Source organism: Rhodoferax potami, from assembly GCF_032193805.1.
GTDB lineage: Bacteria > Pseudomonadota > Gammaproteobacteria > Burkholderiales > Burkholderiaceae_C > Allorhodoferax > Allorhodoferax potami_A.
On the sequence record NZ_JAVBIK010000001.1, the window covers coordinates 1,840,870 to 1,952,377 of the forward strand.

112 protein-coding genes and 1 pseudogene (2 of these 113 running past the window's edge) are annotated in these 111,508 nt (G+C 61.2%); 64 read left to right on the plus strand and 49 right to left on the minus strand.

What is annotated here, in order from left to right; genetic code table 11:
- Positions 1-1,245, plus strand: the 3' portion of a protein-coding gene (locus RAE19_RS08790; RefSeq protein ID WP_313874517.1) for a GH1 family beta-glucosidase. The gene continues 87 nt to the left of window position 1, outside the view; only the last 1,245 of its 1,332 coding nucleotides appear in the window; its start codon lies beyond the left edge, outside the window; its stop codon occupies positions 1,243-1,245.
- 52 nt (positions 1,246-1,297) lie between these two features.
- Here the strand turns inward: RAE19_RS08790 and RAE19_RS08795 are convergent, their stop codons facing one another.
- Complete coding sequence (locus RAE19_RS08795) at positions 1,298-2,335, minus strand: LacI family DNA-binding transcriptional regulator (protein ID WP_313874518.1); 1,038 nt, start codon at positions 2,333-2,335, stop codon at positions 1,298-1,300.
- 73 nt (positions 2,336-2,408) lie between these two features.
- Positions 2,409-3,605 (minus strand): acyl-CoA dehydrogenase, encoded by a 1,197-nt coding sequence (locus RAE19_RS08800; RefSeq protein ID WP_313874519.1) that lies wholly within the window; start codon positions 3,603-3,605, stop codon positions 2,409-2,411.
- Positions 3,606-3,803: 198 nt separating this feature from the next.
- Between RAE19_RS08800 and RAE19_RS08805 the strand changes: the two genes are divergently transcribed.
- The 14 genes from RAE19_RS08805 to RAE19_RS08870 all read left to right on the plus strand — a co-directional run bounded on the left by RAE19_RS08805 (position 3,804) and on the right by RAE19_RS08870 (position 22,836).
- Complete coding sequence (locus RAE19_RS08805) at positions 3,804-5,486, plus strand: flavin monoamine oxidase family protein (RefSeq protein ID WP_313874520.1); 1,683 nt, start codon at positions 3,804-3,806, stop codon at positions 5,484-5,486.
- A 5-nt stretch (positions 5,487-5,491) separates the two neighbouring features.
- A complete protein-coding gene (locus RAE19_RS08810) occupies positions 5,492-6,295 on the plus strand; it encodes a carbon-nitrogen hydrolase family protein (RefSeq protein WP_313874521.1) in 804 nt (267 codons plus the stop codon).
- 8 nt (positions 6,296-6,303) lie between these two features.
- Positions 6,304-7,212 (plus strand): LysR substrate-binding domain-containing protein, encoded by a 909-nt coding sequence (locus tag RAE19_RS08815; RefSeq protein ID WP_313874522.1) that lies wholly within the window; start codon positions 6,304-6,306, stop codon positions 7,210-7,212.
- Between the two features lie 259 nt (positions 7,213-7,471).
- Entirely contained in the window at positions 7,472-8,824 is a 1,353-nt protein-coding gene (locus RAE19_RS08820; RefSeq protein ID WP_313874523.1) for an NAD(P)-dependent oxidoreductase, read from the plus strand.
- Between the two features lie 28 nt (positions 8,825-8,852).
- On the plus strand, positions 8,853-10,160 hold the full coding sequence (preA, locus tag RAE19_RS08825) for an NAD-dependent dihydropyrimidine dehydrogenase subunit PreA (RefSeq protein ID WP_313874524.1): 1,308 nt from the start codon (positions 8,853-8,855) through the stop codon (positions 10,158-10,160).
- A gap of 88 nt (positions 10,161-10,248) precedes the next feature.
- Entirely contained in the window at positions 10,249-11,691 is a 1,443-nt protein-coding gene (gene hydA / locus RAE19_RS08830; RefSeq protein WP_313874525.1) for a dihydropyrimidinase, read from the plus strand.
- Between the two features lie 10 nt (positions 11,692-11,701).
- Positions 11,702-12,973: a Zn-dependent hydrolase gene (locus RAE19_RS08835; RefSeq protein WP_313874526.1), complete on the plus strand. Its 1,272-nt coding sequence runs from the start codon at positions 11,702-11,704 to the stop codon at positions 12,971-12,973.
- A gap of 220 nt (positions 12,974-13,193) precedes the next feature.
- Positions 13,194-16,253, plus strand: a complete 3,060-nt coding sequence (locus RAE19_RS08840; protein WP_313874527.1) for a type I restriction endonuclease subunit R — start codon at positions 13,194-13,196, stop codon at positions 16,251-16,253.
- A complete protein-coding gene (locus RAE19_RS08845; protein ID WP_313874528.1) occupies positions 16,243-17,526 on the plus strand; it encodes a restriction endonuclease subunit S in 1,284 nt (427 codons plus the stop codon). Before RAE19_RS08840 ends, RAE19_RS08845 begins: the two co-directional genes overlap by 11 nt.
- Positions 17,527-17,601: 75 nt before the next feature.
- Positions 17,602-18,720: an AAA family ATPase gene (locus tag RAE19_RS08850; protein WP_313874529.1), complete on the plus strand. Its 1,119-nt coding sequence runs from the start codon at positions 17,602-17,604 to the stop codon at positions 18,718-18,720.
- On the plus strand, positions 18,714-19,313 hold the full coding sequence (locus RAE19_RS08855; protein ID WP_313874530.1) for a DUF4276 family protein: 600 nt from the start codon (positions 18,714-18,716) through the stop codon (positions 19,311-19,313). Before RAE19_RS08850 ends, RAE19_RS08855 begins: the two co-directional genes overlap by 7 nt.
- Complete coding sequence (locus tag RAE19_RS08860) at positions 19,310-20,311, plus strand: virulence RhuM family protein (protein WP_313874531.1); 1,002 nt, start codon at positions 19,310-19,312, stop codon at positions 20,309-20,311. Before RAE19_RS08855 ends, RAE19_RS08860 begins: the two co-directional genes overlap by 4 nt.
- Positions 20,312-20,343: 32 nt before the next feature.
- The gene (gene dinD / locus RAE19_RS08865; protein ID WP_313874532.1) at positions 20,344-21,207 is read left to right on the plus strand and encodes a DNA damage-inducible protein D; all 864 of its coding nucleotides are present in this window, start codon (positions 20,344-20,346) and stop codon (positions 21,205-21,207) included.
- 3 nt (positions 21,208-21,210) lie between these two features.
- On the plus strand, positions 21,211-22,836 hold the full coding sequence (locus tag RAE19_RS08870; protein ID WP_313874533.1) for a type I restriction-modification system subunit M: 1,626 nt from the start codon (positions 21,211-21,213) through the stop codon (positions 22,834-22,836).
- A gap of 80 nt (positions 22,837-22,916) precedes the next feature.
- Here RAE19_RS08870 and RAE19_RS08875 read toward each other — a convergent pair whose 3' ends face one another.
- Positions 22,917-23,261, minus strand: a complete 345-nt coding sequence (locus RAE19_RS08875) for a DMT family protein (protein WP_313874534.1) — start codon at positions 23,259-23,261, stop codon at positions 22,917-22,919.
- A 103-nt stretch (positions 23,262-23,364) separates the two neighbouring features.
- Between RAE19_RS08875 and yghU the strand changes: the two genes are divergently transcribed.
- Positions 23,365-24,222 (plus strand): glutathione-dependent disulfide-bond oxidoreductase, encoded by an 858-nt coding sequence (gene yghU / locus RAE19_RS08880; protein ID WP_313874535.1) that lies wholly within the window; start codon positions 23,365-23,367, stop codon positions 24,220-24,222.
- Positions 24,223-24,286: 64 nt separating this feature from the next.
- The gene (locus RAE19_RS08885; RefSeq protein ID WP_313874536.1) at positions 24,287-24,880 is read left to right on the plus strand and encodes a tRNA-uridine aminocarboxypropyltransferase; all 594 of its coding nucleotides are present in this window, start codon (positions 24,287-24,289) and stop codon (positions 24,878-24,880) included.
- 49 nt (positions 24,881-24,929) lie between these two features.
- On the opposite strand, the gene RAE19_RS08890 is transcribed toward RAE19_RS08885, so the two are convergent.
- From RAE19_RS08890 to otnI, 3 genes are read right to left on the minus strand one after another with little or no spacing between them, the layout of a single operon-like run.
- Positions 24,930-25,604: an Mpv17/PMP22 family protein gene (locus RAE19_RS08890; protein WP_313874537.1), complete on the minus strand. Its 675-nt coding sequence runs from the start codon at positions 25,602-25,604 to the stop codon at positions 24,930-24,932.
- Positions 25,601-26,587, minus strand: a complete 987-nt coding sequence (locus tag RAE19_RS08895; protein WP_313874538.1) for an MYG1 family protein — start codon at positions 26,585-26,587, stop codon at positions 25,601-25,603. Before RAE19_RS08895 ends, RAE19_RS08890 begins: the two co-directional genes overlap by 4 nt.
- 17 nt (positions 26,588-26,604) lie before the next feature.
- Positions 26,605-27,417 (minus strand): 2-oxo-tetronate isomerase, encoded by an 813-nt coding sequence (otnI, locus tag RAE19_RS08900; protein WP_313874539.1) that lies wholly within the window; start codon positions 27,415-27,417, stop codon positions 26,605-26,607.
- Between the two features lie 98 nt (positions 27,418-27,515).
- Here otnI and RAE19_RS08905 point away from each other — a divergent pair, with 98 nt between their 5' ends.
- Positions 27,516-28,265 (plus strand): TerC family protein, encoded by a 750-nt coding sequence (locus RAE19_RS08905; RefSeq protein WP_313874540.1) that lies wholly within the window; start codon positions 27,516-27,518, stop codon positions 28,263-28,265.
- On the opposite strand, the gene RAE19_RS08910 is transcribed toward RAE19_RS08905, so the two are convergent.
- The 3 genes from RAE19_RS08910 to RAE19_RS08920 all read right to left on the minus strand — a co-directional run bounded on the left by RAE19_RS08910 (position 28,262) and on the right by RAE19_RS08920 (position 33,792).
- Positions 28,262-31,351 (minus strand): efflux RND transporter permease subunit, encoded by a 3,090-nt coding sequence (locus RAE19_RS08910; protein WP_313874541.1) that lies wholly within the window; start codon positions 31,349-31,351, stop codon positions 28,262-28,264. The two genes, RAE19_RS08905 and RAE19_RS08910, sit on opposite strands and share 4 nt — an antisense overlap.
- Positions 31,348-32,622 carry an efflux RND transporter periplasmic adaptor subunit gene (locus RAE19_RS08915; protein ID WP_313874542.1) on the minus strand — a complete coding sequence of 425 codons (1,275 nt, stop codon included), beginning with the start codon at positions 32,620-32,622 and terminating at the stop codon, positions 31,348-31,350. Before RAE19_RS08915 ends, RAE19_RS08910 begins: the two co-directional genes overlap by 4 nt.
- Before the next feature lie 222 nt (positions 32,623-32,844).
- Positions 32,845-33,792, minus strand: a complete 948-nt coding sequence (locus RAE19_RS08920) for a DMT family transporter (RefSeq protein WP_313874543.1) — start codon at positions 33,790-33,792, stop codon at positions 32,845-32,847.
- A gap of 95 nt (positions 33,793-33,887) precedes the next feature.
- On the opposite strand from RAE19_RS08920, the gene RAE19_RS08925 reads away from it, so the two are divergent.
- Positions 33,888-34,685, plus strand: a complete 798-nt coding sequence (locus RAE19_RS08925) for an AraC family transcriptional regulator (protein WP_313874544.1) — start codon at positions 33,888-33,890, stop codon at positions 34,683-34,685.
- On the opposite strand, the gene RAE19_RS08930 is transcribed toward RAE19_RS08925, so the two are convergent.
- From RAE19_RS08930 to RAE19_RS08960, 7 genes are all read right to left on the minus strand, one after another.
- Positions 34,682-35,647 carry an AraC family transcriptional regulator gene (locus tag RAE19_RS08930; protein WP_313874545.1) on the minus strand — a complete coding sequence of 322 codons (966 nt, stop codon included), beginning with the start codon at positions 35,645-35,647 and terminating at the stop codon, positions 34,682-34,684. The two genes, RAE19_RS08925 and RAE19_RS08930, sit on opposite strands and share 4 nt — an antisense overlap.
- 43 nt (positions 35,648-35,690) lie before the next feature.
- The gene (gene dalD, locus RAE19_RS08935) at positions 35,691-37,103 is read right to left on the minus strand and encodes a D-arabinitol 4-dehydrogenase (protein ID WP_313874546.1); all 1,413 of its coding nucleotides are present in this window, start codon (positions 37,101-37,103) and stop codon (positions 35,691-35,693) included.
- A 44-nt stretch (positions 37,104-37,147) separates the two neighbouring features.
- Positions 37,148-37,888 carry an SDR family oxidoreductase gene (locus tag RAE19_RS08940; protein WP_313874547.1) on the minus strand — a complete coding sequence of 247 codons (741 nt, stop codon included), beginning with the start codon at positions 37,886-37,888 and terminating at the stop codon, positions 37,148-37,150.
- Between the two features lie 11 nt (positions 37,889-37,899).
- Positions 37,900-38,943 (minus strand): ABC transporter ATP-binding protein, encoded by a 1,044-nt coding sequence (locus RAE19_RS08945; RefSeq protein ID WP_313874548.1) that lies wholly within the window; start codon positions 38,941-38,943, stop codon positions 37,900-37,902.
- A gap of 26 nt (positions 38,944-38,969) precedes the next feature.
- A complete protein-coding gene (locus RAE19_RS08950; RefSeq protein WP_313874549.1) occupies positions 38,970-39,800 on the minus strand; it encodes a carbohydrate ABC transporter permease in 831 nt (276 codons plus the stop codon).
- A 7-nt stretch (positions 39,801-39,807) separates the two neighbouring features.
- On the minus strand, positions 39,808-40,668 hold the full coding sequence (locus tag RAE19_RS08955) for a carbohydrate ABC transporter permease (protein ID WP_313874550.1): 861 nt from the start codon (positions 40,666-40,668) through the stop codon (positions 39,808-39,810).
- Between the two features lie 119 nt (positions 40,669-40,787).
- Positions 40,788-42,092, minus strand: coding sequence for an ABC transporter substrate-binding protein (locus RAE19_RS08960; protein WP_313874551.1), 1,305 nt, complete (start codon positions 42,090-42,092; stop codon positions 40,788-40,790).
- Positions 42,093-42,370: 278 nt separating this feature from the next.
- On the opposite strand from RAE19_RS08960, the pseudogene RAE19_RS08965 reads away from it, so the two are divergent.
- A pseudogene (locus RAE19_RS08965) lies at positions 42,371-42,625 on the plus strand (hypothetical protein); the annotation flags it as partial.
- A 112-nt stretch (positions 42,626-42,737) separates the two neighbouring features.
- On the opposite strand, the gene RAE19_RS08970 reads toward RAE19_RS08965, so the two are convergent.
- Positions 42,738-43,628 (minus strand): DMT family transporter, encoded by an 891-nt coding sequence (locus RAE19_RS08970; protein ID WP_313874552.1) that lies wholly within the window; start codon positions 43,626-43,628, stop codon positions 42,738-42,740.
- Between the two features lie 103 nt (positions 43,629-43,731).
- Positions 43,732-45,663: a 3'-5' exonuclease gene (locus tag RAE19_RS08975; RefSeq protein WP_313874553.1), complete on the minus strand. Its 1,932-nt coding sequence runs from the start codon at positions 45,661-45,663 to the stop codon at positions 43,732-43,734.
- A gap of 124 nt (positions 45,664-45,787) precedes the next feature.
- Between RAE19_RS08975 and RAE19_RS08980 the strand changes: the two genes are divergently transcribed.
- Both RAE19_RS08980 and RAE19_RS08985 read left to right on the plus strand, forming a co-directional pair.
- Positions 45,788-46,009, plus strand: a complete 222-nt coding sequence (locus RAE19_RS08980; RefSeq protein WP_313874554.1) for a hypothetical protein — start codon at positions 45,788-45,790, stop codon at positions 46,007-46,009.
- Between the two features lie 4 nt (positions 46,010-46,013).
- The gene (locus RAE19_RS08985; RefSeq protein WP_313874555.1) at positions 46,014-46,271 is read left to right on the plus strand and encodes a hypothetical protein; all 258 of its coding nucleotides are present in this window, start codon (positions 46,014-46,016) and stop codon (positions 46,269-46,271) included.
- Between the two features lie 52 nt (positions 46,272-46,323).
- On the opposite strand, the gene RAE19_RS08990 is transcribed toward RAE19_RS08985, so the two are convergent.
- Genes RAE19_RS08990 through RAE19_RS09010 form a run of 5 tightly spaced genes read right to left on the minus strand, consistent with a single transcriptional unit; the run spans position 46,324 to position 50,592 of the window.
- Complete coding sequence (locus tag RAE19_RS08990) at positions 46,324-47,604, minus strand: MDR family MFS transporter (protein WP_313874556.1); 1,281 nt, start codon at positions 47,602-47,604, stop codon at positions 46,324-46,326.
- Positions 47,601-47,726: a hypothetical protein gene (locus RAE19_RS08995; protein WP_313874557.1), complete on the minus strand. Its 126-nt coding sequence runs from the start codon at positions 47,724-47,726 to the stop codon at positions 47,601-47,603. Before RAE19_RS08995 ends, RAE19_RS08990 begins: the two co-directional genes overlap by 4 nt.
- 1 nt (position 47,727) lies before the next feature.
- Complete coding sequence (locus RAE19_RS09000) at positions 47,728-48,429, minus strand: ABC transporter ATP-binding protein (RefSeq protein ID WP_313874558.1); 702 nt, start codon at positions 48,427-48,429, stop codon at positions 47,728-47,730.
- Positions 48,422-49,474: a FecCD family ABC transporter permease gene (locus RAE19_RS09005; protein ID WP_313874559.1), complete on the minus strand. Its 1,053-nt coding sequence runs from the start codon at positions 49,472-49,474 to the stop codon at positions 48,422-48,424. Before RAE19_RS09005 ends, RAE19_RS09000 begins: the two co-directional genes overlap by 8 nt.
- Positions 49,471-50,592 (minus strand): ABC transporter substrate-binding protein, encoded by a 1,122-nt coding sequence (locus tag RAE19_RS09010; protein WP_313874560.1) that lies wholly within the window; start codon positions 50,590-50,592, stop codon positions 49,471-49,473. Before RAE19_RS09010 ends, RAE19_RS09005 begins: the two co-directional genes overlap by 4 nt.
- A 221-nt stretch (positions 50,593-50,813) precedes the next feature.
- Here RAE19_RS09010 and RAE19_RS09015 point away from each other — a divergent pair, with 221 nt between their 5' ends.
- The 8 genes from RAE19_RS09015 (at position 50,814) to RAE19_RS09050 (ending at position 56,618) form a co-directional block, all read left to right on the plus strand.
- Positions 50,814-51,242, plus strand: coding sequence for a hypothetical protein (locus RAE19_RS09015; protein ID WP_313874561.1), 429 nt, complete (start codon positions 50,814-50,816; stop codon positions 51,240-51,242).
- 93 nt (positions 51,243-51,335) lie between these two features.
- The gene (locus tag RAE19_RS09020) at positions 51,336-51,656 is read left to right on the plus strand and encodes a hypothetical protein (protein ID WP_313874562.1); all 321 of its coding nucleotides are present in this window, start codon (positions 51,336-51,338) and stop codon (positions 51,654-51,656) included.
- Positions 51,653-52,819 (plus strand): TolC family protein, encoded by a 1,167-nt coding sequence (locus tag RAE19_RS09025; protein ID WP_313874563.1) that lies wholly within the window; start codon positions 51,653-51,655, stop codon positions 52,817-52,819. The genes RAE19_RS09020 and RAE19_RS09025 overlap by 4 nt, the downstream gene beginning before the upstream one ends.
- 27 nt (positions 52,820-52,846) lie before the next feature.
- On the plus strand, positions 52,847-54,259 hold the full coding sequence (locus tag RAE19_RS09030; protein WP_313874564.1) for a multicopper oxidase family protein: 1,413 nt from the start codon (positions 52,847-52,849) through the stop codon (positions 54,257-54,259).
- Between the two features lie 32 nt (positions 54,260-54,291).
- Positions 54,292-54,768, plus strand: a complete 477-nt coding sequence (locus tag RAE19_RS09035) for a cupredoxin domain-containing protein (protein ID WP_313874565.1) — start codon at positions 54,292-54,294, stop codon at positions 54,766-54,768.
- Complete coding sequence (locus RAE19_RS09040) at positions 54,768-55,223, plus strand: DUF411 domain-containing protein (RefSeq protein ID WP_430962571.1); 456 nt, start codon at positions 54,768-54,770, stop codon at positions 55,221-55,223. The genes RAE19_RS09035 and RAE19_RS09040 overlap by 1 nt, the downstream gene beginning before the upstream one ends.
- 12 nt (positions 55,224-55,235) lie before the next feature.
- Complete coding sequence (locus RAE19_RS09045; RefSeq protein WP_313874566.1) at positions 55,236-55,544, plus strand: copper-binding protein; 309 nt, start codon at positions 55,236-55,238, stop codon at positions 55,542-55,544.
- A 6-nt stretch (positions 55,545-55,550) separates the two neighbouring features.
- Positions 55,551-56,618: an EamA family transporter gene (locus tag RAE19_RS09050; RefSeq protein WP_313874567.1), complete on the plus strand. Its 1,068-nt coding sequence runs from the start codon at positions 55,551-55,553 to the stop codon at positions 56,616-56,618.
- Positions 56,619-56,632: 14 nt separating this feature from the next.
- On the opposite strand, the gene RAE19_RS09055 is transcribed toward RAE19_RS09050, so the two are convergent.
- Both RAE19_RS09055 and RAE19_RS09060 read right to left on the minus strand, forming a co-directional pair.
- Positions 56,633-57,253: a DUF599 family protein gene (locus RAE19_RS09055; RefSeq protein WP_313874568.1), complete on the minus strand. Its 621-nt coding sequence runs from the start codon at positions 57,251-57,253 to the stop codon at positions 56,633-56,635.
- A 3-nt stretch (positions 57,254-57,256) separates the two neighbouring features.
- Positions 57,257-58,147, minus strand: coding sequence for an MBL fold metallo-hydrolase (locus RAE19_RS09060; RefSeq protein ID WP_313874569.1), 891 nt, complete (start codon positions 58,145-58,147; stop codon positions 57,257-57,259).
- Between the two features lie 109 nt (positions 58,148-58,256).
- On the opposite strand from RAE19_RS09060, the gene RAE19_RS09065 reads away from it, so the two are divergent.
- Genes RAE19_RS09065 through RAE19_RS09080 form a run of 4 tightly spaced genes read left to right on the plus strand, consistent with a single transcriptional unit; the run spans position 58,257 to position 59,896 of the window.
- Positions 58,257-58,592: an ArsR/SmtB family transcription factor gene (locus RAE19_RS09065; RefSeq protein ID WP_313874570.1), complete on the plus strand. Its 336-nt coding sequence runs from the start codon at positions 58,257-58,259 to the stop codon at positions 58,590-58,592.
- Between the two features lie 36 nt (positions 58,593-58,628).
- On the plus strand, positions 58,629-59,060 hold the full coding sequence (locus RAE19_RS09070; protein WP_313874571.1) for a YeeE/YedE family protein: 432 nt from the start codon (positions 58,629-58,631) through the stop codon (positions 59,058-59,060).
- 29 nt (positions 59,061-59,089) lie between these two features.
- Positions 59,090-59,542: a YeeE/YedE family protein gene (locus RAE19_RS09075; RefSeq protein WP_313874572.1), complete on the plus strand. Its 453-nt coding sequence runs from the start codon at positions 59,090-59,092 to the stop codon at positions 59,540-59,542.
- Between the two features lie 6 nt (positions 59,543-59,548).
- The gene (locus RAE19_RS09080) at positions 59,549-59,896 is read left to right on the plus strand and encodes a TIGR01244 family sulfur transferase (RefSeq protein WP_313874573.1); all 348 of its coding nucleotides are present in this window, start codon (positions 59,549-59,551) and stop codon (positions 59,894-59,896) included.
- Between the two features lie 113 nt (positions 59,897-60,009).
- Here RAE19_RS09080 and RAE19_RS09085 read toward each other — a convergent pair whose 3' ends face one another.
- Positions 60,010-60,540 (minus strand): Rrf2 family transcriptional regulator, encoded by a 531-nt coding sequence (locus RAE19_RS09085; RefSeq protein ID WP_313874574.1) that lies wholly within the window; start codon positions 60,538-60,540, stop codon positions 60,010-60,012.
- A gap of 132 nt (positions 60,541-60,672) precedes the next feature.
- Between RAE19_RS09085 and nhaR the strand changes: the two genes are divergently transcribed.
- From nhaR to RAE19_RS09120, 7 genes are all read left to right on the plus strand, one after another.
- The gene (nhaR, locus tag RAE19_RS09090) at positions 60,673-61,566 is read left to right on the plus strand and encodes a transcriptional activator NhaR (protein WP_313874575.1); all 894 of its coding nucleotides are present in this window, start codon (positions 60,673-60,675) and stop codon (positions 61,564-61,566) included.
- 64 nt (positions 61,567-61,630) lie between these two features.
- Positions 61,631-62,098 carry a CopD family protein gene (locus RAE19_RS09095; RefSeq protein WP_313874576.1) on the plus strand — a complete coding sequence of 156 codons (468 nt, stop codon included), beginning with the start codon at positions 61,631-61,633 and terminating at the stop codon, positions 62,096-62,098.
- A gap of 120 nt (positions 62,099-62,218) precedes the next feature.
- A complete protein-coding gene (locus RAE19_RS09100; RefSeq protein WP_313874577.1) occupies positions 62,219-63,007 on the plus strand; it encodes a MipA/OmpV family protein in 789 nt (262 codons plus the stop codon).
- 157 nt (positions 63,008-63,164) lie between these two features.
- Positions 63,165-64,166 carry a sulfate ABC transporter substrate-binding protein gene (locus RAE19_RS09105; RefSeq protein ID WP_313874578.1) on the plus strand — a complete coding sequence of 334 codons (1,002 nt, stop codon included), beginning with the start codon at positions 63,165-63,167 and terminating at the stop codon, positions 64,164-64,166.
- Positions 64,167-65,024 (plus strand): sulfate ABC transporter permease subunit CysT, encoded by an 858-nt coding sequence (gene cysT / locus RAE19_RS09110; protein ID WP_313874579.1) that lies wholly within the window; start codon positions 64,167-64,169, stop codon positions 65,022-65,024.
- Between the two features lie 2 nt (positions 65,025-65,026).
- Positions 65,027-66,001, plus strand: coding sequence for a sulfate ABC transporter permease subunit CysW (gene cysW, locus RAE19_RS09115; protein WP_313874580.1), 975 nt, complete (start codon positions 65,027-65,029; stop codon positions 65,999-66,001).
- Positions 66,002-66,139: 138 nt separating this feature from the next.
- Positions 66,140-67,231, plus strand: coding sequence for a sulfate/molybdate ABC transporter ATP-binding protein (locus RAE19_RS09120; RefSeq protein ID WP_313874581.1), 1,092 nt, complete (start codon positions 66,140-66,142; stop codon positions 67,229-67,231).
- On the opposite strand, the gene RAE19_RS09125 is transcribed toward RAE19_RS09120, so the two are convergent.
- The 8 genes from RAE19_RS09125 to RAE19_RS09160 all read right to left on the minus strand — a co-directional run bounded on the left by RAE19_RS09125 (position 67,221) and on the right by RAE19_RS09160 (position 74,925).
- Positions 67,221-67,637: a hypothetical protein gene (locus RAE19_RS09125; RefSeq protein WP_313874582.1), complete on the minus strand. Its 417-nt coding sequence runs from the start codon at positions 67,635-67,637 to the stop codon at positions 67,221-67,223. The two genes, RAE19_RS09120 and RAE19_RS09125, sit on opposite strands and share 11 nt — an antisense overlap.
- 165 nt (positions 67,638-67,802) lie before the next feature.
- Positions 67,803-68,429 carry a TetR/AcrR family transcriptional regulator gene (locus RAE19_RS09130; protein ID WP_313874583.1) on the minus strand — a complete coding sequence of 209 codons (627 nt, stop codon included), beginning with the start codon at positions 68,427-68,429 and terminating at the stop codon, positions 67,803-67,805.
- A gap of 100 nt (positions 68,430-68,529) precedes the next feature.
- Entirely contained in the window at positions 68,530-69,534 is a 1,005-nt protein-coding gene (locus RAE19_RS09135; RefSeq protein WP_313874584.1) for an ABC transporter substrate-binding protein, read from the minus strand.
- A gap of 54 nt (positions 69,535-69,588) precedes the next feature.
- Positions 69,589-70,482 carry an ABC transporter permease gene (locus tag RAE19_RS09140; RefSeq protein WP_313874585.1) on the minus strand — a complete coding sequence of 298 codons (894 nt, stop codon included), beginning with the start codon at positions 70,480-70,482 and terminating at the stop codon, positions 69,589-69,591.
- Complete coding sequence (locus RAE19_RS09145; RefSeq protein WP_313874586.1) at positions 70,479-71,372, minus strand: ABC transporter permease; 894 nt, start codon at positions 71,370-71,372, stop codon at positions 70,479-70,481. The genes RAE19_RS09140 and RAE19_RS09145 overlap by 4 nt, the downstream gene beginning before the upstream one ends.
- Positions 71,359-72,189, minus strand: coding sequence for an ABC transporter ATP-binding protein (locus RAE19_RS09150; RefSeq protein WP_313874587.1), 831 nt, complete (start codon positions 72,187-72,189; stop codon positions 71,359-71,361). The genes RAE19_RS09145 and RAE19_RS09150 overlap by 14 nt, the downstream gene beginning before the upstream one ends.
- Positions 72,190-72,338: 149 nt before the next feature.
- Positions 72,339-72,980: a response regulator transcription factor gene (locus tag RAE19_RS09155; RefSeq protein ID WP_313874588.1), complete on the minus strand. Its 642-nt coding sequence runs from the start codon at positions 72,978-72,980 to the stop codon at positions 72,339-72,341.
- Between the two features lie 19 nt (positions 72,981-72,999).
- Positions 73,000-74,925 carry a two-component system sensor histidine kinase NtrB gene (locus RAE19_RS09160; protein WP_313874589.1) on the minus strand — a complete coding sequence of 642 codons (1,926 nt, stop codon included), beginning with the start codon at positions 74,923-74,925 and terminating at the stop codon, positions 73,000-73,002.
- 39 nt (positions 74,926-74,964) lie between these two features.
- Here RAE19_RS09160 and RAE19_RS09165 point away from each other — a divergent pair, with 39 nt between their 5' ends.
- The 5 genes from RAE19_RS09165 to RAE19_RS09185 all read left to right on the plus strand — a co-directional run bounded on the left by RAE19_RS09165 (position 74,965) and on the right by RAE19_RS09185 (position 79,936).
- Positions 74,965-75,993, plus strand: a complete 1,029-nt coding sequence (locus RAE19_RS09165) for a TRAP transporter substrate-binding protein (RefSeq protein ID WP_313874590.1) — start codon at positions 74,965-74,967, stop codon at positions 75,991-75,993.
- Between the two features lie 150 nt (positions 75,994-76,143).
- Positions 76,144-76,632 (plus strand): tripartite tricarboxylate transporter TctB family protein, encoded by a 489-nt coding sequence (locus RAE19_RS09170; RefSeq protein WP_313874591.1) that lies wholly within the window; start codon positions 76,144-76,146, stop codon positions 76,630-76,632.
- A 34-nt stretch (positions 76,633-76,666) separates the two neighbouring features.
- Positions 76,667-78,178, plus strand: a complete 1,512-nt coding sequence (locus tag RAE19_RS09175) for a tripartite tricarboxylate transporter permease (protein ID WP_313874592.1) — start codon at positions 76,667-76,669, stop codon at positions 78,176-78,178.
- Between the two features lie 53 nt (positions 78,179-78,231).
- Positions 78,232-79,338 (plus strand): ABC transporter substrate-binding protein, encoded by a 1,107-nt coding sequence (locus RAE19_RS09180; RefSeq protein ID WP_313874593.1) that lies wholly within the window; start codon positions 78,232-78,234, stop codon positions 79,336-79,338.
- Positions 79,339-79,513: 175 nt separating this feature from the next.
- Positions 79,514-79,936 carry a hotdog fold thioesterase gene (locus RAE19_RS09185; RefSeq protein ID WP_313874594.1) on the plus strand — a complete coding sequence of 141 codons (423 nt, stop codon included), beginning with the start codon at positions 79,514-79,516 and terminating at the stop codon, positions 79,934-79,936.
- On the opposite strand, the gene RAE19_RS09190 is transcribed toward RAE19_RS09185, so the two are convergent.
- On the minus strand, positions 79,933-80,508 hold the full coding sequence (locus RAE19_RS09190; protein WP_313874595.1) for a cob(I)yrinic acid a,c-diamide adenosyltransferase: 576 nt from the start codon (positions 80,506-80,508) through the stop codon (positions 79,933-79,935). The two genes, RAE19_RS09185 and RAE19_RS09190, sit on opposite strands and share 4 nt — an antisense overlap.
- A 101-nt stretch (positions 80,509-80,609) precedes the next feature.
- On the opposite strand from RAE19_RS09190, the gene RAE19_RS09195 reads away from it, so the two are divergent.
- The 3 genes from RAE19_RS09195 to RAE19_RS09205 all read left to right on the plus strand — a co-directional run bounded on the left by RAE19_RS09195 (position 80,610) and on the right by RAE19_RS09205 (position 83,600).
- Positions 80,610-82,034: an FAD-binding oxidoreductase gene (locus tag RAE19_RS09195; protein WP_313874596.1), complete on the plus strand. Its 1,425-nt coding sequence runs from the start codon at positions 80,610-80,612 to the stop codon at positions 82,032-82,034.
- Positions 82,035-82,110: 76 nt separating this feature from the next.
- Entirely contained in the window at positions 82,111-82,677 is a 567-nt protein-coding gene (locus RAE19_RS09200; RefSeq protein WP_313874597.1) for a LemA family protein, read from the plus strand.
- A gap of 11 nt (positions 82,678-82,688) precedes the next feature.
- A complete protein-coding gene (locus RAE19_RS09205; protein WP_313874598.1) occupies positions 82,689-83,600 on the plus strand; it encodes a hypothetical protein in 912 nt (303 codons plus the stop codon).
- Positions 83,601-83,642: 42 nt separating this feature from the next.
- Here RAE19_RS09205 and RAE19_RS09210 read toward each other — a convergent pair whose 3' ends face one another.
- The 9 genes from RAE19_RS09210 to RAE19_RS09250 all read right to left on the minus strand — a co-directional run bounded on the left by RAE19_RS09210 (position 83,643) and on the right by RAE19_RS09250 (position 93,043).
- On the minus strand, positions 83,643-84,389 hold the full coding sequence (locus tag RAE19_RS09210) for an HD-GYP domain-containing protein (RefSeq protein ID WP_313874599.1): 747 nt from the start codon (positions 84,387-84,389) through the stop codon (positions 83,643-83,645).
- On the minus strand, positions 84,386-85,165 hold the full coding sequence (locus RAE19_RS09215) for a class I SAM-dependent methyltransferase (protein WP_313874600.1): 780 nt from the start codon (positions 85,163-85,165) through the stop codon (positions 84,386-84,388). The genes RAE19_RS09210 and RAE19_RS09215 overlap by 4 nt, the downstream gene beginning before the upstream one ends.
- 74 nt (positions 85,166-85,239) lie before the next feature.
- Entirely contained in the window at positions 85,240-86,205 is a 966-nt protein-coding gene (locus tag RAE19_RS09220) for a ParB/RepB/Spo0J family partition protein (protein WP_313874601.1), read from the minus strand.
- A 43-nt stretch (positions 86,206-86,248) separates the two neighbouring features.
- Positions 86,249-86,794 carry an RBBP9/YdeN family alpha/beta hydrolase gene (locus RAE19_RS09225; RefSeq protein WP_313874602.1) on the minus strand — a complete coding sequence of 182 codons (546 nt, stop codon included), beginning with the start codon at positions 86,792-86,794 and terminating at the stop codon, positions 86,249-86,251.
- A gap of 73 nt (positions 86,795-86,867) precedes the next feature.
- Complete coding sequence (locus tag RAE19_RS09230) at positions 86,868-87,653, minus strand: ParA family protein (RefSeq protein WP_313874603.1); 786 nt, start codon at positions 87,651-87,653, stop codon at positions 86,868-86,870.
- A gap of 45 nt (positions 87,654-87,698) precedes the next feature.
- A complete protein-coding gene (locus tag RAE19_RS09235) occupies positions 87,699-88,319 on the minus strand; it encodes a LysE family transporter (RefSeq protein ID WP_313874604.1) in 621 nt (206 codons plus the stop codon).
- 319 nt (positions 88,320-88,638) lie between these two features.
- The gene (rsmG, locus tag RAE19_RS09240) at positions 88,639-89,328 is read right to left on the minus strand and encodes a 16S rRNA (guanine(527)-N(7))-methyltransferase RsmG (protein WP_313874605.1); all 690 of its coding nucleotides are present in this window, start codon (positions 89,326-89,328) and stop codon (positions 88,639-88,641) included.
- Complete coding sequence (mnmG, locus tag RAE19_RS09245) at positions 89,325-91,382, minus strand: tRNA uridine-5-carboxymethylaminomethyl(34) synthesis enzyme MnmG (RefSeq protein WP_313874606.1); 2,058 nt, start codon at positions 91,380-91,382, stop codon at positions 89,325-89,327. The genes rsmG and mnmG overlap by 4 nt, the downstream gene beginning before the upstream one ends.
- Positions 91,383-91,588: 206 nt before the next feature.
- Positions 91,589-93,043 (minus strand): aldehyde dehydrogenase, encoded by a 1,455-nt coding sequence (locus RAE19_RS09250; RefSeq protein ID WP_313874607.1) that lies wholly within the window; start codon positions 93,041-93,043, stop codon positions 91,589-91,591.
- Positions 93,044-93,208: 165 nt separating this feature from the next.
- Between RAE19_RS09250 and RAE19_RS09255 the strand changes: the two genes are divergently transcribed.
- Complete coding sequence (locus RAE19_RS09255) at positions 93,209-94,156, plus strand: helix-turn-helix domain-containing protein (RefSeq protein ID WP_313874608.1); 948 nt, start codon at positions 93,209-93,211, stop codon at positions 94,154-94,156.
- Positions 94,157-94,167: 11 nt separating this feature from the next.
- Here the strand turns inward: RAE19_RS09255 and RAE19_RS09260 are convergent, their stop codons facing one another.
- On the minus strand, positions 94,168-94,863 hold the full coding sequence (locus RAE19_RS09260) for a Crp/Fnr family transcriptional regulator (RefSeq protein ID WP_313874609.1): 696 nt from the start codon (positions 94,861-94,863) through the stop codon (positions 94,168-94,170).
- A gap of 99 nt (positions 94,864-94,962) precedes the next feature.
- Between RAE19_RS09260 and RAE19_RS09265 the strand changes: the two genes are divergently transcribed.
- Genes RAE19_RS09265 through gstA form a run of 3 tightly spaced genes read left to right on the plus strand, consistent with a single transcriptional unit; the run spans position 94,963 to position 97,992 of the window.
- Positions 94,963-95,721 carry a class II aldolase/adducin family protein gene (locus tag RAE19_RS09265; protein WP_313874610.1) on the plus strand — a complete coding sequence of 253 codons (759 nt, stop codon included), beginning with the start codon at positions 94,963-94,965 and terminating at the stop codon, positions 95,719-95,721.
- Positions 95,722-95,727: 6 nt separating this feature from the next.
- On the plus strand, positions 95,728-97,353 hold the full coding sequence (locus tag RAE19_RS09270; protein WP_313874611.1) for a GMC family oxidoreductase: 1,626 nt from the start codon (positions 95,728-95,730) through the stop codon (positions 97,351-97,353).
- A gap of 30 nt (positions 97,354-97,383) precedes the next feature.
- On the plus strand, positions 97,384-97,992 hold the full coding sequence (gene gstA, locus RAE19_RS09275; RefSeq protein ID WP_313874612.1) for a glutathione transferase GstA: 609 nt from the start codon (positions 97,384-97,386) through the stop codon (positions 97,990-97,992).
- Positions 97,993-98,065: 73 nt separating this feature from the next.
- On the opposite strand, the gene RAE19_RS09280 is transcribed toward gstA, so the two are convergent.
- The 4 genes from RAE19_RS09280 to RAE19_RS09295 all read right to left on the minus strand — a co-directional run bounded on the left by RAE19_RS09280 (position 98,066) and on the right by RAE19_RS09295 (position 103,717).
- Complete coding sequence (locus RAE19_RS09280) at positions 98,066-99,295, minus strand: YbfB/YjiJ family MFS transporter (protein WP_313874613.1); 1,230 nt, start codon at positions 99,293-99,295, stop codon at positions 98,066-98,068.
- Positions 99,295-100,869: a methyl-accepting chemotaxis protein gene (locus RAE19_RS09285; RefSeq protein ID WP_313874614.1), complete on the minus strand. Its 1,575-nt coding sequence runs from the start codon at positions 100,867-100,869 to the stop codon at positions 99,295-99,297. Before RAE19_RS09285 ends, RAE19_RS09280 begins: the two co-directional genes overlap by 1 nt.
- A gap of 166 nt (positions 100,870-101,035) precedes the next feature.
- The gene (locus RAE19_RS09290; protein WP_313874615.1) at positions 101,036-101,374 is read right to left on the minus strand and encodes a YnfA family protein; all 339 of its coding nucleotides are present in this window, start codon (positions 101,372-101,374) and stop codon (positions 101,036-101,038) included.
- Positions 101,375-101,461: 87 nt separating this feature from the next.
- Entirely contained in the window at positions 101,462-103,717 is a 2,256-nt protein-coding gene (locus RAE19_RS09295; RefSeq protein WP_313874616.1) for a heavy metal translocating P-type ATPase, read from the minus strand.
- 126 nt (positions 103,718-103,843) lie between these two features.
- Between RAE19_RS09295 and RAE19_RS09300 the strand changes: the two genes are divergently transcribed.
- From RAE19_RS09300 to RAE19_RS09350, 11 genes are all read left to right on the plus strand, one after another.
- Positions 103,844-104,041, plus strand: coding sequence for a heavy-metal-associated domain-containing protein (locus tag RAE19_RS09300; RefSeq protein WP_313874617.1), 198 nt, complete (start codon positions 103,844-103,846; stop codon positions 104,039-104,041).
- The gene (gene cueR, locus RAE19_RS09305) at positions 104,025-104,477 is read left to right on the plus strand and encodes a Cu(I)-responsive transcriptional regulator (protein ID WP_313874618.1); all 453 of its coding nucleotides are present in this window, start codon (positions 104,025-104,027) and stop codon (positions 104,475-104,477) included. Before RAE19_RS09300 ends, cueR begins: the two co-directional genes overlap by 17 nt.
- 49 nt (positions 104,478-104,526) lie before the next feature.
- Entirely contained in the window at positions 104,527-105,174 is a 648-nt protein-coding gene (locus RAE19_RS09310) for a Crp/Fnr family transcriptional regulator (protein WP_313874619.1), read from the plus strand.
- A 93-nt stretch (positions 105,175-105,267) separates the two neighbouring features.
- The gene (locus tag RAE19_RS09315; protein WP_313874620.1) at positions 105,268-105,459 is read left to right on the plus strand and encodes a YgaP family membrane protein; all 192 of its coding nucleotides are present in this window, start codon (positions 105,268-105,270) and stop codon (positions 105,457-105,459) included.
- Positions 105,460-105,542: 83 nt separating this feature from the next.
- Positions 105,543-105,734, plus strand: coding sequence for a YgaP family membrane protein (locus RAE19_RS09320; protein WP_313874621.1), 192 nt, complete (start codon positions 105,543-105,545; stop codon positions 105,732-105,734).
- A 229-nt stretch (positions 105,735-105,963) separates the two neighbouring features.
- Complete coding sequence (locus RAE19_RS09325) at positions 105,964-106,995, plus strand: ABC transporter ATP-binding protein (protein ID WP_313874622.1); 1,032 nt, start codon at positions 105,964-105,966, stop codon at positions 106,993-106,995.
- Between the two features lie 71 nt (positions 106,996-107,066).
- Positions 107,067-108,347 carry an ABC transporter substrate-binding protein gene (locus tag RAE19_RS09330; protein WP_313874623.1) on the plus strand — a complete coding sequence of 427 codons (1,281 nt, stop codon included), beginning with the start codon at positions 107,067-107,069 and terminating at the stop codon, positions 108,345-108,347.
- A 160-nt stretch (positions 108,348-108,507) separates the two neighbouring features.
- Positions 108,508-109,428 carry an ABC transporter permease gene (locus RAE19_RS09335; RefSeq protein WP_313874624.1) on the plus strand — a complete coding sequence of 307 codons (921 nt, stop codon included), beginning with the start codon at positions 108,508-108,510 and terminating at the stop codon, positions 109,426-109,428.
- Positions 109,429-109,430: 2 nt separating this feature from the next.
- The gene (locus RAE19_RS09340) at positions 109,431-110,318 is read left to right on the plus strand and encodes an ABC transporter permease (protein ID WP_313874625.1); all 888 of its coding nucleotides are present in this window, start codon (positions 109,431-109,433) and stop codon (positions 110,316-110,318) included.
- Positions 110,315-111,031 carry a GntR family transcriptional regulator gene (locus tag RAE19_RS09345; protein WP_313874626.1) on the plus strand — a complete coding sequence of 239 codons (717 nt, stop codon included), beginning with the start codon at positions 110,315-110,317 and terminating at the stop codon, positions 111,029-111,031. The genes RAE19_RS09340 and RAE19_RS09345 overlap by 4 nt, the downstream gene beginning before the upstream one ends.
- A 5-nt stretch (positions 111,032-111,036) precedes the next feature.
- Positions 111,037-111,508: the 5' portion of an aspartate/glutamate racemase family protein gene (locus RAE19_RS09350; RefSeq protein ID WP_313874627.1), read on the plus strand. It continues 263 nt past the right edge of the window; 472 of the gene's 735 nt are visible here — the first part of the coding sequence; its start codon is at positions 111,037-111,039; its stop codon lies off the right edge, out of view.

Sequence of the window (111,508 nt, forward strand, 5' to 3'; positions counted from 1 at the left end):
GCGGCCGCCCAGGACGGGCGCGGCCCTTCCATCTGGGACACTTTTTCCAAGACGCCCGGCAAAGTGGTGAACGGTGACACCGGCGATGTGGCCTGCGACCACTACAACCGCCTCGAGTCCGACCTCGACATGATCCAGAGCCTGGGCGTGGACAGCTACCGGTTTTCGATCGCCTGGTCCCGGGTGCAGCCCTTGGGCTACGGCGCTTGGAACACCGCAGGCCTGGACTTTTACGAGCGCTTGGTCGACGGCTTGTTAAAGCGCGGCATTGCCCCCTTTGCCACCCTCTACCACTGGGACCTGCCCCAAGGCCTGCAAGACCTGCAACAAGGCTGGGAAGCCCGTGACACCGCCTACCGCTTTGCCGACTACGCCGAACGCATGGGCCGCTTGTTGGGCGACCGAGTCGCCAGCATTGCCACCCACAACGAACCCTGGTGCACCGCCACCCTGGGTTACGACCAGGGCGTGTTCGCCCCCGGCAAGAAAGACGTGCCGGCCATGCTGCGCGTCTCGCACAACCTGCTGCTGTCGCACGGCTTGGCGCTGCAGTCCATGCGCGCGGCGGGCGTCAAAGCGCCGCTGGGCATTGTGCTGAACCAGTCGCCCACCACCGCCGCCACCGACAGCCCGGCCGACCAGACCCGCGCCCAGCGCGAGTACGACCGCTTTGTGCGCTGGTACATGGACCCGATCTTCAACAAGGCGTACCCCCAAGGCCCGGAGCTGGCGCAGCCCGACAACATCGAAGCCGGTGACTTTGACATCATTGCCCAGCCCCTGGATTTTCTGGGCATCAACTACTACACCCGCATCTGGGCCAGCACCAGCACACCACCGGTGCCGGCGCCCAACCAAGACGGCGTGTCCGACATGGGCTGGGAAAACTACGCACAAGGCCTCTCGGACCTGCTGCAAGGCATTCACCGCGACTACACCCTGCCCCCGATTTACATCACGGAAAACGGGTTCGCGGAAGCCGACAAGGTGGTCGATGGCCGTGTGAACGACCCCGGCCGCCAGGCCTACATGCAGACCCACTTGCAGGCACTGCACGAGGCCATGGACGCGGGTGTGGATGTGCGTGGCTTCTTTTACTGGAGCCTGATGGACAACTTTGAGTGGGCCTGCGGCTACGACAAGCGCTTCGGGCTGGTGCATGTGGACTACGCCACCCAGCAGCGCACCCTGAAAGACAGTGCCCTGCGCTACCGCGCGTTGATCGCCAGCCAGCGCAAGCGCTGAATGAAAAAAGGCCCCTGGGGCCTTTTTTTACGTCTGCTTCTTCAGGCCTGCCTCAAGGCTGACATTTTCGAGTGGTCTCGCGCACCATGAGCTCCAGCGGGGGCAACTGCACCGCCTCGGCGGGGTAGCCCATCATGTCGAGCAGCATGCGGGCCGCATACAGGCCCACTTCGTACACCGGCTGGCGCACGCTGGTGAGCGGCGGGGTCATGAAGCTGGAGGTGGGCATGTCGTCAAAGCCGACCAGCGACACGTCTTCCGGCACCCGGATACCCCGCTGGTAGAGCGCAAGCCGGGCACCGAGGGCCGTATCGTCATTGGCGCAAAAGATGGCGGTGAACGGAACACCGCTGTCCATCAAGCGCTGCGCTGCCGCGTAACCGCCTTTGTCCGTGAAGTTGCCGCGCACCAGCAGACGCGGGTCGGGCTCCACACGGGCCTCTGTGTGGGCTTCCAAGTAACCGAGGTAGCGGCCTTGCGCATCGGCCCGGTTTTCAACCCCGGCGATATGGGCAATGCGGGTGTGACCCAGCGCCAGCAAATGGCGGGTGGCCAGATAGCCACCGAACTTCTGGTCCACATGGATGGAGCGCAGGTTGGGCCCCTCCAGGTCCCGCTCGGTAATGACCACTGGCTGCTGTTTGGCCACGTCCAGCACATCCGAGTCGGCAATGTCACTGGTCAGGATGATGACGCCATCCACCCGGCGCGAGGTCAGCAGCTTGAGGCTGGCGACGTCGGTCTGGGCATTCCAGTGGCCGCTCACGATGATGGGGGAATGGCCGCTGGCCTCCAGCCCCACCTCGATACCTTTGAGTGCACGCGAATAGAACTGACTCTCAATCGACTGGGTGAGCACCCCCACCGTCATGGTGATGCCGGTCTTCAGGCTGCGCGCAAAGATGTTGGGGCGGAACTTGAGCTGGGCGATCGCCGACTCGACGGCTTCGCGCTTGGCGGGTGCCACCTTGGCGGTGCCGTTCAATATGCGGGATACCGTGCTCGGCGACACCCCGGCCACACGGGCGACCTCCAGCAGGGTCACAGGTTCGTTGCTGAGCGGGGTAGCGGTATCAGGGGTGAGGGGCATGCAATATCGGGCGCGAAGGGGTGCGCCGGAGTTTATGCGATGCCCCGTTCCGGGCTGTGGGGTAAAACCCGCCTTAGTTGGCGAACGCCGCAATACCGGTTTGGGCACGGCCCAAGATCAGGGCGTGGATATCGTGGGTGCCTTCATAGGTGTTGACCACCTCGAGGTTCACCAGGTGGCGGGCTACCCCGAACTCGTCGCTGATGCCGTTGCCACCCATCATGTCGCGGGCCATGCGCGCGATGTCCAAGGCTTTGCCGCAGGAGTTGCGTTTGAGGATAGAGGTGATTTCCACCGCCGCCGTGCCTTCGTCCTTCATGCGACCCAGGCGCAGGCAGCCTTGCAGGCCGAGTGCGATTTCGGTTTGCATGTCAGCCAGCTTTTTCTGGATGAGCTGGTTGGCGGCCAAGGGGCGGCCGAACTGCTTGCGGTCCAGGGTGTACTGGCGGGAACGGGTCCAGCAATCTTCAGCCGCACCCAAAGCCCCCCAGGCAATGCCATAGCGCGCACTGTTCAGGCAAGTGAACGGGCCTTTGAGGCCACGGATCTCGGGGAAGGCGTTTTCTTCGGGTACAAACACGCCGTCCATCACGATCTCGCCGGAGATGCTGGCGCGCAGGCCCACCTTGCCATGGATGGCCGGAGCCGACAGGCCCGCCATGCCTTTTTCCAGCACAAAGCCACGGATGGGGCCGACGGCTCCGGCCTCAGTTACCTCTTTGGCCCAGACCACGAACACGTCGGCGATCGGGCTGTTGCTGATCCACATCTTGCTGCCGCTGAGCTTGTAACCGCCTGCTACCTTTTGGGCGCGGGTCGCCATGCTCTGGGGGTCGGAGCCGTGGTCGGGTTCGGTCAGGCCGAAGCAACCGATCCACTCGCCAGTGGCCAACTTGGGCAGGTACTTCTGGCGCTGAGCCTCGGTGCCGAATTCGAAGATAGGCACCATCACCAACGAGGACTGCACGCTCATCATGCTGCGGTAGCCGCTGTCGACCCGCTCAACTTCGCGGGCAATCAGGCCATAGGCCACGTAGTTCAGGCCGGGGCCGCCGTATTGCTCGGGGATCGTGGGGCCCAAGAGGCCCAACTCACCCATCTCGCGAAAGATCGCGGGATCGGTGCTGCCGTCACGAAAGGCTTGGGTCACGCGGGGCAGCAACTTGTCCTGGCAGTACGCAGCGGCGGCATCGCGCACCATGCGCTCGTCATCAGAGAGTTGGCTATCCAGCAAAAAAGGGTCTTGCCAATTGAAGGCGGCGTGGCTCATGGAGTGCTCCGGCAAATGAAAGGAATGGCGGGATCGTAGCCCCTGCACCCGGCCTGTGCAAGCAAGCGTTTTGCACACAGGCATGCATTAAACTCATTTCTAAATTAAGAAATACCCGATTTTTGACGCTTTGGCGTAGTTGTATTGCGCATGATGCATACCTATGACATAGTGCGCGCCAATTTGGAGAGCAATTCCATGAGCAACACCACGACAACAGCACCCGAGGTGCGCAAGCCGGTCACCATCTTTGGCCCGGATTTCCCGTTCGCGTTTGACGACTGGATCGCCCACCCCGACGGGCTGGGCCAGCTACCCGCACATCGGCTCGGTGAAGAAGTCGCCATCGTCGGTGCCGGCATGGCCGGCATGGTCGCCGCCTACGAACTGATGAAGCTGGGCCTCAAGCCGGTGATTTACGAAGCGTCCAAGATGGGCGGCCGGCTGCGTTCGCAAGTGTTTGAAGGTACGCAGGATGTAGTGGCGGAACTGGGCGGCATGCGCTTTCCAGTCTCGGGCACCGCGTTCTACCACTACGTTCACCTGCTGGGCCTGGAGACCCGAGACTTCCCCAACCCCTTGACGCCCGCTTCGGGCAGCACGGTCATCGACCTGGAGGGCAACACCCACTACGCGCGCAGCCTGCAAGACCTCCCCCCGATCTTTAAAGAGGTGGCGGACGCTTGGGCCGAGGCACTGGAGGACGATGCCCGCTTCAGTGACATGCAAAACGCGATTCGCAACCGGGATGTGCCGGCGCTCAAGCGCATGTGGAATGCACTGGTGCCGCTTTGGGATGACCGTACGTTTTACGACTTCATCGCCAACTCCAAGGCGTTTGCCAAGCTTTCCTTCCATCACCGGGAAATCTTCGGTCAGGTGGGTTTTGGCACCGGCGGTTGGGACTCGGACTTTCCGAATTCCATGCTGGAGATCCTGAGAGTAGTCCTGACCAACTGCGATGACAACCAGCGCCTCATCGTGGGCGGGGCCGACCAGGTGCCTCACGGCCTGTGGCGCCACGCCCCGACCCAACTGGCGCACTGGCCGGCAGGCACTACCTTGCAAAGCCTGCACAGTGGTGCAACCCGTGCGGGTGTAGCCGCTATTGCCCGCGCCGCGGATGGCCGGCTTGCGGTGACTGACTGCTGGGGCGATACGCGCCACTACAACGCGGTGCTGACCACCTGCCAGAGCTGGCTGCTCACCACCCAGATTGCGGTCGAAGAGTCTCTGTTCTCGCACAAGATGTGGATGGCGCTGGACCGCACACGCTATATGCAATCCAGCAAGACCTTTGTCATGGTGGACCGGCCATTCTGGAAAGACAAAGACCCGGAAACCGGTCGCGATGTGATGAGCATGACCCTCACCGACCGGCTGACCCGCGGCACCTATCTGTTTGATAACGGGCCGGACAAACCGGCCGTGATTTGTCTGTCTTATGCCTGGATGGGCGACGCCCTCAAAATGCTGCCGCAGACCCCTGAGAAACGCGTCAAGCTGGCCTTGCAGGCCCTCAAGAAGATCTACCCCAAGGTGGACATTGCCAGCCACATCATCGGCGACCCGATTTGCGTGTCGTGGGAGGCCGACCCTTACTTTCTGGGAGCCTTCAAGGGCGCATTGCCCGGGCACTACCGCTACAACCAGCGCATGTACGCCCACTTCAAGCAAGACGGGTTGCCGCAACAGCAACGCGGCATCTTCATCGCAGGGGATGACGTGTCGTGGACGCCCGCATGGGTAGAGGGCGCGGTACAGACGTCCCTGAACGCGGTGTGGGGCATCGTGCAGCATCTGGGCGGTCACACCCATGCCGCCAACCCCGGCCCCGGCGATGTGTTCGACACCTTGGGGCCGATTGCGCTTCCCGAATGACTGCCATGCGCGCACCTCTGAAATTGGCACTGTGGCAATCTGCCCCCGCTCCGCTGGATGTGCCGGGCAATCTGGAGCGGCTGGAGGCTGCAGCCCACGAGGCCGCCAATGCAAGCGCACAACTCCTGGTGTGCCCGGAGATGTTCATCACAGGTTACGCCATTGGTGCGCCGGCCGTGCAGACCCTGGCCCAAGTGGCGGACGCAACCTGGGCCGATGCTGTGGCCGCCATTGCGCAGCGCCACCAACTGGCGGTGGTGTACGGCTACCCCGAGCGCGGCGCGGACGGCCGCGTGTACAACGCAGCCCAATGGATCGATGCGTCCGGCCGGCGCTGCCTGAACTACCGCAAGGCCTATTTGTTCGGCGAGCTCGACCGCAGCCAGTTTGCCGCCGAGGCGCAAAGCGCCCGGATCTTCGACTTCCATGGCTGGAAAGTTGGCATGCTGATTTGCTACGACGTGGAGTTTCCCGAAGCCACCCGTGCACTCGCGCTTGCAGGCGCAGACCTGATTGTGGTTCCGACGGCCAACATGGCGGACTACGACTTCGTGGCCCGCTCGCTGGTGCCGGTGCGCGCCTATGAGAACCAGCTGTTTGTGGCTTACGCCAACTTCACCGGTCCCGAGGGCGCACTGCAGTACGGTGGCCTGAGTGTGGTGGCCGGGCCCGACGGCGCCACCCTCGCACAAGCCGGTCGCGACGAAGTGCTGGTGTTCGCCACTCTGGACGAGGAGCGACTCACTGCCGCTCGCCAAGCCGCTCAGCATGTTCACGACTTGACGGCTCGCCGCAACCCACCGATTTAGGCCGCCCCATGCGACGAAAAATACCTGCCACCCAAGCCCTGCTGTGTTTCGAAGCTGCGGCTAGGCACGAGAGCTTCACCCGCGCGGCGCAAGAGCTGTCGCTCACCCAAAGCGCTATTTCGCGGCAGATCACCACCCTCGAAGAGTTGGTGGGCATGGCACTGTTCCGCCGCACGCGGCATGGTGTCGCGCTGACCCCTGCGGGCACGCGCTATGCCACGCAGGTCGCATCGTGGCTGCGCGGGCTAGAGCAGGACACTTTGGACCTGATGTCCACCCGCGGCCATGGTGGCGCGGTGCAGTTGGCCAGCGTGCCCACTTTTGCAGCGCGTTGGCTCTTGCCGCGCCTGCCCGACTTTCATGCCAAGCACGCCAACACCGTCGTGCACATTGAGACTCGCACACGCCCGTTTTTGTTTAACGACACGTCGTTCGACGCAGCCATCTTCGCTTGCACCGAATTGCAAATCCGCCATTGGGCAGGCACGCGCTGCTACCGGCTCCTGCAAGAACAGGTAGTTGCCGTGTGCAGCCCGGCCTTGCTGCGGAGCCGCAAGGCCTTGAGTGCGGCAGAAGTGGCGTTGCTGCCGCTGTTGCAGCAGAGCACCCGGCCCGACAGTTGGCAAAGCTGGTTTTCAGCACAAGGCATTGAAGCACCCAACGCATTTGCCGGGCCCCGGTACGAGCAGTTTTCCATGGCCTCGTCGGCAGCTGCCTGCGGCATGGGCGTGGCTTTGGTGCCCCGCTTGTTGATCGAAGCCGAGCTGGCCCGGGGCGAACTCGTACTGGCCCACCCTGCCCCGCTGCCCGGTGAGCGGCATTACTACCTGGTGCTGCCGGAGAACACCGAGGCCGGCCCCGCCGTGGAGCTATTCAGCGAATGGCTCCAGTCGGTGTGCACCACTGACGCGCACTAAGACACAACGAGCGCAAAGCAAGCGCCGCCGGCATGTCTGCACCGCGGCCGACATCGGTGTTCGCCCCAGCGCATCGAGGCGCGATGACACCGCTCCCCAAACTGGGTCGCCATGCACCAGCGTGAGGTCTGGCGCAGCCCAATCGGCCGACAAACGGCAGAATTTATGGTGCAAACCCCTAGTTACAGCGTGGCACGTGGATTGCTAGCATGCATCTCATGACTTGACCAAACGGTCAGTTTTTTAAGGAGTTGCCAGCGTGTCCACCCCCTCTTCTTCTCCCGCCGACGTTCGTGCAGGCCGCCTCGCCACCGAGGAATACGCCAAACGCTTTGCCGACGCCACCCCGCGCTTTACGGCGTCGCAAGCCTTGCTGGAAGCCGAGCGCTGCCTGTATTGCTATGACGCCCCTTGCGCCACTGCCTGCCCCACCAGCATTGATGTGCCGTCGTTCATCAAGCGCATTGCCGATGGCAACCTGCGCGGGTCGGCCCAGACCATTCTGGACAGCAACCCCTTGGGCGGCATGTGCGCCCGCGTCTGCCCCACCGAGAATCTGTGCGAAGCCGTCTGCGTGCGCAACACCCAGGAAGACCGGCCTGTGGCCATCGGCCGCCTGCAGCGCCACGCTGTAGATGCGCTGATGGAAAGCGCCAAGCCCCAGGTCTTTACACGCGCTCCCTCCACCGGCAAAAAGGTGGCTGTGGTGGGCGCAGGGCCTGCAGGCTTGGCCTGTGCCTACACCCTGGCCCGCCAAGGCCATGACGTCGTGGTGTTTGACGCCAAGCCCAAAGCCGGTGGCTTGAACGAATACGGCTTGGCCAGCTACAAAACCCCGGACGACTTTGCCCAGCGCGAAGTCCAGTGGCTGCTGGATATTGGCGGCATCACCATCCAGAACAACTGGAAGCTGGACACCGCGGCGCAACTCGAAGCCCTGCGCAAAGACTATGCGGCCGTGTTCCTCGGCATGGGCCTGTCCACCACCCAGCAACTAGGCGTGCCGGGCGACAGCTTGAGCGGCGTGCAGGATGCGGTGGACTTCATCGCCACCTTGCGCCAGACAGAAGACCTCTCCACCTTGCCGGTAGGCCGCCGTGTGGTGGTCATCGGTGGCGGCATGACTGCGGTGGACGCCGCGGTGCAAAGCAAGCTGCTGGGCGCCGAAGAGGTGCACATCGTTTACCGCCGCGGACAGGAGAGCATGTCCGCATCCACCGCCGAGCAGGAATGGGCCCAGACCAACGGCGTCACCATCCACCACTGGCTGGCTCCGGTCGAAGTGATCGGCGAAGCAGGCCATGCCACCGGCGTGACCTTCGCTCGCCAAGCCATGGTCAACGGAAAGCTGAGCGCTACCGGTGGCACCACCACCCTGGCGGCCGACATGGTGCTCAAGGCCATCGGCCAGAAGCTGGGCAACCCGGTGCTGGCCGAGAGCGGCCTGACCCTGAAGGACGGCCGCATCGCCACCGATGAAGCCGGCACCACCAACTTGAAGGGCGTGTGGGCCGGCGGCGACTGCCGTGCCGGCGGACTGGACCTGACGGTCGAAGCCGTGGAGCACGGCAAGCAATCCGCCCACGCCATTCACGCCTTCATCACCGCCTAACGGGCGCCACGCATTCCGGAGAAACACCATGGCCAATTTAGAAACCACCTTTGCCGGCGTCAAAAGCCCCAACCCCTTCTGGCTCGCCTCTGCACCGCCTACCGACAAGGCCTACAACGTCAACCGCGCCTTCGAGGCGGGCTGGGGCGGCGTCGTCTGGAAGACCCTAGGCGAAGCCGGCCCACCGGTTGTCAACGTGAACGGCCCACGCTACGGCGCGTTGCTGTCCGCTGACCGCCGGCTCAACGGCTTTAACAACATTGAACTGATTACCGACCGCGATCTGGAGCTGAACCTGCGGGAAATCACCGAAGTGAAGCGCAACTGGCAGGAACGCGCCATGATCGTCTCACTCATGGTGCCCTGCCAGGAAGAAAGCTGGAAGGCCATCCTGCCCCGCGTGGAAGACACCGGCGCCGACGCCATTGAGCTCAACTTCGGTTGCCCGCATGGCATGAGCGAACGCGGCATGGGCGCGGCGGTCGGCCAAGTGCCCGAGTACATCCAGATGGTCACCGAGTGGTGCAAGCAGTACAGCAAGCTGCCCGTCATCGTAAAGCTGACTCCCAACATCACCGACATCCGCAACCCCGCGCGTGCAGCCAAGCGTGGTGGCGCCGACGCGGTGAGCCTGATCAACACCATCAACTCCATCATGGGCGTGGACCCCTACACCCTGACCATGTCGCCGAGCACCGGTGGCAAGGGCAGCCACGGGGGCTATTGCGGCCCGGCCGTGAAGCCGATTGCACTGAACATGGTGGCCGAGATCGCCCGTGACCCCGAAACCGCCGGCCTGCCCATCAGCGGTATTGGCGGCATCGGCACCTGGCGCGACGCGCTGGACTTTATTGCCCTGGGCTCCGGTACGGTGCAGGTGTGTACCGCGGCCATGGTGTACGGCTTCAAGATCGTGCAAGAGATGGAAAGCGGTCTGTCGAACTACATGGACGAAATGGGCTTCAAGAGCGTGGGCGAAATCGTGGGCAAAGCGGTGCCTACGGTGTCGGACTGGCGCTACCTGAACCTAAACCACGTGAGCAAGGCTGTCATCAACCAAGACAGCTGTATTCAGTGCGGCCGCTGCCATATTGCCTGCGAAGACACCAGCCACCAAGCCATTACCTTCGAGAAAGACGGCAAGCGCCACTTTGAGGTGAAGGAAGACGAATGCGTGGGCTGCAACCTGTGCGTGACGGTGTGCCCGGTGCCGGACACCATCAGCATGCGCGATCTGGCGGTTGGTGAGATGGACCTGCGCACCGGCAAACCGGTGAGTGGCGTGCACGCCGACTGGACCACCCACCCCAACAACCCCATGCGGGTAGGTGCCTGAACGGACTTGTAAGGGCGGCACTCAGGCATGAAAATCGCTTTTCCCGCCCTGTTTCATTGCGCGACCAGCTATTAATTTAGGAGCAACTATGAGCACTCTGTTTATCCGTGGCGGCACTGTCGTCAATGCCGACCGTGAGTTCAAAGCGGACGTCATCACCCAGGACGGCAAGATCATTGCAGTGGGCGAGAACCTGAGCGCCCCTGCGGGCGCCACGGTGGTGGACGCGGGCGGCCAGTATGTGATGCCCGGTGGCATCGACCCGCACACCCACATGCAGCTGCCTTTCATGGGCACGGTGACCATGGACGACTTTTTCACCGGCACCGCAGCCGGTCTGGCAGGGGGCAACACCACCATCATCGACTTTGTGATTCCAGACCCGCAAGAAAACATTCTGGACGCCTACAAGAAGTGGCGCGGCTGGGCCGAGAAATCAGCGTCTGATTACTCCTTCCACGTCGCCATCACCTGGTGGAGCGAGCAGGTGCGCAAAGACATGGGCACGCTGGTCAATGACGAGGGCGTCAACAGCTTCAAGCACTTCATGGCCTACAAAAACGCCATCATGTGCGACGACGAAACGCTGGTGAACAGCTTCAAGCGTTCCTTGGAACTGGGCGCCATGCCCACCGTGCACGCCGAAAACGGCGAACTGGTCTACCTGCTGCAAAAAACCGTCTCCGAGATGGGCATCAAAGGGCCTGAAGGCCACCCGCTCTCGCGCCCGCCCATGGTGGAGGCTGAAGCCGCCAACCGTGCGATTGCGATTGCCGATGTGCTGAATGTGCCCATCTACGTGGTGCACGTGAGCTGTGTAGAAGCGGCCGAGGCCATTGCCCGCGCCCGCGCCCGCGGCCAGCGCGTGTATGGCGAAGTGCTGGCTGGCCATCTGGTGCTGGACGACAGCGTCTACCGCCACCCCGACTTTGCGACCGCCGCTGCCCACGTGATGAGCCCGCCCTTCCGCGCAGCAGGCAATAGCGAATTCTTGTGGCGCGGCCTGCAAAGCGGCAACCTGCACACCACCGCCACTGACCATTGCACCTTCTGCGCTGCGCAAAAGGCAGCCGGCAAAGACGACTTCACCAAGATCCCCAACGGCTGCGGCGGCGTGGAAGAGCGCTTGGCTGTGATCTGGGACGAAGGCGTGAACACCGGGCGCCTGACTCCGAGCGAGTTCGTGGCGGTCACGTCTGCCAACACGGCCAAGCTGTTCAACATCTACCCGCAAAAGGGCAGCGTGAGCGTGGGAGCCGATGCCGACCTGGTGGTCTGGGACCCGGCAGGCACCAAGACCTTGTCGGTCAAGACGCAGTTCAGCAAGGGCGACTTCAACATTTTCGAAGGTCGTACCGTCAAAGGCATTCCAAGCCACACCGTGAGCCAGGGTGAGCTGGTCTATGTGCAAGGCGACTTGCGCGCCGTGCAGGGCAAGGGCCGCTACATCAAGCGGGCGCCTTTCAGCTCCAACTTCGCCGCCAGCAAACTGCGCGCAGACACCTTGGCCCCCACCGCCGTCAAGCGCTAAAGGAAGCACCATGACTACCGACACCCACATCGACACCGTGCTCGACCTCTCCCGCATCCGCATCAACGGCAAACGCTTGTGGGCCTCGCTGATGGAGCTGGCGCAAATTGGCGCCACGCCAAAAGGTGGCGTGTGCCGCCTGACCTTGACCGACCTCGACAAGCAAGGCCGCGACCTCGTGACCCGCTGGGCGGTGGAGGCGGGCATGACCGTCACCATCGACAAGATCGGCAACGGCTTCATGCGCCGTCCCGGGCGCAACAACAGCCTGCCCCCCATCATGACCGGCAGCCACATCGACACCCAGCCCACCGGCGGCAAGTTTGATGGCAACTACGGCGTATTGGCGGGCATCGAAGTCGTGCGCACCCTGAACGACCTGGGCATCGAAACCGAAGCACCGATCGAGGTGGCCTTTTGGACCAACGAAGAAGGCTCGCGCTTTGTGCCGGTGATGATGGGCTCAGGCGTGTTCGCCAAGGCTTTCACGCTGGAACATGCGTACGCTGCCACCGACACCGAAGGTAAAACCGTCAAGGGGGAGCTGGAGCGCATCGGCTACATCGGCGACCAGGAGCCGGGCGACCACCCGATTGGCGCGTATTTTGAAACGCACATCGAACAAGGCCCGGTACTGGAAGACAACGACGTGACCATCGGCGTGGTCAGCGGCGTGCTGGGCATCCGCTGGTTTGACTGCACCGTCACCGGCATGGAAGCCCACGCCGGCCCCACGCCCATGGCGCTGCGCAAAGACGCGATGCTGGCCGCCACCCGCATCATGCAAGACGTGGTGGCAGCCGCCCACCGCCACCCGCCGCATGGCCGCGGCACCGTGGGCATGGTGCAGGTGTTCCCCAACAGCCGCAACGTGATTCCGGGCCGGGTGAAGTTCAGCATCGACCTGCGCAACAGCACCGATGCGCTGGTTGACCAGATGGCCGACGAGGTGAAAGCCTTTGCCGCCAAAGTGGCGCAAGAGCATGGCGTGGACGTGAAGATTGAAATGGTGTCCAGCTACTCGGCGATTGCTTTTCACGACGACTGCGTGGACGCTGTGGGCCGTGCCGCCAAAAACCTGGGCTACAGCCACATGCCCGCCGTGTCAGGTGCCGGGCACGACGCGGTCTACATGGCCAAACTGGCGCCCAGCGGCATGATCTTCATCCCTTGCAAAGACGGCATCAGCCACAACGAGATTGAAGACGCGAAGCCGGAACACATCACCGCGGGCTGCAATGTGCTGCTGCATGCGATGCTGGAGCGGGCGAAAGTGGTGTAGCGCACAAGCGTGAAACACCCGCAAACGAGGGCTAATTTTGAGGCAAATCGGCCTCTAGCCCAAGTATAGACTGCGCATATTGCTCTTAAATCAGGAGCAAATTCGGTTCTTTATGGGCCTTGCCGATCCGCTGCAGAGTAGCTCGGCTCGACAGGCTGGGGCCTAGAATCGATCAATCGGTGCAGAGGCGCCTTTTTGCCATCCAGATTGACCCCAGCCCATGCCGCCCACCCAGTTCACCTACGAACCACCCGCCAGTAAGCCCAGCCACGTCGTCAAAGAAGAGCAGATCGAACTCGGCTTCATCGGCAAGCTGCAGGGCCTGAAATACGAATACCGCCCAGACATTCGCGACCGCGCGGCACTAGAACGCAACTTCCGCGAGAAGTTTGAGGCGCTGAACCGCGTCAAGCTGTCTGATGGCGAATTTGCTCGCCTGCTTGACGAAGTCGTCTCCCCCGACGTGTTCACCGCCGCCCGTATGCTGCGCGAGCGCAATGCCTTCGTGCGGGAAGACGGCACGCCGCTGAACTACACCCTAGTCAACATCAAAGACTGGTGCAAAAACACCTTTGAGGTGGTAAACCAACTGCGCATCAACACCGACTACAGCCACCACCGGTACGACGTGCTCATCCTCATCAACGGCGTGCCTTGCGTGCAGATCGAGTTAAAGACGTTGGGCATCCACCCCCGCCGCGCCATGGAGCAGATCGTTGACTACAAAAACGACCCCGGCAACGGCTACACCAAGACGCTGCTGTGCTTCCTGCAGCTCTTCATCGTCAGCAACCGCACCAGCACCTATTACTTCGCCAACAACAACGCGCGGCATTTCAGCTTCAATGCCGACGAGCGCTTTTTGCCCATCTATCAGTTTGCGGACGAAGCCAATAACAAGATCGCCCAGCTCGACGACTTTGCCGACAAATTCCTCGCCAAATGCACCCTGGGCGAAACCATCAGCCGCTACATGGTGCTGGTGGCCAGCGAGCAAAAGCTCTTGATGATGCGGCCCTACCAGGTGTATGCAGTCAAACAAATCGTGGACTGCATTCGCCAGAACAGTGGCAACGGCTACATCTGGCACACCACCGGCAGCGGCAAAACGCTCACGTCCTTCAAAGCCTCCACGCTGCTCAAAGACAACCCCGAGGTGGAGAAATGCCTCTTTGTGGTGGACCGCAAAGACCTAGACCGCCAAACCCGAGAAGAATTCAACCGCTTCCAGGAAGGCTGTGTGGAGGAAAACACCAACACCGCCACGCTAGTGCGCCGCCTGCTGTCTGACGACTACGCCGACAAGGTCATCGTCACCACCATCCAGAAGCTGGGCTTGGCGCTGGACGAAAAAAGCAAACGCAACAAACAACAAAAGAAAGACGGCAGGACCACCTACAAGGAGCAGCTTGCACCGCTGGCCGACAAGCGCGTGGTCTTCATCTTTGACGAATGCCACCGCTCCCAGTTTGGCGCTAACCATGACGCCATAAAAGAGTTCTTCCCCAAAGCCCAGCTCTTCGGTTTTACCGGCACACCCATTTTTGAAGCCAATGCCACGGCCAAACAATACGAGGGTGACGAAGGCCAATTCCGCACCACGGAAGACCTGTTCCAAAAGCAGCTGCACGCCTACACCATCACCCATGCCATTGAAGACGCCAACGTACTGCGCTTCCATGTGGACTACTTCAAGCCCGAAGGTAAAAACTCACCCAAGCCGGGCGAGGCCTTGGCCAAGAAGGCGGTCATCGAAGCCATACTGGCCAAGCACGACACCGCCACCGCAGGCCGCCGCTTCAATGCCGTGCTGGCCACCGCCAGCATCAACGAAGCCATTGAGTACCACCGCTTGTTTGATGAACTGCAAAAGGCTAAGCATGAGACCGACCCCAGCTTTGTGCCCCTGAACATCGCCTGCGTGTTCTCGCCCCCGGCGGAGGGCGATGCTGATGTGAAGCAAATTCAGGAAGACCTGCCCCAAGAAAAGCTGGACAACCAGCAAGACCCCGAAGGCAAGAAAGCTGCGCTCAAAGCCATCCTCGCCAGCTACAACGCCCGCTACGGCACCAACCACACCATCAATGAGTTCGACCTGTACTACCAAGACGTACAAAAGCGCATCAAAGACCAGCAGTGGCCCAATGCAGACTACCCGGCTGCCAAGAAGATCGACATCACCATCGTGGTGGACATGCTGCTCACCGGCTTTGACAGCAAATTCCTCAACACTTTGTATGTGGACAAAAACCTCAAGCACCACGGCTTGATACAGGCCTTCTCGCGCACCAACCGCGTGCTCAACGGCAGCAAACCCTACGGCAACGTGCTGGACTTTCGCCAACAGCAAACCAATGTGGACACCGCTATTGCCCTGTTCTCGGGCGAGAAAAAGGGCGAACAGGCTCGCGAAATCTGGCTGGTGGACAAGGCCCCGGTGGTCATCCAAAAGCTGGACGCTGCCGTCACCAAGCTGGCCGACTTCCTGCAAAGCCAGGGCCTGGCCTGCACGCCCGAGGCCGTGCACAGCCTTAAGGGCGACGAAGCCCGCGCTGCCTTCATCAAAAACTTCAAGGAAGTGCAGCGCCTCAAAACTCAGCTAGACCAATACACCGACCTCACCGACGATAACGCGGTAGCCATCGAACACATCCTGCCCGCAGAAAACCTGCAAGGATTTCGCGGTGCCTACCTGGAAACCGCCCAGCGCCTCAAGGCACAACAGGCCCAGCCAGACCAAGGCAGTATGGGTGCTGGTGTCGAGGTGGACCAGCTCGACTTTGAGTTTGTGCTCTTTGCCAGCGCGGTGATCGACTACGACTACATCATGGGCCTCATGTCACGTTACACGCAGGGCACGGGTAAACAGAAGATGACCAAGGATGAGCTGATCGGCTTGATCCTGGCCGATGCGAAGTTCATGAACGAGCGCGACGACATTGCCGCCTATATCAACACCCTGAAGGCAGGCGAAGGCCTGAGCGAGACCGCCATCCGCGAGGGCTACACCAGGTTTAAGAAAGAGAAAGACAGCGCCGAACTGACCGACATTGCCACCCGCCACCAGTTGACCCCCGCCGCCCTGCAAATCTTTGTAGACGGTATCTTGCAGCGCATGATTTTTGATGGCGAGGCGCTGAGCGACCTGATGACCCCGCTGGACTTGGGCTGGAAGGCCCGCGCCCAGGCAGAAACGGCGCTCATGAAAGAGCTGGTGCCGTTGCTGACCAAGCGTGCGCAGGATCGCGAAATTTCTGGGTTGAGCGCGTATGAGCAATAGGGACAAGGCAGCGCTAGTACCGAAGCTGCGGTTTCCGGAGTTTCGTGGGGCGTTGGATTGGAAAGAAACGCGACTAGGCCAACTCGGCGAGCTGGTTTCAGGTCTAACTTACAGCCCGGATGACGTGAGAGAAACTGGACTCTTGGTTTTGCGATCATCCAATGTTCAAAATGGCAAGATCGCTCTCGATGATTGTGTCTACGTAGACCCTGCCACAAAGGGTGCCAACCTATCCCAGGCTAACGACATTTTGATATGCGTTCGAAACGGCTCGGTTGCATTGATAGGAAAAAATGCGCTTATCCCGGAGGGAATGCCGCTATGTACTCATGGCGCGTTTATGACGGTGTTTCGGTCTAAATCGGCCAAATTTGTATTTCAACTTTTTCAATCCGATAAATACCAAAAACAAGTTGCGGGCGATCTTGGTGCCACGATTAACTCGATAAATGGTGGGCAGTTGGTCAAGTACACGTTTGCTGTTCCACAACCGTCGGAACAACAAAAAATCGCCGATTGCCTGAGTTCCTTGGACGAACTGATCGCCGCGCAAGCCCGCAAAGTGGACGCGCTCAAGACCCATAAGAAAGGGCTGATACAGCAACTTTTCCCCCGTGAAGGCGAAACCCAACCGCGTCTGCGGTTTCCTGAGTTTCGGGATACGGGGGAATGGGAGTGGGTTGAACTGGGGGAAAAGGTTGATTTTCTATCCGGCTATCCTTTCGATGGCCCTGATATTTCCCAAGACAGCAGCGGAATCCCCTTGCTTCGCGGCATCAACGTGACGGAAGGCAGAATTCGCCACAACTCTGAGATCGACAGGTATTACATCGGATCGACGGAAGGACTCGAAAAGTACAGACTTCAAGTCAACGATTTGGTAATCGGAATGGACGGGTCGAAGGTAGGTAAGAATTCGGCGTTGGTTTCAGAAACTGATGTGGGTGCTTTGCTTATCCAGCGAGTCGCCCGTTTGAGAGCGAATAAGGTACCGCTAATTCAATTCATTTTTCAGAGAGTGCATTCGCCCTCCTTCCACGCCTATGTGGACCGCATCAATACTAGTTCGGGCATTCCACACATCAGTGCGAAGCAGATCAAAGAGTTCCGCATTTGTTTCCCGTCGGACGAAGAACAACAACGTATCGCCGACTGCCTCACCTCCCTCGACGCCCTTATCACAGCCGCCATCCAAGAGCTCGACACCCTCAAGACCCACAAGAAGGGTTTGATGCAGCAGCTTTTCCCTTCGGCGGAGGCAGCTGAGGCATGAGCAACTTGATTCTTTACACCACCGACGACGACAGGAGCCAGATGCCCGGCTGGGTTAGGTAGAAAAGGACAACCAATGAAAATAGATCAGATCGAAGTTTCGGGCTTCAAAAGTGTGGCCGACCTTCAACTGCTGGGCTTAGAGCCGTTCAGTGTGTTTGCTGGCCCTAACGGCTCTGGCAAAAGCAATTTGATGGATGCGTTGTCCTTCGTCAGTGCTGTCGTTGAGTCCGGGGCGGTCAAGGCTTTGCGCCAGTTTCGTGGCTTTCCGCAGGTTCACAGTTACAAGCTTCGAAAGCGCAATGCACGGACCTTTGGTTTCAGCATCCGTGCAACTTTGGATGGGCGAGCCCTGGCCTATACCCTCAAAGTGCACGACATGGATACGTCCCCCGTGCTGGATGAGTCTCTGGTGGTGAACGGGAAGAAGCTTTTGGAACGAAAGAAAGGGAGTGACCCCGTCATTTCCTCATTCGATAGTGATAAGTCCATCACCATTGAAAAATTGCCACCGGACATGTCGGGGCTGCTGTTCACCCAGGGTGAATTTCCGCTCTACGACTACTTGACCAATGTGGAGGTTTTTCGCTTTGACCCCTTGGGTGCGAAAGAGCCTGATGGCTCCAGCGCTGATACCACCGCATTGCACCCTAACGGGCATAACGTGGCGACGATGCTTGCTTCTCTTGAGAAGGATGAGAATTTCCGCACGCAGGTGATGGAATGGATGAATCTTTTGGTGCCGGGCATGGAGCACGTTCGCGCTGAGCCTGACCGCCTGAGCGGCGGTACGGTGATCAAGTTCAAGGAAGAGGGCACGAAGGCGCACTTTCCTGCGAATCTGATTTCGGATGGAACTATCTACGCGCTGTGCATCATGACGGCGGTGCTCAGCCGCGCTAAACGGCATGGCATCACGTTGATAGAAGAGCCCGAGCGAGGGCTACACCCCAAAGGTATTGAGGCGTTGGTGGACTTGATGCGCCAAAACGCAAGCATTGAGCACCCGGTTTTTGTGACAACGCATAGCGAGTCGTTGGTTCGCGCATCGACGGTGAGTGAGTTGTGGCTGGTTAACAAGTTGGAGGGTAAAACTGTTGCCAAGAATGCAGCTCAAAGTAGTGCTGCATTGGATGGCCTGAATCTGGACACGGCATGGCTCATGAACATGTTTGATGGGGGGCTGCCATGGTGAAAGTGGGGTTCATTGTGGAAGGGGATTCCGAAAAGGTTCTGATCGAGTCCGCCGGATTTAGAAAATGGGCAGGCGATCAGGGTCTCGAAATTTGTAGCCCCGTGATCAACGCCAAAGGCGGTGGAAACCTACTCCCGCACCATATCAAACCCATGTTGGCGCAATTTGCTCGTAGTCAACCTGAGCACATAGTGATATTGACGGATCTGGAGGATGCAGCAGATGTGGAAGCAGTCAAAGCCCGCATCACAACAGAGCACACAAACTTGATTTTTATTGCGGTCAAAGCGCTTGAGGCATGGTTTTTGGCTGATACCGATGCCATGCGCCGTTGGCTAAATGTGCCGGATTTTTTTGAACCCACACCAGAGCAAACTCTTGAAATGCCTTGGGAGCGGTTGAAGGAAGTGGCCAAGGCACACAACTCCAGGGGGCCTGGCAGCAACAAGGTCATTTTTGCGAAAAAGATGTGCAGCTCGGCGCTGCGATACGAACTTGAGCGGGCAGCCGCTCATCCAGCATGCCCCAGCGCCAAAGCTTTCAGGGATGGACTGGTCGAATTGGGTGGAAATAACTCCCCCTTGCAAGGATGAGCGACCTGATTCTTTACACCACCGACGACGGCAAGAGCCAGATTCAACTGCGGGCCGACCTAGGCACTGTGTGGCTGACCCAGTTAGAAATGGCAGAGCTGTTTGACGCCACCAAGCAGAACATCTCCCTGCATCTCAAGAACATCATTGAAGATGGCGAATTGGATGCAAATTCAGTTGTCAAGGAATCCTTGACAACTGCCTCCGACACAAAGAAGTACCGCACCCAGCTCTACAACCTCGACGCCATCTTGGCCGTGGGCTACCGGGTGCGCTCGCCGCGCGGGGTGCAGTTCCGTCGCTGGGCATCCACGGTGCTCAAGGAGTACCTGGTCAAGGGCTTTGTAATGGACGACGAGCGGCTCAAGAACCCGGATGGCCGCCCGGACTACTTTGATGAGATGCTGGCGCGCATCCGGGACATACGAGCCTCGGAAAAGCGCTTCTACCAAAAGGTGCTCGACCTGTTTGCGCTCTCTAGCGACTACGACAAGTCCGATGAGACTACACAGACATTTCTTGCCACGGTGCAAAACCTGCTGCTCTATGCCGTGACGCAAAAGACAGCAGCGGAGCTGATTGTGAGCCGTGCCAACCCTGCAGACGCCCACTTTGGCCTGCTGAGCTGGAAGGGCGCCCAGGTGCGCAAGCAAGACATCGTGGTGGCCAAGAACTACCTGACTGAGGACGAAGTGGACACGCTGAACCGGCTGGTGGTCATCTTCCTGGAGACGGCAGAGCTGCGCGCCAAGCGGCAAGCTATCACCAGCATGAGTTTTTGGCGCGAGAACGTAGGCCAGATTGTTGTGTCCAACGGCTTTCCGCTGTTGAGTGGCGCCGGATCGGTCAGCCACGCCCGCATGGAGCAAAAGCTGGAGCCGCTGTATCTGGACTTTGACCAGCGCCGCAAGGCTGAGGAAGCCCGTGCTGCTGATGCGCAGGATGAGGCTGAGTTGAAGGCGCTGGAAAACACCCTCAAGAACCGTCCAAAACAATAACGAATACAAACAGCGCCTGTGGAGGAAACACTATGGATGAACACCTAAAAGCCTTGCAAACCAGCCTGGAAGCTGGCGCCCAACGCGCAGATGCAGAGGGCATCGAATTTTGGTTTGCCCGAGATTTGCAAACGCCCTTGGGCTATGCCCGTTGGGAGAACTTTCAAACCGCCATCCAGCGTGCCATGCAATCGTGCGAAGCCTCTGGACATGGGGTTTTGGATCATTTTCGTGGCGTCACGAAAATGATCGCCCTTGGAAAAGGCGGTGAAAGGGAAATTGATGATTTCATGCTTACCCGCTATGCCTGCTACCTGATTGCCCAAAACGGCGACTCACGCAAACAGGAAATTGCCTTTGCACAAACCTACTTTGCCGTACAAACCCGCAAGCAAGAGCTGATTGAAGACCGCATGCGCCTGCAAGCGCGCATGGAAGCTCGTGACAGGCTCAAGGAGTCAGAGAAAGCGCTATCGCAAAACATTTACGAACGTGGCGTGGATGATGCCGGTTTTGGTCGTATCCGCTCGCGTGGTGACCAAGCGCTGTTTGGCGGCCACACCACGCTGGCGATGAAAAACAAATACGGCATTGTGGCCAGCCGACCACTGGCTGATTTTTTGCCAACGCTGACGATTGCGGCCAAAAACCTGGCTACCGAAATGACCAACCACAATGTGCAGCAAGACAACTTGCGTGGTGAACCAGCCATCACGCATGAACATGTAAAAAACAACGAGAGCGTACGCGACATGCTGGGGCAGCGAGGTATTCAGCCGGAAAAACTCGCGGCTGAAGAAGACCTGAAGAAGCTGGAGCGCAGGGTCAAAACAGAAGACAAGAAATTGGCAGAGCGCACCAAAACGCTTCCACCGCCGCAGAACGGCAATCAATAAACCATGACAGAACAAAACCAAAAACAACTGGGCAACACCCTTTGGGCTATTGCCGATCAACTGCGCGGGGCCATGGATGCGGATGATTTCCGTGACTACATGTTGTCGTTCCTTTTCCTGCGTTACCTGTCTGACAACTACGAGGCAGCGGCCAAGAAGGAGCTAGGCAGTGACTACCCGCAGGTGGAAAAGAAAGACGACAGCAGTGCGCGCCCCGTACCGCTGGCGCTGTGGTACGCCAACAACCCGGCAGATGTGACGGCGTTTGAAAAGCAAATGCGCCGCAAGGTGCACTACGTGGTCCAGCCCCAGCACTTGTGGAGCAGCATTGCCAATATGGCTCGCACCCAAAGTGATGAGCTACTCAACACGCTGCAAGCAGGCTTTAAGTACATCGAGACTGAATCATTTGAAAGCACCTTCCAGGGCTTGTTTTCTGAAATTGACCTAGGTTCGTCCAAGCTTGGCAAGGGCTACCCAGAGCGCAATGCCAAGCTGTGCGTCATCATCAAAAAGATCGCTGATGGGCTGGCAGAGTTCTCTGACAAGCTGGATACCTTGGGTGATGCGTATGAGTACCTGATTGGCCAGTTTGCCGCTGGCTCGGGCAAGAAGGCGGGCGAGTTTTATACGCCGCAGCAAATCTCCGACATTCTTTCCACCATAGTCACGCTAGATAGCCAAGAGCCCCGCACAGGTGTGAAACAACGGCTGGAAAACGTGATGGACTTTGCGTGCGGCTCAGGCTCGCTGCTGCTGAACGTGCGCAAAAAGACCAAGGAAGCTGGCGGCACCATCGGCAGGATTTACGGGCAAGAGAAGAACATCACCACCTACAACCTAGCGCGCATGAACATGCTGCTACACGGGGTGAAGGACACGGAGTTTGAAATCTTCCACGGTGACACGCTCACCAACGACTGGGACATCCTTCGAGAGCTAAACCCAGCCAAAAAGCCGTCGTTTGACGCCATCGTGGCCAACCCGCCATTTAGCTACCGCTGGGAGCCGACCGAAGCCATGGGCGACGACGTACGCTTCAAAAGCCATGGCTTGGCACCCAAGTCGGCGGCGGACTTTGCCTTTTTGCTGCACGGCTTTCACTTCCTCAAAGACGAGGGCGTGATGGCCATCATCCTGCCCCACGGCGTGTTGTTCCGTGGCGGAGCAGAAGAGCGCATCCGCACCAAGCTGCTGAAGGACGGCCACATCGACACGGTGATTGGTCTACCGTCTAACCTGTTTTATTCCACAGGCATTCCGGTATGCATCTTGGTGCTGAAGAAGTGCAAGAAGCCGGACGACGTGCTGTTCATCAATGCAGCAGCGGACTTTGACAAGGGCAAGCGCCAGAACCAATTGTCAAACGCGCATATTGCCAAGATCATCAAGACCTACCAATTCCGCGAGGAAGAAGCACGCTACTCACGCCGCGTCGGGATGGCCGAGATTGAGAAGAATGAGTTCAACTTGAACATCTCGCGTTACATCAGCACCGCAGTGGGCGAGGCGGAGATTGACCTGGAGGTAACCCACCGCGAGCTGGTGGAGATTGAGAAGGCCATCGCTGCAGCTAAGGACAAGCACAACGGCTTTTTAGAAGAACTCGGACTAAAACTGCTTCCGTAGCAGGGAAAACAAGCTCTAACCCACATATAGACTGCGCATATTGCTCCTAAATCAGGAGCAATATACGTACTGAATGTGCCTCAAGCGGCCGGCGCCTTGAAGGCAAACGCAAAGAACGCCGCGCCACCCAGACACACAAACGCGGCCACATAGTTCCAAGCGAACTTCTCTTTCAATACCAGTACCGCAAAGCCGACGAAGACGGTGAGTGTCACCACCTCTTGCAAAATCTTGAGCTGAAAGCCGGAGAACTCGCCGTAGCCCAATCGGTTGGCCGGCACCGCCAGGCAGTACTCAAAAAAGGCTATACCCCAAGAGACAAGAATCACCCGCCACAGCGGCCAGTCGTGACCGAACTTGAGGTGGCCGTACCAGGCAAACGTCATGAAGATATTGGACGCAACGAGGAGAAGAAAAGTACTCATGCGGCATTGTCTCTGAGGCATAGCAAGCACCCCCGCGCAGACATGTTTTGCGGTTCACGAATATCATGGAATCCATACTCCCCCCATCACCCCGGAACCCCACATGACCGACTCCTCCCCCTACGTGCCGCCCAAGGTTTGGACCTGGGACAAAGACAATGGCGGCGCGTTCGCCAACATCAATCGGCCCATTGCCGGCCCCACGCATGACAAAGAATTGCCGGTGGGCAAGCACCCGCTGCAGCTGTACTCGCTGGGCACCCCCAATGGCGTGAAAGTGACCATCCTGCTCGAAGAGCTGCTGGCGCTGGGCCACACCGGTGCCGAGTACGACGCGTGGTTGATCAACATCCGCGACGGCGACCAGTTCGGCTCCGGCTTTGTGGACGTGAACCCCAACTCCAAGATTCCGGCCTTGCTGGACCGCAGCGGGGCTGAGCCTTTGCGCGTGTTTGAGTCGGGCTCCATCCTGCTGTACCTGGCTGAAAAGTTCGGCGCCTTTGTGCCCAAAGACATTGCGGGCCGCACCGAAACCCTGAACTGGCTCTTCTGGCAGATGGGCAGTGCGCCCTACCTGGGCGGCGGCTTCGGGCACTTTTACGCCTACGCGCCCACCAAGATTGAATACGCGATTGACCGCTTTGCCATGGAAGTGAAGCGCGAGCTCGACGTGCTGGACCGGCGCCTGGCCGACAACGAATACCTGGCGGGCAGCGAGTACACCATTGCCGACATGGCGGTCTTCCCCTGGTACGGCGGGCTGGTCAAAGGCTGGGCCTATGGCGCTGCCGAATTCTTGAGCGTGCACGAATACCAACACGTGCAACGCTGGGCAGACCAGCTCTACGCCCGCCCGGCCGTCAAGCGCGGCCGCATGGTGAACAAGGTGACCGGCGAACCGTCTGAACAAGTGCGCGAGCGCCACAGCGCCAGCGACTTCGACGGCAAGACCTTGGCCTGAAGCCACTGGGGGTGCGCACTTTGGTGTTGAGTTTGCAGATAGGGCGGTGGAGTTTGGCCGGTTCATGAGCCGCCCTACCTGCCCCCACTGTTTACGCCCGCAAGCCACCTGCCTGTGCCATTTGGCTGTGCCCACAGCGAGTGCTTGCGAGCTGCTGATCTTGCAGCACCCGCTGGAAGTGCACCACGCCAAAAACAGCGCGCGCCTGCTGCACCTGAGCGTGCCGGGCAGCCGCTTGGTGGTGGGCGAGGCGTTTGACGAGGTCGCACTGCAGGCCCTGCTGCCCGGGCCGCGCACCACGGTGCTGCTGTACCCGCCCACCGCGTATGAGGGGCATGCGGCACCCGCTCTGCTGGAGCCCGCGCAACTGCAGCACCCCGAGACGCTGCGCTTGGTGGTGCTGGACGCCACCTGGCGCAAGAGCCGCAAGATGCTGCACTTGAGCCCGGGCCTGCAGCGCCTACCCCGCCTCGCCTTGGACGAGGTGCCGGCTGGCCGCTACGCGATCCGCAAGGCGCATGCGCCGGACCAGCTCTCTACCCTGGAGGCCACCTGCGCGGCGTTGGCGCAGCTGGAGCGCAAGGCCGAACACTGGCAACCTCTGCTAGCCGCCTTTGATGCATTCGTGGCCGGGCAGTTGGTTTATAAACAAAAATAGCTGCTAGCGCTCATGGAATGTGCGCTAGCAGCTATTAAATTTGTAGCGTTTAACCCTTGCGGACGAACTTGAAAATCAAAATCCAGAAGACAAGAATCAAAGACGCCACCGGGAACTGCAACTCGGTGGGCATGAAGTAAATCACCATCACCCCGGGTATCCAGACGCACCACATGGCAATCAGCACCGGCAGGTACTGGTGGGCCAGAAAGTCGGCAGAGAACAAATGGCGCAGCGTCTTGCGGGAGAAGCCGCCCTCGCGCCAGGCGAACAGCGCAACGATCACAAAATTGGACACCGGCGAATACACAAACTGGTCAAACAGCATCTTCTTGACCAGCGTGAGCGCATCGCTCTGCTCGCCAAACAGATGCACCTGCACGCCGTACAGCACATCCACCGTGAGGCCGATGCTGCCGAACACCAGCGCGGCGTAGAGCACGTCGCGGGTGGTCTTGCGGGTCCAGGTCTGGCGGCCCAGTGCCACGCTCAAGCCCTCGGGTACCAGCACCGCAAACACCACGTAAGACACGAATGCAAACGCAAGGCCCCACGCCTCTTTCACATCGCCCCAGCGGGCCAGGCCCTGCTGGAAGGCGGGCACGGTGGCGTAGGCCAGCAGCAGCACAGCCAGGCCGCACCACAGCAGCACGCCGGGCAGCGCGTTGGCGCGGATAGCCGCGCGGACTTGTTGCAGGGCAGAGGGTGACTGCAGGGTCGTCATGCGGCGGCAGCGTCCGCCAGCGCCAACTCAGCCATCTTCACCGCGCCTTCAAAGCTGCGAGCTCCACCGATAAACAGGTTCAGGTGGCAAAACACGCTGTCAACCACGCCGTTCACTGCGGCCAACTCGCCATCGCGCAGGCCGGCCCAGCTGGCAGGCAAGTCCATGCGGGCGGTGAACGAGCCGGCTTCGACCGGCACGGTTTTAATCTGGTACTGGTCGCCATCGGAGTCGGGGTAAATCACGAACATCACCTCGGGCATTTCATTCAACACCACATGCGTCCAAGGCATGCCGCCCTCTTGCAGGTGCAGCACCCGGCCGCCCAGCAGGCGCGGCGCCTGGCGCACCGTGTCCATGGCGCGCAGCTGGGCCACCTTTTTGCTGATGGCGTGGTCCAGAAACTTGCGGGTAATCGCAATCGCTTCGCGGAAGCGGGTTTCCAGCAGCTGGGCCTTGGCCGCATGATCCAAGCCCTTTTCTTCGAGCCAATGGGTGTTGAGCTGGGCAATCAGGCTGGAGAGGCCGAAGATGCCGGGCGACACGTCGCCCTGGCCGGTGTCTACGATGTCGAGGTACTGCACCAGCGAGTGGTCGATGGAGCGCACGATCTGCTCGATCGCTGCCGCATCCAGCGCGTGGCCCTGAGCTGTGCACCAGGCCTGCACATAGGCGGTGCCGTACTGGGACCACACCAAGCCCGCGCTGGCATAGCCCACGCCGGGTACGGGGTTGCCATCCACCAGTTGGACCGGGCGGGCGCCATCGAATCCGCGTTGGTGGTGGTCGAAGCGGCCTTTGGCGGCATCCCACACGCCCCCCACATCGACCGCGAAATCAGCCGCGTCGATCAGCTCTTGTTTACGGGTGCGAACCAAGCGGTGCGAGGGAAACACCCCCATCAAAATGCCCACGCCGAATACGTCGTCGGCATGGAAGGTGCCACTGTGGGTGGCGATTACGGTGGTGGAGGTTTCAGTCATCCGCCGATTTTAGGGACTTACCCTGATCGGCGTTGCAGCCAGCCCAAGCCCTCGCGGGTGGCGCCCGGCACCACGCCACGCCGGGGGCGGTATTCGCAGCCCACCCAGCCGTCCCAGCCACACGCGGCCGACACTTCGTCGATCACGTCCAGCAGATACGGGTAATTCAACTCCCCCACGTCGGGCTCGTGACGGCCGGGCACACCGGCAATCTGAAAGTGACCAACGCGCCCGGTGGGCAAGTATTCGCGGATCTTGGTGGCGACATCGCCTTCCATGATCTGGCAGTGGTACAGGTCGAACTGCACTTGCAGGTTGGGCGCCCCCACCGCTTGCACGATGGCGTGGGCCTGGGCCTGTGTTTGCAACAGGTAACCCGGAAAGTCGCGGGTGTTGATCGGCTCCACCAGCACCGCACGGCCCGCCGATGCCGCCTGCGCGCCGGCCCATTGCAAGTTGCGCAGGTAGGTCTCGTGGCAGGCGGCGGGGTCTGCACCGGGCGGCAACACGCCGGCGAGCACGTGAATGCGGGGGCAATCGAGGGCATGGGCATATTCCAGCGCGCGGGCGAAACCGGCTTGGAACTCGGCCTCCCGCCCGGGCAGCGCGGCAATGCCGCGTTCACCGGCATCCCAATCACCGGGCGGTGCATTGAGTAGCACCTGTTGCAGGCCATGGGTTTGCAAGCGCGCCGCCAGCTCTTTGACGGCAAAGGCGTATGGAAACAAGAACTCCACCCCCGTGAAGCCGTCGGCCGCAGCAGCGGCAAATCGGTCCAGAAAGGGGTGCTCGTTGTAGAGCAGCGAAAGGTTGGCGGCAAAGCGGGGCATAGCCGTGAAAGTGTACCGGCCGACTTGGGGATGCCACGGTCACGCCAAGCGGCTAGGATGGCGGCCAGAACAACCTTCTTTTTGACAAGGACAAGACCATGGAATTTTTGAGCGACCCGAACGTCTGGATTGCCTTTGCCATGCTGACAGCACTGGAAATCGTGCTGGGCATTGACAACATCATCTTCATCTCGATTCTGGTCGGGCGCCTGCCACCCCACATGCGGGACAAGGCACGCCGCCTCGGCCTGGGCTTTGCGATGGTGTCGCGCCTGTTGCTGCTGTTTTCGCTGAGCTGGGTCATGGGCCTGACCGAAGACTTGTTCAGCGTGGCCGGCAAGGGCTTCAGCGGGCGCGACCTGGTGTTGCTGGCCGGCGGGCTCTTTTTGCTCTACAAAGCCTCGCACGAGATTTTTGTGGAAGTAGAAGCCCGCGACGAACACGCCCCAGCTGCCACCGAAGACGCTGTCATGAAGGCGGCCGGTACCAAACTGTTCTGGTCCATCATCGGCCAGATTGCCATTATTGATATTGTGTTTTCGCTGGACTCGGTGATCACCGCAGTCGGCATGGTCGACCAGATCAGCGTGATGGTCGCCGCCGTGGTGGTGTCGGTCGGTGTGATGCTGGTGGCGGCCAAGCCGATCGGTGAGTTTGTGGACCGCCACCCGTCGGTCAAGGTGCTGGCCTTGGCGTTCCTAGTCATGGTGGGCATGGCGCTCACCGCAGAAGCGTTTGACCAGGAAATCCCCAAGGGCTATATCTACGCTGCCATGGCTTTCTCGCTGGCGGTAGAAGCCTTGAACATCCGGGCCCGCGGCAAGCGCAAGGCCCAGACGGGTTCTTAAACCTCGACCTGAGCGGCCTCCGGCGTCACGATGGGGCCGGTGCCGCTAAAGCGTTCGAGCAGCAGATAAAGCACCGGCGTGATGAACAAGGTGATGGCCTGCGAAAAAATCAGGCCGCCCACCACTGCCAAGCCCAAGGGCTGACGCAGCTCGGCGCCGGCGCCGATTCCAAGGGCAATCGGCAAAGCCCCCATGAGCGCGGCCAGCGTGGTCATCATGATTGGGCGGAAGCGCAAGATACAAGCCTCGCGAATCGCCTCTGCCGGCGTCATGCCCATATGACGCTGCGCATCGAGCGCAAAGTCGATCATCATGATCGCGTTTTTCTTCACAATCCCGATGAGCAAGACCAAGCCGATAGTAGCAATCAGGGTCAAGTCCTGACCGAAAAACATCAGCGTCGCCAGCGCGCCGGTGGCTGCTGAAGGCAGGCCGGCCAGGATGGTGATGGGGTGGATATAGCTCTCATACAGCACCCCCAGCAAAACGTAAATCACGAGCAGCGCCGCAATGATCAGGATGGCTTGGCTGCCTTGCGAGTTTTTAAACACTGCGGCATCGCCGCCGTAGCTGCTGATGATGGAGCTCGGCATCTGGATGGCCTCGCGGGCTGCATCGATCTTGGCAGTGGCATCGCCCAGCGCGGCACCGGGCGCCAGGTTGAACGACACGGTCACCGCTTGCAGTTGGCCCACGTGGTTGATCGAGGTCGGGCCGACCGAGCGCTCCACAGTAGTAAAGCTGCTCAGGGGCACCAGCCCGCCGTTGCTGGAGCGCACGTAAATGCCGTTGATGGCAGATTCGTCTTGCTTGGCCTCGGGCGCGACTTCCATGATGACCTGGTAGCTGTCGGTCGGCAGGTAAATGGTGGACACCTGGCGCTCACCGAACGCACTGAACAGGGCGGTTCGGATGCTGTCAACCGACACGCCTAGTGAGTTGGCGCGGTCGCGGTCGATTTTGAGTTGCGCTTGCAAACCGCGCAGCTGGGAGTCGCTGGTCACGTCGCGGAACATCGGGTCAGAGCGCAGTTTCTCTTGCAGCTTCTGGGCCCAAGTGCTGAGCTCGTCCGCCCGGATGCTCTGCAAGATGTACTGGTACTGCGCCTTGCTCTGGCGGCCGCCGAGCTGCAAGTTTTGGGTGGGGCGCATGAACACGTTGATCCCGGCCACGCCCCGCAATTTCTTGCGCAGGCCTTCGACCACTTTTTTCATGGGCTCGCGTTCGGACTGAGGTTTGAGCGTCACAAACATGCGACCGGTGTTTTGCGCACCGCCTCCCCCGTTGAATGAGCTGACCACCGCCACGTTCGGATCTTTGCGGATGATTTCAGCCGCCCGCTCTTGCAGGGCCACCATGGCGGTGAACGACGTGTCTTCTGCGGCCTCGGTCGTAACCTGGATTTGACCGATGTCTTCCTCCGGGAAAAATCCTTTCGGGATCACTTGCAACAGCCAGGCAGTGGCAACAAAGGTAGACAGCGCAATGGCCAAAATCACCCAGCGGTGGGCCAACGCCAAGTCCAGCATGCGGGTGTAGCCGGCGAAGGTGGCGTTGAAGGCGCGCTCAAAGCTGCGCACCACGACACCGGGGCGCTTCATGTGCGCCTCATCTTTCAAAAAGCGGCTGGCCAGCATGGGCACCAGGGTCAGCGACACAAACGCCGAGACCACAATCGACAGGCCCACCACCACCGCAAACTCGTGGAACAACAGGCCGATCACGCCGGGCATGAAAAAGATGGGAATGAACACCGCGATCAGCGACACCGAGATCGAAATAATGGTGAAGCCCACTTCGCGCGCACCGCGCAGGGCCGCCTGAAACGCGTTCTCACCCTTTTCCACGTGGCGGATGATGTTCTCCAGCACCACAATGGCATCGTCCACCACCAGGCCGACAGCGAGGGTCAGGCCCAAAAGCGAGATGTTGTCGAGGCTGTAGTTCAGGCCCCAAAGCAATGCCACCGCACCGACCAGCGACACCGGCAGCGACAAGGCTGGAATGACCGTAGCCACAAAACGGCGCAAAAACAAAAAGATCACCAGCACCACCAGAATGATGGTGCCGATCAGCGTGAGCGTGACGTCGTGCAAGGCTTCCCGCACCGACAAAGAGCGGTCGTTCACCGGCGTCATCTTCACCGAGGCCGGCATCTGGGTTTGCAGGGCAGGCAATGCCGCGCGGATGGAGTCCACCACCTGCACCGTATTAGCGCCCGGCTGGCGTTGCACCGCCAGAGTAATCGAGGGCTCGCCATTCAGGGTGGCCCAGCTGCGGAGTGTTTCCAGGCTGTCTTCCACCTTGGCCACATCGCGCAGGCGCACCGGGTTGCCGCCCTTGGTGCTCACAATCAGATCGGCAAATTCGGACGCATTGCGCAGTTGCTTATTGGCCTGGAGCACCAGCGTCTGCTTGGGGCCTTCGAGGGTACCCACCGGTGTATTCACGTTGGCCGCTCTCAGGGCCGCGCTGATTTCATCCAGCCCGATGTTGCGGGCGGCCAGCGCCTGCGGCTGCACCCGCACCCGCACCGCATAGCGCTTGGAGCCGAACACGTTGACCTGCGCCACACCGCTCACGGTAGAGAGGGTCGGCACGATCAGGTGCTCGGCGTAATCCTGCAACTCGGCCGGCGACAGCGAGGGGGACTGCAAAGCCACCAGCAAGACCGGGGCATCCGCAGGGTTCACCTTGCGGTACGACGGCGGGTTGGTCATGTCGGAGGGCAAGGCACGCTGCGCGCGCAGCAAAGCGGCTTGCACGTCGACAGCCGCCGCATCGATATTGCGGGACTCTTCAAACTCCAGCGTGAGCGAGGTACTGCCCAACGTGCTGGTGGAGCTGATGGTTTTGAGACCCGGTACCGTCTGGAATTGTTTTTCGAGCGGCAGCGCCACCGATGTCGCCATGGTCTCCGGGCTCGCACCGGCGAGAGACGCAGAGACATTGATCACCGGCGTGTCGTAACTCGGCAAAGCCGCTACCGGAATGCTGCGAAACCCGATCACCCCCGCCATCACGATGGCGAGGTTGAGTAGCACCGTCATCACCGGACGGCGGATGAAATGTTCAGAGATGTTCATGGTGTGGCGGGCTTGGCTGCATCACTGGCGGCGGGCTTGGCATCCGGGGCTTTGGCGTCTGAGGATTTGGCGTCGCCGTCTTTGGGCTTGCCTTTGCCCTCTGGGCTCTCTTTGGCGCGCTCTACCACCGGCACATTGGGCCGCAGGTTTTGTTTGCCTTCTTGCACCACCGCATCACCGGCTTTGATACCGGTCACTGCGGCGTCGCCCGCTTCGGAATACACCAGCTTGATCGGTTTGAGTACCGCTTTGCCGTCTTCCACCACATACACAATCGTGCCGCGTGCGCCTTGCACGATGGAGGCGACAGGAATCACCACCGCATCGGGGATATTGGCAATGGTTTGCTGCACTTCGGCAAATGCGCCGGGCCAGAGCTTGTTGTCGGCGTTGGCGAACACTGCCTTGGCCTTCACGGCCCCCGAGCTCGCGTCGACGGCGCTGTCCACAAATTGCAACTTGCCTTTGAAGGTGCCGCCGCCATCAGCCAGCGTGGCCTTGACCGAGGCGCCCTCCTTCAGTGCGGCGAGCGCGTCGCTCAGGTTGCGCTGGGGAATGCTGAACTGGATGCCTACCGGGTCCAACTGGGTGATGGTGACCAGACTGGTCACGTTCACCTGCACTGCGCTGCCCACAAAAACATTGACCGCACCGGCACGGCCGGATGCCGGCGCCACGATGCGGGAATACGACAAGGCGACTTTGGCCGCATCCAGCGCGGCCTGGTCGGCCACCACGGTGGCATTCACACTGTCGACCAGCGCTTGGGCGGTATCGACCGATCCTTGGGAAATAAAGTTTTGCGCAAACAACTGCTTAGCGCGCTCAAACTGGCGCTTGGCATCGGCCAGCGACACATTGTCTTTGGCCAACTGCGCGGCGGCCTTGGCCACATTGGCCTCGTCGCTGCGGGCGTCCAGGGTGAACAGCAACTGACCGGCCTTGACGAACTGCCCTTCTTTGAAATGCACACTTTTGATGGTGCTGTTCATCTGGGTGCGTACGTCGACCACATTGAGTGGCACAACGGTGCCACTGGCCTTGAGGGTGACGTTGAGGTCTTTTTTCTGGGCCTTCACGGTAGTCACCGACGCCGGGCCACCGGCCGGTGCGCTGGCTGCGGCACTCGCCGGTGCGGCAGCCGGGCCGGCTGCGCCGGAGGCGGCGGTTGCGGGAGCGGTAGAAGCAGTCTCGGACTTGCCGGAGCAACCCCACATCAACAAGGGCAGGGCGGAGTACGCCAGCACAACTTTGGCACGATGAAATTTCATGGGCAGGGCAACAACAAGGGGGCAGGTTGGAGGGAGAACAGCACAAACGCGGGCGTTCGGCCTTCATTTTTAATCATAGGTTGCTAAGACGCGAACTCACCGGATTAAATCCGACCAGGATGCAAAGCATCTGTAAAGTTTGCGCCCACCACGCAGCGCCCGCCAGTCTATGACTGCTGCGTGGCAAAACCAAGACAGGTTTTCCCTCGCCGCTCCGGGCGATTAACGCGTACGGGCCTTGAAGGTGTCTGCCCAGATCTGCCCTAACCATGGGCCTGCGCTCACGAGCACGATGCCCACCAACACCGGAATCGCACCGACCAGAAAACCGGCCTCAATCGGCTCATCGAGCAACCAGGCACCGAACAACATGCCGAACAAGGGCGTCATGAACGAGAACACGCCCAACCGCGACGCCAGGTAGTGGCGCAACAACCAGAACCAGGCCAGAAAGCTGGCAAACGACACCACCACCGCGTGAAACGCAAGGCTGGCCCACACGCGGGGTGTGAAGTTCACCTGGGCCTGCCCCGACAGCCAGGCAGCGCACAGCAACACCCCGAATGCCATCACTAATTGGTACTGCAAAGTTTTGGAAGGCTGGGCTTTGGCAAGGCTGGAGCAGCGCACCACCACGGTCGTAGCCGCCCAGGCAATAGCAGCGAGCACCCCCAAGAAGTCCCCCCACAAGGTGCTGCCCGTTGCAGCGGCACCGGTGGCAGCCCCATGCCCACGGCCCAGGAAGGTCATGGCAATACCGGCAAAGGCAATCGCGATACCGCTCCACTGCAAACCACTCAGGCGCTCCGCAGGAATCCGCCAGTGCAAACCCAGCGCTGCAAAAATCGGAGCGGTGTACAAAAACACCACCATGTGCGACGCACTGGTGTGGCGCAGGCCCTCGGCCACCAGCAAAAACTCCGTGGCAAAAAACACACCGACCGCCAAGCCCGGCACCAGCGTTCCATCGCGCAGCGACATGGACTCGCCACGCCACCACATCACCAAACCCACCAGCAAGGCGGCCACGCCCGACCGCAGGGCAATTTGCATGACCGGCGCAATATCCGCAGCGGTGGCTTTGAGCACCACCTGCTGCATGCCCCAGGTGGCACACAAGACCATCATCAACAGGACGGCGGACCCATCCACCGGTTTGCGCGTATCCATAACTCTCCCATACCAATCAATCGACCGATTATTCAGCTGACGGCTTTCATTGATATAGTGAAAAGATGACAAGCCATACGCCATAGCGGACAAGCATGCCCATCCTGCGCCCCAAGCTGGACATCCCCCTCACCAGCCCCACCCTGCCGGCACCGGTCATGTTCCGCAGCGCCTATGTGCCGGACCACGGGCTCTACCCCGAGCACCAGCACGCCTGGGGCGAGTTTGTGTATTCCTTCAGCGGCGTGATGGAGGTGAAAGTGCAAGGCCACCATTTCCTGGCGCCGCCGCAGTACGGCATCTGGCTGCCGCCCCACCTAGAGCATGTGGGCCTGAACCGCAAAGCGGCACACCACTGCTCTTTGTATGTGTCTACCGCCTTGTGCCGACCCTTGCCTGCGGAGCCCTGCGCACTCACGGTGAGTCCCTTGGTGCGGGCCATGCTGGAGCACCTGCGCTTGCAGCCAGCCGGCAGTGCGGTGTCAGGGCCTGAAGCCCGCTTGCTCAAAGTGCTGCTCGACCAGCTCACCCTCGCACCGCGGGCAGGCAGCTACCTGCCCGGCTCTGACGATCCGGCGCTGGGCGCCGTGCTGCGGCTGCTGCAAGCTCACCCCGGTGACAACCGCTCGCTCCCCGAGCTGGCCCACGCAGTCCACAGCACAGAGCGCACCCTGATGCGACGTTGCCAGCGCGACTTGGGCATGCCGTTTGCCGAATGGCGCCAGCGCCTGCGGGTGGTGAGGGCCATGCCTCTGTTGGAGGCGGGCCAGACAGTGGAGACGATTGCGCTGGATCTGGGCTACGGCAGTGCCTCGGCCTTCATTGCCATGTTCAAGAAGCTGATGGGCACCACGCCGGATGAGCTCCGCCGCGGCACCCTGAGCGCCGCCTAGAGCGTGGCGGGTGCTCCGCCAAAACGGCTCTCCGCCTGCTTGCGGAATTCCGAGGGCGTCATGCCCTTGAGCTCCAGAAACCGGCGGTTGAAATTGGCTACGTTATTGAAACCCACGTCGTAGCAAATATTGGTGACGTAGCGGTCTGAGGTCATCAGCAGCTGGCAGGCGCGGTTGATGCGCACCCGGTTCACAAAGTCGGTATAGGTATTGCCGGTCGCCCGCCGGAAGAAACGCGAAAAGCGGCTCTCGCTCATGGCCAGCTCAGCGGCCACCTCGGCTGCCGATTGGGAGTGCGATGGGTTCTCGGTGATGCGGTTGACGAGGGTGTTGATCTGGTCGAGCTCGGTGTCGTTTTCGGCACCCCGCATTTGCACGTTGGAGAGCAGGCGGTAGTCCCCCCAGCGGGACAGATCGGTCATGAATTCACAGAACGCGGCCAAGCGCTTGAGCCCGCGCGAACCGCGCACCGCATGCCAGTGCGTTTGCGCCCGGTCCGAGAGGCCAAAAAACTCGATGCCGTGGCGGGCGCGCTCCAACAAGGGCAACACCTCCTGCAGCTCGGGGATGGACTGGCAGGCCTGTGCCAGCGGCTCATGCCGGAACTGGATCACCAAATCGCGCATGGCGACACCTTCGTCGGGCACGTCCAAAGAAATCCAATTGTGCGGCAGGCGGGGCCCGCACAGCACCAAGTGGCCCGGCTCAAATGGGCCGATCCAGTCCCCCACAAACGCCTTGCCGGAGCTCTGGGTGATCAGGTGCAACTCGTATTCATCATGGCAATGCCAACGCGCCAAGGGGGTCGGATAACCGTGACCCAGGCAGCGGATGAATCCGACCTCGTCGGTCGGCTCATAGCCCAGCGACGGGTTGCGGTTGTAGTCAGCCTCCAGCTCCGGAGCCCGGTGCCGACTGACGGGATAGCCCGATAGAGGGTGCGAGTGTGGGGTAGCAGCCATAGCGACTTGAGCAATAAACGGGAGTGCCTCACGTTACCAGCAATTACACCGGCCCTGCACCCAAGTGGTTCTGGACAAACAGCTGCACCCGGGCATAGCCCACCCGCAGCGCATCCAACAAGCGCGGTGTGGAGGCCAGCGGGCCCCACAGCACCGGGTCGGCTGCAAAGGCGGCCACGGGGTCGGCCGCCTCACAGATCGCGTGGGCTGCCGCCGGGTCCATGGCTTGGTCCTGGTAGGTGTAGGCGATCTTGCCCTCATGCCAGCGCTGCAGATAGGCCAGAAAGAGTGCGGGCAACATGATCACACTGGCAATCGACTCGCCGCGCGCCAAGCGCTCACGAATGGTGGGCACGATGAAGCCGGGGATCTTGGAATACCCGTCCATGGCCACACGCTGGTTGGTGTCGCAAATGGCGGGGTTGCCGAAGCGGTCCAACACCACGTCACGGTAAGCGCGCAGATCCAGCGGGCTGGGGTTTTCGGGGGTGTCCAGCACCGGGATGGTGTCGTCGGTCACGTAGTCATACGCGATGCGGCGGATCACCGCATCGTGGGTACCCTCATGGATGTACTGGTAGCCCACCAGAGTGCCGGCCCAGGCGATGCAGCTGTGGGTGGCATTGAGCAAACGGATTTTGGCTTCTTCATAGGCGTCCACCGACTGCACCATCTCCACGCCCACCTGCTCCCAAGCGGGGCGGCCGGCGATGAAGTTGTCTTCAATCACCCACTGGATAAAGCTTTCGCCCATGATGGCAGCTTGGTCGTCCCAGCCGGTAGCGGCCTTGACGCGCTCGGCCACATCGGGCGTGGGGCGCGGGGTGATGCGGTCCACCATCGCGTTAGGGCTGCTGGTGTTTTGCTCCACCCAGGCCTTCAGCGCGGTGTCGCCAAGTGCGTCAATGAACTGCAGCAAGCCAGCCCGCGAGCGCTCGCCGTTGTGGCGCAGGTTGTCGCAATTCATCAGAGTCACGGCACCAGCGCCGCTGTGCATGCGGGCCCGCAAGATGCTGACCAAGCCACCGTAAATGGTGTGGCCGGCGCGGCCTGCCTTGACGGCTTCAAGGTCGGCGCGCAAGTCGGCAAAGGTGGCCCAGTCCAGCTGGTTTTTCGCGTCCAGGTAGTAACCGGCTTCGGTCACGGTGAACGAGATGATGCGGGTGGTGGCCTCAGCGCCTGCTGCGATCAAGGGGGCGAGGTCATCCTGATAAGGAATGACTTTCTGGATCGACTCAATGCGGGTGTAGCTGCGCTCGCCTTGGGGCGTGACGGTTTCCAGCGTGTACGCGCCACCTTGCGCCTGCAGCGCTTCCATGGTGGCTAGCATGTCCGGGCGCAAATTGCCGCCGGTGATGGACCATTCGGTATCGCCACGCTCTCGCAGTTCGTGGATGTAAAGCGCCTGGTGCGCGCGGTGGAACGAGCCTAGTCCGAGGTGAAGAATCGTGGTCATGGTCAGGCGTGAAAAAAATGAATCGGAGGTCGCTTAGAGATCGCTTAGAGATCAAACTGAGTGGGCATCATCACCACGTCGCGGATGGTCATGCCGCGGGGGCGGGTCAGCATGAAGATCACCACGTCAGCGACCTCGGAGGCTTCGAGCAGGCTGCCTTTGGCCTTGGCTTCTGCCAGCTTGTCAGCAGGCCAATCGGATAGCAAAGAGGTAATGACCGGCCCCGGGGAGATAGAGCCGACGCGCAAGCCGTGTTTGAACACCTGGCGGCGCACCGTCTGCACAAAGCAGTCGATAGCCCACTTGGACGACGCATATACAGGCTCCCAGGGGGTAGGAAAGTGCGCTGCGAGTGAGCTGGTCACGATGATGTCGCCAGAACCACGCGCGATCATGTGGGGCAGCACGTTGTGCACGTTCTTCATCACCACATTCACGTTCAGGTTGAGCATGCGGTCGATGGCATCCGGATCGCTGTCGACCAAGTCGCCCCCTACATACAGGCCGGCGTTGGCGTGGAACACATCCAGGCGCCCCTCTAAGGCCAGCACTTGGGTGAGCAGGCTGGCGCACTGGTCGCGGTCCAGCAGGTCCAGCACCAGCGGCACCGCTTGGGAGCCCAGGGTGGCGCAGGCTTTGTCCAGGGCGACACGGTCGCGGTCAATCAGCACCACGCGGGCACCGGCTTGAACCATGGCGCTCGCACTGGCAAAGCCAATGCCCGAGGCGGCACCGGTGACCGCGGCCACTTGGCCTTGAAGGGGCTTCAATGCGTGAGCTGTCATAACAGCGGACATCAGAGTGCGCCCGCGGCCACAACACGGCCGTTGGCATCAAACAAGTGGGCCGCGTCGGCATCGATCTGCACGCCTACGTCAGCTCCTACATGCAGCTCGGTGCGGGTATTCAAGCGGGCCACCAGTTGGGCGCCACTCTGGGTGGTCACGTAGATCAGGGTCTCGGCTCCAAGCGCCTCAATCAGCTCCACCTTGGCTTGTACGGCACCCTGACCGGCCGGCACCAGCGTGATGCTCTCCGGCCGCAGACCGATAGAACCGAGCGCAGGTACCTGCACACCGGCCACGGTAGTCACCGAGGGCAGCTTGGCGGCTTCAACCACGTTCATTTGCGGGGTGCCGATGAACTGGGCCACAAACTGGTTGGCCGGGCGGTCATACAGCTCCAGCGGTGTGCCCACTTGCTCGATGTTGCCGTCGCGCAGCACCACCACGCGGTCAGCCAGCGTCATGGCTTCCACCTGGTCGTGCGTCACATAGATGGTGGTGGCGCCCAGGTCGCGGTGCAGCTTGGCAATCTCGATACGCGTCTGGCCGCGCAGGGCTGCATCGAGGTTGGAAAGCGGCTCGTCAAACAAAAACACCTTGGGGGCCCGCACGATGGCGCGGCCGATAGCTACACGCTGGCGCTGCCCGCCCGACAACTCTTTGGGTGTGCGCTGCAGGTAGTTGGTGAGGTTCAGGATCTTGGCGGCGCGATCCACCTTGTCTTTGATGATGGCGGGGTCCACATTGGCCAGCTTCAAGGCAAAGCTCATGTTCTCAAACACGCTCATGTGTGGGTAGAGCGCATAGCTCTGGAACACCATGGCCAGGTCGCGCTTGCTGGAGGGCTGGTGGGTGATGTCGCGGCCGTCGAGCTGCAAGCTGCCGCCATCGATGGTTTCCAGGCCGGCAATCAGGCGCAAGAGCGTGGACTTGCCGCACCCGGACGGGCCCACAAACACCACGAATTCGCCTTGCTTGATGGCCAAGTCAATGCCCTTGATAACACGGTGTTCGCCGAACAGCTTTTCAACGCCGCTGAGTTGGAGGTAAGACATGAATGAGGTCTCCTGATCTTTATTTGTTACTTGACGGCGCCGAAGGTCAGGCCTTGGACCAATTGCTTCTGGCTGAACCAGCCGAAGACCACGATGGGGCCGATGGCCATGAAAGAGGCAGCCGACAACTTGGCCCAGAACAGGCCCTCCGGGCTGGAGTAGCTGGCAATCAAGGTGGCCAGCGTGCCGGCCTTGGCGGCGCTCAGGTTGAGCGACCAGAAGGCCTCGTTCCAGCTCAGCACCAGGGTCAGCAAACCGGTAGACGCCAGACCACCCATGGTGAGGGGCAGCAGCACGTAGCGGAACTCGCTCCACAGCGTGGCGCCGTCCATGCGGGAGGCCTCCAGAATCTCATTCGGAATCTCCTTCAGGTACGAGTACAGCATCCACACCATGATGGGCAGGTTGGACAACGTGAACACAATCACCAGACCGGTGCGGGTGTCCAACAAGCCACTGGTTTGCGCCATCACATACACCGGCACCAGGGCGCCCACGGCGGGCATCATCTTGGTAGAGAGCATCCACATCAGGATGTCTTTGGTGTACTTGCCCTTGAAGAAGGCCATCGCATAGGCCGCGGGGAAAGCCAGCAGCAAGCCCAGAATGGTGGAGGCCACACTGGTGATCAGCGAGTTCGTGGCGTAGAGCATGTAGTCGCTGCGCTCCTGCACGATCTGAAAGTTCTCCAAGGTCGGGGTGAACAACACCAGCGGCGGCACCGAGATGGCTTGCAGCTCTGTCTTGAAGGCAGTCAGCACCAGCCAGCCCAAGGGGAAAAACAAGAGCAGCGTGACCAACCAGGCCACCACCGTGCGCAGCCAATGCAGCCAGGGGAAAGATTTAGCGTGTGTCATCTGCAACTCACTTATCGAGGTTCTTGCCGACCATGCGGATCAGGAAAACGGCGGCGATATTGGCCAGCACCACGGCAAACAAAGCGCCTGCGGAGGCCACACCGGCATCAAAGTTCAGCAGCGCCTGCTTGAAAATCAGGAAGGCCACGTTGGTGCTCGCATCGCCCGGGCCACCACCGGTGGTGGTGTAGATCTCAGCAAACACGCTGAGCAAAAAGATCATTTCAATCATCACCACCACCGCCACCGAGCGGGCCATGTGGGGCAGGTAGAGGTAGCGCAGTTGCTGCAGGTAGTTGGCGCCGTCCATGCGGGAGGCCTCGAGCTGCTCGCGGTTCATGCTCTGGAGCGAGGTGATGAAAATCAGCGTCGCAAACGGCAGCCATTGCCACGACACGATGATGATCACGCTGAGCAGCGGGAAGTCGGTCAACCAGTCCACCGGCGTGCCGCCGAAGAAGAGCCACACTTGGGCCAGCACCCCGTAAATCGGGTTCATCATCATGTGCTTCCACAGCAAAGCGTTCACCGTGGGCATGACGAAGAAGGGCGAGATCAACAAAATGCGCACCAGCCCGCGGCCGGGGAACGGATCGTCAATCAGCAGCGCAATCAGGCTGCCCAACACCACCGTGATCAGGATCACGCTGCCCAGCAGCAGCAAGGTGTTGAGCACCGCCGTGCCGAACGAAGGGTCGGTCACGAAGTATTCAAAGTTCTCCAAGCCAATGAAGCCGGTCTGGTCGGGCTGCATCAGGTTGTATCGGATGACCGAGAAATAAATGGTCATCACCAGGGGCACGATCATCCATAGAAAGAGGGTGATCACTGCCGGCGCCATGAGTGCGCGGGGGATAAATCGGTTCATGAAGATGTCTCTCAGTGAGAGTGGCCGGTCCACACAGGCGCAGACAGCGGCGGGAAACGCGACATAAAAGGGCGCGCAGGTTCCCCCGCGCGCCTAAAGTCAACCTACCGGAGAGATGCTTACTTGTAGTAGCCAGCCTTCTTCATTTCGCGCTCAGCCGCGACTTGAGAAGCCTTCAGGGCTGCGTCTACCGACTTCTTGCCGGCCAGTGCCGCACTCATTTCCTGACCCACGGTGGCGCCGATGGCCTGGAACTCAGGAATCGCCGCAAACTGCACGCCAACATACGGGCTCTTGGGCAAAGTGCTGTCGTTCGGGTTGGCGGAGTCAATCGCCGCCTTTTCAGCCGCAGCAAACTTGGCTGCCTTCATGAACTCGGCGTTGGCATAGGTGCTCTTGCGGGTACCGGTGGGCACGTGGGCCCAGCCGTTGGTCTTGGCCACCAGCTCGATGTATTCCTTGGAAGTTGCCCAGGTCACGAACTTGGTAGCTGCGTCCACTTTCTTGGAGCCTGCAGGAATCGCCAGTGCCCATGCCCACAACCAGTTGGCACCCTTGGGGGTCACCGCAGTCGGTGCTTGTGCGAAGGCCACCTTGTCAGCCACTTTGGACTGCTTGGGGTCGGTGATGAAAGACGCCGCAATGGTCGCGTCGATCCACATGCCGCACTTGCCTTCGTTGTACAGCGCCAGAATTTCGTTGAAGCTGTTGGCAGACGAGCCGGGGGGGCCGTAGTTCTTGAGCAGGTCGACGTAGAAGTTGATGGAGTCCTTCCAAGGCTTGCTCTCCAACTGGGGTTTCCAGCTGGTGTCAAACCACTGGCCGCCGTTGGTGTTTACCAGTGTGGTCAAGAACGCCATGTTGTCGCCCCAGCCCGGCTTGCCGCGCAGGCAGATGCCGTACACGCCATTCTTGGGGTCATGGATCTTGGCGGCCAAGGCCTTGATGTCGGTCCAGGTGGGCTTGTCTGCCACTTTGATGCCGGCCTTGTCAGCCAGGTCCTTGCGGTACATCAGCATCGAGGATTCGCCGTAGAAAGGCACCGCAAACATCTTGCCGTCCACGCTCAAACCGTTGCGCATGGCGGGCAGGATGTCGTCCGCGTCGTACTTGGCGTCGGTCTTGAGTTCCTGCAGCCAGCCCTTTTTGCCCCAGATCGGGGTTTCGTACATGCCGATGGTCATCACATCAAACTGGCCGCCTTTGGTGGCGATGTCGGTGGTCACGCGCTGGCGCAGCACGCCTTCTTCCAGGGTCACCCACTTGAGCTTGATATCGGGGTTAGCGGTTTCGAAGTTCTTGCTGAGCTTCTGCATTTCGACCATGTGGCCATTGTTCACAGTCGCGACGACCAACTCTGTCTGCGCAAACGCAGCACTGGCTACCAAGCCGAAGGCCAAAGCTAAAGACGCTTTGAGTTTCATGAAACTGTCTCCTGTTGTTAATTTCGGGGGTTCAGCCAATGCCTAGCGTGCATCGACAGGGCTGAATAGTAGAAGTTGGCCCTTGGGGAGGTTGATACTCTGGGCACAAATAACGGTATTTTGATGCAGTGACTCACTAGGGTTTTCCCATACAGATGCGATAACGTATCAGGCTGACGAAATTTTTGCGAACTTCGGGCAGAGAAGCCCGGCCCCCACCGCGGCGCGTGTAACGGGGTACAGTCCCGCCGAAAATGCCCCACAAACCCACCCTAATGATGCTCTGGTTATTTAGAACTGAAGATTCCTTAGTTCCAGTTTTAACGCGGGACTGCGGCACGCTGGTACTCATTGGCGCCATTGCAGCATCCACAGGCCAAGGCTTTGCGCAACAAAGCATCACTCTGCTCAACGTGTCGTATGACCCGACCCGCGAGCTCCATGTCGAGTTCAACCCCGCGTTTGCCAAGTACAGGAAAGCCAAAACCGGCCAGACGGTGACCGTCAAACAAAGCCACGGCGGCTGGGACAAAGCCCACTTCGCCCACGGCGCCAGCTTTGACCGGATCTACGCCAAAAAGTAATGAAATTGGCTGCTAGCGCACTATCTAAATGCGCCAGCAGCTATCAAAATAATAGCGATATTTACTTGCGCGCCAGCCAGACGCCAAACACCGTAAGCCCCATGCCCGCTAGCGCCAAGCCGGTCAGCGTCTCGCCAAACAGGGCCCAAGCCACCAGCGCGGTACAGGGTGGCACCAAGTAAAACAGGCTGGCCACATTGACGGCGCTGCCGCTGCGGATCAGCACATTGAGCAGCGTGACCGCCCCTAGCGACAAGACCAGCACCAACCACGCCAGTGCAAACACAAAGGACCCGGTCCACTCAATGTGCATCGTCTCGGTGGCGGCTGCTGCCAAGCCCGTCAGCACCAGACTGGGAATGAACTGAATCAGCGAGCCGGTGCGCAGATCGAACGAAGGGCAGTAGCGCTTTTGGTACAGCGTGCCAGCCGTGATGGCCAGCAAGGCCACAGCCACCGGAAACAACAAGGTCCACAGCGTAGCCAGCCCCGCACCGGCAGCCACCTTGTGCGCCACCACCAGCGCCACCCCGGCAAAGCCAGCTGCGAGGCCGGCCCATTGCGTGGCGCGCACTTTTTCGCGCAGCAGCCAGCCGGCACCCAGCGCGGTGAGCAAGGGTTGTAGTCCCACCACAATGGCTGCCACACCGGCAGGCAACCCATGGCCGATGGCGACGAACACGCCACCCAGGTACACCGCATGCACCAGCACACCAGTCACGGCAATGTGCCCGCACTCGCGCCATGTGGACGGCCAGGGTGCCCGCGTATGCCACACGACCAGCCCCATCAACACCAGGACCGCGGCGTAGCGCACGGTCAAAAAAGTGAGTGGCTCCACATACGGCAAACCAAACTTGGCCCCGATAAAACCGGTGCTCCACAAGGCCACAAACAAGAGCGGATACAGGGTAGCCAAAGGGGAAGCAGAAGTGGTGGAGCGCGAAGTCATGCACCGATCTTAAAGATTCCGCCCCGACACCCTCTAATGAGGAGCCAAACCGACATCTAGCCCATATGGAATATGCGCATATAGCTCTTAAATTGATAGCAATTTAATGCCTGAAAGGCTTCAGGAAAGAGGACTCTGAACCCTGGACATACCCCATAACCAGCAACTCTTTGGCCCGGGATGCGGCCACATAAAACAGGTTGCGCTCGTCCTGGCTCGTGTTGTCAAAGGTCTTCTTGTTGCAGTCCGGGATGAACACGATACGGAACTCCAAGCCCTTGGCATCCTCGATGGTGGAGAGCCTGAGCTGGCGGTGTGCTGCACTGGGCTTTCTGAGCGTGTGGTCAAACATGTTCATGGCGCCCAAGAAGGCATCAATCGACGTGTATTGGTTGGCAACCTTGCCCAGGCTGTCGAGTGCATAGCGCACCTCTTCAAAGTCCGCCTCAGACACATAGATCTTCTGGCCGATGCGGTTGAAATCCAGCGCGTCCATGAAGTCTTTGATTTTCGAAGCCTCATTGCTGGCCGCAATTTCTAAGGCCGCGTGGATGGAATGCTGGGTCTCAGGATCGGCCGCACCCAGCAAATCCGGGAACACAAACTGCCTGAAGTTGTCTTCCGTGGCCGAATGGATGACCGCATCCGTCGCGTCTTGCGCGTCAAGCACCGAGAGGTTGGCGCCCATGAATTCCCAAACGGCTTGCTTGGCCTCCAGGAGAGCGTGCGCAATGAATTTGCTCTGGTGGTCGACCGCGATCGCCAAGAGCATCCGCACAAATGCAATCTCCGGGCGCTGAAGGAAAGGCCTGAAGCCCACGGTCTGGTAGGTCATTCCTTTCAACAGCAATTCATGCTCAATACCGACCGAAGCGCCCGGATGCCGCAGCAACACCGCAAAGTCGTCGCCCAGGGTGTTGGGGTCGACCTTGTGCTGCTGAATGAGTTGCGTGATCAGGTCTGCATTGGCCTTCGGACCATCGGCCAGCCGCAGGATGGCGTTCGAGGTGTGGCCCGGATCAGTGTTGTATTCCTTTCGGGCGAATACCCCCAAGGGACGGGCGATGGCTGGGCCGAATCGCCGCGTCACCGTCAGCGGGAATGCGGTCACCTCACCCAGCTCGCGGCTGAGGTCGGGCCCCAGGAAATACGAGTCCGCCCCGTTCTTGGCATGGATGACCTGATCCCTATCACCCACGCCCAGGAACGTGGCCCCCGGGTTGTGTTCCAGCAAGGCGCGGATGACGGTGAAGATCGCCCAGCCACAGTCGTGCATTTCATCGAGCACGATGGCTTCGATGCCCAGGCTGAGGGGGTGCTTGTCCCACGACCACGGTGCGTTTTCTGACAACAACCACCGCGCCATGTCGTAGGTCGCGTCCCCCGGATACCGGAATGTGACCCGCTCGCCTTCCGGGTTGGCGAAGCCGGTTCTGTCCCGCTCGTACTGGAGAAAAACAGCAAGCGGGGTGTAGTCCGTGCCCAGCTCGGCAGCCACCGCAGGGGTGCACCTGAAATCCTCCCCGTAGCGGGGGACGGCCAAGGTGCCTTTGAGCACCGCAAATTCTTCCATCAGGTGCTCCACCGACAGCGCGCCGGTACCCTGAATTGAAAAGTCGTTGGCAAACCTCTCTTGCGATGCCTCACGGGCACGCAGGACTGCCTGCAGCACATAGGGTCGGACCTGCACTGCCCGCTCAAAGGTTTTAACCGGGTGTGCGCGCACGCCATCCTGAACCTCGGTTTCCACCCGTTTGAGACGGGTGGCACACAACGCATCCACCGTTCCCACACGCACCTTGGACGACACCGCGTCGGCCATACCAATGCGGTAAAACGCCTCTGTATAGGCTCGCACCCCTGGGGTGCTATAGGCCAACGCAACGATCTTGGCGGGGTCCACCCCGCGTTCCACCAGCTTTTGAATACGCATGGCCGCGGTCGTGGTCTTTGCCGACCCGGCGTTGGCTTCAATGAGGATGCGTGGTGCGACTGTGTTGATGATGTCGATCTGCTCTTTGCTTGGAACTAACAAAATCCAACTCCCTTGATGTGTCGCAGCATCGGCAAATGGTAGCGCCATGGCGCTAGGCGACGCGCCCTTGCCGGCAGAAGGCGCGCCGGGACGCGCTACAGTCCTGCCAATCCGCAGGACACGCATGAACTGGTTTACCGCTCTCTCCACCCGTCTCTTTCGCCCCAAACCCCGCACCGCCGAACAGCGTGCGCGCGACCTGCTGCGCGCCGTGGATGCGGGTGGCCTGCCGCTGAATGTGGCGGTGGTGAACCACATTGCCCGCGAGCTGGGTCTGGATGTGTCGCGCAAGGCGCGCATGCCCGAGACGATTGAGCGCATCCGCAAAGTCATGGCGGGGCGCTAAAGCCATGCTCAAACTCGGATTCAACTTTCTGGTGGTGGTGTTGCTGGTGCTGGTGGTGGTGTTCACCTGGCGCACCAAGCGGCGCGAAAAGTGGGAGCGTGCCGGCCAGTGCTACAGCTGCGGCGCGGTGCCCCACACCACCGACAAGCATGGCCGCATCTGCAACGACTGTGTGCAGACCCGCACCATCCAGCGCTGGCTGGGCGGCTTCATGGCCCTGGTGATCGCGGCGATTGCCGCTTGGGTGCACTGGCCGGCATGACCCCTGTGGCTGCACAGCGGGTAAATCCCCCGCCAGCACCCGGTCAAACTATTCAAACGGCTTTCGTGGCCAGCAAACCGACCGACTGCCGGTGCACATGGCGCCAAAGCAACACACCAGAGCCTACACCGCACGCGCACAGCACCCACCACAAGCCGGCCTCAGGCCCGTGAGGTGAACGATCCAAGACCGCACCAACAAGCATATTGCCGATCAGGGAGATCAGGCCTCCGACGCCGGCCAGAAGACCGTAGTAGCGGGCTCGACTGACCGAAGGGGCGTAACGCGCCACCTCACTGTTAATCAACGGATAAACCAGCACAGAACCTGCACTGAATAGCAACGCGAACACCATGCTCACCATAGCCAGCCTTCCCGGTTCGAGAACGAGCAGGCTCCCGTATGCCGAACCCATCAACATGAGGCCCATGCCCATGGCTCGGGCAGTGCCCAGCAGCGGCGCGAGGTAGCGGCTCGCAGGCCATTGAAGAGCAATGCTGAAAACAGCGGTCAAAGTAAAGATATGAGTCACCGGTGCAGTACCCGTCTGTTGTGCCTGCAAATGGGCCGGTACCGCCAGATAGAGCTGCTGAAACAAAATGGAATAGCCCCCCGACCACAGGCTGAACAACCAAAAAGTACGGTGCCGTAGCAAACCCCGCCAAGCCCCGGCTTGTGGGTCCGGAGGCACATCGGCTTGTTTGGCAGATCCAGACAATGTGGTCTCCACCGGCAGCAGCCTCCATTGCACCAGCATGAATATGCCAAAAAGTCCGCCCGCTACCAGGGCCGTAGTGCGAAACCCATGCGTTCCTGCCCACAAGCCCACCAAAGGCCCCAGCAGCATGCCCGCCTGACTCATCCAGTGGTGCCACACAAAGACCTGCCTGCGCCGAGTTTCGTCGGGGTGCAGGAGGGAGAGATAGGCCTGTGAAGAGGGCGTGAACAACGCCCCCGCCAGCCCTGTGAATGCTGCTCCGAGTAGCAGCCCATACAAATTCAAGCTATGCCCCAGCATCAAAAAGCCCGCTGCGCGCAAGGCGCACCCCCAGATGATGGTCGGGCGGTAACCCCACAGGTCACCCAGCCAGCCCCCCATCAGGAATAGGCCCTGTTGGCTTAGAACACGGATGCCAAGCACCAGCCCGATGGAGGCGGCCTGCATGGCCAAATCCGCTTGCATGTAGCTAAACAGATAGGGCAACACCATGTAGAAACCGAGATTGAAAGCAAATGCGTTGCCAATCAGCACACGCGTCGCGGCCTCGCGGGAGACGCCGGCTGTGTGCCCCGGCTGCACCGGGGCGGAAACGCGCTCAATGGAGCGATTCATGCAGCAAGACGTGTCCAGGCGGCAGGCGCCAAGGCTTCGGTGTCCACCGGCCCTGCAGTAGCCTGCCGCAGGGGCCGGATGTAGGGGGTCCCGTCATCGTCCAATCGGATGTTGACGGGCACGTCATAGAGGTCCCGAATCAGCTTGAGGTGTCAGGGTTTTCTGTGGACTTCCACAGGCCAGCAGGCGCCCGCCGCTCAGGGCCAGAATAATGTCAGCAAATTGCGCCGTGAGGTTGAGGTCATGCAACACCATGATCGTGATCCAGCCTCGCTCACGCGTGAGCGCACGCGCCTGCTCCAGGAGCACCATCTGGTGTTTCAGATCCAGCGCACTGACGGGCTCATCCAAGAGCATGACGCGCGGATTGCGCAACAACACCTGGGCAAAGAGGCAAAGCTGACGTTGGCCCCCGCTGACCGCATGAATCGGGCGGTGAGCGAGGTGCAATAGGCCCACGGAGTCCAACGCCTGCAGGGCCTGCGTAAGTTGCGAGTCGCTCACGCGCATGCCCAAACGGTCCATTTGCCCCATCAGCACCACTTCCAGCACGCTGAGGTCAGCTGCAATGTGCGAATCCTGCGGCATGTACCCGAAAAGATGCCGCCATGTACTGCCCTTGCAGCTGGCTTGGTTTATGCCGTCAAACCAGACCTCGCCACCGGCGGGCTTGTTCTCGCCGAAGACAGTGCGCAACAGGGTGGACTTACCGGTGCCATTGGGTCCGATGATGGCGTGGACCCTGCCCGGTTCAAAACGGGTGCTCACGCCGTTCAACAACACCTGCTCACCGGCAGCGAGATGCAAGTTACGGATCTCAAGCATGGCGGCCGCGCTTTCCCAAAATAAGCCAGAAAAAGAAAGGGACTCCGATGATGGCGGTCACGATACCGATCGGAAACAACGCGCCTGGCACCAGCGTCTTGGACAACACTGACGCCGTGGACAGCAGAAAACCTCCACTGAGCATGGACAGCGGTATAAAAAATCGCTGGTCTTCGCCCACCAGCATGCGCGCAATGTGCGGCGCCACCAACCCTATGAACCCGATCACGCCCACGAAGCTAATGGCGGTTGAGGTCATCAGCGCAACCAGTACCAATGTTTTGACACGGAGCCGAGTGACATCGACGCCCAGACTGCGCGCACGGGCTTCTCCTAGGCGCAGTGCGGTGAGCTTCCAAGCGTCCTGGAACAGCAGTGCACAACACACCAAGGTCACTGCGGACGTCATCAACAGGGTGGTCCAGGTGGTTTTGTTCAAGCTTCCAAAGAGCCAAAACAAGATTTGCTGACTCAGTTCAGGAGACGACAGAAACTGCAGTAACGACAACAAAGACTGGAACAAGAACAACAAGGCAATGCCGGCCAAGATCAGCGTCTGCGAACTGACATGGCGCATCAGTGCCAGCCCGAGGAGCACGCTCGCACAGACCATACACATGACGAAAGCGCCCAAGGGAATAGCCACCAGAGACGGCAGCCCGAAACCGCCAAAATACAGGCTGAGGGCCGCCCCTAGGCCTGCGGCCGCTGCCATGCCTAACGTGAAGGGGCTGGCCATGGGGTTGTCCAGCAATGTTTGCATCTCTGCGCCACCGACACCCAACGCCGCACCAACCACTAAGGCCATCAGGGCAATAGGCAAGCGCATGTCCAGAACAATGGCCCGTGCAGTGGGATCAGCTAGAGCCGGGTCCAGCAAAGTGGCTGTGACATCGGCCAGGCTCAGCATGGAAGGACCAGTCGCAATGTCCAGCACCAGACTCGCGCAAATCAGCACACCGAAGCCCAGCAAATACAGCCAGCGGGAGCCCTCGCGTTTGCGCTGGCCGGCCAGCGCCTGTTCAACGGTATAGCTCGCGTTCACTTGCGATCCAAATGAACCATGAAGCTGCCGCGCGGCTGGATAGGCAGATAGCGTGCATAAAACCCGTGGTAAGTGCCCTCAGGGTTCAGGTCCTTGAAAAGCCCCGGGTACATGGCTTTGGCCATGTATTGCATCATGGCGAGATCCAGAATGCTTCGAGTGGCACCGTGATAGACGCCGTAGACCTTCTGGTGTTTCACCGCGTTGACGCCGCTCCAGCCACTGCGCTGAGTGAAACCCTTCAGACGCTGCAGTGACTGCTGTGTGTCGATCTCAAAACCCATCTGCATGGCAGCTGGATTAGTGACACTTTCGTAGCCAGCAATGAACACCACATCAGGGTTAGCGCTTAGAAATTTTTCAGGGCTGATGTTTCCCCAGTTCTTGATGAAAGGCTCTGCAATATTGCGCCCCCCTACTTGGGCGGCCATGGCACCCCACATGTTTTTGCCATAGGTATAGCTATATTCAGCTGGCCCTTTGTCACCCAACTCAATGTAAATGCCGGGCGCCGGTAGTTTGGCTTTAGCAAGCCGCTGCTGGATCAGTTCCACGCCGTTGCTGTAGTCCCGGGCAATTTGCTCTGCACGGGCAGTTTCCCCGGTAATACGGCCGAGTACCCGGACACTACTCACGTGGCGCTCCACCGTCTGTGAATTAAAGTCGACCACCACTACAGGAATGTTTGCAGCCTCCAAACGGGCCAACTCGCTGCCAAGGGTTTGGTACTGCCAATCAGCCAACACCACTACCGACGGCTTTGATGCCAACACCTTTTCGATGGAAAAGGTTTGGTCCTGCACACTGCCGACATCCGTGACCTTAAGCAACTGGGGTTTCTTTTCGGCATATTGCTTCCACACTACGGGGCGGGACTTCACAAACCATCCCAGCGAAGCGCCTGCCAGGCGATCGAAAGAACCATCACCCCCTACTGCGAAGTAGTCCTCGATATAAAAGCCCAGCATGACACGCTTGGCCGGTACATCGACTGTGACCTGGCGTCCGAGGACGTCTTGCACCACCGCAGGGGCTGCGCCAGCTTGACTGATAGCTCCCATCCACAAGGCGCAGGCGGCCAAACCTGAAAAGATCAAATGGCGTGCGGGTGATTTCATCTGTGTGTTTCCATTCCGTCGAAAGTGGGCCCTCTCAGGGGTAGGCGGGGAGCAGGGCACTGAACCAGTAGAGTCGACAAGATGTGCGAAGTCGCAGACTACGTCGACTGCCATTGCAAATTTAAATGAGAGTGATTCGTATTGTATTGCCAAATGAAAGACATGAAAGGGCTTAGACAGTAGCGCTTGGGACTTCAGCCCGAACGGCATATCATCCGTCCATGCGTGCTGTCCTCCTCATCCTGTTGATCGCCCTGGCGCCTCTGCGCGGCATGGCCAATGAGCTGATGGCGACCCGCATGGCCGCTGCGCTGACGGCCAGCATGGCAACCAACGCACACCACGGCACACCGGCTGCTGCGCAAGCAGGTGGCCACCACTGCGACGACATGGCCGCCAGCGCCATGCCCGAGCACATGGCCACCACAGCAGAGGCCGCATCCACGCACCACGCCAGCCCGTCCGCCGCCATGGCATCGCACGATGGCTGCGAGAACTGCGCCCTGTGCCAGATGTGTGCCGCTACCGCCATGCCGGCTGATTTGCAGGTCGCGCTGCCGGTATTCGGCCCGCAAATGCCCACGCCGGCGCACGCCGACCGCTTTGCCAGCGCCGCTGCGGCATTGGCCCAAAAACCACCCATTTCCTGATTCCAAGGCCCGTAGTGGGTCTCTAGTCCGCCCACCGGTTGCCCCGCGCAGCCTGCGGGCGGGGTGTTTTCACCTTGAATCAGGAAATCAACCATGTTCTCTTTTCGTTCGCTACGGCGGGCCGCCTGCGCTACTGGCTTGGGCTCCGCCCTTGTGCTGGTGGCCCACGCGCAGGCCCAGCCCGCAGTCCACACCCTGACTGAGCCTGCACGCACGCTGCAAACCAGTGACGCCGCCAGCCCCGTGCCCGCGCTGCCCTACCGCTCGGTGTTTGCCGACCTGCCCAAAGGCGTCGAAGAAGGCAGCGGCGATTGGAAGGCTGCCAACAAGGCGGTCGGGCAGTTCCCGCGTGGCCATATCGACCTGCTGCAGTGGGAAAAAGCCCGTGCCGCCAAACCGAAGGAGCAGCCATGAGCCCCATCCACCTGCCGCTGCGCGCGCTGCCTTTGGCCTTTGCGTTGCTGTTCACCCAAGCCCACGCCGCGCCACTGGATGGCGGCGTGCAAGGCCTGCAAGCCGAGGTGCAAAGCCGCCTGGGCGCCCTGCTGGGCCCGGCGGCCGCGCCATTGCGCATCGCCAGCCCGACCTTTGCAGACGCCGATGAGCTGACCAAGCTGCTCCAAGCCCCGCTGGATGGGCCTGCTGCGATGCGCATCGCCCTTCTCCACAACCCCGAGTTGCAGATGGCGCTGGGCGCGGAGGGCAGCAACATCACCGACATGCAAAGCACCGGCTTTCCGCCACGGCTGCGCGCCCGCGACGAAGCCACCCGCTTGGCCCTGCGCGCCTACAAGGCGTGGGTAAACGCGGTGGCCGCAGAACGCAGCGCCCAGCTGCTGCGCGAGGCCAAGACCACGGCCGAAACCGCCGACGAACTCACCCGTCGCATGGTGCGCGCCGGCAATGTGAGCCGCCTGACCCAAGCCCAAAGCCAGGCCACGCTGTCAGACGCCGCGGTGGCGCTGGCGCGGGGCGAGCAAGCGGCATTTGCTGCGCGCGAGCAGCTCATCCGGGTGCTGGGCCTGTGGGGTGCGCAAACCGGCTTTACCCTGGCGACCGCCCTGCCCTCATTACCCGCCAGCCCCACTGACACCACTGATCTGGAAGCTCGCGCCCTTGCCGCCCGCAGCAGCCTGCAAGCCGAGCGCCTGAGTTGGCAGCGCAAACAAGCTACTCACGTGCCATCCAGCGTAGATGAGCGCTGGGACGCGCTGGGCGACGCGGCCAAAGTGCGCGCGCAAGCCGTGCAGGTACGCAGCGAAGCGAGCGAAGCTGCCTTCAACCTGCGCACCCAGTGGGACATAGCCCACCACCTGCAAACCGAAGTGGTGCCACTGCGCCAGTTCATCCACGACGAGCTGACCCTGCGCTACAACGGCATGCTGACCAGCGTGTTTGAGGTCATGGCCGACAGCCGCACCCGCACGCTCAGCGGTCTGGCCGCTGCGGAAGCGCTGCGCGACTACTGGCTGGCGTTTGCCGATGTGCAGGCGGTGCTGGCCGGTGTGTCGCCCGAAGGCAGCGCACCCGCCCGCACCGGTGCCGCAGTCGGCCCCGACGCCAAAGCGGCGCATTGAGCGCCTCGCCCCCATTCAAGGATCTGTATGAACCGACGTAACTTTTTCAACGGTGCAGCAGCCACCGCCATGGGAGCGGTAGCTGCCGCCTCGGTGAGCCGCGTGGCCATGGCCGCCCTGCCTGAGCCGGTGCTGCAAACATCGCCCGCCACCATGCCGCCCCTGGTGCCCGGCACCGGCCGGCCCTACAACCCGGTTGTCACCCTCAACGGTTGGACCCTGCCCTGGCGCATGAACCAGGGCGTGAAGGAATTCCATCTGGTGGCCGAGCCGGTCGTGCGCGAGATGGCGCCCGGCTTCAAAGCCCATATGTGGGGCTACAACGGCCAGAGCCCCGGCCCCACCATCGAGGTGGTAGAGGGCGACCGCGTGCGCGTGTTTGTGACCAACAAATTGCCCGAGCACACCAGCGTGCACTGGCACGGCCAGCGCCTGCCCAACGGCATGGACGGCGTGTCGGGCCTGAACCAAGCGCCGATACCCGTAGGCAAGACCTTTGTGTATGAGTTTGTGGCGCGCCGCCCCGGCACCTTTATGTACCACCCGCATGCGGACGAGATGACGCAAATGGCCATGGGCATGATGGGCTTCTGGGTCACCCACCCCAAGACCAAAAACCCACTCATCAGCGAGGTGGACCGGGACTTTTGCTTTCTGCTCAATGCCTACGACATTGACCCCGGCAGCATGACCCCCAAAATCATGACCATGCTGGACTTCAACCTCTGGAGCTGGAACAGCCGCATATTCCCCGGCATCGACACACTCAACGTGCGCAAGATGGACAAGGTGCGTATCCGGGTGGGCAACCTCACCATGACCAACCACCCCATCCACCTGCACGGCCACGAATTTATGGTGACCGGTAGCGACGGCGGGCCCTGGCCGCTGGCTGCTCGGGTGCCTGAGATCACCACCGACATCGCGGTGGGGCAGATGCGGCAGTTTGAGTTTCTGGCCGACGAAGAAGGCGACTGGGCCTTCCACTGCCACAAGAGCCACCACACCATGAACGCCATGGGCCACAACGTGCCCACCATGATCGGCGTGGACCACCGCGGGCTGGTGGGACAACTACAAAAAGCCATGCCCGACTACATGGTGATGGGCGAGCGCGGCATGGCCGACATGGGCGAAATGGAAATGGCCCTGCCCGACAACACCGCCCCCATGATGACGGGCAGCGGCCCCTATGGCGGGGTGGAGATGGGCGGCATGTTCAGCATTCTCAAGGTGCGCAAAGACCAGAAGCCGGGGGATTACAAAGACCCAGGCTGGTACCAGCAGCCCCCCGGCACCCGCGCCTTTGAGTGGACCGGCGCCCTGCCCGAACCCGCACGCTTTCAGGCCGAAGGCAAGGGCAGCATGCCGCTGGCCCAGCCGCCCCATCACGACACCCAGGTCCAGGTGCGCAAGCCCATGGGCACCATGAACCACTGAGCCTTTTTCACTTCAAACAACGAGTACACATCATGAAAAACACTATCAAACTCATAGCTGCTTGCGCAATATTGGCGAGCGCTACCAGCTCTTTTGCTGCTGGAAGCCATGCCGGAGGCCACGGTACCGAGGCCATCGGCAAGCCCGGTGTCGCCGCCAAGGTGAGCCGCACGGTGCAAATCGACATGACCGACAACATGCGCTTCACGCCCTCCACTGTCACGGTGCGCAAAGGCGAGACAGTGCGCTTTGTCGTTAAAAACTCCGGGCAGCTCAAACACGAGTTCAACCTCGGTACCGAGAAGGACCTGAAAGAGCATTACGAAATGATGAAGAAGTTCCCGGAGATGGAACACGACGAACCCAACATCGCCAGCGTGGCGCCCGGCAAAACGGGTGAAGTGATCTGGCAGTTCACCAAGGCGGGTACTGTGAACTTTGCCTGCCTGCACCCCGGCCACTACGAGGCCGGCATGAAAGGCGCTGTGAAAGTGGGGGCCGGCAAATGATGCGCACACGCCGAACCGTGCTCGCTTCAATCGGCGCCCTGTTGGCTGTACCCGTGAGGGCTGCCAAGCCACCGGCAACCCCCATGGAGGTCTGGAAAGACCCCAACTGCGGCTGCTGCAAAGACTGGGTGAAACACCTGGAGCAAGCCGGCTTTACCGTGCGGGTGTACGACATCGGCAACGAAGCCAAGCGCGCCGCGCTCGGCATGCCGCAGGCCTTGGGCTCTTGCCACACCGGCGTGGTCGGTGGCTATGCCATTGAGGGCCATGTGCCGGCCAAAGACATCCAACGCCTGCTGCGCGAGAAGCCCAAGGCGCTGGGTCTGTCAGTGCCGGGCATGCCCATCGGTTCGCCGGGGATGGACGGCGCGATCTACAAGGGCCGCAAAGACCCGTTCGATGTGCTGCTGGTGGCCGCCAATGGCAACAGCACTGTGTTCCAGAGTTACCGCTGAAAGGACTGCACCATGACTTTCTCTCAACTGGCACACCGGGCCGGAATCACCCTTGCCGCGCTGGTGTGCGCGACTTCCGTGTTTGCCCAAGCAACCGCCGGGCTGGCCCAGGGCGAGATCCGCAAGGTCGACAAAGCGGCGGCCAAGATCACCATCAAGCATGGCGACATCCCTTCCATCGAGATGCCGCCGATGACCATGGTGTTCGGCGTCAAAGACGCGGCTTTGCTGGATAACGCCAAGGCGGGTGACAAAATCCGCTTCGATGCTGTCCTGGAGGGCGGCAAGTACATCGTCACCCGACTCGAAGCCGACCGATAAGACCCCATGAAGCTTCTACTGCACCGCCTCACCCCCCGTGGCATCAGCGCCGCCTTGCTGGCGGCTCTGCTCTTCGGGGCCGGCACGCCGCTGGCCAAATGGCTGATGGGCGATGTGCAGCCCTGGATGCTGGCGGGCTTGCTCTATCTAGGCTCCGGGTTGGGCTTGGGCCTGTTCCGCAGGCTCAGTGGTGCGGCACCGGTGCAACTCGCCCCCGGCGAGTGGCGCTGGCTGCTGGGTGCGATTGCTAGCGGGGGAGTGGTGGGCCCGGTGTTGCTGATGGTGGGCTTGAGCGGCATGCCGGCGTCCGGCGCGTCGCTATTGCTCAATGCCGAAGGTGTGTTTACCGCCGTGCTGGCATGGGTGGCTTTCCGCGAGAACGTGGACCGGCGCATTGCACTCGGCATGGCCGCCATTGCCGCCGGTGCGCTGGTGCTGAGCTGGCCTTCGCAGCCCGGGTTTGCGGGTGCGTGGCCGGCGCTGTGCATTTTGGGGGCCTGCCTGGCCTGGGCGCTGGACAACAACTTCACGCGCAAGGTGTCGCTGCACGATGCGAGCTGGATTGCCTGCGTCAAAGGTCTGGTGGCGGGCAGTGTGAATTTGCTGCTCGCGCTCTTGTTGGGCAACGCGTTGCCAGCGTTACCGGCACTCGGCGGCGCCATGCTGGTGGGACTGCTGGCCTACGGCGTGAGCCTGGTGCTGTTTGTAGTGGGCCTGCGGGAGCTGGGCACAGCGCGCACTGGTGCGTATTTTTCGCTGGCACCGTTCTTTGGTGCGGCGCTGGGTCTGGCCTATGGCGAGCCGCTGACCTGGCAGCTCGCAGTGGCGGCTGCGCTCATGGGCCTCGGGCTGTGGCTGCACCTGACCGAACACCATGCCCACCCCCATGTGCATGAAGCCATGGACCACAGCCATCCTCACAGCCACGACCTGCACCACCAGCACGATCACCCCGACCAACCCGGGCTGGTGCTCGCCCCGGGCGAGGTGCACACCCATGCACACCACCACGCGCCGCTGCATCACAGCCACCCGCATTACCCGGACGCGCACCACCAGCACGCGCACCCGTAGGGGGAGACTTTGCGTTAGGGGCTGCGGTCCGTCAAAAGCAGCGCCGCAGCCACCAGCACGGCCACGGCCACACCGGCCATGGGCAACACCAGGCCCGCCAGAAATGGGGTCACCCACACCAAGCTGCGCAAGCCCACGCTATAGAGCAGGCCGGCGCTGCGCAGGTGGCGGCGCCCGGTGTCCATCCACTGGGTACGAAGAGCGGAGCCCACCGGAATGGCGCACACAAAACCCGTGTGGTGGTAGTAGCGGATGGACAAGGTGGTGCTCACCAAGGTCAGCACCAACAACAGCATGACCGTGATCTCTCCCGCCAATGCCGGCGTCAACACGGGGCTGCCACCGCTTTCCGACAAGGTGCGCATTGCCGGTGCGGCCAGCCCCAGGGCGCCCATGAGCCCGAGTGCCGCAGTGGACGCTGTCATGGTGGCGGTCATGACCGAGTTGCGCAGGGTTTGCACTGCTAGTATTTCAGAGCCGGGCTGGGCGGACATGGCATCCAGCCAGTCCTGCCGCAACTGGCCGTGGGTGCGCCATGCCACGGTGCGTGCCAGGAGTGCGAGGTAAAGCGTGTAGGCCACCATGATGGCCACCATGACGCCCCACGCCCACCAAGCGGGATGCAAGGTGGTCATGGCTTAGAGCGCGTTGAGCGGAATACGCAAGTAAGACACGCCGTTGCTGTCGGCGGGCGGCATGTCACCCGCGCGGATGTTAATTTGCACCGACGGCAGGATCAGGTTAGGCATGGCCAGTCCGGCGTCGCGGGTGGTGCGCATGGCCACAAAGTCTTGCTCGCTCACACCGTCGCGGATATGAATGTTGCCCGCACGTTGCTCGCGCACGGTGCATTCCCACGCAGCTTCGCGACCGGCGGGCGGGTAGTCGTGGCACATGTAAAGGCGGGTGTCTTCGGGCATGGAGAGCAAGGTGCGCACACTGCGGTACAGGGTGTTGGCATTACCACCGGGGAAGTCGCAGCGGGCGGTGCCGACATCGGGCATGAACAAGGTGTCGCCCACAAACACGGCATCCGGTTCGCTGCCGCCATCCACTTTGAAGGCCATGCACGCGGGGGTGTGGCCGGGCACGGCCAAGGCCTGCGCGCTAAGTTCGCCAATGGTGAAGGCTTCGTCCGGCGCAAACAGATGATCAAACTGGCTACCGTCCGGGTGGAATTCGGGCTCGAGGTTGAAGATGCCCTTGAACACGTTTTGCACATGGGTAATGGCGGCACCGATGGCAATGCGGCCGCCCAAGTGCTTGCGCAGGTAGTGCGCGGCAGACAGGTGGTCGGCATGGGCATGGGTTTCCAGAATCCACTGCACGCTCAAACCCTGCTCTTTGACAAACGCCATCAGGGCGTCTGCCGAGGTGGTGCTGGTGCGGCCGGCTTTGGAGTCGTAGTCGAGCACCGAGTCAACGATGGCACATTGGCCACCGGTGTGGTCATAGACCACATAGCTCACGGTCCAGGTGGCGGGGTCAAAAAAGGATTTAACTTGGGGGCTAGCAGCGGAAGCGGTCATCGAGAACTCCTTGTAAAGGTCGTTATTTCAATTGCGATGACGATAGTTTATTGACTTATATTTTGTTTGTCAATAAACTATCGTCATCGAATGTGAAAGGAGCCTGTTCATGCTGGCAGAGACGACAAACCCCAACCCTCCAACCTTGGACCTCGACCAACTGCGCCGCTCTGCGGACGCAGCCTGCCGCCTGATGAAGGTGATGTCCAACCCCGACCGCCTGCTGCTGCTGTGCCAACTCAGCCAGGGCGAAAAGCGGGTCGGCGAACTCGAAGAGCTGGTGGGCATAGCGCAGCCCACCCTGTCGCAGCAACTCGGCGTGTTGCGGGAGGAAGGCCTGGTCACCACCCGGCGCGAAGGCAAATCCATTTACTACGGCATCGACAGCCCGCAGGCCATGGCGGTCATGGGCGTTCTCTACAACCAGTTCTGCCAAGCCGCTTAAGGCCAGTAAACCAACAACCACTCAGAAAGACACACCATGCAAATCGATTGGAACCATTTCACCCCCTGGGCCTCGCTGATCGGCGGCCTCTTGCTGGGGCTCTCCGCCAGCCTCTTCATCTTGGTGAACGGACGCATTCTGGGCATCAGCGGCATTGTGGGCGGCCTGCTCACACCCCGCGCAGGCGACACCTCTTGGCGGCTGGCATTTGTGTTGGGCTTGGTCATCGCGCCCTCGGTTTACACCCTGATTGCCGGACCGGTACTGGCCACGGTAGATGCCGGCTGGGCCACCCTGATCGTCGCCGGCCTGCTGGTAGGCGTAGGCACCCGCTATGGCGCGGGCTGCACGAGCGGCCACGGCGTGTGCGGCTTGTCGCGCTTGTCCCCCCGATCGCTGGTAGCCACCCTGTCCTTCATGGGCGCGGGTTTCGCCGTCGTGTTTGTCATTCGCCACTTGTTGGCCTGAGTTGAATCGTTGAATCTGGAGCCACTGATATGAAAAACGCTTTCCACCCCCACCGCCTGGCCGAATTCGGCGTAGGCCTGTTGTTCGGCATCGGCCTGATCCTGGCCGGCATGACCGACCCGTCCAAGGTCTTGGGCTTCCTGGACTTGGCTGGCTTGTGGGACCCCTCGCTCGCCTTCGTCATGGGCGGCGCGATTCTGGTGAGCCTGGGTGCATTTACCCTGGCCAAGAAACGCACCTCCAGCTTTTTGGGTGGTGCCATGCGCTTGCCCACCAGCCGCGACATCGACAAACGCCTGGTCACCGGCAGCCTGCTTTTTGGCGCCGGCTGGGGCCTGGCCGGCTTCTGCCCTGGCCCTGCGCTGGTGTCCCTGGGCACCGGCAACCCCAAGGCCGTAGTGTTTGTGGTGGCCATGTTGGCCGGTATGGCGCTGTTTGAAGTGCTGGAACGCCGCCCCGCTAAACTCGCGCTGAAAGGATAAAACGCCATGAGCCTACCCGTACGTTCCGTCACCCCCGAGTTTTATGTGGCCGCGCAACTGGCGCCCACAGACATGGCTGCCGCTGCCGCCATGGGCTTCAAAACCGTGATTTGCAACCGCCCCGACATGGAAGGCGGCGCCGAGCAACCGGCCAGCAGCAGCATGCAAGCTGCCGCAGTTGCGGCTGGCTTGCACTATGTGTACCTGCCGGTAGTGCCTGGCTCCATCACCCCCGAGCAAGCGGTTGCTATGAAGCAGGCACTGGACGCTGCCCAGCAGCCGGTGCTGGCGTTTTGCCGCTCAGGCGCCCGCTCTACCCAGCTGTTCATGCTGGCACAGCAAACCGCTGCCTGAGCACTCCCCCCCCGTAGAACGCAAAAGGGCTACCGGTTTGACCGGTAGCCCTTTTTGCTATTGTTTTGATAGCTGCTAGCGCACACGCTATGCGCGCTAGCAGCGGTTTTTGCTTAGCGTCCGCTGTTAAACGACAGGGACTGGCCCAAGGCGAATACCGAGTTCGGCGCCGTCGTGCGAATCACCGACTGGGGCTTGAGCTTTTGCAGCACGCCCTTTTTGGTGATCTTGCGCTCTTTGACCGCAAAACCCTTGGAGCGCTGCTCGTCCGCCAAGCTACGCAGGGTGATCGTGCGCATGTGCGCCACCACGGTGCCTTGCAGCGCAGCCCACAAATCGCGGGTCATGTCCTGTGCGCTCTGCGAGGTTTCACGGCTGGACTCCTCTTTCTCTTCGATCGCGCCAATGATGTCAGCCACGGTGATGCTGTCACCCCGGAAGCCCAGGGAATAACCGCCGCCGGGGCCACGGGTGCTCTCCACCAGACCGTGCTGGCGCAGTTTGGCGAACACCTGCTCGAGATATGACAGCGAAATGCGGTGACGCAGCGCGATGTCCTGCAAGGGCACCGGTTGACCGCTTTCGCGCAGGGCCAAGTCAATCATGGCAGTGATGGCAAAACGTCCGCGGGTACTGAGTCGCATACAAGGTCTCCTTTGGTGAACGACTGATAGACCTGTACTGTAGAGATGGTTATGCTTCGCGTAAATTCGAATTTTGTAAATTTTTAATTCGTTTTTTTCGCAGTATTTCAGTTTGTATCCAAGAAGGCGACTATGAACTTCAAGCACCTCCACTACTTTTGGGTCACCGCCAAGGCCGGCGGCATCATGCGCGCAGGCGAACAACTGCACACCACGCCGCAGACGCTGTCGGGCCAGATCAAACTGCTGGAAGAGTGGCTGGGCCGCAAACTCTTCCAGAAAAGCGGCCGCAACCTGGAGCTGACCGAAGACGGCCGCCTCGCCTTGGGCTACGCAGACCAGATTTTTTCGCTGGGTGCTGAACTCGAAAACGTGGTGCGCCTGCCCCGGGGCGTTCACAAGGTACTGGACTTCAAAGTCGGCGTGGCAGACTCGGTGACCAAGTCCCTGGCATACCGCCTGCTGGAGCCGGCCCTCAACCTCGAAGACCCGGTGCGCATGATTTGCAGCGAGGGCAAGTTCCCCGACCTGCTGGCCAAGCTCGCCTTGAACCAGCTCGACCTGGTGATTGCGGATGAGCCCATGTCCAAGCGCATGAGTGTGAAAGCCTTTAACCACGAGCTGGGCAGCACCCCGATGAGCTTTTTTTGCGCCCCAGCCTTGCGCAAAACACTCAAAGGCGACTTCCCGGAATGCCTGAACAACGCACCCATGCTGATCCAAGGGGCACAAGCCTCCATCCGCCAGCAATGGGAAGGCTGGCTCAGCCGCCACCAGTTGCACCCACGCACCATCGGCGAATTTGACGACGGTGCGCTCATGAACGCCTTCGGGCGCAAAGGCCGCGGCATCTTCATGGCCCCATCGGTCATGGAGGCAGACATCGTCGAGCAGTTCGGGGTGGAAGTGATCGGCCGTAGCGATGAGCTGGTGGAAGAGTTTTTTGCGGTGTCGGTGGAGCGGCGTATCACCCACCCCTGCGTAGTCGCGATCACCAAAACGGCGCGGGGGCAATTGTTCAGTTAACGCTCGCAAAGCCCATGGGCGTAGACAATGCGCACCTGACCCCACCACTTATGAAAGCCCCTTGATGTACGACCTGTCCAAACTCCTGCACCTGATTGCTGCCATCGTCTGGATGGGGGGCATGACCTTCATGCTGATCGCGCTACGCCCTGCCACCCTGGCGGTCATGGACGCGCAGCCCCGCGCCCGGTTGATGGACCAGGTCTGGCAACGGTTTTTTGCCGCAGTGCTGATTGCCATCGTGGTGCTGCTGGCAACCGGCGGTTATATGTTCGGTGGCGCCATGAAGGCCGCCCGTGAAGCCACAGGCCATGCCGTGGTGCCCTTGGGCTGGACGATCATGACCGCGCTGGGCAGCCTGATGTTTTTGATCTTCGGGCACATTTACTTTGCCGGCTTCAAGAAATTCCGCCGCGCCGTGGCCGGCATGCAGTGGCCCGTCGCTGCCAAAGCGGCCGAGCAGATTCACTTGCTGGTCGTGGTGAACTTTGTGCTCGGCTGGGCTGCTATTGCCGCCGTGAAGCTGCTGTAACTCACTTTTCTCGGTCTTTTTATGTCGCATCAACGCCCCTGCCCCACACCGGCAATACCCTTTAAGTCAACTAGGCCCCTCCGCTCCGCCCTGTGCGCGGCCGCACTGCTCGCAACGACCTTGGGTGCTACATCGGCCCACGCCGACACCGCCAGCGAAGGCCTGCCGCTGTGGGAGTTGGGTGTGTTTGCCGGCGCGGTATCCACCCCGGCCTACCCTGCATCGGTGGAGCGCAGTGGCCTCGGGCTGGTGCTGCCGGTGCTGGTGTACCGCGGAGAAATCTTCCGGGCTGAGCGTGGCAGCGTAGGTGCCCGCCTGGTGCACACCGAGGACACCGAGTTCGACATTGGCTTTGCCGCCTCCTTGCCTGCCAGTTCCAACGATATTGCCGCCCGCAAGGGCATGCCCGACCTGGGCACGCTGGTCGAATTCGGGCCCCGCCTGAAGACCGTGCTAGCCCGCCCTGACAGCCAGAGCCAAGTGCGGCTGGAGCTGCCATTGCGCAGCGTGATCGAAGTCCAGGGCGGCCTGCGCACCCAGGGTTTTGCGGCGGAGCCGGAGCTGATCTGGGAGACCCGTGCCCCCGGATCGGCGTGGCGCTTTTCGACCAGTGCCAGCCTGATCTTTGGGGATGTGCGGCTCAACCGCTACTTTTATGGGGTACCGGCCGACCTGGCCACGGCCCAGCGCCCCACCTATGACGCGCAAAGCGGGCTGATTGCCTCCCGCTTTTCTGTCAGCGCCTCGCGCGCGCTGGGGCCGGATCTGCGGGTGTTCGGCTTTGTGCGTGCCGAAAACTATGCCGGCAACGCCAACTCCAGCAGCCCGCTGCATCTGCGCAGCACCGGCACCTCGGCCGGCATTGGCCTGAACTGGACGCTCAGGCGCTCCGAAGCCCGGGCTTACTAATAACCAAGTTGCGGGGCTAGGGCCTCGCACTTAGATGTAATTGTGCATAAACAAACAACGAACTATTCGTTGTGGTTTGCACCTCTCGTCTTCAGAATCGGACGGTTACCGACTCGTCAGCCGCACACACGCAGCCAACCCACCTTCTGGAGCCGATATGAATTTCAAACAAAAAACCTCGTTGGCGCTCGCTGCCATTGCGCTGACTGCTAGCAATTTTGCAGCAGCACAAACCACTTTGCTCAACGTGTCTTATGACGTGGCGCGCGAGTTCTACAAAGACGTGAACACCGCGTTCATTGCCAACTACAAGAAAACCACCGGCAAAGACATCAAGATCGACCAGTCCCACGCCGGCTCCAGCGCCCAGGCACGCGCCGTGAACGATGGCTTGGAAGCTGACGTGGTCACCATGAACACCACCACCGACGTGGACTTTTTGGCGAGCACCGGTGTCGTCGCCAAAGACTGGGCCAAAAAATTCCCCAGCAACGCAGCCCCCACCAGCTCCACCATGCTGTTCCTAGTGCGCAATGGCAACCCCAAGGGCATCAAGGATTGGGACGACCTGATCAAGCCTGGCGTGCAGGTGGTGGTGGTGAACCCCAAAACCGGCGGTAACGGCCGCATGGCCTATCTGGCCGCTTGGGGCCAAGTGCGCAAAAAGGGCGGTACCGATGCCCAAGCCCAAGACTTTGTGAGCAAGCTGTACAAAAACGTGCCGATCCTGGCCAAGGGCGGCCGCGATGCGACCAGCGTCTTCTTGCAACGCAACATCGGCGATGTGCTGATCACCTTTGAATCCGAAGTCGTGTCGGTGGACAAAGAATTCGGCGCCGGCAAGGTCGATGCGATTCACCCCGGCATCTCCATCGTGGCCGAAAACCCAGTCGCTGTGGTCGAACGCACCGTGGCCAAGAAAGGCACTGCCGAGCAGGCACGCGCTTACCTGAACTTCTTGTACACCGATGAAGGCCAGGAAATCGCTGCCAAGCACGCCATCCGCCCCAGCAACCCAACCATCCTGAAGAAGTACGCCAGCACCTTCAAGCCGATCACGCTGTTCCGTGCGGAAGAATTCTTTGGCTCGTTCGCTGAAGCGCAAAAAGTGCACTTCAACGATGGCGGCCAGTTCGACAAGCTCTACACCGTCAAGTAAATGACTGCTGCTGTTCTGCAGGCGCCCGCACAAAAGCGGGCGCCCAAACGGGTGCTGCCCGGTTTCTGGCTGACGCTGGGCTACACCTTGTTTTATCTGGCGCTGATCGTGCTGTTGCCGCTCTCCGCGCTGATCTTCAAAACCTTCACCCTCACGCTAGACCAGTTCTGGGCAGCTGTGGCGAGCCCTCGGGTGGTGGCCTCTTACCAGCTCACCTTCGGCGCATCGTTTATTGCGGCACTGGTGAATGCCGTGTTCGGCCTGCTGATCGCCTGGGTACTGGTGCGCTACCAGTTCCCCGGCAAAAAAATCATTGACGCGCTGGTCGACCTGCCTTTTGCCCTGCCCACCGCAGTAGCGGGCATTTCGCTTACCGCACTGCTGGCCGGCAACGGCTGGGTCGGCAGCTTGCTGGAGCCGCATGGCATCCAGCTGGCGTTTAACCGCAATGGCGTGGTGATTGCCCTGATCTTTATCGGCCTGCCTTTTGTAGTGCGCACGGTGCAGCCGGTGCTGGAAGATGCAGAAAAAGAACTCGAAGAAGCCGCTACCTGCCTAGGTGCCACACGCTGGCAGACCTTCAGGCACGTGATTTTTCCGACCATCGCGCCCGCTTTGCTCACCGGCTTTGCCATGGCCTTTGCCCGCGGTGTGGGTGAATACGGCTCGGTCATTTTTATTGCCGGCAACATGCCCATGATTTCTGAAATCACCCCGCTCATCATCATCAGCAAGCTCGAGCAATATGACTACGCGGGCGCCACTGCGGTCGCCACTGTCATGCTGCTGGCGTCTTTTGTCATGCTCATGGTGATCAACAGCCTGCAAGCCTGGCAGCGCAAACGTGCGGGAGCCTGACCATGAGTAGCACACGCATGAACAACGCCGGGCCGTCCCAAGGTGTGAACACCCCCTTGGGGGGCAGCGAAGTACGCAAAGCGACAAGCGCGGGGGCTAGGAACGTTCGCCGCGCCAAAGCCGGCACTACCGAACCCGCATGGGTGAAGTGGTCGCTCATCGCTGTGGCGCTAGGCTTTATCTTTTTGTTTCTGGTCTTGCCATTGGCCGCGGTGTTTACCGAGGCCTTGCGCAAAGGCGGCGAAGAGTTCCTGCTGGCCCTGAAAGAGCCGGACGCCTGGAGCGCCATCCGCCTGACCCTGCTGATCGCCGCCATTACGGTGCCGATGAATCTGGTGTTCGGTGTGGCCGCCGCTTGGTGTATTGCCAAATACGAGTTCAAGGGCAAGGCCTTTTTGACCACGCTGGTGGACCTGCCGTTCTCGGTGTCGCCCGTCGTTGCAGGCCTGATCTATGTCTTGATGTTCGGAGCGCACGGCTGGTTCGGCCCGTGGCTCATGGCCCATGACATCAAGATCGTGTTTGCCGTGCCCGGCATTGTGTTGGCCACTATCTTTGTAACGGTCCCGTTCATTGCCCGGGAGTTGATCCCGCTGATGCAGGCCCAGGGTACCGACGAAGAGCAGGCTGCTCAGGTGCTGGGCGCCAGCGGCTTGCAGACCTTCTGGTATGTGACGCTGCCCAACATCAAGTGGGGCCTGATTTATGGCGTCATTTTGTGTAACGCACGCGCCATGGGCGAGTTTGGCGCGGTGTCGGTGGTGTCCGGGCACATCCGTGGCCAGACCAACACCATGCCGCTGCACGTCGAGATTCTGTACAACGAATACCAGTCGGTAGCCGCCTTCGCCATTGCCTCGTTGCTGGCGCTGCTGGCGCTGGTCACCCTGGTCATCAAGTCCTTTGTGGAGTGGCAGTTTGAGCGCGACCAGAAGGCCGCTGCAGACTTGCCCCCTGAAAAACCGCTGGGGCTATGAACACCCCCAGGCTTGCCCACTGCGTGTGGCCGCTTTCCCCCTTGCTGGGGGCAATGCCAGTGGCCCGGCAAAGCCGGTTCCACGGCATTCCTGGCATCGCGTGTTTTCGCGCCGATTTAGTTTTGTGAGAGAAGAACCATGAGTATTGCAATTCGCAACGTCAGCAAAGACTTCGGCACCTTCAAGGCGCTGCAGGACGTGAACCTGGACATCGAGTCCGGCGAACTCGTCGCCCTGCTCGGCCCATCCGGCTGCGGCAAGACCACGCTGCTGCGCATCATCGCCGGATTGGAAACGGCTGACCACGGCAACATCCTTTTCAGCGGCGAAGACACCACCGACGTGCATGTGCGTGAGCGCAATGTGGGCTTTGTATTCCAGCACTACGCGCTGTTCCGCCACATGAGCGTGTTTGACAACGTGGCCTTCGGCCTGCGTATGAAACCGCGCGCTCTGCGCCCGTCTGAAGCCGTCATCAAGCAAAAAGTGCACGACCTGCTGGGCTTGGTGCAACTGGACTGGCTGGCCGACCGCTATCCGGCACAACTCTCTGGGGGGCAGCGCCAGCGTATCGCCCTGGCCCGCGCCTTGGCCGTAGAGCCGAAAGTGCTGCTGCTGGACGAACCCTTTGGCGCGCTGGATGCCAAAGTGCGCAAGGAACTGCGCCGCTGGCTGCGCCGCCTGCATGACGACTTGCATGTGACCAGTATCTTCGTGACCCACGACCAGGAAGAAGCCCTGGAAGTGGCCGACCGTGTCGTGCTGATGAACAGCGGCAAGGTCGAGCAAATCGGCTCACCCCAGCAGGTGTGGGACCACCCCGCCAGCCCGTTTGTCTATGGCTTTTTGGGCGATGTGAACTTGTTCCACGGCCGTGCCCACGAAGGCGAAATGCTGATCGGCGAAGACCACCACGGCGTTCGCCTGGCCAGCCCTGAGCACAGCGAAGCGCAAAACGCCAAAGCCTTTGCCTATGTGCGCCCGCACGATCTGGATGTGCAGCCCTACAAGGCAGGCCAGCCGGTGAGCGGCATCGTCGCCAAGCTGGTGCGCGCCATTGTGGTGGGCCCGATTGCCCGCTTGGAGCTGCTGCCCGAAGACCGCAGCGCAGCGGGCAGCGGCGACATCATCGAAGCCCAGATCGGCGCGCAGGAGTACAAAGCGCTGGAACTCAAAGACGGCGACACCGTGGTGCTGACACCGCGCAAGGCACGGGTGTTTACCGCGTGATCAACAAGTAAACAACGGCCGACAGCAGCATCGCGCTAACCGCAGCGGTGGAGTAAGACACCAGCGCCAGTCTGCGGCGATGAAGCTCCACCCGTTGCACCAGGACGGTGTTCTGGTCGGCCAGTTGTTTGATCAGCCCGGTGGCAGAGAGCAACTCCTCCCGCAAATCTCCGACCGAGGCCTGAAGCACCTGGACATCCGCACGCAAGCGCTGGAGTGAATCGTCCGCTACATCGACCCCCGTAGCGCCGGCACCGGCTTGGGGAGCCACCTCAGCGTCGTTCTTTTTTCTGCGGGTAACAGCGCCCCACAATTTGGTAGCGCCCTCTGCGACTTTGGGCGCAGCGTCGATCACTTGACCCCAAGGTACGTTGGAAAGCACAGTGATGATGGTTCCTGCGGCCATGAAAATCTCCTCCTGGGGGTTAAAGGACCCTGCGTGTCCCCTTCATTTTGCGGGATGCCCCGTTTTCACCGGAAGCGGTAGGGGCACCGGGCCTTGGCAGTTACTACAAAAAACGTAGCAACTCCCGCAATCTACATAAGGGCTAGCATCAGATTTGGCTTGAAATCACAAGCCGCAGCCCCGCAGAATAAACGACACCAGGTGCTGGGTCGCGCGCTCAAAGTCTTGCTCACCGAGCATCTCCTGGTCCATCACGGCACAAACCTGCACATCAAAGTCAGCATAGGTCTGGGTGGCGGCCCAGATGGTGAAGAAAAGGTGCATGCCGTCCACCGGGGCGATGCGCCCGGCGTCCACCCATGCTTGCACCACCGCGGCTTTTTCCAGGGTGAGTTGGCGCAAGTCGGTAGCCAGCAGCTCTTTGACCACGGGCGCGCCGTGCAACAGTTCATTGGCCCACACTTTGGAGCCATCAGGCCGCTGGGCGGAGAGCTCCATCTTGGCGCGTATGTATTGCTCCAGGGCGGTGCGCGGGTCGGCATCGACAGTGATGCCATGGGTGGGCACCAGCCAGTCGCTCAGAATTTGGGCCAGTACGGCGCGGTACAGCACTTCTTTGCTGCCGAAATAGTAGTGCAGGTTGGCCTTGGGCAGGCCACTGGCCTCGGCAATCGCGGCCATGGTGGCGCCACCAAAACCGGCGCGGGCAAACACTTTTTCGGCGGCAGACAAAATAAGGGCCTCATTCGCCCGGCGAATGAGGCCCTTGGGAGCTTCGGCAACGTGGGTCATGTCGCCGAACTATAAACGCCCCCGCGCTCCGCCGCTGCGCGGGTCGCTGCCCCCCGAGGGGCCGCGTTACGCCTTGGGGCGGCCCGGCGGCGAAACGTCATCACTTCTGGGCAGCTTCGTAGATGGCGTGCGAATACGCAGCCTTGCCCGGGTCTTTCTTGATCACCGGGTCGCTGCCACCAGCCAGCAACACTTTGACGGTACGCTCGTAGGCGGCGGGCTCGAGGTACCCAATTTTCTTGGTACCGGCATTGGTGATCAGCTTGGCCACGTTTTCCATCTGGCGTTTCTGCACTTTCACGCTAGCGCTACCGGAGGTGTCTGCAGCCACCACGGCTTTGGCAGCACCTTCAGGGTCTTTGACCGCAGCATCCCAGCCCTTGAGTGTGGCTTTGAGGAACTTGCCCATCTTGGCCACGAAGGCGGGGTCTTTCAGGTTGCCTTCGAGCACGTACAAGCCGTCTTCCAGCGTGGCTACGCCTTCTTTTTCATAGAAAAAAGTGACCAGGTCTTTTTCCTTCACACCCGCGTCCACCACTTGCCAGTACTCGTTGTAAATCATGGTGGAGATACAGGCGGCCTGGTTTTGCAGCAGTGGGTCGACGTTGAAGCCTTGCTTCAGGATCTTGATGTCGGAGTCGGTTTTCAGGCCGAGCTTACCCATCCAGTTGAGGAAGGGGTATTCGTTTCCGCCATACCAGACGCCCAGGGTCTTGCCCTTGAAGTCTTTGGGGCTCGCCACGCCGCTGGCCTTTTTGCAGGTCAGCATCAGGCCGGACTGGTTGAACACTTGGGCCACGTTCACCAAGGGCACACCAGCTTCACGCGCAGCCAAGGCAGAGGGCATCCAGTCCACCACGATGTCGGCTTGTTTGCCGGCAATCACCTGGGTAGGGGCGATGTCCGGGCCACCGGGTTTGATGGTCACGTCCAGGCCGGCGTCTTTGTAGAAGCCCTTGGCCGCAGCCATGTAGTAGCCGGCAAACTGGGCCTGGGGCACCCACTTGAGCTGCACAGTCACCTTGTCGGCAGCGTGGGCGGCAAAGCCTGCAGCAGCCAGCGCCAGAGCCAGCAGGCTCTTGGCGCATTGGGAAGAACACATCATGGAAAGCTCCTTCTACGGGTTAATGAAAAATCGCAACACAGACCAAGCGCGGGCTCACCCTTCGCGCACCGAGGGATGCCAGAACGCCGCCCGGCGCTCCAATGCAACTAGCAAGGCGTAGGCCACCGATCCGGTTACTGCCGCCACCACAATCGCGCCCCAGACCAGCGGCATGTTCATGCGCGCAGCCTCAGTGCTGATGCGAAAACCCAGGCCCGCCGTAGGCGAACCAAAAAACTCCGCCACGATGGCGCCGATAAGCGCCAAGGTGGCATTCACCTTGAGCGCGCCAAAAATGAAAGGCAGCGCGGCCGGCAAGCGCAACGCGAGCAAAGTGCGCGGGTAGCTGGCGGCGTAGCTGTACATCAGCTCGCGCTCCAGCTTGCCGGCTGCCTGCAGGCCCGCGAGGGTAGACACCAGCATGGGGAAGAAGGTCATGAGCACCACCACCGCCGCTTTGGAGGGCCAGTCAAAGCCGAACCACATCACCGCAATGGGCGCCACACCGACCAGAGGAATCGCACTGGTGAGCGAGGCTACCGGCAGCAGGCCACGCTGCAAAAACGGCATGCGGTCAATCGCCACCGCCACACAAAAGCCCAAGCCGCAGCCCAGCGCCCAACCGATGAGCACCGCCTTGCCCACGGTTTGCACAAAGTCGCCCCAGAGTTTGGGCGCGTGGTCCCACAGGGCACCCATCACCAGGCTAGGTGCGGGCAGCAACACGCGGGGCACATCCAGCGCGCGCACCAAAACCTCCCAGAACAGCACCACCCAGGCACCAAACAGGGCCGCGGTGGCCATGCCCACCCAGCTGCGACCCTGGATGGCTGCCATGCGGTAGACGCTGTAACCTGCCACCAGGGCCAACAGCACGATGCCGGGCCAGAACCATGGGGCAAGGCCGGTGGCACCCGCTGCGGTTTCGATTGCGGCTGTATCGCTCATTTCGCCCCCCGGCTACGCAACACCAAACGCTCTATACCAGCGACGATGCCGGTGAGCGCTAAACCCAACAGGGTGGACATCACCAAAGCAGACCAGATTTGCGTGGTTTGCCCGTAATACGAGCCTGTGAGCAAGCGGGCACCCAAGCCGGCCTGCGCACCGGTGGGCAACTCCGCCACCATGGCGCCGACCAAGCCCGCCGCCACGCCCACCCGCAGTGCGGGAAACAAGAAAGGCAGAGCCGCCGGCAAACGCAGCAACCACAGTGATTGCCAGCGCGAGGCGGCGTAGGTGTACATCATCTCGGTTTCTATTTTTTGCGGTGAGCGCAGCCCTTGCACCATGGCCACCGTGACCGGGAAAAAGCACAGGTACATCGCAATGAATGCTTTAGGCGCAGTGCCTGCGAAACCGAGGCTACCCAGCACCACCAGCACAATGGGCGCGATCGCCAGCACCGGCACGGTTTGCGAGGCCACGATCCAGGGCAACAAGGCTTTGTCCAGCGTGCGGCTGTGCACGATGAGCACCGACAGCAGCAAGCCCAAGGCCGTGCCCATGGCGAAGCCCAGCAAGGTCGACTGGCCAGTGACGATGACGTGATAGATCAGGTTGCGGGGCGAGTCGATGGGCCATTCGGTAAGGCTCTCATAGAAGTCGGCAGCCACTTGGTGGGGCGCGGGCACGAGGGGGCGCTCCATGGTCATGGTCGCTTCAAACAGCTCCATCTGGGTGTAGCCAGCCTCTTCGTCCAGCACACGCTCGATGGCGCCTTGCGCATTCATGCCCCAGGCCGCGCTGTACCAGGCCAACACTACGGCCAGCAGCACCACCACGACCGGCAGCCAGTCGTGCACGATGCGTTGGGTCAGGGTTTTAGTGGTGGCCATCGGCTAAGGCCTCGCGCACTTCATGAGCCAACGCCATGAACTCGGGCGTATCCCGCAAGCCCAGGTGGCGCTCATCGGGCAATGGGGAGTCAATCACCTTGACGATGCGCCCGGGGCGCGGAGACATCACCACAATTTTGGTGGACAGATAGACCGCTTCCGAGATGCTGTGGGTCACAAACACCACGGTGCGCCGCTCGCGCTGCCAGAGCTGCTGCAACTGTTCATTGAGCCGGTCGCGGGTGATCTCGTCGAGCGCACCAAAGGGCTCGTCCATCATCAGGATCTTGGGCTCGAAGGACAGCGCGCGCGCAATCGACACGCGCTGCTGCATGCCACCGGAGAGCTGCCACGGGTATTTGCCCTCAAAACCTTTGAGACCCACGCGCTCCAAGTGCTCGAGGGCAATGGCTTTGGCCTCGACCCTGCCTTTGCCTTGGATTTGAAGCGGCAGGGTCACGTTGGCCAGCACATTGCGCCAAGGGAACAGCGCGGGTGCCTGGAACACATAACCATAGGCACGGGCCAGCCGGGCGTCATGCGGGCTCACACCATTGACCAGCACCTCGCCGGAGCTGATGTGCTCGAGGTCTGCAATCACCCGCATCAGCGTGGTTTTGCCACAACCGGACGGGCCGATCAGGGAGACAAACTCGCCGGCGCGTATGTCCAGATCAATGTTGGACAGCGCGTGAACCGGTGTATCCGCCGTCTGGTAGATGACGCTGGCATTGCGGACAGCCACCGCGGTGCGGGCAGCGATGGGCGCCGCAGTGTGGGAGGTGGCCCGGGGGCCTGATGCTTCGGAATGGTTCATTGGCACACAGTAGCAGGAGTCATGGCTGCACCAAGGATGGGCACAGCCGCCGATTCAACCGTCACAAGTTAACCAAACGGTCAAGTTATAGACCCATCCTAGCCAGTTCCGTGCCAAACCTATTACGGGGTTTGTACGGGGCCTGTGTTTCAAACCTTGTCCGGGGGAGCGCCTATGGGCTGCAGGCGGCCGAGCTTGTGGGCCAACTCGATGGCCGAGCTCACCCCCATTTTTTCGAAGATGTTGGCGCGATGAAACTCCACCGTGCGCGGAGTGATGCCTAGGTAATCGGCAATGTTCTTGTTGTAGTGCCCCAAGATGAGCTGGTCCAGCACCTCGCGCTCACGGGGGCTCAGCGAAGCCAGTGCATAGCGCAGGCGATGCGCCTCTTGGTTGGCGTTGCCGTTTGCCGCTGCAGCGGCCAGGGCCTGCTCGACACGGTCGACCAGCACATTGTCTTGAAACGGTTTTTCCAGAAAGTCCCAGGCCCCGTTTTTCACGGCGGCAACTGCCGTGCCCACATCGCCATTGCCCGTCAAAAACAACACGGGCCAGGGGCAGGCCAATGCTTTGAGTTGCTCAAACACCTGCAGGCCGGTCATGGGCACCATCCGGATATCGAGCAGCACCACTGCCTGCTCCCACACACCGGCGCGGGCTTTGACCGAGTCGATAAACGGCGGACCGCTGTCCCAGGTGGTGGCTTTGTGACCCCGCGAGTCGAACAACCATGCCAAGCCCTCGCGCATGTCGGCGTCGTCATCAACAATGTAAATGGCTGCAGTGCTCACAGGTGCCTTTCTGGGGGGCCTATTGTGCCGCCAGCGGCAAACTGACCGTGAACCGTGCGCCCCCTAGCTCAGGTGCACGGTCTACGACGATGCGCCCGTGGTGGGCCTCGACGATCGAGCGGCAAATCGGCAAGCCCATGCCCATGCCGCCTTCTTTGCTGCTGTAAAACGCATCAAAAATGTGCGCCTGGTTTTCATCGGGCACCCCCGGCCCGTTGTCCGACACGCTGAGCTGCGCCCACTCCCCCTCCACCAGCAACGCCACATGCACTTGCGGCGTATCGGAGTGCGCTTGGGCAGCCTCTTGGGCGTTTGTGAGCAGGTTATTGAGCAAGTGCTCGATCAGCAGCTCATCCGCCTTGACCCACACCGGTGCGAGCTCGAGCATGGCGTGGGGTGCCATGCTCTGGAGCACCGGCACCAGATCGAGCCGCTGCAAGGAAATTTCGCGCCGCCGGGCGATGGCGTTAACCCGCTGAATGATGCGGCCGGCGCGCTCCGCGAGACGGGCGATACGTTGCACCACAGGCGCTGTCTCATCAGGGCTGATGCGTCCGTCTTTCAACCGATTTAGTAAGCCGGTAGCGAAACTGCTGAGGGCACCGAGCGGCTGGTTGAGTTCATGGGCCAGGGTCGACGCCACTTCGCCCACGGCCACCAGACGGCCTGTGGCCTCCAGACGCTCTTGCTGCTGCAAAGCAACGGCTTGCGCCCGCTTGCGCTCGCTGATGTCCAGGACCGAGCTCATCCAGCCGATGTGCGCACCGGTGTCGGTGTGCAGGGGGGCTTCGTGGATCAACACATCCAACAAATGGCCGTCCCGGTGCTGGAACTGCACCTCGACACCATCGATCTGCGTGCCATGGGCCAAGATGTCGCGGTGCACTTGCTCAATGTGACTGTCATTGCCCTTGGGCCAATACGGCATGGGTGCCGAAACACCCACCAGCGCCTCCGCCGGGTAGCCCACCAAACGGCAAAACGCCTCGTTGACATACAGCACCCGGCCTGCCATGTCCCATGCTCGCAGGCCAATGGTGACCGAGTTCTCCATAGCGGTGCGCAGGGCCACCTCGGCCTGCAAACGCGCCTGCACTTGCTGGCGCTTTTGGATATCGCGCCGCAACGCCCACAGGCTCACCAGCATGCCGCCTAAAAACACCATGGCCACCAACAAAAAAATACGCGGCACGGTGGCGGGTTGCCCTTGGATCGGTGTGACCTCCAGGTACACATCGGTGCCCGCGAGATTCATGGCAGCACGGAATGGCTTGAATGAAGAGGGCTCTGCCGGCACCGCTCCCTCGTCAAGTACCAGACGCACTTGGTGAGAGCGGGCAAACCACTCCGGCACCAAGCCATAGACAGCGGTGTCGAGTGACAAAGCAGCCACGTAATTACCAACAAAATAGCCCCGCTCAAAATACGGCACCGCCAGCCACACCACGGGTAGCAAAGCGCCATCGGCCGCCCGCATCGGGCCGCCATAGGCGGAGCGTCGCAGCCCTCGCGCGGTGTCATTCATGGTGGCGAGCGCCTGTGCATTCAGGGAATGGCGGGACTCATCCACTTGCCACAAACCCGGCGGGGCGTTCAGAGGAGCGCCCACCCAGCCTTGGGCCAACAACACACCGGGCTCGCGCCACAGCAAGCCCCCTTGCACATCCGCCGACTGGCGCGCAGCGACCCGCAAGTCTTCTTCGAGACGGCGGAAGTGAAACTGCACACTCTGCTCCAGCCACTGTGCGTCTGCAGCCCTGCGCCGGGTGTCCTCTTCCGATTCAAAGTGCTGAAGGTACAGCACCAACGCAATCACAGAACCCACCACCAGGGCCAGGAAACCCGACAGCCACACCCCTGGCCAGCGGCTACGGCTCCCTGTGCCTGTGCCGCTTTCGCGCAAGGCAGCAAAGTTCAAAGCAGCGGACGGGTTGCGCTCAGGCATGGTGAAGGTGAAATAAAAGGCACTCGCATAATAGCGGCCATGCCCTCTAGCCCCTCCCCCGCGCTGACACGGCGCCACTGTTTGCAGCTGGCTGCAGCCATTGGTGCGGCCAATACAGCGCCCAGGGTTTGGGGTGCGCCGTCGATTACGGTACGACTGTCCCATGTCGTAGCGCGAGACACGCCCAAAGGCATGGCGCTGGAACGCTTCCGCGCCCTGACCGAAGAGCGCAGCCAAGGGCGCTTGCGGGTTCAGATTTACCCCCAGGGCCAGCTTTATGGCGACCATGACGAGATGCAGGCCCTGCAGCTCGGTGCGGTCGACATGGTCGCGCCCTCCTTGTCCAAGTTCGGCCCCATCGGCTTCCCGGAGTTCGAGTTGTTCGACCTGCCCTTCTTGTTCGACACCCTGGAAGCCGTGCGCCGCCTCACGCGTGGCAAAGTGGGCAAGACCTTGCTGGACAGTTTGCAACGGCAGCGGCTATCCGGCCTGGGTTTTTTTGACAACGGCTTTAAGCACATGAGTGCGAACCGGCCCTTGCTGGAGCCCCGCGACTTTGTCGGTCTGCGCATGCGGGTGCAGGCCTCCCGGGTAATCGCACAGCAAATGCGTGCGTGGGGCGCATGGCCTGTGACCCTGCCCTTCAGCGAAACCCGACGAGCCTTGGAGACCGGGGTGGTCGACGGCACCGAGAACCCGGTGTCCAACTTCTGGACTCAGGGCATGCAAGCGGTACAGAGCGACTTGAGCCTTACGACCCATGGCTACCTGGGCTATGCGGTCGTCACCCACCAGCGCTTCTGGGAGAACCTTCCGGCCGGCGATCGCCGCATCATGCAAGGCGCGCTCGAAGACGCGCTGGTATTCGGCAATGAAATTGCAGACGCACAAAACGACAAAGCACTAGCTGCACTGCACCTGACGGGCGCAGCCCACATCCATAACCCGACCCCTGCGCAAACCCGGCTCCTCAAGAACGCATCAAAGCCGGTACACGCCGAGCTGGCTGCCCGAATCGGGCAGGACTGGTTGCGCACCGTGCAAAACGCCCTCCCCAAAGGGGCCTAGGGTTACTACTGAAGGGTTTTCCCGAGCTGTTGAACGCCACAGTTACAGGGTCAGACACCACTGGATAACCTTCGCCCCGCAAAGTCGGGTTGCAGCTTCGGCCGCCATGCCCGCGATCTCGTTTTCCCGAAAAACAAAGAAGGCACTCACTTGAAAATCCAAAGTCAAAAAGACTTCTACTCCGGCCTGATGTTCACCATCGTGGGAGGCAGTTTTGCGCTGGGCGCCAGCTCCTACCAGCTGGGTACCGGCGCCCGCATGGGCCCCGGCTACTTCCCCTTGATCCTGGGCATCCTGCTCGCTGTGCTGGGCTGTGCGATTGCTGTGAAGAGCATGATCACCCCCACGCCAGACGGCGACAAGGTCGGCAAATTCGCCTGGAAGCCCCTGTTCTTCATCATCAGCGCCAACCTGGTGTTTGGTGCCTGCATCGGCGGACTGCCCATGATTGGCTTGAAACCTCTGGGCCTGATCGTCGGCATCTACCTGCTCACCTACATCGCCAGCCACGCTGGTGATGAACACAAGTTCAAGGAAGTGGCTGTATTGGCTACTGTCCTTGCGCTCTTGAGCTACGTCGCCTTCATTGTTCTCCTCAAACTGCAGTTCCCGGTCTGGCCTGCTTACTTCACGGCCTAAGCCACGACTGAACCATCGACAGGAACTGCACACCATGGAACTCTTTGACAACCTCGCCCTCGGCTTTGGCGTGGCCTTCACCGGCCAGAACCTGATTTATGCCTTCATCGGCTGTTTGCTCGGTACTTTGATCGGCGTTTTGCCCGGCATCGGCCCCTTGGCGACTATCGCCATGCTGCTGCCCGCCACCTATGCACTGCCGCCGGTAGCGGCCTTGATCATGCTGGCCGGTATCTATTACGGTGCCCAGTACGGTGGATCAACTACTGCCATCTTGGTGAACCTGCCCGGCGAGTCTTCGTCGGTGGTGACCGTGATTGACGGTTACCAGATGGCTCGTAATGGACGCGCCGGTCCTGCACTCGCTGCAGCGGGCCTGGGTTCTTTCTTTGCCGGTTGCGTGGGCACTTTGATTCTTGCCGCCTTTGCAGGCCCCTTGACCGAGCTGGCCTTCAAGTTCGGCCCTGCCGAATACTTCAGCCTGATGATTCTGGGCTTGATTGGTGCGGTGGTGCTGGCCTCGGGCTCTTTGCTCAAGGCGATTGCCATGATTCTCTTGGGTCTCTTGCTGGGGATGGTGGGAACGGATGTGAACTCCGGTGTGGCCCGGTACAGCTTTGATATCCCTGAGCTGACCGACGGTATCGGCTTCATCGTGATCGCCATGGGCGTCTTCGGCTACGGAGAGATCATCAGCAACCTGTCCAAGAGTGCGGGTGAGCGGGAGATCTTTACCGCTTCTGTCTCGGGCCTCTTGCCTACCAAACAAGACTTCCAGCGCATGGTGCCGGCGGTGTTGCGTGGTACAGCTCTGGGCTCCCTGCTGGGTATCTTGCCCGGTGGTGGTGCGGTGATGGCGGCCTTTGCGGCTTACACGATTGAGAAGAAGACCCAACTCCAGCCCGGCGAAGTACCTTTCGGCAAGGGCAACATCCGCGGGGTGGCGGCTCCTGAAGCGGCTAACAACGCTGGAAGCCAGACTTCTTTCATTCCTCTCTTGACTCTGGGTATCCCACCTAACGCGGTGATGGCGTTGATGGTGGGTGCGATGACGATCCACAACATCCAGCCCGGACCGCAAGTGATGACAGCCAACCCGGAACTCTTCTGGGGTTTGATTGCTTCGATGTGGATCGGTAACCTGATGCTGGTGATCCTGAACCTGCCACTCATCGGTATCTGGATCAAGCTCTTGTCTGTGCCTTACCGCTGGTTGTTCCCTTCTATCGTGCTGTTCTGTGCGATCGGGGTGTATTCGACCAACAACAACAACTGGGACATCTGGATGGTGGGCCTGTTCGGGATCATTGGCTACATCTTCATCAAGCTGGGGACTGAGCCTGCACCACTGCTCTTGGGCTTTATTCTGGGGCCGATGATGGAGGAGTATTTGCGCCGGGCACTGCTGCTCAGCCGTGGGGACTGGAGTGTGTTTGTGACGCGGCCTCTGTCGGCATCTCTGCTGCTGGCGGCGCTCGCTCTCTTGGTGGTGGTGATGCTGCCGTCCATCAAGGCTAAGCGGGAAGAGGCGTTTGTGGAGGATTGACATCAAAGCACCTCACCTCAATGATGTAATCCGTCTTTTTTGGAGAGCTTCCCATGATCCCCCTTCGCGCTGCCCTGATGGGCCTCTGGCTGGCAAGTAGCTGCTTGTACGCCAATGCCCAAATCAAAATCGGGCAGACCGTGGGGGTCACCGGGGCGGTCGCCGCAACCGTCAAAGAAGCCAGCTTAGGCGCGCAGCTCTACCTCGACGCCATCAATGCCAAGGGAGGCATCGGGGGAGAAAAAATCGAGCTGATCACGTTGGATGACAAGTTCGACACCCAGCTCACTCTCGCGAATGCCAAGGATCTGATAGAAAACAAGGGCGTCCTCGCCCTGTTCATGACCCGAGGCACGCCCCATACCGAAGGCATCATCCCCCTGCTGGACAAATTTGGCGTACCACTGCTTGCGCCGTCCACTGGCGCCATGGTGCTGCACCAGCCCCTCAAGAAGCATGTGTTCAATGTGCGGGCCACTTACCAACGCGAGGCAGAACGCGCAGTGGCCCACCTGGCGGCCACCGGGGTCAACCGCATAGCGATCATCCATGTAGACGACAGCTTTGGCGCGGACGGTCTGGAAGGCACACAGAAGGGTTTGGCTGCTGCCAAACTCAGCGCTGTGGCCGTTGCAAAGTTCGACCGCAGCAAACCCGACTTTTCGCAGATCGCACCCTCCATCTCCAAACTGACGCCGCAAGCTGTCATGATCATCGGGTCGGGGACTGCGGTGGTGGATGCCATCAAGGCACTGCGGGACACTGGCAGCACAGCCCAGCTAGTCACTTTGTCCAACAACGCTTCCAGCGGCTTTGTCAAACTGCTGGGCGACCAGGCACGGGGCGTAATCGTCAGCCAGGTTCTGCCCCAATCCCCCAACTACGCAGTTGTGCAAGAAGCTGCCAGCTTGGCCAAGGCCAAAGACGTGCTCGACGTGAGTCCGGCGATGCTGGAAGGCTTTGTGTCCGCCAAAGTGCTGGTGGAAGCCTTGCGTCGGGCTGGCCCCAAACCTACTCGGGACAAACTGCAGGCAGCATTGGAAGGCATCAACCGCTTCGACCTGGGTGGGCTGACCCTGAGTTTCAGCACCAGTGACCACACCGGCCTAGATTTCGCCGACCTGTCCATCATCACTGCGGCGGGCAAGTTCCGGCGTTAAACAGGCGCCGAATCCCGCAAAGGGCAGTACACGCCCGCCAGACCCCGGCCATCCGCGGATGGCCTTTTTTTCGTCTGCCGTATCTGGTTGCTGGCGGAATTCCTGCGCCGGCGACAGCGCAAGTGCCCGGGCGTGGCTATATTGCACAGGAAGTCATCCACTCTTCCCACTTCCTATGCGCATTTGGCAACAACCCATATCCCCCGCCATCTTGGCCCACATCAGCCAAAACACCGCGGTTCAGACTTTAGGTATCGAATTCACAGAAGTAGGTGACGACTACCTGGTGGGCCGGGTACCCGTGGACCATCGCACCCACCAGCCTTTCGGTTTACTTCATGGCGGCGTATCGGTGGTACTGGCCGAAACCTTGGGCTCCTGTGGCGCGGGCTTTGCCATACCCGAGGGCTACAACGCAGTGGGTCTGGACATCAACGCCAACCACCTCAAAGGCGTCAAAACAGGATGGGTCATCGGTGTGGCCAAACCCGTACATATCGGCCGCAGCACCCATGTATGGCAGATCGACATGCGCAATGATGCGGGAGAACTGACTTGCGTTTCCCGCATCACCATGGCAATCCTGAGTCCACGCTAACCAGTGCTGCGGGCCATGCGCACGCTCTTCCAGTACACATCGTCCCCCACTGTGCCATCGGTTCGGTAGCGGTTGAGCACGCGCGAGAGCACAAACATCAAGTCCGAAAGGCGGTTGAGGTACTGGCGCGGCGTGTCTTTCAGGGCCTCTTCATTGCCCAGCGCCACCACCGCGCGCTCGGCCCGGCGAGCCACGGTACGGCAGACATGCGCCAGCGACGCAGCCCGGGTACCGGCCGGGAGAATGAACTCCTCCAGGCGCGGCAACGCGGCGTTGTGTTCCGCCAAAGCCTCGTCCAAGGCCAACACGGCCTCGTGCTTGAGCAGTTCAAACCCGGGGATCGACAACTCGCCGCCCAGATTGAAAAGCTGGTGCTGGATTTCGACCAACAGAATACGCACCGCAGGCGGCATGTCTTCGCACAGCAGCACACCGAGGTGGCTGTTGAGCTCGTCCACATCGCCCATGGCGTGCACCCGCAGGCTATTTTTAGAAACACGGGTGTTGTCGCCCAGCCCCGTGGTGCCGTTGTCCCCTGTGCGGGTGGCGATTTGTGTGAGTCGGTTTGCCATGCGCCCATTGTGGCAGGCACGGCTGCAGTGTGCCCGCCAGTAAAGTGACAGCCCTGCGCACCGCGCAGATTCCTACAATGGCGAAAACAAGGAGACACGCCATGAACGCCCCCACCGCCCTGAACCACCTGTTGCCCCAAGTGAACCTGCGCGAAGTGCCCGCCGCTTTGCTGGAGGCCCTCAAGGCCCGCTTTGGCGATCAGCTCTCCACCGCACTGGTGGTGCGCGAGCAGCATGGGCGTGATGAGTCGGCCTTTGATGTGCCGCCACCCTCGGCGGTGGTGTTTGCGGAAAACACACAAGACGTGAGCGATGCGGTTCGACTGGCGGCTCAGTACCTGGTGCCGGTGATTCCCTTCGGCGTGGGCTCTTCGCTCGAAGGCCACTTGCTGGCGGTGCAAGGTGGCATCAGCCTGGATGTGAGCCGCATGAACAAGGTGCTGTCCATTAACGCCGAAGACCTGACCGTCACCGTGCAGCCCGGCGTGACACGCAAGCAGCTCAATGACGAGATCAAATCCACCGGCCTCTTCTTCCCCATCGACCCCGGGGCGGACGCCACCATTGGCGGCATGAGCGCCACCCGTGCCAGCGGGACCAACGCGGTGCGCTACGGCACCATGCGCGAAAACGTGCTGGCCCTGGAAGTGGTGACCGCGAGCGGAGGAATCATCCGCACCGGCACCCGCGCCAAGAAGAGCAGCGCCGGCTACGACCTGACCCGCCTGATGGTGGGCAGCGAGGGCACGCTGGGCGTGATCACCGAAGTCACCGTCAAGCTCTACCCGCTGCCCGAGGCGGTGATGGCAGCCACCTGCTCGTTCAACAGCCTGGCAGACGCGGTGAACACCACGATCCAGCTCATTCAGCTCGGCGTGCCGATTGCGCGCTGCGAGCTGCTGGACGAGAACACCATCCGCATGGTCAACGCGCACTCCAAGCTCACGCTGCGCGAAGGCGCCATGCTGCTGATGGAGTTCCACGGCTCCCCCGAAGGCGTGAAAGAACAAGTGCAGACCGTGCAGGACATTGCCGCCGAGTTCGGTGGTGCGGCATTCGAGTGGGCCGAAACGCCTGAAGAACGCACCCGCTTGTGGACCGCGCGGCACAACGCTTACTTTGCCGGCATCCAATCCCGCCCGGGCTGCAAAGCCATCACCACCGACACCTGCGTGCCCATCTCCAGCCTGGCGGATGCGCTCTTGGACAGCGTGACCGAGGCCCAAGAGGCCGGCCTGCCCTTCTTCCTGGTCGGCCACGTGGGCGACGGCAACTTCCACATGGGCTACCTGATTGACCCCGCGATTCCTGCCGAGCGTGAGCTGGCCGAGCAACTCAACCACCAGCTGGTGGCGCGCGCGCTCAAGCTGGGCGGCACCTGCACAGGCGAGCACGGCGTGGGCCTGCACAAGCAAGGCTTTTTGGTCGAAGAAACCGGCAATGGGGCAGTGGAGATGATGCGCACTATCAAGCGGGCGCTGGACCCTCACAACATCCTGAATCCCGGCAAAATTTTTGCGCTATAAATTAGATAGCTGACTACGCATATTTCATGAGCGCTAGCAAGGCATTTATTCATTAATTTACGACAAGGGGTTGGCAATGGGCGTGATGTTTTGGGTGGTTTTGGCGGTCGCGGTGTTTTACTTGATCAGCCTCTACAACGGCCTGGTGGAGGTCAAAAACGCAGTGTCCAAAGCATGGGCCAACATCGATGTGCTGCTCAAACAGCGCCATGACGAGTTGCCCAAGCTGATCGACACCTGCAAGCAATACATGCAGCACGAGCAAGCCACCCTGGAGAAGGTAATTGCAGCCCGGGCCAAGGTGTCGAATGCGCGCGAGTCGCAAGACGTGGCCGCAGTGGGCCGGGCCGAGACCGGTTTGCGCAGCGGCCTGGGCCAGTTGTTTGCCCTGGCCGAGAGCTACCCCGACCTGAAAGCCAACGAGCAGTTTGTGCAACTGCAAGCGCGCATCAGCAGCCTGGAAAACAGCATCGCCGACCGGCGCGAGTTTTACAACGAGTCGGTCAATATCAACAACGTGCGCATCGAGCAGTTTCCCGGTGTGCTGGTGGCGCGACTCTTCAACTTCAAGGCGTTTGAACTGCTCAAGTTCACCGCCGAAGAACTCACCGACGTGGACGTCAGCGCCCGATTCAAAGCCTGAGCGGGGGCGGCGTGGACTTGGGACTCACGGGCCTGCGCTGGGTGCGCAGCCAGAGCCTGAACGGCCTGCTGGCGGCAGCATATTCTGGCGCCGCCGGTGCAGCTTTTCACTTCGGGCCGGGGCGCGCGCAGCTCTGGTGCGTCGGGGCTGCCAGCGCCATCGGTTTGATGGCCTGGGGGGCCTCTCTGCGCCGTGCCCGGGCGATTGCCAATATCGCGACCTCGCGCATTGCCTCGGCAGCGCAGGGCTATGTGGAACTCCAGGGCCGCACCAGCACCACCGACCTGATTTACAGCCCGCTGACCCACAGTGCCTGCATCTGGTACCGCTACCGGATCTACGAGCGCAACAACAGCAAAGACGAATGGCGCGAAGTGGACAGCGGCGTGAGCAGCGCCACCTTTGACCTGCTCGACGGTAGCGGCAGTTGCACCATCGACCCCGACCATGCCGAGGTCATGGGAGCCGAGGTCGTGACCCGCTATGCCAACGAGCACAAGCATGTCGAAGAACTCTTGCACGGGGGCCGCACCTTGTATGCGCTGGGCGAATTCATCACCATCGGCGGTGCCAACTCTGCATTGAGCTTGCGCGAAGACGTAAACGCCCTGCTCACCACCTGGAAACAAAACCCCACCGATCTGCACCGACGCTTCGACCTGAACCGCGACGGAGAGATTGACCTCCAGGAGTGGGAGCTGGCCCGCCGCCTGGCGGTGCGCACGGTAGAGCATGAACACCGCAACATCCGGGCCCAACCCGGTGTGCACATGCTGCGCGCCCCGCAGGATGGGCGCTTGTTTTTGCTCTCCCCTCTCTCGCCGCAGGCCCTGCGCCGGCGCTATCTACTGTGGAGCGCGTTGCACCTGAGTGTGTGCCTGGGCGCCGCCTATGTGGCGCTCAAATTGCTCCTGAAAGCATAGCAACTTGCTTACCCGGCCACGGGCAGGGCGTTCACGGAAAGGTCAAAGAACCGCGACCTCGGCAATCGCGTTGGCCATGTATTCGATCTTCTGCTGCATGTCGGCATTGGTATCTGCATGGCGCACCGCGATGCTGCGAAAGACTTCGTGCACTTCCAAAAACGCATCCACAACGGCAGGGTCGAAGTGCGCGCCCCGCCCTTCGGTGATGATTTGCACCGCCCGGTCATGCGACACACCATCTTTGTAGACCTTGTTGCTGATGAGCGCATCAAACACGTCTGCCAGCGCCACAATGCGCGCCGACAGCGGAATCTGCTCCGCCCACAGGCCTTTGGGGTAGCCGGTGCCGTCCCATTTCTCCTGGTGGCACAGCGCCAACTCTTTGGCAACGGTCAACAAGGGCGATGCCCGGCCCAAGGTTTTCTCCGCCCGCACCAAGGCGTCGTGACCGAGCGTGGTGTGGGTGCGCATGATGGCGATTTCATCCGGCGTCAGGCGCCCGGGCTTGAGCAAGATCCGGTCGGGAATGCCCACGGTGCCCATGTCGTACATCGGCACGCTGCCCGCAAGGGTCTCGACATACGCCGGTGTCAGTGTGTCGGCATAGGCAGGGTTCTTTTGCAGCTCGCCGCACAGGGCCCGCACATACTGCTGGACCCGGATGAGGTGGCTCTCGGTATCAGAGTCGCGCAACTCCGCCAGAGTGGCCAACGCAAACACCACGACCTGCGCGGCGTGCAAGGCTTCATGGACGTCGACTAGGGGAGCAGGGTTGGGTTCGGTCATGCAATTTCTCCTGGTTGCAACGGCAGAGGCACTTGGTATAGCCACACCATTTTGCCACCCGGCCCGCGCCAATGGGCAACCGGCGCCGCGCTGGTGGCTTCAAATTCCAAACTCACCAGCCAAGTGCCGGGGCGCATGTCTGCATTGGCCTTGGCGACCGCGCGTGCCATGCTCTCCGGGCGCTGGAACACATAGACCATGTCATAGGTCGACCAGTTGGCCCGCCAGATGTCGCCCCGCGTCACACGCGCCCACGGGCAGCGCAGCCCGCACAGCAGGCGCAGGGGCCAGCTCCACTCCATGCCGTGCAGCTCGGCCTGCGGATAGGCTTGGCGCAGCGCCTGCAGGCCATGACCCAGGCCGCACCCGGCATCCAGCACATGGGCGCCCAGAGGCAGCGGTGCGTGGGCAGGCAACTCTTCAAGCGCGTTAGGCGGGGTGGGAAACAGCGGCGCATCGCGCCAGGCATTCACCGGGTAGACCAGCAACAGCAGCGCCAAGGGCAGCAACCAGGCCCAGGCCGGCAAGGACTCTGCGCCCAGGGTGGAGAGGCTCACCACCAGGGACAACGGAAAGCCCCCCGCGATCAGCAGGCGCCGCCACCAGGTGGGCCCCCACAGGCTGCAGGCCACGCCCAGCGCACTGCTCAGGCCCAAGGCCCACGACAGCGCGACCCCCTCCCCCAGCAAGGCGCGAAAGAGCGCCCAGCAAGCAGCCCAGGCAAACACCGCAGGCAGCGGCCATTGCCAATGGGCGGGATTGAGGCGGCGCATCATGTTTAATAGCCTAAAGAGCCTCTAGCGCTCGTGGAATATGCGCAGAATGCTCTTATTTTCATAGCGTATTGCGGTTAACGGTTGCCGCCGGGTGCCAGGCGGTCGATCAGGCCATTGAGCTCTTCGAGCGAACCGAACTGGATCACCACTTCGCCCATCTCTTCCATGCGGCCGTGGCGTTTGACCCGCTTTTTGATGTGCACATCCACCTGCGCCATGAGCAGGTCGGAAAGCTCTTCCTCGACCCGCTTGATATCGCGCGATTTCTCTTTGGCCGGCTTTTGCGGGGTGAGCGAAAACTCGGCGCCCAGTTTCTTGACCAGGCTCTCGGCCTCGCGCACCGACATCTTTTTGGTGGCGATCTGGTTGGCCGCCGTGATCTGGGTGGCGCGGTCGAGTGCGAGCAAAGCACGGGCATGGCCCATGTCGATATCGCCAGCCATCAGCATGGTTTGCACCGGGTCGGCCAGGTTCAACAAACGCAGCAAATTGCTGGCAGCACTGCGCGAGCGGCCTACGGCTTGGGCTGCGGTTTCGTGGGTCAGGCCGAACTCTTTGATCAGGCGTTGCAGGCCCTGGGCCTCTTCGAGCGGGTTGAGGTCTTCACGCTGGATGTTCTCGATCAGCGCCATCGCGGCCGCAGCCTCGTTGGGAACATCGCGCACTAGCACCGGCACCTCGGTCAGGCCGGCTAACTTGGCGGCGCGGAAACGGCGCTCGCCGGCAATGATTTCATAAATGGCGCGCTTGCGGCCTTCGCCGATGTGGGGTGCCGCATCTGCCTCATCGAGCTTGCGCACCAGAATCGGCTGCATGATGCCCTGCGCCTTGATGGACTCGGCCAGCTCGTACAAAGCGCCCTCGTCCATGTGGGTGCGCGGCTGGTACACGCCGGCCACCATGTCGGCCAAAGGCAAGGTGCTGGGGGCAGTAGCAGTGGTGGTGCCCGTGGACTCGGTAGCAGGGGGTGCATCTACCACTTTGGGGCCGAGCAGAGCTTCGAGGCCCATGCCCAGGCCTTTGGGTTTTTTGGTGACCATGTTCTTTTCCTTCTTGATATCGTGTGTAGTGGTTGCCGGCATATCAGCCGACGCGCGCCATCAGCGCGTGCAGGCGGGCAATGCCCTCGGGCCAATCGCCCAGGCCGGAGTCGGCATTGAGGTGGCCGGCGTTGCCGCAGTCCACAAAATCAGCACCCCAAGCGCTGGCGAATTGCTGTGCCCGCTCGAAGGTGCAATACGGGTCATTGCGGCTGCCCAGCAGCTCAGCGGAAAACGGCAGTTTGTCCATCACCACTGGCCACCAGCTTTTAAGCGGGGCTTGCAACTCTTGGCGCTCCGGGTCGCCGGGGCCGACCAGAAACGCGGCTTTCACGCGGTGGGTATTTTGCGAATGCTGGGCCCAGGCGGCGGTAAGGATGCAACCCAGGCTGTGCGCTACCAGCACCACGGGTGTGGGCGCGGCCAGCACGGCTTCTTCCAGCTGCATCATCCAATCGCCCCGCAGGGGTTGCATCCAGTCGTGCTGCTGCACACGGGTGAAGCCGTGCAGCGCCTCCCAGCGGCTTTGCCAGTGGGCAGGGCCGGAGTTTTGCCAGCCGGGCAGAAGGAGGACAGTCGGGTTGGGCATGGTTGCTATGAATTCAGGAGCTATTGGGGCAAAAAGCGTCTGGGCTGAAGGCGAATTTGGCTTGCAATGGCATCTACATCACCTTGATGCGGTCCACCATCTCGTGCGCGAAGGTTAAAAAGGCCTGTGCCCCCTTGGACTGGGGATCAAACACCACGCCCGGCACCCCGTAACTGGGCGCCTCGGCCAGACGCACGTTGCGGGGGATGACGGTGTTGAACACCTTGTCGCCAAAGTGGGCGCGGAGCTGTTCGCTCACCTGCTGCTGGAGGGTAATGCGCGGGTCAAACATCACCCGCAGCAAACCGATGATTTGCAGGTCGTCGTTCAGGTTGGCTTTGACTTGCTTGATGGTGTTGACCAGATCGGTCAGCCCTTCGAGCGCAAAGTATTCGCACTGCATCGGCACGATGACGCCATGGGCACAGCACAAGCCGTTGAGGGTGAGCATGCTCAACGAGGGCGGGCAGTCGATGAGCACAAAGTCGTACTCCGCATCCACCACGGCCAGCGCTTGCTTGAGGCGGCGCTCGCGCCGCTCCAGCTCCACCATCTCGACCTCGGCACCGGCAAGCTCACGGTTGGCACCCAGAATGTCGTAGCTGCAGCCACCATCGATCAGCTTCTCGCTGCGGGTGCGGGCCTCTGCCACTGAGGCGGATTCCAGCAGCACGTCGTACACCGTGAGCTCTAGCTTGCGCTTATCTACGCCCGACCCCATGGTCGCATTGCCTTGGGGATCGAGGTCAATCATCAGCACGCGCTGGCCGACTTTGGCCAGTCCGGCCGCCAGGTTCACGGTAGTAGTGGTTTTGCCAACGCCACCTTTTTGGTTGGCAACGCAGAAAATTTTGGCCATAGAGCGCTCAGGGTGAGAAAACAGAAAACCGGTTCAACGGGACTTTTATTTGGCCGACTGCAAGGCCAGGCGGATACCGAAGCCGACCAGAAACAGGCCCGCCAGCTTCTCGAGTACCCGCCCGATCATGGGGTTGGCGCGCACGCGCTCGGCGAGAAAGTGGGTCAGCAGCGTGGCGCCCAGCCCGTACAGAAATGTGAGGAAAGCGATAGTGGCCGCCATGAAGGCGTACGTCACCAAGCCTTGCTGGCTGGTGCGGTCCACAAACAGGGGGAAGAAGGCCATGTAAAACAAAATGGCCTTAGGGTTGAGCAAGGTGATCAGGAGCGCCTGGCGCAAGTAGTGGCCGGCCTTGATGTCGAGCACCGGTGCTGCGCCGGGTTTGGCCGTCAGCATTTTGAAGCCCAACCACCCGAGGTACGCGGCACCCGCCCACTGCACCGCGTGAAAGGCATCCGGATACGCTGCCAAGAGCGCTGCTACGCCAGCCACCGCAGACCACATGAGCACTTGGTCACCCAGAATCACACCCAGGGTTGCGGCCAGCCCGCCCTTGATGCCACCCTTGCTGGTGGACGTGACCAGCGCGAGATTGCCCGGGCCGGGGATCGCCAGAAACACGATGATGGTGATGACAAAGGTGCCGTAATCGGTGACGCCGAGCATGGGTTTTCTTTCGGGGGGAAGGCGTCGAGTTTACGTTGGAAACTTCGTGGCGGGCGTTGGGTTCAACCAAGCGGGCGATAGATAGGCAGCGGCGTGTTGTTTCACGTGAAACCTCTGGGACGCAGATTGCTTGCTGACGATGGTGCTGGGCTCGCGGTGCGGCAGGCACATGGACCATTGAGAGAACCAAGTACCTCGGCAGGTTGGGTGGGGTTACGCGTTTTGCGCAGGTCAAGGAGGAGCCCGCGCAGCGGGCGGGGGACACGGAGCAAAACGCGTAACCCCACCCAACCCTCACATCAAAGCGGAAAACAAGGGCTTAGCCCACCACCCGCTTACACATCCGCATCCGCATCCACACAATGCACCGCTCCGCATCCAACCCCGGCACCACAAGTTGTTCCACGTGAAACACCTCGACCGAAGCAGGCAATGCAGCCATTTCATCCGCAGGGTGCTTGCCCTTCATGCCCATCCACACGCCCTGCTCTGCCAAGGCTTTTTCAGACCAAGTCGTAAAGTCGACCAGGGATGCAAAAGCGCGCGAGCTCACCACATCGTAGGGTTCGCTCAAACTCTCTACCCGGGCATGAATGCCACGCAGGTTTGGCAACTTCAAGGTCACCGCCACTTGCTGAATGAAGGCGGCCTTCTTGGCCACTGTGTCCACACAGTGCACCGTGATGTGGGGACAGCAAATCGCAATCACAATACCGGGCAAGCCAGCGCCGGAGCCCACATCCAGCAGGCGGGGCTTGTCACCACAAACACCTGCTGCCTGCTGCACAGCCAACTGTTTTTGCAACGGCGCAATCGCTGCTAGGCTGTCAAACAGGTGGTGCGTCAGCATCTCGGCCGGATCGCGCACCGCTGTCAGGTTGTAGACCTTGGTCCACTTCTGGATCAAGCCCATGTACTCCAGCAGCGCTGCCGACTGCGCAGGCTCCAAGGTGAGGGCTAGCGCCGCACAAGCCCGGTCCAGTTGCTCCGAATGCCCTACTCCGCTCATACCGCCTCCGCCTTCTCCACAAAGCCGCGGAAGTTGCCTTTCCGGAGGTGAATCATCAACAACGAAATCGTCGCTGGGGTGATGCCCGACAAGCGGGAAGCCTGACCCAGCGTCTCCGGCTTGAACTTGCTCAAGCGCTGCCGTGCCTCAATACTCAGGGCGGTGACCTGCATGTAGTCGAGGTCTTCTGGCAAGCGGAGGTTTTCGTAGTGGGCGGCGCGTTCGACTTCATCTTTCTGACGATCGATGTAGCCGGAATATTTGGCCGCAATCTCCACCTGCTCCACAACAGCCGCCACAAATGCCACCTCGGCCAGATCTGTCGCGGGCAGCCCCGCTGTTTCACGTGAAACAGTGTCCAGCAAATCACGGTTGGCGTATTTGCCATGGTCCAGTGACATCAAGCCGCCGTAACTCACATTCGGACGGCGCAGCAAGTCGGCAAGGTTGTATTCGTGTTCAATCGATTTACCCAACACGCGCTCGGATTCGTCGGCAGCCAGATTGCGAGGGTTGACCCAGATACTACGCAGGCGCTCTGTTTCACGTGAAACAGCATCGCGCTTGCGGCAAAAGGCATCCCAACGCGCGTTGTCGACTAAGCCCAGCTCGCGGCCCACTTCGGTCAAACGGGCATCGGCATTGTCTTCACGCAGCTGCAGGCGGAACTCCGCCCGGCTGGTGAACATGCGGTAAGGCTCGGTCACGCCCTTGGTAATCAGGTCGTCCACCAGCACACCCAGATAGGCCTGGTCACGGCCGGGCAACCAGCTGCTACCGGTATAGCTAGCCGCACCGGCAGCACTCAGCGCCACATTGCCGCCACCCATGGCGCGCACTTGCAGTGCCGCATTAATGCCTGCGAACATGCCTTGTGCCGCCGCTTCTTCATAGCCCGTAGTGCCGTTGATCTGGCCGGCAAAAAACAGGCCGCCGATCTGCCGTGTCTCGAAGCTGCTCTTGAGCGAGCGCGGGTCAAAGTAGTCGTACTCAATGGCGTAGCCGGGGCGCAGGATGTGCGCGTTCTCCAAGCTGGCGATGCTGCGCACCAACTCGTACTGAATATCAAACGGCAGGCTGGTGCTGATGCCGTTGGGGTAGTACTCGTGGGTGGTCAGGCCTTCGGGTTCCAGAAAGATCTGGTGGCTGTCTTTGTCGGCAAAGCGGTTGATCTTGTCTTCCACGCTCGGGCAGTAGCGCGGGCCTACGCCCTCGATCTTGCCGGTGAACATCGGGCTGCGGTCAAACCCGCTGCGGATGATGTCGTGGGTGCGCTCGTTGGTGTGGGTGATCCAGCACGGCACTTGCTGCGGGTGCATGGCGGTATTGCCCATGAAGCTCACCACCGGCATCACATCGCTCATGCCACCGGCCACACCATCGCCGGGCTGCTCGATGCATTTGCTGAAGTCGATGCTGCGGCCGTCAATGCGGGGCGGGGTGCCGGTCTTGAGGCGGCCTTGGGGCAGCTTCAATTCTTTGAGTCGGGCAGACAGCGACACGGCGGGCGGGTCCCCTGCCCGGCCGGCGGCGTAGTTGTTCAGACCCACATGGATCTTGCCGTCCAGGAAGGTGCCGGCGGTCAGCACCACGGTCTTGCCGCGGAACTGGATACCCACCTGGGTCACCGCACCCACCACACGGGCGCCGTCTCCGTCGCCCTCGACCATCAAATCGTCCACCGCTTGTTGGAACAGCCACAGGTTCGGCTGGTTCTCCAGCATCCGGCGGATGGCGGCCTTGTAGAGCACGCGGTCCGCCTGCGCGCGGGTCGCGCGCACTGCAGGGCCCTTGCTGCTGTTGAGAATACGGAACTGAATACCCGACTCGTCGGTGGCCAGCGCCATCGCACCGCCCATGGCATCCACCTCTTTGACGAGATGCCCTTTGCCGATACCACCAATGCTGGGGTTGCAGCTCATCTGGCCCAAGGTCTCGATGTTGTGGGAGAGCAGCAGGGTTTTGCTGCCCATGCGGGCAGCGGCGAGCGCAGCTTCGGTGCCGGCATGGCCGCCGCCGACAACGATGACGTCGAATTCTTGTGGGTACAACATGGCAAGGGGGCGCAAGGGCGGACCACGGTGCGGGCCCGGCCGGCGCAAAAAGAAAGGGAGTTGCCTATTTTAACGGCAGCTCCCCTTTTTGCCGAGTGCGGGGGCTTGCTGCCACACCAACGGCCTGTTCAACCATCAAAACAAGTGCTAGTCCAAGCGCTTATTGCGGGAGTAGCTCCTGTTTTTATAGCACAGCTTAGCCCCGATTAAAACGGGTAGTGACGCGGCGTGGTTTGCAGGGTGATCCAGCGCAGCTCGGTGAACTCGGCCACACCGGCTTTGCCCCCAAAACGCCCCATGCCGCTGCCTTTGACGCCACCGAACGGCATCTGGGCTTCGTCATGCACGGTGGGGCCATTCACATGGCAAATGCCGGAGTCAATGCGGCGCGCCACGTTGAAGGCGCGCGCCATGTCACTGCCAAACACGGCCGCGCTCAAGCCGTATTCGTTGTCGTTGGCGCAGGCCACCGCCTCTTCCACACCGCGGACCCGCACCACCGCCTTGACCGGGCCGAAAGTCTCCTCGTGGTAGATGCGCATGGCCGGTGTCACATGGTCCAGCACGGTGGCCGCCATCAGGGTGTTGGTCGCCTTGCCACCACACAGCAGCTTGGCCCCTTTGGCCAGCGCATCGTCAATCAGCGCGTTGCAATGCTCGACCGTATTCATGCCAATCACCGAGCCCAGCACCACCGGGTCGGGCTTGCGCGGGTCACCCACAGGCAGGGCTGCGGCCTTCGCGGCAAACTTCTGGGTAAACGCATCCGCAATTGCCTGGTCCACGATGATGCGCTCGGTGCTCATGCAAATCTGGCCGCTGTTGGCAAAGCAACCGAAGGCCGCGCCGTTGACCGCATCTTCGATCACGGCGTCGTCCAGAATCACCATGGGTGCCTTGCCGCCCAGTTCCAGCACCACCGGCTTGAGGTATTTGGCACAGGTCATCGCAATGATCTTGCCGACGCGGGTAGAGCCGGTGAAGTTCACACGGCGCACCGCCGGATGCGCCACGATGGCCTCCACCACCGTGCCGGCATCGGCCCGCGCGTTGGTGATGTAGTTCACCACGCCGGGCGGAAAGCCCGCGTCCGCAAACGCTTCGGCAATCAGCTGGTGGGTGCGCGGGCAGTTTTCGCTGCCCTTGAAGATCACGGTGTTGCCGCAAGCCAAGGGGGTGGCAATGGCGCGCACCCCCAGAATGATGGGAGCGTTCCACGGTGCAATACCCAGCACCACGCCTGCAGGCTGGCGCACTCCCATGGCCAAACTGCCGGGCACATCAGACGGAATCACCTCACCGCTGATCTGGGTGGTCAGCGAAGCGGCCTCCCGCAGCATGCCGGCTGCCAAGTGCACATTGAAGCCGGCCCACATGCCGGTGCCACCGGTCTCTGCGCCCACCGCCTCGATGAACTGCGGCGTTTTGGCCTCGAGTGCATCTGCCGCTTTGAGCAACAACGCGCGGCGTTCGCCGGGCCCGGTCTGGCTCCAGGTCTTGAAGGCGGCCGCCGCCGCATCGGCCGCCATGACAGCATCCGCCGCCGAGGCGGCAGGGGCCCGCGTGGCCACGCTGCCATCCAAAGGGTTGCGCCGCTCGAAGGTCGCGCCTTGCTCGGCCGTGACATGGAGGCCGTTGATCAACATGGACAAATCAGACATGGGTTTTCTCCTGCAAGAGGTGGATACAAAACCCCATCGTAAAAAGCCCCCGTGCTATTCGCTGTGCTCTGCGTGCACAAAGTGCTAGCGCTGGCGTGCACAAGCGCTAGGGATAACCCTTGCAGCCCGCCCCATACTCCGCTGCCCCGCCCATAATGCGCCACCATGCCCCACCAACAGGCCTTGAGTACCGACCATTTCGCCCCCGGAGACCGCGCTCCGGTTTGGCACGATTGGGTCCGGCAGCAGTTCGGTGGGCTGCAATCCGATCTGTACGGGGATACCGACTTCGAGGGACACCTCCACACCAGCCAAGCCGGCGCCTTGCAACTCACACACCTCGAGGCCAAGCGCCACCGGGTCACCCGCACCACGGACCTTGCGCGCCATACCGACGAAGCATTTTTCAAAATCGTCGCCCCCATCAAGGGGTATGCCAACGTCGAACAAGGAGGCCGGCAAACCTCGGTGAGCCCCGGTAGCTGGACGCTCTACGACACCACCCGCCCGTATCGGATTGCGAATCCCGGGTCCGTCGAACATCTGGTAGTCATGATCCCGCAACGCGACCTTCAAGGCAGCGCCGCGCGCCTGGAGCATTTGATGGCACGCCCGATCAACGGGCAAAGCGGCATCGGCCGGGTGGCACTCACCACCATGCGCAGCACCTTCGAGGAGCTGCCCCACATGAGCGCAGATGCCGCCCGCGGCGCCGGCGAATTGCTCACCCAGCTGGTACGGCTATCACTCACCGAGTTGGCGGGCCTGCACACGCCGCTTACCCAGCGGGAAGCCCTCAAAGACCGTATCCGTCAGTACGTGGCATTGCACCTGCGGGACCCGCAACTCTCGGTCGAGCAGATTGCCACGGCGCTCAACTGCAGCAAGCGTCATCTGTACAACGCCTTTGCCGAGGAAGCCCACCCGCTGGCGAGCTACATCCAACATCAACGGCTGGACGCTTGCTTGCGCGAACTGCAGCAGGTGGGGTCCGCCGGGCGCCCCATTACCGAGATTGCGCTGCACTGGGGCTTTAACAGCCCCTCGCACTTCAGCCGCGTGTTCCGGGAGCACACCGGGCTCAGCCCCAGCGAGTTCCGGCAACAGCACTGAGCCAATGCCCTTCAGGCGAGTGCGGCCTCGCGCTTCAAGAGCTCGGTGTCCCGGAACTCGATATGCCCATACCCTAGCGCGAGCGCGCCTGCACCGACCAGGTACTTGAGCTCTTTGGCAAGCGTTTGGCGCGTTACGCCGAGCATCATGGCCAGTTCTTCGTGTGAGACCTGCACACCGCTGCGGCTCTGGTGGGAAAGGGTCATGTCGCCGCGGGCCAGGCTGATCAGCCGCCGCGCCACCCGGGTGCGCGTGGAGCGCAACATCGAGTCTTCGACCAGGCCACACAAACCCCGCACCCGGGTCGCCAGCAGCACGCTAATGCCTTGCACAAACCCGATCCGCTGCATCAGGCCTTGAAAATCACGGGGCGTAATCACCAGCAGGGTGCCTGCCTGCAGGGCGACGACGTCGTGGGGCCGGATTTCCCCGTCCACCATGGAGGTCTCCCCGAACCAGTGTCCGGCCTCCAGGACCGACAAAATCCCCTCGCGCCCATCTTCCCCCGAAGCGGTAACCCGGAACACGCCGGAGAGCACGCCATAAAAGCCACCGCTCGCATCCCCACGGCGGTATACCGCTTCACCCGGAGACACTTCTTGCTCAATGGCCACCGCCAGCAGCGCCTTGCGCTCGGCGATAGGCAAGCCATCGAACCAGGTGTTGACTGACATTTTTTTTAATAACTCTGCTTTGGAGTGTGTCATCCATTCCCCTTTAGTGATTACCCTGAATTGTTAGTTTTTTTACAGTGTATCGATCGCGATGCAAGTACGCTGGACCCTGTTGTAACTAGGGAGGCATCCATGCCCGCTTCATCCGTGCAAGCCCAAGTCAGTGCGCAAGAGTGGCAGCTGCGCCAGGATCTGGCTGCTTGCTACCGCCTTGTTGCCCATTACGGCTGGAGCGACCTGGTGTTCACCCACATCAGTGCGCGCATACCGGGCCCGGATCACCACTTCCTCATCAACCCTTACGGATTGATGTTTGATGAAATCACTGCGAGTAGTCTCGTCAAAGTGGACCAGCATTGCAATAAGCTGAATGACTCACCCTACTCCGTCAATCCGGCCGGTTTTGTGATCCACAGCGCCATCCATGAAGCACGGGAAGACGCCGGTTGCGTGCTGCACACCCACACCCGGGCCGGTGTCGCTGTCAGTGCCCAAAAAGATGGCGTCCTGCCCTTAAGCCAGCAGTCGACCTTTGTGCTGGCGTCCCTGGCGTACCACGACTATGAAGGCGTCGCCTTCCGCCCGGACGAGAAGCCGCGCTTGCAAGCCGACCTCGGACACGCGAATTTCATGGTGCTGCGCAACCACGGCCTATTGGTGGTGGGCAAAACCATTGCCGATGCCTTTTTGAGCATGTACACCTTCGAGGCCACCTGCCAGATCCAGCTCGCCGCCCAATCGGGCGGTGGCGCCCTGACCCATGTCGACCCGCGCATTGTGAGCGGTGTGGCCGAGTCCATGCGGGTGCAAACCGGCGGGCTGGGTGGCGCGTTTGTCTGGCCGGCGTTGTTGCGCAAACTCCAACGCATAGACCCCGGCTACCTGGATTGAGACCGTATGAACCCCACAGAATTTGACTACATCATCGTTGGCGGCGGCTCTGCCGGCTGCGTGCTCGCAGGCCGATTGAGCGAAGACCCGAACACCACCGTCTGCCTGCTCGAAGCCGGTGGCCCGGACACCAGCGCCTTTATCCATGCACCGCTGGGGTTTGCTGCCACCGCCCCGCTCGGCATCTTCAACTGGAACTATGAAAGCGTGCCGCAACCCGGCTTGGGCGGGCGTCGCGGCTTCGCGCCCCGCGGCAAAGTGCTGGGGGGCAGCAGCTCGCTCAACGCCATGGTCTACACCCGCGGCAACGCTGCCGACTACGACCGCTGGGCTGGGCACGGCAACCCCGGCTGGAGCTACCGGGATGTCTTGCCCCTGTTCAAACAATCCGAAAACAACCAATGCTTCGGCGCCACCGACCTGCGCGGTGTGGGCGGCCCCCTGAACGTGTGCTACCTGCGCAGCCCCAGCCCGCTGAACCAGGCCTTTATTGAGGCGTGCGAAAGCCAAGGCCTGCCCCGCACGCCCGACTACAACGGCACCCAACAATGGGGCGTGGCGCCCGCCCAGGTCACCCAAAAAGACGGCGAGCGCTGGAGTGCCGCCAAGGGCTACCTCACCCCCCACCGCCATCGCAGCAACCTCACGGTCATTACCCAAGCCCATACCCACAAGGTGCTGCTCGACAGCAGCCACGGTGACCCCCGCGCCACCGGTGTGCAGTACGAGCACAAGGGCCAGATGCACGAGCTGCGCGCCCGCCGCGAAGTGCTGGTCAGCAGCGGCGCCTTCGGCTCGCCGCAATTGTTGATGCTCTCAGGCATCGGGCCCGCAGAGCACCTGCGCCACCATGGCATTCCGGTGCGGCACGCCCTGCCCGGCGTGGGTCAGAACCTGCAAGACCACATCACCACCGTACTGATTTACCGCACCCAACACCAGCGCGAAACGCTGGGCTTCTCATTCGGCGGCGCGCTTGCGATGCTGAAGTCCATTTTTGAATGGCGCAGCCAACGCACCGGCTGGATCACCACCAACGTGGCCGAGTCCCAAGGCTTCATGAAAACACGCCCGGAGCTCGACATTCCTGATATCCAGCTCGCGTTTTGCACCGGCATCGTGGACGACCACACCCGCAAACCCCACCTCGGCCACGGCTACACCCTGCACGTCACCCTGATGCGACCCAAGAGCCGTGGCAGTGTGACCCTGCAAAGTGCCAACCCCGAAGAAGCACCGCTGATCGACCCCGCCTACCTGCAAGACCCCGAAGACCTCGAGGCCCTGGTTCGCGGCACCCAAATGGGCCTGGACATCATGGAAGCGCCGGCTTTGCAGCCCTACCGCGGCAAGATGCTCTACCCGGTCGAGCGCAACAACCGCGCGCAGATCGAGCAGTTTTTGCGCGACCACTCCGACACCGAATACCACCCGATCGGCACCTGCAAAATGGGTCCCGCCAGCGATCCGATGGCCGTGGTGGATGCAAATCTGCGGGTGCACGGCATCCAGGGGCTGCGGGTAGTGGACGCGTCCATCATGCCCGACCTGGTGACCGGCAACACCAATGCGCCCACCATCATGATTGCGGAAAAGGCCGTGCAAAGCATCCGTGCAGCCCATGTCCGCTAGCATGCTGCCTTCACCCACTTAAGGCCCACCATGAAGCTGTACTACTCCCAAGGCGCCTGCTCGCTGGCACCCCATATCGTGATGCACGAAGCCGGCTTGGCGTTTGAAGCCATTTCCGCGCCCACCAAGACCCATCAGTTGCCTGACGGCACCGACTTTTACACGATCAACCCGCTGGGCTATGTGCCGTTTTTGGTACTGCAAGACGGCCGCAGCCTGCATGAAACGCCGGCCATCGTGCAATACCTGGCAGACCTGGTGCCCGAGAAACACCTCGCCCCGGCCAACGGGTCCTTTGAGCGCTACCAGCTGCAGCAGTGGCTCACCTTTATTGGCACCGAGCTGCACAAGAACTTCAGCCCCTTGTTCAACCCGGCAGCGCCCCTCGAAGGCAAAGAGCAAGCCAAACAAACCCTCGCCAAGCGCTTGGCATGGGTAGACGGCGAGCTTGCCGGCAAAGACTACCTGCTCGGCACAACCTTCAGCGTGGCCGACGCCTACCTGTTCACCGTGACCAACTGGGCCCGTTTGGTGAAGGTAGACCTCAGCACCTTCGCCAACCTGTTGGCTTACCGGGCCCGCGTTGGCGAGCGCCCCGGCGTACAAGCCGCCATGCGCGCAGAGGGCTTGCTGAAGTAACACGCAGCGCGCTCCAAAAACCAAGGGCCCTTACGGGCCCTTTTTGCTATGCGAACAGTAGCAGCAGGCGCACTCAGTAAGAGCGCTGCAGTGCTTTTTGACGTATAGCCAGTGCCGCGCCCACCCACAATGCAGCTGCCGAAAACACCAGCCCCCGCGCCAAGCCGCCGGGGCCGTCTGCGATCCAGCCGACCACCGTGGGGCCCACAATCTCGCCGGCCGCAAACACCGTGGTGAACGCACTGATACCCGCTGCCCAGGCCGTGGGCGGCAAGTTGTGCCGCACCAAGGCGGTAGTGGACGCCACCACTGACAAAAACACCGCGCCAAACAACAAGCCCGACGCCAGCAACGCCAGCCACCACTGGGTGAGCGCCGGCAAAACAATGGCCACGCCCAACAGGGTGTTGAGCGTCGCCAAGGGCCTGCCGTCCTGGTGCTTGTCGAGCAGGCTCGCCCAAATGCGGCTGGAGGCAATCACCGCCGCACCCAAAAGCGCATAAAACACCGTCACCGCCGCAGCCGATGTGCCCTGCGATCGCAGGAGCGCCACCACAAACGTCATATAGCCGATATAGCCCACCCCAAAAAACGTATACCCGGCCAGGCCAAAGCGGAAATCCCTCCAATGGAACTGCTGCGGCCCGCCCGCACCCACAGGTGCGCCTGGCAGCGCCCAGCGCGACATCACCCGCGCCGGCCACACCAACACAGCAGTGCCCACCGCGCAAGCCAAGGCCAGGGCCCACCACGACCACTGCCAGCCATGCGGTTGCGCGGCAAACGCCTCTAACAGCCAAGGCACCATCAGGGCACTCAACACAATGCCCACGCCGGTACCCCCGTAGTACATGCCCAGCAGCAAACCGCTATGGCGCGGAAAACGCGCGCCCAAGCGGGCCGCGAGCAAACCACCAGCCACAAACACCAGCGCACTCGCCACACCCGCCAACAAGCGCTGCGCCAGCAAGGCCGTGGTATCTGTAAAAAACCCGCTCAGACCCATGAACACCGAGGCCAGCACCGCGCCCCGCCACAACACCTCGCCCGGGCCGCGGGTGCGCAGCAAACGGGGCGCCCACAGCGCCCCGATCAAGTAGCCCAGTGCGTTGGCCGTGTTCATAGCGCCAGCCAGGGTGTAGCTCCAGCCCAGATCGGTGCGCATGGCTGGCAAAAGCAGGCCATAGGCAAAACGGGTGATCCCCAGAGAAACAGCAGCTCCCAAAGACAAAGCCAGCGCGAGGCACCAGCCTTGAAAAGAGATCGCTGCAGGAGCGGCTAAGGGTTGGTCCGCGCCCGCCATCAGGCGGCACTGCCCTGCAAGCGGAACTGGCGCACCACCTGTGCCAAGGCATCCGCCTGCTCGCGCAAGCCTTGGGCTGCGGCAGCGCTCTGCTCCACCAACGCGGCGTTTTGCTGGGTCGCCTGGTCGATCAGGCCGACGGACTGGTTCACCTGCGCAATACCGCTGGACTGCTCAGTGGAGGACGAAGAAATTTCGCCAATGATCTCGCCCACGCGCTGCACGCCGTCCACCATTTCTTTCATGGCGGCACCGGCCTCTTCCACCAGCTTGACCCCGCCATCCACCGCGTGCACGCTGGTGCTAACCAGGCCTTTGATTTCCTGGGCCGCTGCGGCGGAGCGCTTGGCCAGCATCCGCACCTCAGACGCCACCACCGCAAAACCCCGGCCCTGCTCACCGGCGCGGGCGGCTTCCACCGCCGCGTTGAGCGCCAGGATGTTGGTCTGGAAGGCGATCGAATCAATCAGCCCGACGATGTCATTGATCTTGCTGCTGCTGGCCGCAATCTCGTGCATGCTGCCCACCGCCTGGGTCACAACCTGGCCGCCACGGGCTGCCAGCTTGTAAGCCGAGTCGGACAGCTGGCGCGCTGTTTGAGCCGCGTGGGCGGTCTGCTGCACATTTTCGGTCAGCTCTGCTAGAGAGCCCACGGTGTCTTGCACGCTGCTGGCAGACTTTTCGGTGCGAACCGACAAATCCTGGTTGCCAGAGGCAATTTCCTGGCTGGCCGTGGCCACACTCTCGCTCGCGTTACGCACCTGCGAAACCAGGGCGCTCAGGCCGTCTTGCATTGCCTGTTGGGTGCGCTGCAAATCGGCCACCTCGTCTTTACCATGCACCACCACCCGTTGCGACAAATCCCCCCCGGCAATCGCTTGGGCCAGCAACCGGGCTTGCTCCAAGGGTTGGCAAATCGAGTTCATGTTCAAAATGGTCAATGGCACCACCACCAGCGACGCCACTGCCAGCGCCGCAATAAAGACCCAGCGCACCACCTCGGCCACTTTTTGCTGATCTTGCACCGACTCTTCGACCTCCCGGTTCAGAATGACCTCCAGCTCTGACACCTGCTTGTCGATCACCACGAACTCGGCCAGTGCCTTTTGGCTCATGCGGTTGGCGGTCGTGGCAGATTCATAGCCACTGCTCTTGAGTTGCACCGCAATAGGCTCAAACAACTTGGCATAGCTTTGCAAGCGCAAGACCAGCTCACGCACCACCACGTTGTCCGGGTCTTCCTCGCCCTCGAGGAATCCATTGGCGACTTTCTCGGTCTCTGCGAGGTTCTGCTTCCAGCGGGTGTAGGCTTTCTCTACCTCGTTAGGGCGCTCGTACTCAATGATCATGTCTTTCTCTGCCATGCGCACCATGGCGAGCGCGCCACGCAGGTGAGACAGGTGCTGCACTTCGGCAAACGAGTGGTGCAGAAAATCATCGCTCTGGTCTTTGATCTGCCCCATGCCCCACAGCCCCCCCAAACCCAACATGCTGAGCAGCGCCAACACCATGGCAATGGCACCCAGCATGCGAAGCCGGATCGTGAATTGGCGCATCATTGTCATCATGGTCATGGGGTGTTCCTCGGGTGTGCCGATCGTGCGTGTTCAGCCATTCTTTCAGAGTCTACGGCGGGCTACAAGCGGCAATCCGAGGCAAAACCCCTGTGTTGCCCGCCATTTCCAACTGCTGCAGCGCTGCAAGAATCCCACAAGGGGCGGCGCCGTGTCTTGACCTACGTCATACCGGCGCGCGCGGCGCCCACACAATCACCGCCATACCCGCCAGCGCGAGGCCGGCACCCAGCAGATCCCAGCGGGTCGGCGCAATGCCATCCACCCACCAGAGCCACACCAGCGCGGTAGCGACATACACACCGCCATAGGCCGCATACACCCGGCCGCTGGCAGCAGGGTGCAAGGTGAGCAGCCAGACAAACAAGGCCAGTGAGGCCGCCGCCGGCAGCAGCACCCACACCGGTGCACGCTGCTGCAACCACAGCCAAGGCAGATAGCACCCCACGATCTCGGCGACCGCGGTGAGCACATAGAGGCCGGTAGTGAGCAGCAGGGATTGCATGGGCGCCTTGGATTTTGCTCACATTTTAGGAGCTAGCTGCGCACATTCTATGAGCGCCAGAGGCACTTTTTACTACTATTCAGTGGCCTACTTGCCGCCCTTCTCGGGCGTCCAGCGCTTGAGCAACAGCGCATTGGTCATCACGCTCACCGAGCTCAGCGCCATGGCAGCACCCGCAACCACCGGGCTTAAGTAGCCGAGCGCTGCCAACGGAATACCGGCCGCGTTGTAGGCAAAGGCCCAGAACAGGTTTTGCCGGATCTTGGCGACCGTCCGGCGGCTAATGTCCAGCGCTGCGGCCACCAAGAGCGGGTCGCCCCGCATGAGCGTGATGCCGGCTGCATGCATGGCAACGTCAGTGCCGCCGCCGTTGGGGTTGGCCATGGCCATGCCCACATCGGCAGCCGCCAACGCGGGCGCATCGTTCACGCCGTCGCCCACCATGGCAACCACTTTGCCACCCGCTTTCAATGCAGCTACCTTGGCCGCCTTGTCACCGGGTAGCACCTCAGCCAACACGTCTTTGGCATCCAGCCCCAAGCGCTTGGCCATAGCTTCAGCCGCCCCGCGGTTGTCGCCAGAAATCATCACGGTCTGAATGCCGCGGTCCCTCAGGGTCGCCAACGCTTCCTTGGCGCCGGGCTTGGGCTCGTCGGCAAACGCGAGCAACGCTAAGAGCTTTACGCCGCCGGCTTGTTGCTCTGCCATGGCCGACACCGTCGCACCACCCGCTTGCAAATCGGCCGCCTGCGCCGCGACCGGCGCCATGTCCACACCCAGCTCGGCCATCCAGCGCAAGCTACCCAGCAGCAGAGTGCGCTCACCCACTTTGCCTTGGGTGCCACGGCCGGCCACGGCTTGCACATCGGTGGGCGCGGGCACCGTGAGTGCTTTGTCTTTGGCCACTTGCAGCACCGCGCGGGCCAAGGGGTGCTCGCTACCGCTTTGCAAACCGGCGGCCAATAGCAGAGCCTCGTCGTTCGCCAGGCCCACGGGTACCAAAGCGGTCAGTCGCGGTTGGCCCACGGTCAGCGTGCCGGTTTTGTCGAAGGCCACCACGTTCACGGTGTGCGCCACTTCCAGCGCCTGGGCGTCCTTGATCAAAATGCCGAACTTGGCCGCTACCCCGGTACCCGCCATGATGGCGGCCGGCGTGGCCAAGCCCAGCGCGCAGGGGCAGGCAATCACTAGCACCGCCACGGCGTGGATCAGCGCCACTTCAAAGCTGTTGCCGGTGAAGTACCAACCCAGCAAGGTGACCAGCGCAATCACCAGCACCACCGGCACAAACACCGCGCTCACCTGGTCCACCAGCCGCTGGATAGGTGCCTTGGCAGCCTGCGCGTCTTCCACCAGGCGGATGATGCTGGAAAGCACAGTGTCCACCCCCACCGCCCGCACCTGCAGCACCACGCGGCCTTCACCATTGATGCTGCCACCCGTGAGCTTGGCGCCCACCTCTTTGGTGACCGGCAGTGGTTCGCCGGTCAGCATAGATTCGTCCACCTGCGTGCGGCCTTCCAGCAGCGCGCCATCCACCGGAAAGCGCTCGCCGGGTTTGACTACCAGCTTGTCGCCAACCAGTACTTCGGCCACAGGCACATCCACCTCGCCATCGCGACCGATCAGGTGCGCCGTGTCCGGGCGCAAACCATGCAAAGCGCGAATCGCGGAAGTTGTCTGGCGCTTGGTGCGGGTCTCGAGCCATTTGCCCAATAACACCAAGGTCACCACCACGGCGCTGCTCTCGAAATAAAGGTGCGGCTCCATGACCGCCATCCCGTGGGCTGCGTGTTCCGCCGCGCCCCCCCACAGAAAGCTGAGCCACAACCACATGGACAAACCCCACCCCGCCGAGGTGCCCAGCGCCACCAACAAATCCATATTGCCGGTGCGTGCCAGCAGCGCGTGCCAACCGGCTTTGTAGAAGCGTGCCCCCAAGATGAACTGCACCGGCGTGGCCAGCAAAAACTGCCAGAGCGCAGGCAGCATCCAATCTTTGCCGAACAGGTCGCCAGCCATGGGCAAAACCAGCGGCAGACACAGCGCCAGGCCGATACCGACCGGCCCGAAGCCCGCCCAGGCCGATGCATCCTCTGCATCGATTGCCGCGCTTGGCGCCAAGGGCTCATAGCCCGCGTCCCGCACCGCGCGGCGCAAGCGCGCCTCCATGCCGGCATCGTGCACCGCAATACGGGCGGACTCGGTGGCCAGGTTCACCGTAGCGCTGTCCACGCCGGGCACCTTCTTCAAGGCTTTTTCCACCCGCATCACACACGATGCGCAAGTCATGCCGCCTATGCCGATATCGATGGTCGTGGGGGAGGGGGTTTCAGTGCTCATGGCGCAAGCTTAGGGCTTGCCATGGTGGGAAGGTCAAGCGCTTAACCAACAAATGCACTACAAAGGTCTTGACCCTCCCACCATGGCAAGGTTCACAATACTTTCATTCACCTATCAGGAGCATCCATGAACCAAACCTTTACCGTCACCGGCATGACCTGCGGTCACTGCGAGAAAGCCGTCACCCGCGCCATTCAGGAAGCCGACCCGCAAGCCCAGGTCACCATCGACCGCAGCGCCAACAAGGTGGACGTGGAATCTACCCAGCCGCGCGAAACGCTGGCCCGCGCCATTGCAGAAGAGGGCTATGCCGTCGCAGCCTAAGCCAGCAGCGCTGTCCGGCCAGCCCGTCAACATCGGCGAAGCCGCGCGGCAAAGCGGTGTATCCGCCAAGATGCTGCGGCACTACGAGTCGCTGGGTCTGCTGGGCAAAGTCACGCGCACCGACAGCGGCTACCGGCTCTACAGCGCGGCCGATGTGCACACCCTGCGCTTCATCAAACGCTGCCGCGACCTGGGCTTTTCGATGGCCGAGATCGGCGAGCTGGTGGGCCTGTGGCAAAACAAGCGCCGCGCCAGTGCCAACGTCAAGAAGATCGCCCAGAAGCACATGGACGAACTGAGCGAGCGCATCGCCGCCATGCAGGCCATGCAGCGCACCCTCTCCACCCTGCTGCACTGCTGCCTTGGCGACGACCGGCCGGACTGCCCCATCCTCGATGACTTGGCAGGCGACCATCAGTCACTATCAAATTCATAGCTGCTCGCGCACATTCCACGAGCGCTAGAGCACTAAAACACCATAATCTATGTCCACCGCCATCCTCAACCTGTACCCCGCGCTAGCCCATGTGTCTCCCACGCTAGCAGCGCTCGGGCCAGAGGCGCAGAGCATGACGGTGCCAGACCACACCGAATTGTTCTCTGAGGGTCAGCCCTGCCAGGGTTTCCCGCTGGTCCTGCGCGGCGAAGTACGGGTCGCGCGACGTGCAAATGACGGACGTCACTTGGAGCTGTACCGCGTAGTGCCCGGCGAGTTGTGTCTGGTCAGCAGTGCGGCTCTGTTTCGTAGCCAAGCACTCAGCGCACATGGGGTGAGCACTAAAGAAAGTGAGCTGGTCATGGTCAGTCCCGCCACTTTTAACCTTTGGCTGGACACACCAGCCTTCCGCAACTTTGTCCTGGGACTGTTTGCCGAGCGCATGGCCGATTTGACCAGCCTGATCGATGCGGTGGCCTTCCAAAAACTGGACCAGCGGCTGGCCAATGCCCTGCTGGGGCGCGGTCAGGATTTGCACCTTTCGCACCAGACGCTGGCCGACGAGCTGGGCACGGTGCGCGAGATGGTGACACGCCTACTGCGCCGCTTTGAACGAGAGGGTTGGCTCAGACTTGGGCGGGAGCACATCCACATCCTTAGCAGCCAGGCCTTGCGTGCACTGGCCGGCGGGGGCTGAGCGCGCCCCTCAATAGAGGCTGCGTGACCTAAGTCACATACTTCCTTGGCGCATAGGCGTCCAATCACTCCACATCAACCAAGGAGTGATTCCATGAAAGCAAATGTTGGCGGCATTGACCGCATCATCCGCATCGGCGCAGGCACTGTGCTCATCGGCTTGGCAGCTACCGGCACTGTCGGCTGGTGGGGTTGGCTGGGCGCTGTGCCCCTGGCAACCGGCCTGATGGGATGGTGCCCGCCGTATGCCATCTTTGGGTTCAGCACCTGCTCCATAAAAAACTAAACGCCTTTCTGTGTGCTCCATAGCACCGACGCTTGCCGAGCCCGCCGCTCCAATGAAGGCTTCCACAACTTCTGGAGTGCAGCATGCGTACCAACACCGGCAACGGGGATCGGCTTCTCCGCATTTGGGTGGGCGCCGTGCTGATCGGGCTGGCCGCCACCGACATCATTGGCCCTTGGGGGTGGATCGGCGTCCTGCCAGTGCTCACCGGTTTCATCGGCTGGTGCCCCGCCTACGCCGCGCTGGGCATCAATACCTGCCCTGCTAAAAACTGACTTGCTATGAAATTAGGAGCTTCTTGCGCAGTGATTACTTGGGCTGGAGGCTGATTTGACCCACTAAGGGCGGGTGCACCTCTTGCGACGCCCCGGGTTTTGCACCAAAGCTGCGCGCACCGGTTTTGCGCTGCGGCATGTTGCACCGCACAAAGCCGGTGCATTTTGTACACAATCCTAGAAAAACATTGTGTACAAAGTTGGCATGGGGTTTGCGTACACCCGTGGCATGAACGCTACCGCACCTGCCGCCATCGAAGTCATCGGGCTCACCAAGCGCTATGCGCAGGGCAAGCCTGCTGTGGACAGCATCAATTTGCGCATTGCCAGCGGCAGCTACTGCTGCCTGCTCGGGCCCTCGGGCTGCGGCAAGAGCACCACGCTGCGCATGATTGCGGGGCACGAGTCAGCGTCTGACGGCGACATCCTGCTGGAAAACCGCAACATCACCGACCTGCCCGCCGCCGAGCGCGGCACGGCCATGATGTTCCAGAGCTTTGCGCTCTTCCCCCACCTGAGCGCCCTGGACAACGTAGCCTTCAGTCTCAAGATGAAAGGCGTGGGCAAAACTGAGCGCCACGCCAAGGCCAAAGACTTGCTGGAGCGTGTAGCCATGGGCCACTTGGCCGAGCGCAAGCCCGCCGAACTATCGGGTGGACAACAACAGCGTGTGGCCCTGGCCCGGGCCCTGATTACCCAGCCCCGCGTGCTGCTGCTGGACGAGCCGCTCTCTGCCCTCGACCCCTTCTTGCGCATTCAGATGCGCGCCGAGCTGCGCCGCTGGCAAAAAGAGCTGGGACTGACCTTCATCCACGTCACCCACAGCCAGGAAGAAGCCATGGCCCTGGCCGACACCATGGTGGTGATGAACCACGGCGTCATCGAACAAGTGGGCAGCCCGCACGAGGTCTACAACCGGCCCGCCAGTGAATTTGTAGCCCGCTTCATGGGTGGCCACAACGTCATCGAAACCCACGAGGGCAAGGTCGGTGTGCGCACCGACCACCTGCAAGTGCTGCCGGCCGAACAGGCCGTGCCTGACGCCCCCCACACCAAGATGGCACTGATCACCGACGTGGAATACCAGGGCACCTACGTGCTGCTGGGCCTGCAGAACCCCGGCACCTCAGTCACCGCATCCACCACCGCCGAGATCTCGGTGATGTTGTCCGAATCCACCTTTGCCACGCGGCCCTATGCCGTGGGTGAGACCGTGCAGCTGCGCTGGGCGCCTGAAGCTGCGCACCCGCTTGCACGCTGAACGCGCCAGTTGTTTTCCCCTGTCTTCGCAAGAAGTTTTCAAACCCTCCGCAACCCACTAGGAGTTTTCTCATGGCTGACGATCTGAAAGACACCCTCACTAACGCCGCCCCCGTGCAGCGCCGCAGCTTGCTCAAAGGCACCGCCGGTATTCTGGCTGCCGGCATGTTCCCCGCAGTGCACTCTGCAGAACCCATCGTGCTGCGCTATCTGGGCACTGCGGTGAACCAAGACAAGGCCATCGGCGAAAAGTTTGAAAAAGACACCGGCATCAAGATCCAGTACGTGGCCGTCACCACCGACGACGTGACCAAGCGCGCCGTCACTGCGCCCAACAGCTTCGACCTGATCGACACCGAGTACTTCTCCTTGAAGAACATCGTGCCCACCGGCAACCTGAAGGGCATTGACACCAAGCGCATCAAAAACGCAGACAAGATCACCACCCTGTTCACGACCGGCATGGTGGCAGGCAAGGCCGTGGGCGACCAAGGCACAGCCCCCAAGAAGACCATCTTCCTGGAAGGCGAAAAGAGCAAAGTGTTTGCCAAGAGCCCGACTCAGTTCATGTCCATCATCCCCACCGTGTACAACGCCGACACGCTGGGTATCCGCCCTGACCTGATCAAGCGTCCCATCACTTCCTGGGCCGAACTGCTGAACCCCGAATTCAAGGGCAAGGCCGCGATTCTGAACATCCCCTCCATCGGCATCATGGACGCCGCCATGGTGGTCGAGGCCATGGGCATCTACAAGTACCCCGACAAGGGCAACATGACCAAGAAGGAAATTGATCTCACCATCAAGACCCTGATTGAAGCCAAAAAGCAAGGCCAGTTCCGCAGCCTGTGGAAAGACTTCAACGAGTCCGTCAACCTGATGGCTTCCGGCGAAGTGGTGATCCAGTCCATGTGGAGCCCTGCGGTTACCGCAGTGCGCACCAAGGGCATCGCCTGCACCTTCCAGCCCCTGAAAGAGGGCTATCGCGCATGGGCCTCCGGCTTCGGCATTCCATCCACCCTGTCCGGCCGCAAGCTCGATGGTGCCTACGAGTTCATCAACTGGTTCCTGGATGGCTGGGCCGGTGCTTACCTCAACCGCCAAGGCTACTACAGCGCCGTGCTGGAAACCGCCAAGGCCAAGATGGAAGCCTACGAGTGGGCCTACTGGATGGAAGGCAAACCTGCTGCCCAAGACATCAAGAGCCCGACCGGCGATGTGCTGGCCAAGAAGGGCGAAGTCCGCGACGGCGGCAGCTACGAGCAGCGCATGGGCGGCATCGCCTGCTGGAACGCCGTGATGGACGAGAACGCCTACATGGTCAAGAAATGGAATGAATTTGTAGCGGCCTAGCCGCACCCCCGTCCAGGCGCACTGCGTGTCGCCTGTTCCCCCCTTGAAAGGGGGCAACACCGGCGGTCTGGCAAAGCCAGTCCCGCGGTGTTTCTGGAACGGGCTTTGCGGTGCTCGCCCTGGGTGGGCCCCGCCTCCATTAGTTAACGGATAAGCATTTATGAGCGCACCTTCAACATCTTCACTTCCGGCGGCATCTGCTCCGGGCCGCACGCTTGCGGCCTGGTGGCAGGCTTTGCCGCTCACCGCGGTGTTTGCGCTCTTCTTTTTGATTCCATTGGCATTGGTGCTGATGGTGAGTTTCTGGGACTACAACCAGTACGAAATGCTTCCGGGCTTTACCTTCAAAAACTACGTGTCAGTGTTTGAAGGCTGCCTCTCTCGCAACGAGTACGGCGACTTGTGTGTGACAGTCAAAACTTATCTCTCCACCTTCAAATTCAGCCTGTTGGTCTGGGCGCTGACGCTAGTGATCGGGTTTGCGGTGTCTTACTTTCTGGCTTTCCACGTGAAGTCCAGCGGCACCCAAGTGGTGTTGTTTGTGTTGTGCACCATCCCGTTCTGGACGTCCAACGTGATCCGCATGATTGCTTGGGTGCCACTCCTAGGGCGCAATGGGCTAGTGAATGACGGGCTGGTTTCCGCAGGGTTGGTGGATCAGCCGGTGGAGTGGCTGTTGTTCTCTGACTTTTCGGTGGTGCTGGCCTTTGTGCACCTGTTTACCACTTTCATGATCGTGCCTATTTTCAACAGCATGATGCGCATCGACCGCAGCCTGATTGAAGCCGCCAACGACAGCGGCGCGAGTGCCTGGCAGACCTTGTGGAATGTGATCGTGCCGCTGTGCCGCACCGGCATCATCATCGGCTCCATCTTTGTCATCACCATCGTGATGGGCGACTTTGTGACCATCGGCGTCATGGGTGGCCAACAAATCGCCTCGGTGGGCAAGATCATCCAGGTGCAAACCTCTTACCTGCAATTCCCGCTGGCAGCGGCCAATGCGGTGGTGCTGCTCGCCATTGTCTTGATGATCATTTGGGCCCTGACCCGGATGGTCGATATCCGCAAGGAGCTGTGAACATGACCCACGACAAGCGCACACCCGGCTTCTGGCTATTGGCGGCTTTCTTTGTGGCCTATGTCTTGTTTTTGTACGGGCCGATGCTGGTCATCGTGGTCTTGAGTTTTCAAGGCCCGGAGGGCGGGCTGACCTTTCCGATGCGCGGGCTGTCATTGCACTGGTTCCACAAACTGGCGGAAGGTTTGGGGGTTGTCGATATCGGCGCCGCCCTCTACCGCTCTCTGGGCTTGGGGCTGGTGGTGATGGGGTTAACCATCGTGTTCTCGGTGCTGGCAGGCTTGGCCTTCCGCAAAAAGCTGCGGTTTGCCAACGTGTTGTTTTTCACGGTGGTGGCCAGCTTGATCATGCCGTCCATCATTGTGTCGCTGGGCATCGGGCTGGAGTTCCGCCTGCTGGATGGTGGCATCAAAAAGATCCTGGAAACCTTCGGCATGGAAAGTACGCTGGAAAACTATGGCACCGCCTTGGGCATCTACACCTCGGCACTGGGCGCGCACCTGACCTGGACGCTGCCTTTCGGCCTGCTCATCATGTTCGCCATCTTCAACCGGTTCAATCCGGCCTATGAAGAAGCGGCGCGGGACTTAGGGGCCACCCCGTGGCAGACCTTTCGCCATGTGGTGCTGCCGCTGATTGCGCCTTCGGTGGTGGGCATCGGCATGTTCGGCTTCACCCTGAGCTGGGACGAAATTGCCCGCACATCGCAAGCTATTGGCGATGTGAATACCCTGCCCCTAGAGCTGCAGGGGCTGACTACGACAGTAACCACACCCTCGATCTACGCACTGGGCACGGTGACCATGGTGGTATCGTTTCTTGTGATGGGACTGGCCGTGGGGCTGTCCACCCTGTTGGCCAAGCGCCAACAAGCAAAGCGGGACACATGAGCGAATTTGTTGCACTGACAGAGAACGAAATCTACGAGCGCATGGTGGCCACCATCCTGGACCACCGCCTGCCGCCCGGGACCAAGCTCATTGAAGAAAAGTTGGCGAGTGCATTCGGTGTCTCGCGCACCCGCATCCGCCCGGTGCTGGTGCGCTTGGCCAACGAACAGATCGTGACCCTCACCCCCAACCGTGGCGCCATGGTGGCGCAACCTACCGAAAAAGAAGCGCGCGAAGTGTTTGAGGTGCGCCGCATGATCGAGCCCACGCTCATCGAATGTTTTATTGCGAGCGCCACGGCGGACGACATTACCACCCTCACCCAGTGCATCAATGACGAAGAGGCCGCGCGCGCCATTGGCGATATGCGCCGTGCCATCCGACTCTCGGGGGACTTTCACCTGCACATTGCCAACGCCTCGGACCACCAGACGCTGGGGCGCATCTTGCGGGAGCTGGTGTCACGCACCTCGTTGATTTTGATGACCTACAGCGACAACCATGTGCAGTCCAAAGCAGAGGCCACCTCGTGCGGCTGCCAGGAACACCGCGCCCTGCTCGACGCCATTCGCTTGCGCGACCCGCGCGAAGGTGCCCGCCTGATGCGTGAGCACCTTGCCTTGCTGGAGCAACAGCTGCAGTTCAAAGAGACGGTCGAGGACGCACCGGATCTGCTCTCTCTGTTTGGCGGCACCGGCGCTACGGGTACCTGATCGCGATGCGACGTTTGCTGGTTATCAACCCGAACACAACAGAGTCCGTCAGCACACTGCTGCAGCACCATGTGCAAAGGATTGCCGGCCCGCACATTCAGGTCGATACCGTGACGGCCCGCTTTGGTGCGCCCTATATCGCTTGCGAGGCCAGCTATGCGGTCGCCGGCCACGCTTTGCTGGACGCATGGGCCGCAGACCAGTGTGCAATGCCGCAGGCCTTGCCGGATGCGGTGCTGATCGGTTGCTTTGGCGACCCGGGGCTCTGGGCTTTGCGCGAAGGCAGTGCTGCGCCGGTGACGGGGCTGGCAGAGGCTTCATTTTTTCAAGCGCGTCGCCACGGCGGCTTTGCAGTCGTCACGGGGGGGACCAAATGGCGACCCATGTTGGAGCGCTTGGCATGGGGCTTGGGTGTTGCAGAACACGTGGTCGCTATCCACACGGTAGCGCCCAGTGGTGTGGAGCTGGCCAACAACC

Excerpts from the sequence above, each read along its gene's own strand:
- RAE19_RS08795 (WP_313874518.1), bottom strand. The coding sequence starts at position 2,335 with ATGCCCCTCACCCCTGATACCGCTACCCCGCTCAGCAACGAACCTGTG.
- RAE19_RS08800 (WP_313874519.1), bottom strand. The coding sequence starts at position 3,605 with ATGAGCCACGCCGCCTTCAATTGGCAAGACCCTTTTTTGCTGGATAGC.
- RAE19_RS08805 (WP_313874520.1), top strand. The coding sequence starts at position 3,804 with ATGAGCAACACCACGACAACAGCACCCGAGGTGCGCAAGCCGGTCACC.
- RAE19_RS08810 (WP_313874521.1), top strand. The coding sequence starts at position 5,492 with ATGCGCGCACCTCTGAAATTGGCACTGTGGCAATCTGCCCCCGCTCCG.
- RAE19_RS08815 (WP_313874522.1), top strand. The coding sequence starts at position 6,304 with ATGCGACGAAAAATACCTGCCACCCAAGCCCTGCTGTGTTTCGAAGCT.
- preA (WP_313874524.1), top strand. The coding sequence starts at position 8,853 with ATGGCCAATTTAGAAACCACCTTTGCCGGCGTCAAAAGCCCCAACCCC.
- hydA (WP_313874525.1), top strand. The coding sequence starts at position 10,249 with ATGAGCACTCTGTTTATCCGTGGCGGCACTGTCGTCAATGCCGACCGT.
- RAE19_RS08835 (WP_313874526.1), top strand. The coding sequence starts at position 11,702 with ATGACTACCGACACCCACATCGACACCGTGCTCGACCTCTCCCGCATC.
- RAE19_RS08840 (WP_313874527.1), top strand. The coding sequence starts at position 13,194 with ATGCCGCCCACCCAGTTCACCTACGAACCACCCGCCAGTAAGCCCAGC.
- RAE19_RS08845 (WP_313874528.1), top strand. The coding sequence starts at position 16,243 with ATGAGCAATAGGGACAAGGCAGCGCTAGTACCGAAGCTGCGGTTTCCG.
- RAE19_RS08850 (WP_313874529.1), top strand. The coding sequence starts at position 17,602 with ATGAAAATAGATCAGATCGAAGTTTCGGGCTTCAAAAGTGTGGCCGAC.
- RAE19_RS08855 (WP_313874530.1), top strand. The coding sequence starts at position 18,714 with ATGGTGAAAGTGGGGTTCATTGTGGAAGGGGATTCCGAAAAGGTTCTG.
- RAE19_RS08860 (WP_313874531.1), top strand. The coding sequence starts at position 19,310 with ATGAGCGACCTGATTCTTTACACCACCGACGACGGCAAGAGCCAGATT.
- dinD (WP_313874532.1), top strand. The coding sequence starts at position 20,344 with ATGGATGAACACCTAAAAGCCTTGCAAACCAGCCTGGAAGCTGGCGCC.
- RAE19_RS08870 (WP_313874533.1), top strand. The coding sequence starts at position 21,211 with ATGACAGAACAAAACCAAAAACAACTGGGCAACACCCTTTGGGCTATT.
- RAE19_RS08875 (WP_313874534.1), bottom strand. The coding sequence starts at position 23,261 with ATGAGTACTTTTCTTCTCCTCGTTGCGTCCAATATCTTCATGACGTTT.
- yghU (WP_313874535.1), top strand. The coding sequence starts at position 23,365 with ATGACCGACTCCTCCCCCTACGTGCCGCCCAAGGTTTGGACCTGGGAC.
- RAE19_RS08885 (WP_313874536.1), top strand. The coding sequence starts at position 24,287 with ATGAGCCGCCCTACCTGCCCCCACTGTTTACGCCCGCAAGCCACCTGC.
- RAE19_RS08890 (WP_313874537.1), bottom strand. The coding sequence starts at position 25,604 with ATGACGACCCTGCAGTCACCCTCTGCCCTGCAACAAGTCCGCGCGGCT.
- RAE19_RS08895 (WP_313874538.1), bottom strand. The coding sequence starts at position 26,587 with ATGACTGAAACCTCCACCACCGTAATCGCCACCCACAGTGGCACCTTC.
- otnI (WP_313874539.1), bottom strand. The coding sequence starts at position 27,417 with ATGCCCCGCTTTGCCGCCAACCTTTCGCTGCTCTACAACGAGCACCCC.
- RAE19_RS08905 (WP_313874540.1), top strand. The coding sequence starts at position 27,516 with ATGGAATTTTTGAGCGACCCGAACGTCTGGATTGCCTTTGCCATGCTG.
- RAE19_RS08910 (WP_313874541.1), bottom strand. The coding sequence starts at position 31,351 with ATGAACATCTCTGAACATTTCATCCGCCGTCCGGTGATGACGGTGCTA.
- RAE19_RS08915 (WP_313874542.1), bottom strand. The coding sequence starts at position 32,622 with ATGAAATTTCATCGTGCCAAAGTTGTGCTGGCGTACTCCGCCCTGCCC.
- RAE19_RS08920 (WP_313874543.1), bottom strand. The coding sequence starts at position 33,792 with ATGGATACGCGCAAACCGGTGGATGGGTCCGCCGTCCTGTTGATGATG.
- RAE19_RS08925 (WP_313874544.1), top strand. The coding sequence starts at position 33,888 with ATGCCCATCCTGCGCCCCAAGCTGGACATCCCCCTCACCAGCCCCACC.
- RAE19_RS08930 (WP_313874545.1), bottom strand. The coding sequence starts at position 35,647 with ATGGCTGCTACCCCACACTCGCACCCTCTATCGGGCTATCCCGTCAGT.
- dalD (WP_313874546.1), bottom strand. The coding sequence starts at position 37,103 with ATGACCACGATTCTTCACCTCGGACTAGGCTCGTTCCACCGCGCGCAC.
- RAE19_RS08940 (WP_313874547.1), bottom strand. The coding sequence starts at position 37,888 with ATGACAGCTCACGCATTGAAGCCCCTTCAAGGCCAAGTGGCCGCGGTC.
- RAE19_RS08945 (WP_313874548.1), bottom strand. The coding sequence starts at position 38,943 with ATGTCTTACCTCCAACTCAGCGGCGTTGAAAAGCTGTTCGGCGAACAC.
- RAE19_RS08950 (WP_313874549.1), bottom strand. The coding sequence starts at position 39,800 with ATGACACACGCTAAATCTTTCCCCTGGCTGCATTGGCTGCGCACGGTG.
- RAE19_RS08955 (WP_313874550.1), bottom strand. The coding sequence starts at position 40,668 with ATGAACCGATTTATCCCCCGCGCACTCATGGCGCCGGCAGTGATCACC.
- RAE19_RS08960 (WP_313874551.1), bottom strand. The coding sequence starts at position 42,092 with ATGAAACTCAAAGCGTCTTTAGCTTTGGCCTTCGGCTTGGTAGCCAGT.
- RAE19_RS08970 (WP_313874552.1), bottom strand. The coding sequence starts at position 43,628 with ATGACTTCGCGCTCCACCACTTCTGCTTCCCCTTTGGCTACCCTGTAT.
- RAE19_RS08980 (WP_313874554.1), top strand. The coding sequence starts at position 45,788 with ATGAACTGGTTTACCGCTCTCTCCACCCGTCTCTTTCGCCCCAAACCC.
- RAE19_RS08985 (WP_313874555.1), top strand. The coding sequence starts at position 46,014 with ATGCTCAAACTCGGATTCAACTTTCTGGTGGTGGTGTTGCTGGTGCTG.
- RAE19_RS08990 (WP_313874556.1), bottom strand. The coding sequence starts at position 47,604 with ATGAATCGCTCCATTGAGCGCGTTTCCGCCCCGGTGCAGCCGGGGCAC.
- RAE19_RS09000 (WP_313874558.1), bottom strand. The coding sequence starts at position 48,429 with ATGCTTGAGATCCGTAACTTGCATCTCGCTGCCGGTGAGCAGGTGTTG.
- RAE19_RS09010 (WP_313874560.1), bottom strand. The coding sequence starts at position 50,592 with ATGAAATCACCCGCACGCCATTTGATCTTTTCAGGTTTGGCCGCCTGC.
- RAE19_RS09015 (WP_313874561.1), top strand. The coding sequence starts at position 50,814 with ATGCGTGCTGTCCTCCTCATCCTGTTGATCGCCCTGGCGCCTCTGCGC.
- RAE19_RS09020 (WP_313874562.1), top strand. The coding sequence starts at position 51,336 with ATGTTCTCTTTTCGTTCGCTACGGCGGGCCGCCTGCGCTACTGGCTTG.
- RAE19_RS09025 (WP_313874563.1), top strand. The coding sequence starts at position 51,653 with ATGAGCCCCATCCACCTGCCGCTGCGCGCGCTGCCTTTGGCCTTTGCG.
- RAE19_RS09030 (WP_313874564.1), top strand. The coding sequence starts at position 52,847 with ATGAACCGACGTAACTTTTTCAACGGTGCAGCAGCCACCGCCATGGGA.
- RAE19_RS09035 (WP_313874565.1), top strand. The coding sequence starts at position 54,292 with ATGAAAAACACTATCAAACTCATAGCTGCTTGCGCAATATTGGCGAGC.
- RAE19_RS09040 (WP_430962571.1), top strand. The coding sequence starts at position 54,768 with ATGCGCACACGCCGAACCGTGCTCGCTTCAATCGGCGCCCTGTTGGCT.
- RAE19_RS09045 (WP_313874566.1), top strand. The coding sequence starts at position 55,236 with ATGACTTTCTCTCAACTGGCACACCGGGCCGGAATCACCCTTGCCGCG.
- RAE19_RS09050 (WP_313874567.1), top strand. The coding sequence starts at position 55,551 with ATGAAGCTTCTACTGCACCGCCTCACCCCCCGTGGCATCAGCGCCGCC.
- RAE19_RS09055 (WP_313874568.1), bottom strand. The coding sequence starts at position 57,253 with ATGACCACCTTGCATCCCGCTTGGTGGGCGTGGGGCGTCATGGTGGCC.
- RAE19_RS09060 (WP_313874569.1), bottom strand. The coding sequence starts at position 58,147 with ATGACCGCTTCCGCTGCTAGCCCCCAAGTTAAATCCTTTTTTGACCCC.
- RAE19_RS09065 (WP_313874570.1), top strand. The coding sequence starts at position 58,257 with ATGCTGGCAGAGACGACAAACCCCAACCCTCCAACCTTGGACCTCGAC.
- RAE19_RS09070 (WP_313874571.1), top strand. The coding sequence starts at position 58,629 with ATGCAAATCGATTGGAACCATTTCACCCCCTGGGCCTCGCTGATCGGC.
- RAE19_RS09075 (WP_313874572.1), top strand. The coding sequence starts at position 59,090 with ATGAAAAACGCTTTCCACCCCCACCGCCTGGCCGAATTCGGCGTAGGC.
- RAE19_RS09080 (WP_313874573.1), top strand. The coding sequence starts at position 59,549 with ATGAGCCTACCCGTACGTTCCGTCACCCCCGAGTTTTATGTGGCCGCG.
- RAE19_RS09085 (WP_313874574.1), bottom strand. The coding sequence starts at position 60,540 with ATGCGACTCAGTACCCGCGGACGTTTTGCCATCACTGCCATGATTGAC.
- nhaR (WP_313874575.1), top strand. The coding sequence starts at position 60,673 with ATGAACTTCAAGCACCTCCACTACTTTTGGGTCACCGCCAAGGCCGGC.
- RAE19_RS09095 (WP_313874576.1), top strand. The coding sequence starts at position 61,631 with ATGTACGACCTGTCCAAACTCCTGCACCTGATTGCTGCCATCGTCTGG.
- RAE19_RS09105 (WP_313874578.1), top strand. The coding sequence starts at position 63,165 with ATGAATTTCAAACAAAAAACCTCGTTGGCGCTCGCTGCCATTGCGCTG.
- cysT (WP_313874579.1), top strand. The coding sequence starts at position 64,167 with ATGACTGCTGCTGTTCTGCAGGCGCCCGCACAAAAGCGGGCGCCCAAA.
- cysW (WP_313874580.1), top strand. The coding sequence starts at position 65,027 with ATGAGTAGCACACGCATGAACAACGCCGGGCCGTCCCAAGGTGTGAAC.
- RAE19_RS09120 (WP_313874581.1), top strand. The coding sequence starts at position 66,140 with ATGAGTATTGCAATTCGCAACGTCAGCAAAGACTTCGGCACCTTCAAG.
- RAE19_RS09125 (WP_313874582.1), bottom strand. The coding sequence starts at position 67,637 with ATGGCCGCAGGAACCATCATCACTGTGCTTTCCAACGTACCTTGGGGT.
- RAE19_RS09130 (WP_313874583.1), bottom strand. The coding sequence starts at position 68,429 with ATGACCCACGTTGCCGAAGCTCCCAAGGGCCTCATTCGCCGGGCGAAT.
- RAE19_RS09135 (WP_313874584.1), bottom strand. The coding sequence starts at position 69,534 with ATGATGTGTTCTTCCCAATGCGCCAAGAGCCTGCTGGCTCTGGCGCTG.
- RAE19_RS09140 (WP_313874585.1), bottom strand. The coding sequence starts at position 70,482 with ATGAGCGATACAGCCGCAATCGAAACCGCAGCGGGTGCCACCGGCCTT.
- RAE19_RS09145 (WP_313874586.1), bottom strand. The coding sequence starts at position 71,372 with ATGGCCACCACTAAAACCCTGACCCAACGCATCGTGCACGACTGGCTG.
- RAE19_RS09150 (WP_313874587.1), bottom strand. The coding sequence starts at position 72,189 with ATGAACCATTCCGAAGCATCAGGCCCCCGGGCCACCTCCCACACTGCG.
- RAE19_RS09160 (WP_313874589.1), bottom strand. The coding sequence starts at position 74,925 with ATGCCTGAGCGCAACCCGTCCGCTGCTTTGAACTTTGCTGCCTTGCGC.
- RAE19_RS09165 (WP_313874590.1), top strand. The coding sequence starts at position 74,965 with ATGCCCTCTAGCCCCTCCCCCGCGCTGACACGGCGCCACTGTTTGCAG.
- RAE19_RS09175 (WP_313874592.1), top strand. The coding sequence starts at position 76,667 with ATGGAACTCTTTGACAACCTCGCCCTCGGCTTTGGCGTGGCCTTCACC.
- RAE19_RS09180 (WP_313874593.1), top strand. The coding sequence starts at position 78,232 with ATGATCCCCCTTCGCGCTGCCCTGATGGGCCTCTGGCTGGCAAGTAGC.
- RAE19_RS09185 (WP_313874594.1), top strand. The coding sequence starts at position 79,514 with ATGCGCATTTGGCAACAACCCATATCCCCCGCCATCTTGGCCCACATC.
- RAE19_RS09190 (WP_313874595.1), bottom strand. The coding sequence starts at position 80,508 with ATGGCAAACCGACTCACACAAATCGCCACCCGCACAGGGGACAACGGC.
- RAE19_RS09195 (WP_313874596.1), top strand. The coding sequence starts at position 80,610 with ATGAACGCCCCCACCGCCCTGAACCACCTGTTGCCCCAAGTGAACCTG.
- RAE19_RS09200 (WP_313874597.1), top strand. The coding sequence starts at position 82,111 with ATGGGCGTGATGTTTTGGGTGGTTTTGGCGGTCGCGGTGTTTTACTTG.
- RAE19_RS09210 (WP_313874599.1), bottom strand. The coding sequence starts at position 84,389 with ATGACCGAACCCAACCCTGCTCCCCTAGTCGACGTCCATGAAGCCTTG.
- RAE19_RS09215 (WP_313874600.1), bottom strand. The coding sequence starts at position 85,165 with ATGATGCGCCGCCTCAATCCCGCCCATTGGCAATGGCCGCTGCCTGCG.
- RAE19_RS09220 (WP_313874601.1), bottom strand. The coding sequence starts at position 86,205 with ATGGTCACCAAAAAACCCAAAGGCCTGGGCATGGGCCTCGAAGCTCTG.
- RAE19_RS09225 (WP_313874602.1), bottom strand. The coding sequence starts at position 86,794 with ATGCCCAACCCGACTGTCCTCCTTCTGCCCGGCTGGCAAAACTCCGGC.
- RAE19_RS09230 (WP_313874603.1), bottom strand. The coding sequence starts at position 87,653 with ATGGCCAAAATTTTCTGCGTTGCCAACCAAAAAGGTGGCGTTGGCAAA.
- RAE19_RS09235 (WP_313874604.1), bottom strand. The coding sequence starts at position 88,319 with ATGCTCGGCGTCACCGATTACGGCACCTTTGTCATCACCATCATCGTG.
- rsmG (WP_313874605.1), bottom strand. The coding sequence starts at position 89,328 with ATGAGCGGAGTAGGGCATTCGGAGCAACTGGACCGGGCTTGTGCGGCG.
- mnmG (WP_313874606.1), bottom strand. The coding sequence starts at position 91,382 with ATGTTGTACCCACAAGAATTCGACGTCATCGTTGTCGGCGGCGGCCAT.
- RAE19_RS09250 (WP_313874607.1), bottom strand. The coding sequence starts at position 93,043 with ATGTCTGATTTGTCCATGTTGATCAACGGCCTCCATGTCACGGCCGAG.
- RAE19_RS09255 (WP_313874608.1), top strand. The coding sequence starts at position 93,209 with ATGCCCCACCAACAGGCCTTGAGTACCGACCATTTCGCCCCCGGAGAC.
- RAE19_RS09260 (WP_313874609.1), bottom strand. The coding sequence starts at position 94,863 with ATGACACACTCCAAAGCAGAGTTATTAAAAAAAATGTCAGTCAACACC.
- RAE19_RS09265 (WP_313874610.1), top strand. The coding sequence starts at position 94,963 with ATGCCCGCTTCATCCGTGCAAGCCCAAGTCAGTGCGCAAGAGTGGCAG.
- RAE19_RS09270 (WP_313874611.1), top strand. The coding sequence starts at position 95,728 with ATGAACCCCACAGAATTTGACTACATCATCGTTGGCGGCGGCTCTGCC.
- gstA (WP_313874612.1), top strand. The coding sequence starts at position 97,384 with ATGAAGCTGTACTACTCCCAAGGCGCCTGCTCGCTGGCACCCCATATC.
- RAE19_RS09280 (WP_313874613.1), bottom strand. The coding sequence starts at position 99,295 with ATGGCGGGCGCGGACCAACCCTTAGCCGCTCCTGCAGCGATCTCTTTT.
- RAE19_RS09285 (WP_313874614.1), bottom strand. The coding sequence starts at position 100,869 with ATGACCATGATGACAATGATGCGCCAATTCACGATCCGGCTTCGCATG.
- RAE19_RS09290 (WP_313874615.1), bottom strand. The coding sequence starts at position 101,374 with ATGCAATCCCTGCTGCTCACTACCGGCCTCTATGTGCTCACCGCGGTC.
- RAE19_RS09295 (WP_313874616.1), bottom strand. The coding sequence starts at position 103,717 with ATGAGCACTGAAACCCCCTCCCCCACGACCATCGATATCGGCATAGGC.
- RAE19_RS09300 (WP_313874617.1), top strand. The coding sequence starts at position 103,844 with ATGAACCAAACCTTTACCGTCACCGGCATGACCTGCGGTCACTGCGAG.
- cueR (WP_313874618.1), top strand. The coding sequence starts at position 104,025 with ATGCCGTCGCAGCCTAAGCCAGCAGCGCTGTCCGGCCAGCCCGTCAAC.
- RAE19_RS09310 (WP_313874619.1), top strand. The coding sequence starts at position 104,527 with ATGTCCACCGCCATCCTCAACCTGTACCCCGCGCTAGCCCATGTGTCT.
- RAE19_RS09315 (WP_313874620.1), top strand. The coding sequence starts at position 105,268 with ATGAAAGCAAATGTTGGCGGCATTGACCGCATCATCCGCATCGGCGCA.
- RAE19_RS09320 (WP_313874621.1), top strand. The coding sequence starts at position 105,543 with ATGCGTACCAACACCGGCAACGGGGATCGGCTTCTCCGCATTTGGGTG.
- RAE19_RS09325 (WP_313874622.1), top strand. The coding sequence starts at position 105,964 with ATGAACGCTACCGCACCTGCCGCCATCGAAGTCATCGGGCTCACCAAG.
- RAE19_RS09330 (WP_313874623.1), top strand. The coding sequence starts at position 107,067 with ATGGCTGACGATCTGAAAGACACCCTCACTAACGCCGCCCCCGTGCAG.
- RAE19_RS09335 (WP_313874624.1), top strand. The coding sequence starts at position 108,508 with ATGAGCGCACCTTCAACATCTTCACTTCCGGCGGCATCTGCTCCGGGC.
- RAE19_RS09340 (WP_313874625.1), top strand. The coding sequence starts at position 109,431 with ATGACCCACGACAAGCGCACACCCGGCTTCTGGCTATTGGCGGCTTTC.
- RAE19_RS09345 (WP_313874626.1), top strand. The coding sequence starts at position 110,315 with ATGAGCGAATTTGTTGCACTGACAGAGAACGAAATCTACGAGCGCATG.